Raw genomic sequence first — 113585 nt, forward strand, 5'->3', positions numbered from 1 at the left:
GGCGCTGGCGGTCTACCTGCTCGTGCACGCCGCGCTCACCGTCGGCGCCCTCGTGCGGGTGCCGGCCACGGTGACGGCCGGTGGCGGGACCGGCGCCGCCGCGGGGCCCGGCCTGGTCGGTCGCGTCGTCGACGCGCCCGCCGTCCAGCTCGGCTGCCAGGCCGTCACCGGCGTCGGCATGGCGCTGATGCTGCTCCTGCACTGACGCACCGCTCCCCGAGAGGCTCCCCGTGTCCGTCGACCACCGGGCCCCGGCGGCCGCCCCGACCCGCCCCGGCGCCTGGACCCTGCTGCGCCCGCTGGTGCTGCGCGTCCACTTCTGGGCCGGGCTGCTCGTCGGCCCGTTCCTGCTGGTCGCGGCGCTGACCGGGTTCGTCTACACGCTGATGCCGTCGCTGGAGCCGGTGGTCTACCGCGACCAGCTCACCGTCCCCGCCTCCGCCGCGCAGGTGCCGCTGGCCGACCAGGTGCGCGCCGGGCTCGACGCGATGCCGGGCACCGAGCTGCACGCCGTGCGCCCCGGGGCGACGCCGACCGCCACCACCCAGGTCATCGCCACCGACCCGGCGCTGCCCGAGAGCTGGTACCGGACCGCGTTCGTCGACCCGCACACCGGCGCCCTGCACGGCGTCCTCGAGACCTACGGCTCCGGGCAGGCGATGCCCCTGCGCGCCTGGGTCGACCAGCTGCACCGCAACCTGCACCTCGGCGACGCCGGGCGGCTCTACACCGAGGTCGCGGCGTCGTGGCTGTGGGTGCTCGTGCTCGCCGGCCTCGCGCTGTGGATCGGGCTCGTGCGCCGGCGTCGGAAGGAACGCGCGGTCGCGCTGCTCGTGCCCCGCGTCTCCGGCGGGCGCCGCGCCCGGCTGCTGTCGTGGCACGCCGTCGTCGGATTGTGGGCGGCGGCGGGGCTGCTGTTCCTGTCGGCCACCGGGCTGACGTGGTCGACGTACGCCGGCGACAACATCTCCCTGCTGCGCGCGCAGCTCTCGTGGGAGACGCCCGAGCCGAGCACGGCGCTGCCGGGCACCGCGACCGTCCCCGAGCCGTCGTCCGGCGAGCACGCCGACCACGGCGGCATGACGGGGACGGGTCCCCGGGCCGAGGTCGACCCCGCCTCGTTCGACGTCGCCGCCCGCGCCGTCGCGGCGGCGGGCCTCACCGGGCAGGTCGAGATCACGCCCGGTGACGGGCCCGGCACCGCGACGACGGTCGCGCAGGTCGACCGCACCTGGCCCGAGCACCACGACGCGATCGCCGTCGACCCCGCCACCGGGCAGGTCACCGACGTCGTGCGCGGCGACGACTGGCCGCTGGCGGCCAAGCTCGCCACCTGGGGCATCGACGCGCACATGGGCTACCTGTTCGGCGTGGCCAACCAGGTCGTCCTCGGCGCGCTCGCGCTCGGCCTCGCCTGCGGCGTGGTCTGGGGCTACGTCCTGTGGTTCCGCCGCGGGCCCGGCCGGCGTCCCGGGCACGTGCCCGCCGACGGGGTCCTGCGCACCCTGCCGCGCGGCCTGCTGCTGCTCGTCGGGGCCGTGACGATCGTGGTCGGCGCCGTCGTGCCGCTGCTGGGGGCGACGCTCGTCGCGTTCCTGCTGCTCGAGACGCTGCTCGACCGGCGACGCCGGGACGGGACCGCTCCTCAGAACGCGTAGCGGTGCAGCCGCATCGCGTCGTGCAGGTAGGGCGCGAGGTCGAACGCCCGGTACAGCGCGTGCGTCACCCCGCGGGTCGCGTCGGCGGCGAGCGAGGTGACGGTGACGTCGTCGCGCTCGCGCAGCTCCGGGAACCGGCGCCGCAGCTCGTCGCCGTCGTAGCCCCACCGGAAGCGGGCGTCCATGCCGAGCGCGGCCAGCGTGGCGTTGGACGCCGGCACGATCCAGCGGGGCACCGCGTCGAACGCGAGCTCCCCGTGGGCGGTGTGGTCCAGCAGCCGGCCGACGACGTCGTACACCTCGGGCGCCGTGAGGTACATGAACAGACCCTCGGCCACCGCGAGCGTCGGGCGGTCGGGGTCGACCCGGTCCCACCAGTCGTGGTCGGTCACCGAGGACGCGACGGTCTCGACGTCGTCGGGCAGTTCGTAGACGCGGCGGCGCAGGTCCGCGACGCGGGGCACGTCGACGTCGAGCCAGCGCGACCCGGCGGGCCGCGCGAGGCGCAGGGGGCGGCTGTCGAGCCCGCAGCCCAGGTGCAGCACCTGGGCGTCGGGGTGCGCGGCCAGGAACTCCGCGGTCCAGGCGTCGAGGCAGCGGGCGCGCGCGGTGATCGTCGCGGTGTCCGAGGAGAACCACCGCCAGGGGCCGGGGTCGTGGCGGATGCGCGCGAGCGCCGGCCCGGCGTACGGGTCACCCAGCACCGGGTGCGCGGAGCGGGCGTCCCGCGCGCGCAGGGTCAGCGTGACGAGGAGCGTGGCCTCCGACCCGCGGAGGTCGACCGGTTCGGTCGCCATGGCACGGGAGCCTCCCAGCGCGGGCTGTGAGCTGCCGGACCGGGACACCGTCCGTGTTGCGCGATCTGGCAGCGTGTGGCCCCGATCGGGCGAGGATCGACGGCCCGCGGACGTTGAGGGGGGATCGCCGTGTTCACACGTCGGGTGGCCGTGGTGGGGGCCGGTTACGTGGGGTTGACGACGGGGGCGTGTCTGGCGTCGCTGGGTCACCAGGTGGTGTGTGCCGACATCGACGCGGCGAAGGTGGAGCGGCTGCGCCGGGGTGTGGTGGACATCGTGGAGCCGGGACTGGCCGAGATGGTGGTCGAGCAGGTCTCGGCGGGGCGGTTGTCGTTCGTGGTGGGGGCGGCGTCGGCGGTGTCGGCGGGGTTCCCGGCGGACGCGGGGGCCGAGGGGCTGGACGCGGAGATCGTGTTCCTGTGCCTGCCGACGCCGATGGGTGTGGGTGGGGTGGCCGATCTGCGGGCGGTCGAGGTGGTGGTCGAGGAGACCCGTGAGCTGTTGGCGGCGGGTGCGGTGGTGGTGAACAAGTCGACGGTGCCGGTGGGGACGGCGGGCCGGACCGCGGAGCTGCTGGACCGGGCGGATGTGGCGGTGGTGTCGAACCCGGAGTTCCTGCGGGAGGGCTCGGCGGTGCACGACTTCCTGAACCCGGACCGGATCGTGGTGGGGTGTGACACCGCGGAGGCCGCGGAGCGGGTGGCGGCGCTGTACGCCCGGTTGGGGGCGCCGACGGTGCTGACCGATGCGGCGTCGGCGGAGCTGATGAAGTACGCGGCGAACTGTTTCCTGGCGATGAAGCTGTCGTACGTGAACGCGATGGCCGAGCTGTGCGAGCGGGTCGGGGCGGACATCGGGGACGTGACCGAGGGGATCGGCTACGACCGGCGGATCGGGCAGGCGTTCCTGTCGCCGGGTCCGGGGTGGGGCGGGTCGTGCCTGCCGAAGGACACGCACGCACTCCTGCAGGTGGCGGACGCGGCGGACTTCGAGTTCCGGTTGCTGCGCGCGACGATCGACACGAACACCCGGCAGCGGCAGCGGATCGTGGACAAGGTGCGTCAGGCGGTGACCGGCCGGCGGGCGGGGTCGTTGACGCGGGTGCGGCTGGGGCTCTTGGGGTTGACGTTCAAGGCGGGCACCGACGACCTGCGGGACTCCCCGGCGCTGGCGATCGCGGCGCTGCTGCGCCAGGCGGGGGCGGAGCTGGTGGGCTACGACCCGGCGCTGGCGACGGATCCCACCGCCCCGGCCGATCCGGACAAGACGGTGCTCGGGGTGAGCGAGGGGCCCGGGGGCCGGGAGATCGACGGGATCCGGTTGGTGTCGGACCCGCTGGAGGCGGCGCAGGGCGCGGAGGCGCTGGTGGTGCTCACCGAGTGGCCGATGTTCCGCACGCTGGACTGGGCGTCGATGGCCGGGGTGATGAAGCAGCCCACCGTCATCGACACCCGCAACCTGCTCGACCCCGCCACCCTGCGCCGCGCCGGGCTCACCGGCATCGGCCTCGGGCGACGCGGGGCCGCCGTCACCGCCTGACGGGCGTCCGACGGGGTGGGCTGGTCCGAGGGCGGACCGCCGCCTACCGTGGGTGCACGTCGGGGGACCTCACCGGAGAGGCGAGCCATGCGCTGCGAGATCGCGGTCGACATCGACTCGTGCCCGGAGCACGTCTGGGCGGTGCTCATCGACCTCGGCCGGTGGCCGCGGTGGACCACGGCCGTCCGGGAGGCGACCCTCGTCGGCGGCGGCACGCTCGGCCTCGGCGCCGTGGCCCGGCTGCGGGCGCCCCGCCTGCCCGAGCGGACGTGGCACGTCCGGGACTTCCAGCCGCGGCGCCACCGCCTCGCCCTGCACGGCGAGGGGCTCGGCGGCCGGGCGAGCGTGCGGTTCGTGCTCTCCCGCGTCGCGGGGACGGCGTCGCGCAGCCGCCTCGTCGTGACCCACGAGCGCAGCGGCTGGGTGGGCACGCCGGTGGCGCGGGTGACGGCGCGCACCACCGAGGCACACCTGCGGACCCTCGGCGACGACCTCAAGGTGCACTGCGAGACCCGCCGCCGCGCCGGGGTCGCCGCCGTCCCCGGCTGAGATCACCGGTGGATTCGCGCCGGCCGGGGTACGTCCGGTCCATGGCGGATGCTTCCCTCGGCACCTCGCACTGGATCCCGGGGCCCCGGCAGGTCGTGCGCGAGGCGCTCATGCTCACCCGGCTCCCGCGCGGTCTGGCGGGGGTCGCGTGGCGCTGCGTGCGCCCCGACGTCCCGGTGCACGTCGTCGAGGAGATCGGTGACCACCGCGACCTGCCGGCGCCGCTGGCCGACGGCACCGACCGCGACCAGCCCCTCGAGCAGGGCTTCGGGCCGGCGCTGCACCGCGAGTTCCGCGTGCGCGTCACCGGCGCGCGGCGCCGCGCCGCGGACCTCGTCGACGCGATCGCCCGCGACATGAACCGCTGCGTGGTGCCCGGCGTCGCGCGGTTCGACTACGTGGCCGCGGGCGGCGCGATGACCGTCGGCGAGGAGCTCGTCGTGCGCATGCCCGGGCCGTGGGACGGGCCGGTGCGGGTGCTCTCCCGCGAGCCGTCGGCGTTCCGTCTCGGCACCCTGACCGGGCACCTCGAGGCCGGCCAGATCGAGTTCTCGGCGCGGGACGTGGGCGCGGCCGGCGACGACCTCGAGTTCGGCATCACGACGTGGGCCCGCGCGGGCGACCGCATCGCGGACGTCCTCTACACCCGCCTCGGGCTGGCCAAGGAGATCCAGTACCTGCTGTGGGTGGAGTTCTGCGTGCGGGCCGCCGCCCTGGCCGGCGGCCGGGTCGCGGGTGGCGTCACGGTGCGGACCCGGACCGTCGCCTGGCCGGACGCCGACCCCGCCGCGGACGCCCCCGAGATTTCTCGGCGGGCCGTGTAACGGCGGCCCGGGCGCCGACGACATCCCCGTTGCCCCGTGCGGCCACCGGACCCCCGACCCGGTGGCCCGCGGGGCTTCTTCGTGTCACCGGTCCGGGAACCCCGCCGCCCCGTCCGTGTGGTCGCCGGTGACGCAGGGACACGCGGGGTCGATGTGACGGCGGTGGGTCCCTCGACGGACGTACCCTCCACCGCGTGGACACCGACGCGCGCGTCACGACGGCGATCGTCGGTCTGGTCGTGGCGTTCTGCGCGCTGCTGCTGTTCAAGTGGCTCGCGCTCGTGGCCCTCGCCGCAGTCGTCCTCGCCGGTGCCCTGCGCTTCGCGGTCCGCCGCACGCTGCGGGCGGTCCGGGCCCGCCGCGCGCCGCGCTCCGCGGAGCCGGCCGAGGCCGTCCCGGCCGCCGTGATCGCGATGACCGTCGCCCCCGACTGCTCGTGGTGCGGCCTGCACGGCGGGCACCGCGACCACCGGGGCCGCCCGGTGCGCCCCCGGCACGCCCACGCGCTGCCCGCGCCGTCGCGCGCCTCCTGAGGGGCCCTACAGCCGCAGGTGCACCAGCAGGGCCCGGTGGTCCGAGCCCGGGACGTCGAGCACCGACACGTCACGGGCGCGGGGCCCGCCGGTGGTGAGCACGTGGTCGATCTGGGCGCCGAGCGCCCGCGGCACCCCGGAGTACCAGGTGCCGGTGAGGCTCTCGCCGCGCTCGGTCGCGGCGTCGGCACAGCCCTGCGTGCCCGCGCGGAAGGCGGAGTGGTCCGGGGTGGCGTTGAGGTCGCCGACGACGAGCGCCGGCCCGCCGGAGCGGGCGCACCAGCGCTGGAGCAGGTCGAGCTCCCCGGGCCAGTAGCCGATCCAGCCCGGCACGACCGACACCACGTGCACGGCGCCGAGGCGCGCCGGGCCGAGGATGCCGCCGGTGAGCTCGGCCCACGGGTAGCGCGTGTCGGACGGCGTGCCGGGCGCGTCGGAGATCACCCGCGCGGTGACGTCGCCCGCGCGCGGCGCGGCGAGCACCGTGATGCCGCGGACGTCCGCGCTCCGCGACGGCACATTGGTCCACGACCGGTAGTCCGGCACCAGCGCCGCGATCCGCGCCCGGAACCGCTCCCCGGCCTCCGGCAGCACCACGACGTCCGGCCGCTCGCGCCGGATCACCGCGGCCAGGGCCCCGACGTCGGCGTGGCCCTCGAAGACGTTCATCTCGAGGACCGTCAGCGGCGTCCCGCCGGGGGGCGGCGGGTCCGCCGGGACCGCCCGCGGCACGACGGCCGCGGCGGCCACCGCGACGACCAGCGCGGTGCCCGCGAGGCCCGCGAGCCCCACCGCCCCGGCGCGGCGGCGGACCAGCAGGACGGCGAGGACGGCCAGCACCCCGACCGCACCGACGACCGTGAGCGCCGGGCGCAGGGCCGTGAACACGGCGAAGGGCAGGTGGTGGTCGAGCCCGACGAGGTCCGGCAGGAGCACGAGGGCGGCGAGCGCCACCGGCACGACCGCGCCGAGCACCACGCGCGTGACGCGGCGCCGGGGCGATGGCCGGGGCCGGGGGGCCGGGGGTCCCGCGACGAGGTCGGGGACGCGGGGCGGCACCGCGCCAGCCTAGGTGGGCGGCCGCCGGGTGGCCGTGAGGTGTCCGGCGGGCGCCCCGGCGTCGACGGGACCGTCAGTCGACCGGTCGCGGGCCGATCCCGCCGATGCCGGCCGGGTCCCGACCGATCTTCAGGTCGGTGACGAGCACCGACCCGCCCTGCCGGATGTTCGGGTCCCGGTACATGCCCATCTTCAGGTAGGCGGCCTCGGTGCTCATGGTGCCCTGCCGCGGCGTCCAGTTGGTGACGCCCGTGGGCTGCCCGCTGCGCCAGACCGTCACCGCGCCCTCGCCCGGGGTCTGCGAGAACTTCACGTGCATCGTCAGGTCGATCGTGTCGCCGGGCGAGACGGCGCCGATCGACCGCATCTCGTCGCCGTTCACCACCATCATCAGCTGGCCCCGCACGACCTGGAGGGCCAGCGGCGGTGACCCGTCGGGCGCGGCGTGGTGCCACTGCAGCAGCAGCTGCCAGCTGCCGACGTCCGTCGGGAAGTCGTCGGACAGCCGCGCGGTGTAGCGGACGTACTGCTCCTCGCCGTCCTGGGGTGTCGTCCCGCGGCCCTGGGGGAGCACCTCGCTGCGCTTGCCGCCGGGGCCGAGGGTGAACTGCCACGCCTGGCGCCCCGGGTCGTCGGGGTTGGCGACGATCTGCGGGCGGCTCGCGTTCTCGACGAGGCCGGAGTTGCCACTGTTGTCGAACAGGCGCGACAGCGACCCGGCGGCGAGGTCGAACAGGGCACCGACGACCGGTTGCTGCTCCTGGGTGGTCGGGGAGACCGATACGGCCGGCGGCGCGACCGGCACGGCCTGCACCGGCGGCGCGGCCGGCTCGGGGGTGACCAGGTCGGCCTGCGCGGCCGCCCGCGGCAGCGGCTCGGCCGGGGCCGACGTCGTCAGCGGCGAACCGGGCGTGGTCATGGCGAACAGCGCGGCCACACCGCCGATGCCCACGACGCCGATGGTCGCCCGCAGCGGCACCCCCCGCGTGGCCTTCGGTGCGCGGTGGCTGCCGGTGCGGGGCCCGACCGCCGGCATCTCCACCTCGGGAGCCGCGTCGGGGACCGCGTCCGGGGTGGCGTCGGCGCGGTGGCTGCCGGTGCGGACGGCGCTCGCCGCGGTGGTCGGCCGCGCCGTGACGACGGTCGGCTCGGCGGCGGGGACGGGCCGGTGCGGCTCCGGCGCGCGGTGGCTGCCGGTGGGACGCGCCGGCGCCGGCGGGGGCACCGGCGCGGGCACCGCCGACCGCAGCACGGCCCTGGCCGTCTCGACGGTGCGGGGCTCGTCGTCGGGGTCCGGCGCGTGGTGGCGGTTCCCGGTGGGGCCCGTCGGCGGGCCGGTGCGGGCGAGGGCCGGGAGCGGGCCGGTGCCGGCGGGGCGGCGGTGGCGGGCCGGCGCGTCGCCGGCGGGCGTCTCCTCGGGACCGGCGCCCGGGACGCGGAGACCACGCTGGGCCCGGTGGCCGCGCGCACGGCGACGTCCGTCGGCGTGCGTGGGGTCGGCGTGGCTCAGCACGTCGGTCATCGAGGGCGTCTCCCGGGTCGGTCCGGGCGGATGGGTGGTCCGCCCCGCGGCCGTACGGTTCGTGCTCGTCCGCGGACATCGTGTCACCCGACCGTGACCCGGGCGCGGCCCCGAGCGTCCCCAGTGGGCCGAACGGCGTGCACGCGGCGGCGGATGGCTACTCCATCCTGCCTGCACACGGCGACCACACTGCGTCCGGGGTGGTGAACCCAGGGTGCGTGCCACATCGCGGATCGGTCTCGCCCGGGTCTCGGGACGGCGTCGACGACCGGTCCGGCGGACGGCGGACGGCCCACGCCGGCTCCCGCGGGCCGCCTCCGCTCGGCGCGCACCCCGGGCGGGTCGTCGCTGCGGACCGGCGCCGGCGGGCGGAGCTGAGGGCGGGCGATCCCGGTCACCGCGGCGAGTGGTCCGAACGGGTGAGTGGCCGCGCCGGTCGTCGCGTCGCACCGGCGCGTGGGCGGGCGGCCTCCTCAGGGTCTCTCAGGTTCGCCGTCCGGAGCGGTCCCGCTACCTACCGTTCCCGCCGTGACCACGACGACCACGCCGGAGCGCTCCACCGCGGGGCCGGGCCCGGCCGCCACGACCGCCCCCCGGGGCCGTGACGGCGCCGGGTTGCTGCGGATCGGGTTGCACCTGCTGCTGGCCGCGCTGCCCCTGCTCGCGATCTCGGCCCACGTGTTCGGGCTGATCAAGATGCAGTACTCGGCCGGCATCCTGGTGATCCCGCTCGCGACCGCGATCGTCGCGATGACCGTGCTCTCCCCGCACGGCGGGGACCGCGTGGTCGCCAGCGGGATGTGGTGGGGGATCGTCGGGTGCGCGATCTACGACGGCTTCCGCCTCACCACCGTCCACCTCTTCCACTGGTGGGCCGACTTCATCCCCACGATGGGCACGTGGATCACCGGCAACGACGACGACCTGGTCAGCGGCGCCGTCGTGGGCTACCTCTGGCGCTACATCGGTGACGGCGGCGGCATCGGCATCACGTTCTTCGCCCTGGCCTGCGCGCTGGGGATGCAGCGCTGGTCGCGCGGCGCCGTGGTCGGCGCGGCCGTCGCCTTCTCCGTCTTCCCGGTGTGGGCCGGGCTGGTCGGCACCGTGGCGATCGCGCCGCGCGGCCAGACGATGATGTTCCCGATCACGTGGGTCACGCTGACGCTGTCGCTGATCGGCCACCTGATCTTCGGGTTCGTCATGGGCCTCGGCTTCCACCGCTCGCGGGCCGTGCGCAGCGCCTGGCCCTGGAAGCCGATCACCGGTGAGCTCCCCGCGCTCGGCACCGGCCGCCAGCCCGCGGTCCCCGGGCCCCGTGCCCCGCACACCCCGCCGTCGGGCCAGTCGATGGACCCCGACACCTGGGAGCTCTGGCGCCAGCAGCTCGAGGCGAACACCGCCGCCCGGCGCGGCCACCGCGTCCGCGTGCGCTGACCGCCACATCGGCTCCCCCGAGACCCCGCTCCCCGGCGCCGCACGGCCCCGGCCCGACCTCCCCCGACGGGCCGGGGCCGACGCGGCTCTCTACCGTCGGCGGGTGCTCCGACCCGCCCACGCCGTGGCCGTGCTCCTCGCGCTCGCGGCGCTCCTCGCCGGAGCCTGCGGACGGGCCGCGCCGCCCGACCCGCTCACCGCCGTGCGCGGCGCCGTCGCGCAGACGTTCGCCGACCGCACCGCGCAGATCGCCTTCACGTCCCGCACCGGCCCGCCGGGGACGCCCGGGACCGAGGTCACCGGCACCGGCGTCACCGACCTCGTCGCCCGCAGCGCCGACGTCGCGGTGCAGGCCCCGTTGCTGGGCGGCGGCACGCGGGTCCTGCTGGTCGGCGGCACGCTCGACGTGGCGGTGCCGCCCGCGCTCGCGGCGCTCGTGCCGGGCGGGCGGCCGTGGGTGTCGGTCCCGCTCGACCGGCTCACCGCCGCGACCCTCGGCGGCGCGCTGCCCCAGTTCGGGGGCACCCCGGCCGACCCGCTGAGCGGGGTCGGGGCGCTGCAGGGCATCACCGAGGCCCGCCTCGTCGGTCCGGAGCCGGTCGACGGCACGCCGGCGACGCGCTACGCGACGACGGTCGACCTGCTCGCCACCCCGGCGGCGTCGGACCCCGCGCAGCGCCCGGCGATCGACCGCCTCGTCGCGCAGATCGGCTCGTCGCGGCTGCCGGTGGACGTGTGGGTGGGCGACGACGGCCGCGTGCGGCGGGTGGCGCAGACCGTCACCGCGCCCGACCGTCCGGGGCGCCCGGCGACCGCCACCGCGGTGACCGTGACGCTCTCGGGCCACGGCCTGCCGGTGACGATCGCGCCGCCGCCTGCCGACCAGGTCACCGACGTCTCCGCGCTGCTCCCGGCCGGCTGACGGCCCCGGACGGCACGCGGCCCGGGTGGCGTCGCGGGGACGTCACCCGGGCCGCGGCGGTCCGGCGGGGGTGCCGGCCTACGAGGTGACGGGCACGTCCGGGAGGTCGGTCACCGTGGTGGCGCCGGGCGCCGCCGCGGTCGGCGTGGCGGCGTCCTCCTCGTCGGGGGTGCCCTCCTCCTCGTCGGGGCTCGCCTCGTCGTCCGGGCTGCCGAGGCCCGGGACCTGGCCGAGGACGTCGTTCGCCGGGCCGCACAGGCCGTCGTGCACGGGTGCGAGGGCCCGGTCGGCGGCGTCGAGGACCGGGCCCGTGGCCCCGCCCGAGGTGCCGTCCAGCACGTGGCCGACGGTCTGCGTGCCGTCGTCCACGACGGGGATGCTGCAGTCCTGCTGGTCCTGCTGGTGCCCGGTCTCGTGCGCGCCCTCGCCGTGCGACGGGGCCTCACCGGCGAACGCCATGCCGGCGCTGCCGCCGACGAGCGCGACGGCCGCCGTGGCCGTGAACAGGCCACGTCCGGCCAGCTCGCGGGAGATCGTGCGCGGACGGCGGGCGGAGTGCGTACCCATGGAGTACCTCTGCGTCAGGTGGGGAGCGGTGGGGACGTGACGCGGCGTCCCCGGGCGGCGCAACGAAGTAGGTCACGACTGGATAACGGCCAGATCACGGAACTCATACGGGCGAGGGACGGTCCCGGCGGCTCGTGCGGCTGACCAGGCGGCACCGTGCGTGTCCTGCGCGACACGGGGCGTCACACCCACCCGACCGGACGGCTGGCACCATGGTCGACCGGTGGACCACGGGCGGAGCGGAGGACCGGCACACGTGTCGCGGGGCGAGCGGCGGACCGAGATCGAGGGCCTGCGCGGCGTCGCCGCCGTCCTGGTGGTCGTCTACCACGTCTGGGTCGGGCGCGTGTCCGGCGGCGTCGACGTCTTCTTCGTGCTCTCCGGCTTCTTCGTGCTGGGGATGCTGGTGCGCGCCGCGGCCCGCGGCGACGGCCCGGCGCTCGGGGCGACGTGGTCGCGGCTGTTCTGGCGCCTCGCCCCGACCGCGGGGCTGGTCCTGCTCGCGAGCACCGTCGCCGCCGCCGTCCTGCTGCCGGCCTCGACGTGGGCGCGCAACACCCGCGAGCTGCTCGCCTCGGCGTTCTTCGTCGAGAACTGGCGGCTGGCCACCGACGCCGTCGACTACTACGCCGACCACGGCTCGGCCAGCGTCGCGCAGCACTTCTGGTCGCTGTCGATCCAGGTGCAGTGCTACCTGGTCGCGCCGGTGGTGGTGCTCCTCGTGGCGGCCTGGGCGCGGCGCCGCGGGGTCGACGTGCGGCGCTCGCTGCTCGCCACGCTGGTGGCCGTCGGTGGGGCGTCGTTCGTCTGGTCGGTGGTCTCGACGGCGTCCGACCAGGCCGTGGCCTACTTCGACGCCCGCACGCGCGTGTGGGAGTTCGCGATCGGCGGCGTCCTCGCGCTCGTGGCCGACCGGATCCATCTCGGCCGCGCGGCCCGGGCCGTCCTCGGGGTGCTCGGGCTCGCCGGCCTCGTCACGTGCGGGGCGGTGCTCGACGTGGGCGCGGGCTTCCCCGGCTACCTCGCGCTGTGGCCCGTCCTGTCCGCCGTGGCGATCATCGTCGCGGGCCGCGCCGGCGTCGCCGACCGGCTGCTGACGACGCGGACCGCCCGCTACCTCGGCGAGATCAGCTACCCGCTCTACCTCTGGCACTGGCCGGTGCTCGTCGTGGCCCTGGTGCTCACCCGGCGGGCCGACGCGGGCGCGGGCCTCGGGCTGGTCGTGGTGGCGCTGTCGGTGGCGCTCGCCGCCGGGACGCACCACCTGCTCGAGGAGCCGGCCCGCCGGGTGCGCGTCGGCCCGGTCCGCGGGCCGGTGCTCGTCGCCGCCTCCCTGGCGCCGGCGCTGCTCGGGCTCGCCGTCTGGTCCGCGGCCGCGACGTCCGCCGACCGGGCGCCGGTCGCCCTCGGCGACCAGCGCCACCCCGGCGCGGTCGCGCTCGGGGCCGACCAGGTCCTGGCCGACGGCGACGACACCGTCCCGGTGCAGCCGTCGATGTCGCGCATCCGCGACGACTGGGCGTCCTACCGCGACGGCTGCGCCCCGGTCGCCGACCACCCCGTCCTCGAGCAGTGCGTCCCCATCCCGGCCGTCGGTGAGGCCGCGCGCCGGCTCGTCGTCGTCGGCGACTCGCACATGCAGCAGTTCCTGCCCGCGCTCGAGCCGGTCGCGCGGGAGCGGAACTGGGAGGTCAGCACGCTCGTGCGCGCCCGCTGCCCGTTCGGGACGACGTCGGAGACCGACCCGGCCGACGCGACGTGCGTCGACTGGAACACCGCGGCGATCGAGCACCTCGCGGCCGACGCGCCGGACGCCGTCGTCGTCGGCGGGTCCCGTGACGTCCGGGCCGGCCTGACCGAGCAGACGCCCGAGGGGTTCGTCGAGGGCTGGCGACGTCTCGGAGAGGCCGGCATCCCGGTGGTGGCGGTGCGCGACAACCCGCGCTTCGACCAAGCGCCCTCGGAGTGCCAGGAGAAGTTCGGCCGCGGCGCCGCCGAGTGCGCCGTCCCGCGCGGCGAGCTGCTCGCCGCGGACCCGCCGTGGACGTCGCTCGACGTGCCCGGCAACGTCGCCTTCCTCGACCTCAGCAACGAGATCTGCGGGCCGGAGACGTGCCCGCCGGAGATCGGGAACGTGCTCGTCTACCTCGACGACAACCACCTCTCGGCCTCGTACAGCCGGACGCTGTCGTCGGTGGTGGGGCAGCGGGTGCCCGCCCTCCTGGGCTGGTGAGCCGCTAGCCGGTCGGCTCCTCACCCGTGCCGGCCAGGCCCTGGTCCTCGGGCTCGAGGTCGATGTCGAACGCGGGCTCGACGTCCTCGGGGTCGGCGTCGGGCCGCGCCACGGGCGTCGGGTCGGGCTCGGGCGTCGTGTCGGGGTCGCTGCTCATCACCGCGAGCCATACCCCCGATCCCCGGGCCCGACGCGGGGGACGGGTCACGCGCACGTCACGGGGCGGGGGTTGCGTCGCCCGGTCCGGTCGATGGCCGTGACGTTGCCGACGCAGCGTGACCGCAACCGGCGGACCCCGACACCCGTCTGGATCCGTGAGCGCGGCGCACTCGGCGGCGCTCGGGACAAGGAGAGACGGATGTTCGTGATCGTGGCCGTGGTCGTCGTCGGTGTGGTCTTCCTGGGTGGGGCGCTCCTGGGTGTGAGCGTCGCGCAGAACCAGGCCTCGGACCGGGCGCGCCGCACCGAGCGGGACCGCCGCGTGTCGGCGATCCGTACCGAGGCACTGATCTCGCAGGCCTGAGCGGGAACAAACCCGCCCGGCCCGGCCGTCCGAGGACCGACGCCGGGCCGCTGGGGCCACGGCACGCGGAAGTGGAGCCGGCCGTGGACGACGTGCTCGCGGAGGACGCGGCGGACCCCGACCCCGTCGACCTCTTCACCGACCTCGACGGTGACGGCCACGTCGACGTGACCGCCGTCGACACCGACGGCGACGGCGTCCTCGACCTCGCCTGGACCGACACCGACGGTGACGGCCAGGTCACCGCCGACGAGGTGCACCCGATCACCGACGGCGGGTGGTCCACCGACTGGTACCGCCACGAGGACAACTTCGTCGACGGCGCGCTGCCCTCGGACGCGTCCGCGGCGCGCGACGACGGCATCCACGGCGACCCGGAGCAGGCGTCGTCCTACTGGTACGCGCAGTCGGTCAACGGCTACTGCGTGCCGGCGTCGATCGCCCAGGTCGTCGGGGAGTGGCAGGGCCACAACGTCGGGGAGCAGGAGGTCGTCGACCGCGCGGTCCGCCACGGCTGGCTGACCACCACCGACACCGACGGCGACGGCCGCCCCGACGACGCGTCGGGCATGACGTCCTCGGAGGGCGAGGCGCTGCTGGAGAGCTACGGCATCCCGGCGACGACGACGCACGGCAGCCTCAAGGACCTCGAGTCCCTGCTCGACCAGGACCGCGACATCATCGCCTACGTCGACGCCGACGAGATCTGGTACCAGCGCGACGACGACGCGGCGGACGGCGGCTCGGACGCCAACCACGCCGTGGTGGTCACCGGGATCGACGATGAGAACGTGTACCTCGCCGATCCCGGCGACCCGAGCGGCGCGGTGTCGGTGGTGCCCCGCGACACCTTCGAGGACGCCTGGAGCGACTCGGGCCACGAGATGCTGGTGACCGACACGGCCCCGCCGCAGACGGTGCCGGCCGACAACGCGCCGACCCACGACGTGCCGGGCGACGGGGGCACGGCACCCGACCCCCGGTCGTCCGTCACCGGCGGGACCCCGCCCACCGACGCCCCGACCGCGAAGCCGCTGGGGGCGTCGCGGGAGCTGATCTCACCGGGCTCGACGGGCGTGGTGTTCCTGCCGGTGGTGCTGCGCGACGTCGCGGTCGCCACCGGCGGCGTCTCCGCCCTGCTCTCCGCGGTGGGGATCGTCCGCCGCCGCACGTGAGCAGTTGCGGCCCCTATAGGGGCCGCAACTGCTCACATGGCGCCGCAGGTCTGCGCGACGGTGCGGGCGACGCGGGTGGTGACGCTGCCGTAGTCCTCGGTGCTGTCGGCGCGCATCCAGGCGAGGATGTCGTCGGCACCGCTGTCGAAGGCCCGGTGCTCGGGCGAGGTGTCGCCGTAGGTCGCGGCGAGGGCGTCGCCGCGGGCGTCCAGGACGGTGTCCCACTGCGCGCTCGGGGTGCGGCCCAGGGTGGCGACGGCGTCGTCGAGCGCGTCGGCCACCACGGTGGCGCACTGCCGCGCGACGGCCGGGGCGCCGGCCGCCGGGGTCCCGGTGGCCGCCGGCGCGCTGGCCGGGGCGGGGGCGCTGGCCGCGGTCGTGGTGACCGCGTCGACCAGGCCCGGCAGCTGGGAGCCCATGCCGAGCAGGGCGATCCCCGCGCCCGCGACCGCGACGGTCAGCGGGAGGCGGGTGCCGGGGCTGCGGCGCCGGCCGTGGGCCGTCGCGGGCGGCGCGGCGACGGCCGCGCGGGGCGGCGTGGGCACGCCGGTGACCGGGTGCGGGCGGTAGGCCGTGGGGGCCGGGTAGCCGAGCCCGGCGGGCGGGGCGTCCGGGGCGACCGGGCTGACGAGGCGGGCCGGGGTGAGCGCGACGGTCACGGGCTCGTCCTCGTGCCAGTGGTGCTGCCCCATGGTCACTCCCCGGATGGCCTAGTCGTCCGCGTCCATGCGAACGCTGTGTGAGCGATGTCGTCGGGAAAGGCCAGGTCGTTAGCGAGCCGGCCGCCTCGGAGCCCGGGTTCACCACATGGAGTGACCAGAAGACGGGGAGTGAACCTGACGTGACCTGACAGGAACGGGTCCTAGCGTCCCGGGTGTCCGCTCCCCGACCCCGACCGGAGGTCCCGATGCCGACGACGCTGGCCATGATCAATCTCGACGGACCCGACCCCCGCGCGCAGGCCACCTTCTACGGCGCGCTGCTCGACTGGCAGGTCGTCCACGCCGAGGACGAGTACGCGATGATCTCCGGGGAGGGCGCGCCGATCGGGTTCGGCCGCGTGCCCGGGTGGGTCGCCCCGCCCTGGCCCGACCCCGACGGCACCAAGCGCTACCACCTGGACCTCGCCGTCGACGACCTCGACGCGGCCGTCGACCGCGCGCGCGAGCTCGGGGCCACGCTGCCCGAGCACCAGCCCGGCGACCGCTGGACGGTGCTGCTCGACCCCGTCGGGCACCCGTTCTGCCTGTGCCGGACGAGCTGACCTACCGCCGGCGCCGCACCAGCCCCGCGAGGTAGGCGGCCTGGCCCGCGTGCTGGATGTCGTCGTCCACCACGCTGACCAGCCGCACCCCGCGGGTCACCGGCGGGTCCCAGCGCTCGTCGATGACCTCGTCGAGGTCCTCGCCGGACAGCGTCCGCAGGTAGGCGACGGTGCGCTCGTGCGCGGCGTCGAGGTAGCCGGTGAGCAGCGCCGGGTCGTCGACGCGCACTGCGGCCACCTGCTCGCTCGTGTGGCCGAAGCCGATCGAGGAGTCCTCGAAGGGCAGGTCGAAGCGGCGGGCCCAGCCGTCGGCGGTCCAGACCTGCTCGGTGCCGGCGAGGTCGGCGACGTGGTCGTCCTGCACCCGGGTGAGGTGCCAGACCAGCCAGGCGATCGGGTTGGCGTCGGCGTCGGCCCGCCAGGACAGCTCGTCGGCGCCGAGCCCGTCCACCGCGCGGGTCGCATCGCTGCGCGCGCGCCCGAAGGCGTCGACCAGCACGTCGATCGCGTCCACCGATCAGTCCTCCCGGTTCGTGGGGGTCAGCGACCCGTGGCGAAGACGACCACGTTGTCGCGGTACGACAGCGTCGCATCGTCGAAGGGACCGCCGCACGTCAGCAGCCGCAGCAGGGGCCGCGTCGACGGGCCGTAGATCCGGTCGGCGGGCAGCGAGTCCTTGGGGAAGTACTCGACGCTGTCCACCGAGAAGCGCGCCGTGCCGCCGTCGGAGCGCGGCACCTCGATGAGGTCGCCGGGGCGCAGACGGTCGAGCTGGGCGAACACCGCCGGGCCGCGGCGGGTGTCCACGTGGCCGGCGAACACCGCCGGGCCGGGGTCGCCCGCCACGGCGCTGGACGTGTACCAGCCGACCTGGCCGAAGTCGGTGGGCACCTGCAGGGCGCCGCGGTAGTCGATGCGCAGGTCGGCGAGGTCGAGCGCCGCCAGCCCGATCGACGGGATCTGCATGGCGGTCGGGCGCAGGCCCTCGGGCGCGGCGAGCGCCGCGGCCAGCGGCATCCGCGGGGCGGGCGGGACGTCGTCGGAGGAGGAGAAGAGCCCGGAGAACCAGTCGCCGATCGCGGACATCAGGGTGGGCTGCGCCAGCCCGCCGAGCCCGGCCTCGGTGCCCCCGCGCGGCACCGGCGGCACGCGGGGCGCCGTCGGCAACGGGGTCTCGGGATCGGGGGTGGGGCGCGGGGTGGGGGTCGCCGGCGGCGTCGTCGGCTCCGTGCCCGGCGCCGGCACCCCGGCGACGGTCGCGGCGTCGGGCACGGCCGCCACGATGAGCTGGCCGTCGGGCTCGCGGCCGACGAACAGCGTCGTCACCCCGGTGTCGGCCAGCGGCACCGTCGTCTGGTTGGTCGAGCCCAGCCGCGAGCGGATGCGGACCTCCCACGCCCGCGCCGGCACGCTGACGTACGGGGTGGTGGAGCCGTAGAAGAGGTCGCGGGCCAGCGGCGGGCCGCCGTCGAGGTCGACGTCGAGGGCCCCGACGCCGTTCGCGCCCTGCACGACGCGGACCTGCGCGGCGCCCGGCGCCGCGGGCGCGGTCTGGTCGTCGAGCACCTGGAGCTCGGGCGCCCCCGAGCTCGGCGAGTCGACGAAGGCCGCGGTCTGGGCCGTCCCCGCCGGGACCTCGAGCGAGACGCGCACCGCGGGCGGGCTGGTCGGCGCGGCCCCGGCCGGCCGCGCGGTCAGCGTGTACGTGCCGGCGGGCTCGGTGAGGTAGGGCGACGTGCCGCGGTAGGCGACACCGGGCGCCACGAGCGTCTCGGGCAGGTCCGGCCCGGTGACGTACATGTCGACCGACGGCGTCACCGGCGAGAGGTGCGCGATCCGCAGCATGCCCGTCGAGGTGTCCGCCGTGGCCGAGCGGACGCCGGCGGTCACCGTCACGCCGACGACCGCGAGCAGTACGAGGGCGAGCGCCACCCACACCACGGGGCGCCGCCGCCACGGCCGTCGGGGGGTGGTGTCGTGCGGGGGCGTGTCGACCGGGGGCACGACGGGGCCGGTGGGCTGGTCCTGCGCTGCAGGCACGGGGAGCTCCCTGGTGGGGGTGACGGTCGGGGGGTGCGGGGCGGGCGGGGTCAGGGGGTGCGGGCGGCGTGCGGGGGAGCGTCACCGGCGGCGGCCACGGCGAGATCGCCACCGGCGGGGGGAGGAGTCTGCGCCCGCGGGAAGCGCCCGCGCCAGACGACGACACCCCGGACCGCGACGGCGGCGCCCTCGAGCGCCGAGACGGTGTCGGCGAGGCGTGCGGGCAGGGCACGGCGGGTGTCGACGGCGACGAGGGCGGCGCGGACCCCGGCGTGGCGGACCCGGTCGAGCGCCTCGGCGTCGGCCCGCGGCCGGCGCAGCGCCCACACCGCCGGCTCGCCGAGGTCGTCGGGCACGGGCGGGCGGTCGTTGCGACGGTCGGGCGTGAGGTCGCGCAGCGGCAGGTGGTCGCCGGTGATACGGGCGGCCTCGACGACGTCGCGGCCCAGGTCGCGGGCCCGGGGGTCGGCGAGCTGGAACACCAGCACCGGGCCGCGTCCGCGCACGACGTCGGCGTAGAGGCGGGTGAGCACGGCCGGGACGTCGTCACCGGGGTGGAGCACGGCGTGCGGCCCGTCGACGCGGGCGAGCGCCAGGGTGCGGTCGCGGCGGGCACGGGCGGCCCGCTCGCCGCGCAGGCCGCCGGCGACCCCGGCGGCCCCGGCCGCCACGCCGGGCAGCACCGCGAGCGCGACGACGGCCGGCAGCACCTCGGCCACCGGCGAGCGTCCGGCGGCGACGACCGGGTCGCCGTCGGGCAGCAGCCGGGGCGCCGGGGCCGCGGTGCGCTGGGCGAGCGCCGTGGACAGCGCGGCGTAGCGCTGCTCGAGCGGCCCGCGGGCCGGGTCGCCGAGCGGGGTGGCGCGCAGGGTGGTGGTGAGCGCTGCGAGCTCGGCCCCGACCGGAGCGAGGTCCGCGGCGAGCCGCTGCGCGTCGAGGCGGTCGAGCGCGTCGGCGAGCGCGGTGGTCGTCGCCCCGGCCAGGGCACCCGCCTCGCCGGCGGTCCCGCGGCGGGCCACCACGGTGACGAGGCCGGCGCCGGAGGCCGTGACGTCGACGTCGCCGGCGGCGTCGTCGGGCAGGCCGGCGGCCCGCGCCGCGGCGGCCCGCACCGGGACGGTGGCCGCGAGGCCCACGGCGGTGCCGGCGACCTCGGCGGGGCTCGCGACGGCCGTGGCGGTGGCCGTGAACGTCGGCGAGCGCAGGGCGGCGACCAGCACCGCGATGAGGACGACGGCGAGCACCGCGAGCGCCGCCACGGCGACGCGCGGCCACCGGCGGGGCCGGCGCGCCTGCGTCCAGCCCCCGCTCGCCACGGGCTCACCCTAGTGGGTCACTGAGCCGAACGGACCACTACTCGGGACGATCGGTCCCGGGTTCCTCCGTGCTCTCCGGTGGCGGGGGCGGCCGTCCTGCCCTGGGCGAACACGGCCCCGCGGGCCCGGCGCGGGGATCACGCTGGTGCCATGAGCTCCAGCCTGTACGTGGCCCTGCGCAGCGGCCACGAGCACACCGTCACCGGCCTCGACGACGAGACGGCGGCCTCCCTGCGCGAGCGGATCACCGCGCACCTCGAGGCCCGCGAGTCGCACCCGACGCTCGACCTCGGCGACGGCACCACCGTGCGCACCGATGCCGTCGTACTCACCCGCGTGCACGACGACGGGCCGCGGACGGGGTTCGTCGGCCAGTAGCTCAGGCCCCGACCGACGCGCAGTGGGGGCAGCCCCGCGCCGGGACGCGCTGGGCGGGGATGCGGGCGGCGAGGTCGCCGGTGCGGCGGGCGAGGTAGGCGGCGCACCGGCGCTGGGCGGTCCGCCGCGCCGGGACGGGCTCGGTGAGCTCGTCGAGCGCGCGGTCCCACAGTGCGGGCAGCGCCGGGTCGTCCCAGCCGCGGCCGGCGAGGTCGACCAGCGTCGTCGCGTCCTGCCCGTCGCCGACCCACTCGATCGCGAGCTCCACCATCTCGGCCGGGTCCCACGCCATCCCCAGCACCTGGGCGGCCCGGGCCTCGGCGGGAGTCATGCCGCGCAGAGACGGCAGCGCCGCGATCCCCGTGATGGTGCTCGTCATGGTGGCCCCCCAGCCATCGCTCAGCGTGAGGCCGCCGACCGTAGCGCTCACCCGCTCGGCGCAGCAGCCGCCATCAGGGTCACGGTGCGGTGTTGTGTCAACTCGTGGTTGACACGCGTGCGAGGCTTGCGACTGTGAACCTGGAGTTGTCAGTAGAGGATGCCGTGGCCGAGGAGGCGGCGCGGGTCGACGTGCCCGACCCGGGGCCGAAGCCGGACGACCGCGCCGGGGAGCGCGCCGCCCGGCACCGGGCCCTGGCGGGCCTCGGGGCGGCGCTGGCGGTGGAGGCCGAGGTGCGGGCGGCGGCCGCCGCGGCGACGACCCGCCGGGCCGCGGCGGCGGTGTGGCTCGGCGCGAGCCTGGCCGACCTCGGCGGCGTCACGGGACGGTCGCGGCAGGCGGCGCGCAAGCGGTGGCCCGAGCTCGGGGCGATCCACCGGCGCCGGCGCTGGCTCGGCTACCACGTCGACGACGTGCTGTGGGCCGCTCGCCTCGTGCTCGACGCCCCTCTGGGCGTCGACACCCGCGGGCTCGCCGCTGCCGTCGAGGCCGCGGAGCGCGACCTCGCCGCCGACGCCGAGCCGGCGGACCTCGACGCCGCCGTCGCCCGGTGGCGGGCGTTCGACGCCCTCGTCGACCAGCACCTGCGCGGGGTCCTCACCGGAGTGGCCGAGGCGGGGGAGCCGGCGGACCCGGCCGCCGGGTTCGCCGTGCACGGCGCCCGTGGTGTCGTCGGCTACTACGACCACGCCGTCCACGAGGGCGCCGACGCCTGAGCCTCCCGGTGCGGGGTCGCTGTCCGCCCAGCGAAGCGGGGTGCCGCCGGCGCGGCGTGTCGGGGCCGAATCCGCCGGGTGGGCGGCGGGCCGGGCCGGGAACGCCGCCGCGGTCACGACGCGTCGAGCGGGGTCCCCCACCCCCGTCACGGCGCCCGTGGGCGGGCCCCGGACGGGACCACGAACGACGACGACGGGTGCCGCTCCCACCCCGGACGGGCACGCTCGGCGTCGGCCCTGCTCGCCCCGCGGGCCCGCGGGCACTAGAGATCCCGGTCCATGGGGACGATGACTCCCATCCACGATGCGCTCGTCGGCGCCCCGCCCGCCGCGCGGGTCCCGCTGCCGACCCCGTACCGCCGGCCGCGGCCCACCGTGGACGACGGGGCCGAGCGGGTCGTCGCGCTGGCCTGGCGCGAGGCCGACGAGCGCGGCCACGGCACGTTCGGCACCGGGCACCTGCTGCTCGGGCTGGTGCGGGCCGGGGGCGCCGAGGCCGGGCTGCTCGCGGCCGCCGGCGTCACGGCGGACACGGCCGGCGCGGCGATGGCCCTGGTGGCGGCGCACTCGGTGTCGGAGCCCGTGGGCCGGACCGGGGGACCGGGCGGCGGCCCGGTCGCGGGCGAGGCCGTCGCCGAGGTCCTGGCGGCCGCGACGACCGGTGGCGCGGTGACCACCGCGGGCCTGCTCCGGGCCCTGCTCGCCGGCCCGTGGGGGCAGGCGGCGGAGATGCTCGCGGCGCTCGCGGTCGATCCCGCCGCCCTCGCCGACGCGGGCGCCGCCCTCGCCGGGAGCCCGGCCGCCGCGCCCCGCCCGATGCCGCGCAACCCGAGCGGGCTGCTCTCGGCGGCGTGGCGCCGGGCCGGGGCGACGATCACCGGGGCGTGACGCGGGGCCGTCGCGGCGGACAGAATCCCGACCATGGCGAAGCCCAGCTGGATCCGTGCCGGTGACGGCGACTGGTACCGCGTCTCCGAGGTCGTGGCGATCAAGACCCTCCCGCACGCCGACGGCGGCTACATGGTCACCGTGGAGACCCACCGGCACGACAACATCGACGTCACCGGGCGCCTCGACGACGTCGACGTGGCCTCGACCTGCCGCGACGCCGTCGCCGGCCTGCTCTCGAAGGTCGACGAGGGCATCGTGATCACCTACACGCCGGGCGGATTCTCCGCCGACCCGGTCGGCTAGGGCGGTCGCTACGGCCGGGGCCCGTAGGCGTCGAGGAACCGGTCGCGGAAGTCGCTCATGGGCCACACCGGCGCGTCCGGCGCCGGCACGAGCCCCGGCGTCCAGCCCCAGGACGCGATGCGGTCGAGGACGGCCGGGTCGCGGCTGATCACCGAGATCGGGATGTCCCGGTCCGGCGTCGGGCCGGTGACGACGGGCGAGGCCTGGTGGTCGCCGAACACCACGAGCACCGGCGCGCGCTCGGGGTGCGCGGCGGTGGTGCGGCCGACCCAGTCGTAGAGCGTCTGCAGCGAGTAGGCGATCGAGTCGCGGTAGTCGGCGCGGACCTCGGGCGTCGGCGTCGTGAAGATCGACTGGAACGAGCGCTGCGGCTGCTCGGGGCCGAACACGCTGCCGTCGCCGACGGCGTCCCACGGCACGGTGCGGGGCAGCGGCGACCACGGCCCGTGGCTCGAGGTGAGCACGAGCTCGGCCATCGTCGGCGGCGCCCCGGGACCGCGCTCGCGGGCGTCGAAGGCCGACAGGGCGTACTGGTCGGGCATCGGCGACCAGCTGAACCGCGGGCCCCGGTAGCCCAGGTCGTCGTGGGTGTAGGCCCGGTCGAGCCCGAAGAACGCCGCCTCCGGCCACGGCCCGGTGGTGCCGGGCTGCACGGTGACGGTGCGCCAGCCGCCCTCCTGGAACGCGCGGGTGAGCGTCAGGCGGTTCGACGACACCAGGTCGGTGTGCCGCTGCTCGCCGTCGATCCACAGCCCCGACAGCAGCGTGGCGTGGGCGAGCCAGCTGCCGCCGCCGGCGACCGGGGAGGTCAGCAGGCCGGTGCGCGCGCCGTAGCCGAGCCCCCCGAGCCGCTGCTGGCCCTGGGCGAGGGCCTCGCGGACCGGCCCGGACAGGCCCGGGTCGTCGAGCGCGGAGACGCCGTAGCTCTCCACCACGGCGACGACCACGTCGCGCCCGCGCAGCGCGGTGAGCAGCTGGTCGGGCGGCACGTCGCGGTAGGCGTCGACCCCGGCCTCGCGCTCGAACGCCTGCTGGTCGCGCACGCCGTCGCCGATGGCGACCGCGCGGTCCACGGCGCGGATCGAGGTGTCCCGCGACGCGACCGGGAGCCCGGGCACGAGCTGCACCGACAGCGTCCACGCGACGAACCACGCGACGGCGAGCACGCCGGCCAGGCGCAGCGCCCCCGAGCGGTGGGCGGCGGCGATGCGCGCGAGGCGGGCGACCGCCCCGCCGGTCCCCACGAGCAGGCCGACCCCCAGCAGCGCGACCAGCACCGCCACGACGACCCCCACCACCGGCCCGGAGGTCTCGGCGACGAAGTCGTAGCCGTTGCCGAGCAGCACGGCGTCGCGGGCGGGGTCGAACGGGCGGGCGATCGCGACCGAGAAGCCGAGGTCGAACAGCGTCAGCACCAGCATCAGCCCGAGCACCAGCCCGGCGAGCCAGGCCAGCACGCGGCGCGCCCCCGCGGGCAGCACGACGGCGAGGACCAGCGCGACGAGCACCTCGAACGGGAGGCGCACCGCGGCCTGCGGCACCAGCGCCGCGACGTCGCCCGGCGTCACGAACGCCACCAGCACGAGCACCCCGGCGAGCAGGGTGACGACCCCGGCGAGCCCCCGCCGCACCCGCACCGGGTGGGTGTCGGCCGCGCGCCAGAGCCGCACGACGTCGCGCCCGAACGACCACGCCAGGCTCGCCAGCGCCGCCGCCACGAGCAGGGTCGCGACCACCACCGGCAGCAGCTGCGACGCCGCCACCACGAGCACCACGCCCTGCGCGGCGGCGACGACCTTGCCCGAGAACAGCGGCGTCAGCTCGCCCCGCAGCCACGGCAGCACGACCCCGGCGGCGACGAACAGGTAGCGCGCCAGCCCGATGAGCAGCACCCAGCCCCCGAGCAGGCCCGCGACGTGCCACGACAGCACCAGCAGCAGGAACGCGTCGAGCTCCATGTCGAAGCGTGCCCCGAACGCCGAGGCGACGTCGCGGCGCCGCGCGACCGCCCCGTCGACGCCGTCGAGGGCCAGCGCGACCGCGGCGAGCGCCACCAGCGCCGGGGTCGAGACGGGGTCGGCCACCAGCGCCGTCACCCCGACCACGAGCACCGCGCGCAGCAGCGTCACCCGCCCCGCGGGCCCGAGCGCCTCGACCCCGGACCCGATCAGCACCGCGACGAGCGCCGCGGCCGCCGCGGCGCCCACCACCAGGCCGAACGGGCCCAGCCCGAAGCCCTGCGCGAGCACGCCGAGCAGGCCCGCGCTCGCGATCGCGCCGCCCGCGAGCTCGGCGGTCAGGATCGGGGTCGGGCGCCTCACACGTGCCAGCATGGCCGCCCACCGATCGGCACAGGACGAGCAGGGTGGGTGCATGACGCAGATGGCGCAGGCGTTCCGGGTCGAATCACCCGGACGGGCAGCGATCGCCGACGTCGCGCTCCCGGAGCCGGGTCCCGACGACGTCGTGGTGCGCACGCGGCACTCCCTGGTGAGCCGCGGGACCGAGACGCTGGTGTTCCGCGGGGAGGTGCCGCCGAGCCAGTACGGGCTGATGCGCGCGCCGTTCCAGGCCGGCGACTTCCCGGGTCCGGTCGTCTACGGCTACCTCGCGGTGGGGGAGGTCGAGGCCGGGCCGGGCGCCGGGCGGACCGTGTTCTGCCTGCACCCGCACCAGGACCGGTTCGTGGTGCCGTCGAGCTGGGTCGTGGAGGTGCCGGCCGACGTGCCCCCGGCGCGGGCGGTGCTGGCCGGCACCGTCGAGACGGCGGTCAACGCCCTGTGGGACGCGGCGCCGCGGGTCGGCGACCGGATCGCGGTGGTCGGGGCCGGGATGGTCGGGGCGTCGGTGGCCGCGGTGCTCGCGGGGCTGCCGGGCGCGCGCGTCGAGCTCGTCGACGTCGACCAGTCCCGCGCCGCGGTGGCCGACGCGCTCGGCGTCGGCTTCGCGACGCCCGACGCCGCGGCGGGGGAGTGCGACCTCGTGCTGCACGCGAGCGCCACCGAGGCCGGGCTCGCACGGTCGCTGGAGCTCGTGGGCGACGAGGGCGAGGTGGTCGAGATGTCGTGGTTCGGCGACCGCGCGCCCCGCGTGCCGCTCGGCGAGGCGTTCCACTCGCGGCGCCTGACCCTGCGTGCCACCCAGGTCGGCCGCGTCGCCCCCGCCCGCCGTCCGCGCTGGAGCACCACCGACCGCCTGCGCCTGGCCCTGCGCCTGCTCGCCGACCCCCGCTTCGACGCGCTGGTCACCGACTCCTGCGCGTTCGGGGAGCTCCCGGAGGTGATGCCCGCCCTCGCCGCCGGCGAGCGCCCCGGCCTCGGGGTGCGCGTGGACTACACCCCCTGACCCGCAGCGAACGGCCTATCGGCGTGCTGAGCTGGATCCTCGCTGCTTCTAGGCGTCCGAACTCCCCGTTCGTAGGGTGGGACCCATGCCGCGCTACGAGTTCCGCTGCCGGACCTGCGCGTCGACGTTCGAGGTCGACCGGCCGATGAGCGCCGCGAGCGACCCCGCCGACTGCCCCGCCGGCCACCACGACACGGTCAAGCTGCTGACGACGGTCGGGCTCGGCGGCCGGGCACGCACCGCGCAGCCGGCCGGGCCGCCGGCGATGGCCCCCGCGGGCGGCGGCGGCTGCTGCGGCGGGGGCTGCTGCGGCTAGATCCGCTCCAGCGCGGCGAGCGCGTCGTCGTCGAGTGCGACCGCGCCGGCGGCGACGTTCTCCTCGAGGTGGGCGACGCTGCGCGTGCCCGGGATGAGCAGGGCGTCGCGGCCCAGCAGCCACGCGAGCCCGACCTGCGCCGGGGTCGCCCCGAGCCGGCGCGCGACGTCGACCACGGCGGGCTCCCCGGCGACCTGCCGCGTGCCGGGGAAGCCGGAGCCGAGCGGGAAGTAGGGCACCCACGCGACGCCCTCCGCGCGGCACCGGGCCCGCACGTCCTCGCCCGAGCGGTCGACCAGCGAGTACGCGTTCTGCACGCACACGATCCCGGTCGACAGCGCGCGCCGCAGCTGGTCGGCCGAGACCGTCGACAGGCCGATCGCCCCGATCGCGCCGGCGTCGCGCAGGGCGACGAGCGTCGCCAGCTGGTCGTCCATGTCCACCACCTGGTCGCCCTCGGCGACCAGGCCCGGCCGCGCGTCGGCCCGCCGCAGGTTGACGACGTCGAGGCGGTCGACCCCGAGCGTGCGCAGGTTGGCCTCGACCTCGGCGCGCAGCTCCTCCGGGCGCTGGGCCAGGCGCAGCTCGACCTCGCCGCCGGGGTTCGCCGTCGCCCCGACCTTGGTGACGACCACGAGGTGCTCGGGGTAGGGGGCGAGCGCGGCGCGCAGGCGGCGGTTGACCGTGCCGTCGCCGTAGAACGCGGCGGTGTCGACGTGGTCGACGCCCAGCTCGACGGCGCGGCGCAGGACCGCGACCGCGTCGTCGTCCGGACCCGTGCGCAGCTGCATCGCGCCGTACCCGACGCGCGCGACCGTCCGGCCGGCGAGGGTGGCGGGCCCGCCGGGGCGGGGGCGGGTGGGGGTGGTGGTCACGACGACCTCCCGGAGGCAGGCTGGACGTCAAGCGGAGGTCCCTCCGCTCTCGGGTCGACGCTAGCACGGAATCGGAGGTGCCTCCGTTTCGATGGCCGACGAGCCGCGCCTGCGCGCCGACGCCCGCCGCAACCGCGACGCCCTGCTGCGCGCCGCCGCGGCCGGCTTCGCGGCCGGCGCCGACCCCACGCTCGAGAAGATCGCCCGCGACGCCGGCGTCGGGATCGGCACGCTCTACCGGCACTTCCCGACCCGCGAGGCGCTGGTCGAGGCCGTCTACCGGACCGAGCTCGCGACGGTGACCGCGAGCGCCGGGGAGCTGCTCGCCGAGCACGCGCCCGCTGCGGCCCTGCGGGCGTGGATGGACCGCTACGCCGAGTTCGTCACCACCAAGCGGGGCATGGCCGACACGTTCCGCGCGATGGTGGCCGACGGGACGGTGGCGTCGCCGCAGACGCGCGCGGCCATCGACGGCGCCGTCGCGACGCTGCTCGTAGCCGGGGCGCGCGACGGGTCCCTGCGCGCGGACCTCGAGGCCGACGACGTCGTCACCGCGCTGGTCGGCGTGCTCCTCGCGACCGGCGACGCCCCCGACCGGGCCCGCCTCGCCCGCCTGCTCGACCTCGTCGCGGCGGGGTGCGCTCCGCGCACGTGAGCAGAACGCAGTGCTCCAGCACTCATCTCTGCTCACCTGGCCGCAGGCCACCCAGGTAGCGCACGACGGCGAGGACCCGGCGGTGGTCGTCCTCGCCGGGGGCGAGGCCGAGCGACTCGTAGATGCCCGACACGTGCGCGGTGACGGCCTTCTCCGAGATCGACAGCCGGCGGGCGATGGCGGCGTTGGTGCGGCCCTCGGCGATGAGCGCGAGCACCTCGCGCCGGCGCGGGCTCAGCCGCGCGAGGTCGCCCGAGCCCCGCGGCGCGGCCTGCAGCATCAGCGCCACCACCTCCGGGTCGAGCGCCGTGCCGCCCGCGGCGACGCGACGCAGCGCGTGCTCGAAGCTCGCGACGTCGCCGACGCGCTGCTTGAGCAGGTAGCCCACACCGCTGGGGTGGTCGCCGAGCAGCTCGACCGCGTAGCGCCGCTGCACGTGCTGGGAGAGCACGAGCACGGCGACGCCCGGCTGCTCCTCGCGGATCCGCAGGGCCGCGCGCAGCCCGTCGTCGGTGTGCGACGGCGGCATGCGGATGTCGGTGAGCACGAGGTCGGGCCGGTGCTCGCGGGCGCGCTCGACGAGCGACCCGGCGTCACCCGCGGTCCCGACGACCGTCATGCCGGCGCCGGTGAGCAGCACCGTGAGGCCCTCGCGCAGCAGCGCCTCGTCCTCGCCGATCACGATCCGCACGGGATGCTCACCTCGATCCGGGTGCCCTCGCCGGCGCGGCTCGCGATCGTCAGGGATCCGCCGAGGGCGTGGACGCGGTCGGCGATGCCGCGCAGCCCGACCCCCGCCGCCACGGCGCCGCCGACGCCGTCGTCGCACACCACGAGGTGCAGCACGCCGTCGGCGCGGTGCAGCCCGATCCGCAGCGCGCTCGCGTCCGCGTGCTTGACGGCGTTGGTCAGCGCCTCCGCGACGACGTGGAACGCGGTGCCCTCGACGGCCTCGGGCAGGCGCCGCCCGTCCTCGTCCACCCCGACGTCGACGACGGTCGGCAGCGGCGCCCGCTCCGCCATGTCCTCGACCGCGGCCACGAGCCCCCGCTCGACGAGCAGCGAGGGCATCACGCCCTGCACGACGCGGCGCAGCTCGGTGAGCACCTCGTCGAGGTCGGCGCGCAGCGCCGCGACGTCGCCGCCGCCGGGCAGCTGGCCGAACCGCAGCGCGAGCAGCACCAGCCGGCCCTGGAGGCGGTCGTGCAGGTCCTGGGCGAGCCGGCGACGCTCGCGGTCGCCGTTCTCCACGAGCCGGGCGCGCGAGATCCGCAGCTGCTCCTGCCCGGCGAGCAGGGCCGCGGTCAGCCGCTCGCGGTCGACGGCGAGGGCGACGACGTTCCCGGCGTCGCGCACGACCTCGGGCTCGCCGACCAGCGTCGGGTCGTAGACGATCGCGCCGACGGCCCGGTCGCCGACGCGCACCACCTGCAGCGCGCGGTCCTCCGTCGGGGGCGCGGGCCGGCCGTCGCCGTCCACCCAGCCGTCGTCGGTGCGGAACACCAGCGTCAGGGACGGGTCGCCGACCGTGCGGGCGAGCGCCGGCCCCAGGTCGCCGCGGGCCCGCTCGCCCGCGCCGAGCCAGGCGCCGAGCTCCTCGATCTCGCCGGTGCGCGCGAAACCGCCGCGCAGCACGCCCGCCGCGAAGGCCAGCGGCACCCCGGCGAGCAGGGTGATCTGGACGAGGAAGATCTCGTAGACGCCGAGGTCCGCGAACCGTGCCAGCTGCCCGGCGAACGACACGACGACGGCGGCGGCGATGCCGTAGAGGTAGAGCGGGGTCAGGATGCGTCGCGCCTCGGGGCGCGACCGGCGCAGGCGGCGCACCAGCAGGGCACTCGTCCCGAGGACCGCGACGGCGAGCGCGACGCCGTTGAGCGTGCGTCCGAGCTCGTAGAGCGTGGGGTCGTCGCCGATCTGCAGGGGGTTGGTCCCGGCGACCGTCTGGTCGTCGAGCAGGTAGACCGGCGAGTTGCCGACGATCGTGGTGACGTAGCCGAGCACCGTCAGGGCCCGCGCGGCCCGCGTGCGCAGGCGGCCGGACGGGAACGCGAGCAGGATGTGCAGCACGACCGCGATGCCGAGCGTCGCGGTGATCATCCCGGCGGCGACCAGCGGCGGGTAGGTCGTGTTGACCAGCGCCGCGACCAGCCAGACGATGCCGCCCGCGCAGAGCAGCGGCCCCATCCGGTTGCCGGGACGTCGGACCCAGGCGTAGGCCCCGGCCGCGAAGTAGATCCAGCCGGTCACCGTGATCGTCGCGACGATCCAGTACGGGCCCTCGGGCGTGCCGACGAAGAGCACCAGCTCCACGAGCCCGAGCAGCGCGGCCAGGACGGCGATCTGCACCACCGCGACGCGCAGGGGGCGCGCGGTCGAGGACAGCCCGGCACCCGGCGTGATCACGAGGTCACCGTCGCATCGGCGGTGATCGGTGGTGCAGCGGTCACGTGGCGTCACGATAGGCGACCTGACCACCCCTGACAGGGGACCTAGGTCTCTAACGATCAGCCTCTTCGCTGCATACCGTGACGATCACGGACGTCCGGATCTCCGGTTTCCCCGGAGCAGGCGACGCCGCGTCCACCTCGTGTCACATCCCGTCACCGCGCTCTCGGGAGCCCACCCATGTCCGTGACCCCCTCGTCACCGACCCGCGACGGATCACCGGCGCTCGCCCTCGTGCGCCGCCGGCCGATCACGTCGTTCTTCGTCCTGGCCTACGCCGTCACCTGGCTCTGCTGGCTCCCGGTGGTCCTCACCGGCGCGTCGGTGTTCGACCCCGACACGTTCGCGCCGAACCCGGCGATCCTGCCCGGCATCGCGATCGGCGTCACCGGCACCGCGATCTTCATGATCTGGGCGACGGAGGGCCGCGAGGGTCTGCGCCGCTACCGCGAGCGGCTGCTGACCTGGCGCGTCGGCATCCAGTGGTGGGCCGTCGCGATCCTGCTGCTGCCCGTCGGCGGGATGGTGGTCGCCACGCTGCTCGGCGCCTCCGACACCCTGCTCGCGCTGACGCCGTCGGCGCTGGTGCTCTACCCGGCCGCGTACTTCGCGCACTTCTTCTTCGGCCCGCTGTTCGAGGAGTCGGGCTGGCGTGGCTTCGCCCTGCCGCGCATGCAGTACCGCTTCGGCCCGGCCCGGGGGTCGCTCTACCTCGGCCTGCTCTGGAGCGCGTGGCACTTCTTCCTGTACGTCCCGACGTGGTTCTCCGCCGGCGACGTCGGCGCGGGCGTCCAGGCGCTCGTGATCTTCACGGTGCTGACGACGTCGATGACGTTCCTGTTCACGTGGCTGTCCAACCACACCGGCGCCAGCCTGCTGCTGGTGATCCTGCTGCACGGCTCGGTCGACGGCACCCAGACCTACATGCAGCGCCTCGGTGACCAGGGCGTCATCTCGCCCGAGGCGACGGCGCTGGCCGACGGCCTCGGCCTGCTGATCTGGGCCGTGATCGTGATGATCGTGCTGCTCCTCGCCACCCGCGGGAAGCTGGGCTACGCGGCCTACCGCGACACCCCGGAGGAGGCCCGCGACCTGGACCCGGTGACGGCGGCGGCCGGGCGTGGCCGCCACGCCGGCCGGCACGAGGGGACCAGCACGGGGTCCTCGGCGTGACGGCCGTGACGCCCGAGCGGGACACGTCGTGGCGGAGCAGCCGGCGTCGCGTCCGGCTCGATCTCGTGTCGGACCTCGGGCTCTTCCTGCTCGTCCTCGCCCTGGGGCTGGCCGTGGCCCTCGTGGCGGCCCTGGTCTGAGGTGCGCTGCGCGCAGGTGAGCACCACCGCGTGCGGGGGCACCGCTTTCTGCTCACGAGCCCGTAGGGCACATTGCGGCGCATGTTCGCCGTCACCGTCCGCGACCACATCATGATCGCCCACAGCTTCCGCGGGGAGGTGTTCGGCCCGGCGCAGGCGCTGCACGGGGCGACGTTCGTCGTCGACGCCGCGTTCCGCCGGGCCGAGCTCGACGCCGACGGCATCGTCGTCGACATCGGCCTCGCCACCGAGCAGCTGCACGACGCCCTCGCCGACCTGACCTACACCAACCTCGACGAGCACCCGGAGTTCACCGGGCTGAACACGACGACCGAGTTCCTGGCGCAGGTCGTCGCCCGGCGCCTGGCCGAGCGGGCCCGCGACGGCCGGCTCGGGCCGCACGCGGGCGACCTCGCCGGGATCACCGTGACCCTGCACGAGTCGCACGTGGCCTCGGCGAGCTACGAGCTGACGCTCTCGTGAGTGGTTCGGGTCGTCACGACGACCCGAACCACTCACGTGGCGGAGCCATCACCGCCGGATCTGCACCTCGTCGCCGGGCTCGAGCGTGCCGAACACGGCCCGGGCGTCGGCCGGGTCGAGGTGGATGCACCCGTGCGACGGCCGCGTCGTGCTCCCGGTGTGGAAGGCGCGGCCCTCGTCGTCGAAGAAGATCGAGTACGGCATCGGGGTGTCCCGCCCGCTCTCCTTGCTGACGTGGTGGCGCTCCTTGCGCTGCACCGTCGTCGTGCCGGTGGGGGTGGGGTCCTCCGGGATGCCCGACGTGATCGGCATCGGCGCGCTCGTCGCCCGCCCGTCCTGCACGAGCCAGGCCCGGTGCTCGGAGAGGTCGACGCAGACATCGGCGGTGTCCGTGCAGGACGGCGAGGCCGTGGCGGGTGCCGCGGCCGCGACCGGCGCGGCGCCCAGGGCGGCGAGCGCGACGGCTCCGGCCGGGGCGAGCACGGAGGCCGCGCGGGCTCGGGGGCGAGCGCGGCCGGGCCGGCGGTGCCGGGCCATGGGGACTCCTCGTCGTCGGTACGGCGTCGGTGCGGCGTCGCTTCATGGGTGGCCCGCGACGGCCCGGCGGATGCGTCGCGGGACGTCGCTCGATGGGGTCGGTCCGCAGGGCGTGCCGCCGGTCACACGAGGCTCCCGCACGGCCGGACGAGGAGCAGGCTGATTCCGCGAACAAGTGTCGGGACATTTGGCGGGCGGGAGCGGTGGCGTCGACGAGCGGGCGGGTCCGCGTGCCCCCGCCCCTGCTGCGCCGGCGGGTGCCGTCCGGGCGCGGTGCGACCGAGCAGCCCAACGCCCCGGTCGCGGAGGAGGCGCGGCTGACGCTGCGCTTCTGGCTGCTGGTGGCGCTCGTCGGCGTCGGGGCGGGGCTGGCGGGCGCCCTGCTCATCGGGCTGCTCCACCTCACCGAGCACGTGGCGTTCGGGTACGCGTCGGGCAGCTTCGCCGAGGGTGCGCAGCACGCCTCGCCCCTGCGGCGGGTCCTCGCGACGGCCGGCGGCGGCGTCGTGGTCGCCGTCGGCTTCTTCCTCGTCCGGCGGTGGACCCGCGGGCGTGCCGACGTCGACGACGCGGTCTGGCACGGCGACGGGACGCTGTCGGCCCCGCGCGCCGCGGGCACCGCCGTGTTCTCGGAGATCGCGGTGGGGGCCGGCGCGTCGGTCGGCCGCGAGGCGGCGCCCCGGTTGATCGGGGGCCTCCTGGGCAGCGTGCTCGGCCGGTGGGCCGGGATGTCGACCGCCCAGCGGCGGCTGCTGGTGGCGTGCGGGGCCGGGGCGGGCTTCGCGGCGGTGTACGACGTGCCGCTCGGCGGTGCGGTGTTCACCGCGGAGGTGCTCTGCGGGGGCATCGCGCTCCCGGTCGTGCTGCCCGCGCTCGCCTCCTGCGCGATCGCCACCGCGACCGCGTGGGTCGCGCTCCCGCGCGAGGCGACTTATCCCGGCCTGCCCGACCTCCCGCCGACGACGTCGGCGACGGTCTGGGCGCTGGCCGTGGCGGTGCCGCTGGGGCTGCTCGCCGTCGGGTTCGTGCGCCTGATCGCCCGGGTCTCCCACCACCGGCCGACCGGCTGGTGGTCGCTGCCGGCCCCGCTGGTCGCGATGCTCGTCGTCGGGCTGGTCGGCATCCCGCTGCCGGAGCTCTTCGGCAACGGGAAGATCCTCGCGGACCTCGCCTTCGACGCCCGGGGCAGCATCGTCCTGCTCCTCGTGCTGGGCGCGCTCAAGCCGTTGCTCACGAGCCTGTGCCTCGGCAGCGGCATCGCCGGCGGGCTGTTCACCCCGACGCTGAGCACCGGGGCCGCGCTCGGCGCGGGCCTCGGCGGGCTGTGGTCGCTCGCCTGGCCGGGCACCGGTGTCGTCACCTTCGCCGTGATCGGCGCCGCGGCGTTCGTCGGCGCGGCGATGCAGGCACCGCTGGCCGCCCTCGCGCTCCTCCTCGAGCTGACGCACGCCGGCTTCGGCCTCATGGTGCCCATGGCGGTGGCCACCGTCCTCGCCACCGTCACGGCCCGGGTCGTCGACGGGTACTCCATCTACTCGGGCCGCCTGCCCCCGTCCGGGCCGTGATCGGCCCGATCCGTCCGCGCTCCTCCCTCGCCGTCCCATTTGTGCACGGGGCGTGACGATCCCCTCACGGACCGCTCAACCGGGGCGGCGCACCATGGGCGTCGTGGGGAGATCGATGACGCTCGGCGCCCGGCTGCTGGCGATCGGGGTGATCGGCGGCGTGCTGCTCGCCGGCCTGCTGTACCCGGTGGTCGGGGGCGTCGGGCAGCTCGCGGCGCAGGCCGTCGGCGGGGTGGAGGCGACGCAGCCGGGCGTGCTCACCGGCGACATGCCCTCGGTCACGACGATCACCGACGACGCCGGTGCGCCGATCGCGTACCTCTACGACCAGAACCGCCAGGTCGTCGCGTCGAACCAGATCTCGCTGGCCATGAAGGCCGCGATCGTCGCGATCGAGGACCGCCGCTTCTTCGTCGAGTCCGGGCTCGACGCCCGCGGCGTGCTGCGGGCGCTGGTGAACAACTCCAGTGGCGGCTCCACCCAGGGCGCGTCGACGCTGACCGAGCAGTACGTCAAGAACTACGACGAGTACGTGGCGGCACAGACCCCCGCCGAGCAGCTGCGCGCCACCGCGCCGAACCTCGGCCGGAAGTTCCGCGAGGCCGAGGTCGCCGAGCAGCTCGACCACAGCGTCTCCAAGGACGAGATCCTCACCCGCTACCTCAACGTCGTCTCGTTCGGCAACCAGGCCTTCGGCGTCCAGGCCGCCGCGCGCACGTACTTCGGCACCACCGCCGACCGCCTCACCGTGCCCCAGGCCGCGATGCTCGCCGGGATGGTGCAGAGCCCCGCGGTGTTCGACCCGGTGCGCCACCCCGCCGCCGCGGTCGGCCGCCGCAACGTCGTGATCGACCAGATGGCCCAGCAGGGCGACATCACGCCGCAGCAGGCGGCCGCGGCGTCCGCGTCGCCGCTCGGCGTCGACCCGGCGCTGCACGGCCTCACCGAGGGCTGCATCGGCGCCGGCGACGCCGGGTTCTTCTGCTCCTACGTGCTCGACTACCTCGACCGCGCCGGCCTCCCCACCGACGAGCTGCGCCGCGGCGGCTACACCGTCCGCACCACGCTGAACCGCGCCGCGATGGACCAGGCGAAGGCCGCGGTCGACGCCGAGGTGCCGCCGACCCAGCCGCACGTCGCCAACGTCCTGTCGATCGTGACGCCGGGCGCGACCGGCCACGCGGTGACGGCCATGGTCGCCAACCGCGGCTACGGCCTCGACTCCTCGCAGCTCCAGACCACCTACGACCTGCCGGGCACGCCGGAGAACCTCGGCGCGGGGTCGGTCTACAAGATCTTCACGTCGTCGGCCTACCTCGCGCAGGGCGGCGGGATCGACAACGTCATCCCGGTGCCCGCCAACGGCTACGCCTCCCCGCTGACGCCGGGGTTCGTCGTGTCCAACGACGGCGACTACCCGCCGCAGATGACGCTGCAGGACGCGCTCGCGCAGTCGCCGAACACCGCCTTCGTCAAGCTCGAGGAGACCACCGGCATCGCCCCCGTGGTCGACATGGCCGTCCGGCTGGGCATGCGGTCGCTGGCCGAGTCACCGGGCCCGGGCCAGCCCTCGATCGCCGACACCGTCCGGGCGCAGAACCAGGCGTCGTTCACGCTCGGGGTGGCGCCGACGAGCTCGCTCGAGCTGGCCAACGTCGGCGCGACGCTCGCGAGCCACGGCGTGTGGTGCCCGCCGAACCCGGTCACGTCGGTGACCGACGCGTCCGGGGCGCCGGTGACGGTCAACAACGCGGCGTGCGAGCAGGCCGTGCCCGGCCCGCTCGCCGACACGGAGATGACCGGGCTGTCCAAGGACGACCAGCCCGGCGGGACCTCGGCCAACGCGGCCGCCGCGGCCGGCTGGAACCGCCCGACCGCGGCCAAGACCGGCACGACGCAGACCTCCGAGTCGGGCGCGTTCGTCGCGGCCACACCGGCGGTGTCGGCGGCCGCGATCACGTTCGACGACTCGTCGTCCCCGCGCCCGATCTGCACCGGCACGCCGCCGACGTCGTGCTCGACCGGCAACCTCTTCGGTGGCACCACCCCGGCCCAGACCTACTACCGGGCGATGACCGCGATCCTCGGGTCCAGCCCGGTGCAGCCCCTGCCGGCGCCCGATCCGCGGTTCGTCACCGGCGGGCGGCTCACCGACATCCCGGCGGTGATCGGCGACCCGGCCGGGCAGGCGACCCAGGCGCTGCAGCAGGCCGGGTTCGTGGTGGCCACGAACTCCGTCGACAGCCGGGCCCCGGCCGGCACGGTCGTGGGGGAGAACCCGCTCGGCGGCGGCGTGGAGGGCCAGACGGTCACGGTCACCACCTCGAGCGGCCGCCTCCTCCCGCCCCCGGGCCCCCCGAGCTAGCGCCTACGTGCGTGATCTTCGGAGTGATAGCCCGGAAGATCACGCACGAGGCAGGTGGGCGCGCCCGGCCGCGACGACCAGGCGCAGCCGCCGGAGGGCCTCCACGTCGCGGGTCGGGTCCCCGTCGACGGCGAGGACGTCGGCGGCGTAGCCCGGGGCGAGGCGCCCGATCCGGTCCGCGAGACCCAGCACCGCGGCCGCCTCGGTGGTGGCCATGGCCAGCACCGCCGCGTCGGGGAAACCGGCCGCGCGGTAGAGGGTGAGGGTGTCGACGACGTCGTCGAACACGCCGGGCCCGGCGCCCGCGTCGGTGCCGACGACCATGCGGATGCCCCGCGACGCGTTCCAGGCCAGCCGCGCCAGCAGGCCGTCGCGGTCGGCCTCCGGCGGCCAGGTCCGCCAGCCGCGGGCGCGCGTCGGCACCAGCACGGCCCCGGACGCGGCGATCGCGTCGGCCACCTCGGGCCGCGGGTCGGTGGCCGGCGCCGCCCCGGGGGAGGGGCCCGGGCCGGCGAGCCACCCGCCGTGCTCGATGGTGTCGACGCCCGCCCGCGCGCAGGCGGCCATCGTCGCCGTGCCGTGGGCGTGCGCGGCGACGGGCAGCCCCACCTCGCGCGCGGCGGCCAGGAGCGCGGCCAGGGCGGCGTCGTCGAACTGGCTCTCCCACGGCCGCGGCGAGGACGGCGTGAGCATCCCGCCGCCGGCCATCACCTTGATCCAGTCTGCGCCCTGGTCGGCCCGGTGGCGCACGGCGTCACGGACGTCGCCGCGGACCTCCCCGCCGAGGAACCAGCAGTGCCCGCCCGGGCTGGTCAGCGGGGTGCGGGACGTCAGGACCCGCGGCCCCGGCGCGCCCGACGCCCGCCACGCGGCGACGACGCCGTCGCGGTCGCCCAGGTCGCGGGCCGTCGTCACGCCCTCGTCGAGCAGGCGCAGCGCGTTGCGGGCGACGGCGGCCGCGAGGTCGGGGGTGGGGCGCTCGGGCGGCGGGGTGACCGGGTCGCGCTCGGGTTCGAACGCCAGGTGGACGTGGACGTTCACCAGCCCGGGCACGAGCGTCGCGCCGGCCAGGTCGACGCGCTCGGCGTCGGGCCGCGCCGCGGCGAGCGCGTCGGGCGGCCCGACCGCGGCGATCGTCGGTCCGTCGACGAGCACGGCGCCCGGCGCGATCGCCGGCTCGCCCGGCGCCGGGACGACCCGCGCCGCCACGAGCAGCCGCGGCCTCACGGTCGGCGACGCTACCTCGTCCGGGCGACTGATCATGGTCGCTGCTGCCAGCAATGTGCAACGATCCGGGCATGGCCGTTGCCGCTGCTTCGTGCACCGTGGACGTCGTCCGGCCCGACCAGCTGCCGGCGGTCGAGCGGCACATGCGCGGGATGCTCGAGCGCGAGCTCGGCGGGTACGACCCGGCGCTGCACGCCGACGTCGACGACCTCGCAGGCACCTACCTCGACCGGCCCGGCCACGTCCTGCTCGTGGCCGTCGACGCCGAGGGTGTGCTGGCCGGGACCGCCTCCGTGCGGCCCGGGGGACCGGCGCCCGAGCACGTGCCGGGCTGGCTCGCGGCGCGCTACGCCGCCGGCACCACCGGGCAGGTGTGCCGTGTCTGGGTCGACCCCGGCCACCGCCGCGGCGGCGTCGGCCGCACGCTGGCCCTCGCCGCGATCCGCCACGCCCTGGCCGAGGGGTACGACCCGGTGTGCCTGCACACCAACGCCTCGGTGCCCGGCGCGCTGGCCTTCTGGCGCAGCGTCGACGAGGTCGTCGAGGTCTTCGACGCCCGCCCGGACGACCGCTGGTCGAGCGTGCACTTCGAGGTCGACCCGGGGCGCGTCAGCCCCTGACGGCGCCGACCGCCGCGATGTCGCGGACGTGGTGGACGCCCTCGTGCGCGGCCTGGCGCAGCAGCCACCGGCCCGTGCGCTGCTCGTGCGGGAGCCGGGTCGCGACGCGGTCCCAGTCGGATTCCGTGTAGCGCGCGGCCTCGTCGAGCAGGCCGGGCGTCACGAGGTCGAGCTCGTCGAGCACGGCCTCGACGTCGTGGTGGTCGTAGCGGAAGCGCCGCGCGCGCAGGTCGTTGTAGACCGGCTCGAGCGCCGGCCGGTCCTCGGTGCGGGTGCGGTGCAGCCGGATCGTGAACGCGACGGCGAGGTCGCGCAGGTGGCAGACGTACTCCGCGACCGACCAGACGTCCGGATCCGGGCGCCCGTGCCAGCGCGACCGGTCGATCGCGAGCACCGCCTCCCGGGTGCGGGCCGGCACGGCGGCGGCGAGGCCGCGCGCGTCGTCGACCGTGAGGGCGAGGAAGGAGACGTCGCACGACGGGCAGACGTGGTCCTCCTCGGCGAGCGGCGGCAGGTGCGCTTCGCGCATGTGAGCAGTATGGAGTGCTATGGCACGCGGAAGTGCTCACGAGCGCGTAGCGCACCTCGTGCGTCCCGTCGCGGACCCGGCGCTGGTCAGTGGCGGGGACGTCTACGACGCGCGGGTGATCGCGGGCCTGCGCGCGGACGGGTGGACCGTCCACGACGCGCAGGTCCCCGGCTCCTGGCCGCGTCCGGACGCGGCCGCCCGCCGCGCGCTGGGCGACGTCCTCGGCGCCGGTGACGGCCCGGTGCTGCTCGACGGGCTGGTCGCGTGCGGGGTCCCGGACGTCGTGGTCCCGCACGCGCGGCGCCGACCGGTGGCCGTGCTGGTGCACCTGCCGCTCGGGCAGGAGCAGCCCGACCTCGAGGAGGCCGAGCGCGCGGTGCTCCACGCCGCCGGCGCCGTGCTCGCCACCAGCCCGTGGGCGGCGCGCCGGCTGCGCGAGCGCCACGGGCTCACCGGCGTCACCGTCGCCGTGCCCGGCGTCGACCCGGCCCCGCCCGCGGTCGGCACGGACGGCGCCCACCGGTTGCTCTGCCTCGGCGCCGTGAGCCCCACCAAGGGCCAGGACCTGCTCGTCGCCGCGCTCGCCCAGCTGCGCGGGCACCCCTGGACCTGCGACCTCGTCGGCCCCACCGGCCGCGCGCCCGCGTTCGTCGACGACCTGCGGGCCGCGATCGCGGCCCACGACCTGACCGACCGCATCCGTATCCACGGGCCCCGCACGGGCGTTGACCTGGAGGGGATCCGGCGACACGCCGACCTCCTCGTCGTCCCCTCGCGGGTCGAGACGTACGGCATGGTGGTGAGCGAGGCGCTCGCGCGGGGCACCCCGGTGCTGGCGAGCGACGTCGGGGGGCTGCCCGAGACGGTCGGGACGGCCGGAGTCTTAACGCCCGCTGAGAACGTTCCCGCGCTCGTCGCAGCGCTGCACCGCTGGTTCGCCGAACCGGCACACCGCGCCGGGCTACAGCACTCAGCGGGATCTTCACGATGCAGGCTTGCCTCGTGGACGCAGACGTCGCGGCGGGTGCAGCAGGTGCTGGCGGACCTGTCCGCCACCCCGACCCGCAGCTGAGCGAGGCCCCCCGGCCCCGGTCACCGGAGCACGCCCGCCCGGGCGCCCCCGCCGCGACCGACTGGCTCGCCCTGCGCGAGGCCGCCGACGCCGACGCGCGGGCGGTCGACCTCGTCGAGGACCTGCGCGCCGGGCACCCCGCGCCCGGCCGCATCCTCGACCTCGGCGCGGGCACGGGCTCCATGGCCCGCTGGCTCGCGCCGCGCCTGCCGGGCCCGCAGCACTGGGTGCTCGCCGACCGCGACCCCGTGCTGCTGGCCGAGGCGCTCGACCGGCTGCCCACCACGGCCCGCGACGGGTCGCGCGTCACCGGCGAGGTGCAGACGGTCGACGTCACGACGCTCACCGCGGACGACCTCCGCGGGGTCGACCTCGTCACCGCGTCCGCCCTGCTCGACCTGCTCACCGCCGAGGAGGTCGACGCGCTCGCCCGGGCGTGCGTCGGGGCCGGCTGTGCCGCGCTGCTGACGCTGTCCGTGGTGGGTCAGGTCCGCCTCGAGCCCGCCGAGGCCCGCGACGTCCCCGTCGCCGCGGCCTTCGACGCGCACCAGCAGCGGGTCGTCGACGGGCGCCGGCTGCTCGGCCCGCTCGGCGGCATCGCCGCCGAGGAGGCCTTCGCCCGCCACGGCGCCCACGTGCACTCGCGCGCGAGCCCGTGGCACCTCGGGCTCGACGACGTCGACCTCGTGGTCGCCTGGCTCCAGGGCTGGGTGGCCGCGGCCGCCGCGCAGGACCCCGACCTCGCGCGGCACGCCGACGCCTACCTGGCCCGCCGGATCGAGGCCGCCGAGGAGGGCCGGCTGCGGGTCACCGTCGGCCACCTCGACCTGCTCGCCCTCCCGTAGCCCTGCCCTGGCTCCCCGAGAGACCCCACACGCTCCCCACCGTCTGGATCTCCCCCGTGTCGCTCCCCACGACCGCCGCTCCTGCCCCCGCTCCCCGCACCAGCCCCGAGAATCTCCCGAACGACACCCCCGCTCCCCGCCGACGCCCCACACTCGGCTCCGTGGTCCGTCTCGCCGTCGGCCTCGGTGTGCCGGCGCTGCTCGTCGCGCGTCTCGGCGCGGGCGGGGTGGTCGACGCCCTCGCCGGCATCACGCCGCTGACCGTCGCCGCCGCCCTCGCCCTCGGCGCGGTCACGACGATCGCCGGCGCCGCGCGCTGGTGCGTCGTCGCGCACGGCGTCGGGCTGCGCCTCCCGCTGCGCGACGCCACGGCCGACGCCTACCGGGCCACGCTGCTCAACTCCCTGCTGCCCGCGGGGGTGCTCGGCGACGTGCACCGCGCGGTGCGCCACCACCGCCCCGGCGACCCCCGCGGCGCCCGCGCCGTCGTCATCGAGCGGGTGGCCGGGCAGGTCGTCGTGGTCGGGGTCGGCGTCGCGGTGCTGCTCGCGCAGCCCGCGCTGCTGCACTCGCTGGTCGGCCCGGGCCTGGCCTGGGTCGCGGGCGGGGTGGCGCTGCTGCTGCTCGCCGCCGCCGCATGGCTGGTCACCGCCCGCCGGGCGGCCCGCGTGCGGGAGGCCGTGCTCGCCGCGCTCGGCGACGTCCGCGAGGGCCTCGGCCGGCTGCGCACCGCCCCCGCCGTCCTGCTGTTCTCCCTGATCGCGCTCGGCGGGCTGCTGGCGCTCTTCGTGCTCGCCGCCCGGGTCGCCGGGGTGGACGCGCCCCTGGGCCGGCTGCTGCCGCTGGTGACGGTGTCGCTGCTGGCGATGTCGATCCCGCTGACCGTCGGCGGCTGGGGCCCGCGGGAGGCCGCGGCGGCCGTCGCGTTCGCCGCCGTCGGGCTCGACCCCGGTCAGGGGCTCGCGACCAGCGTCGTCTACGGCGTCCTCGCGCTGATCTCCTGCCTGCCCGGGGCGGTCGTCCTGCTGGTGGACGCGCTCGGTCGCCCGAATGCGCGCCGGATGCCTGGTCTCCCGCCGTTACCGTGGCGTACGTGCTCACCCTCGTCCGCCACGGTCAGAGTGAGGCCAACGCCCGCGGGGTGATGTGCGGGCGGTCCGACGCGCCGCTCACCGAGGTCGGCCGCCGCCAGGCCGCGGCCCTCGCCGCCGGTCTCCCGCGCCCCACCCGGCTCATCACCAGCCCGCTCGTCCGCGCCCGGCAGACGGCGGCGGCGTTCACCGCGGACGACCCGGTGGAGATCGACCCGCGGTGGACCGAGATGGACTACGGCGCGCTCGACGGCCAGCCGATGACGGCGCTCGACGGCGACGCCTGGCGGGCCTGGCAGGCCGACCCGGAGCACGTGCCCGCCGGCGGGGAGTCCCTCGCCGCGGTGCGCGACCGCGTCGCGGGGGCCTGCGCGGAGCTGGCCGAGGAGGCCGCCCACGGCGAGGTGGTGGTCGTCAGCCACGTCTCGCCGATCAAGGCGGCGATCAGCTGGGCGCTCGGCGTGGGCATCGAGATCGCGTGGCGGATGTTCCTCGTCGACGCCGCGGTCTGCCGGGTCGACACCAGCGGCGCCGTCCCGGTGCTCCTCGCCGTCAACGACGAGGGCCCCCTGCACGCGGGGACGATCCTGCCGGCGTGAGCCTCACGCGCGGGCGTGGCGCCCGGCGGTGGTGGTCGCGATGGCCGTGGTCGCGGCGGCGCGCAGACGGCCGAGGTAGGCCTCGGCGGTGAGCGCGACCGGGCGGATGAGCCCGCCGCCGGCCGGCGTCGCCCCGGGCCCGTCGGTCGGACCCGGCGGGACTGCGTGCTTGGCCATCAGGAACCCCCCGGTTCAGCGCCTCCGGCCTCCGTGCCGGCTGATGATCGGTTCTCGCCCCTCGACGACGGAGCGTTAGCTGGATCACCGCGAGAGGTCGCGCATTCCCTCGATCAGGTGACGCGGGGTCAGGCGCGGGCGCCCCAGTGGCGCTCGTCGACGGTCCCGTGCGTCTTCATGCTCACGAAGGGCGCGGCCAGCCACGCCGCCGCGCCCGCCGTCGCTCCCGCCACCGCCGTCATGAGAAGGGTCATCGCAGGCAACCTCCGCACGTCCCGAACGTCCGAGCACTCCTACGCGCACTGTCGCCCGTCGCGACCGCCGCGTTAGCCGGTGGGGGCTGCGCCAGGTGAGTGGTTCGGGTCGTCACCACGACCCGGATCACTCACCTGCGCGCAGCGCCTCCCCACGCGATCTTGGCGGCGGTGAGGACGTCGTCGGCGGAGCGCTCGGGGGAGGCCGCGTCGGTCGGGACGTCGGCCGCCCAGCCGGTCCAGGCGCGCCGGGACTCCTCGAGCCCGCGGGTCAGGCCGTCGACGTCCGGCGGCACGATGAACGCGCCCTCGACGTCGCGGAGGTTCTCGGCGATCCCGGCGCGGTCGGAGACCACCACCTGGAGCCCGGCCACCCGCGCCTCGAGCGGGGTGAAGCCGTAGACCTCCTCCAGTGAGGGCAGGACGAGCGTCTGGGTGGTGGCGAGCACCTCGACGACGGCGTCCTCGTCGAGGAACCCGCGGAACCGGACACGGTCGGCGACGCCGAGGTCGCGGGCCTGCCGGCGCAGGGTCTCGAGCTCGACGCCGTCGCCGACCACGTCGAGCTCGGGGGCGCCGTCGAGCCGCGCGAACGCCTCGACCAGCGCGCCGACGTTCTTGCGCGGGATCAGCTGGCCGACGTAGACGTAGCGGTGGCCGGGGGCGTCCGGCCCGGTGCCGTCGCCGAGGGCGTGCTCGCGCAGCTCGCGGGTGCGCCCGCCGAAGAGGTCGAGGTCGACGCTGTTGACCGACTCGACGATCCGCTCGGGGGCGACGCCCGAGGTGATGGCCGCGTCCCGCGCCGCGGGTCCCGGGACGACGACGGCGCCGGCGTGGGTGAACAGCCAGCGGCGGGCCCAGTCGACCGGGCCGGAGGCGAAGCGGCGGCTCGTCAGCGTGCTCTCGGAGAAGATGACGTAGGGCACGCCGCGGCGCACCGCGCGCACCATCGACCACGCGCTCGCGAGCTGGGCCCACGTGGGGATGACGACGACGTCGGCGTCGAGCACCCGGCGCGTGGCCCCGGGGCGCAGGATCGCCTGGTAGGAGTCCAGCGCGGCGAGCGGCCCGCGGCGAGGCAGCTGCCAGCACGGCACCAGGGTCGACGCGTAGCCGGGGTGGGGCCGGTAGCGGAAGTGCCGCTCGGGCTCCTCGGCGAAGAGGAAGCGGACCGTGAGCTCGCTGCGCCGCGCCAGCTCGCAGAAGAGCGGTTCACGGTAGGGAGCCTGCGCGTCGGTCAGCCACGCGATCTCCATCGACACCTCGCCTCGTCCTCCCGCTTGCCTGCGTAACGTAGCGACGGACGAGGCCGCTCGACAGGATGGAGCAGCGTGTATCACTCCCGGGCGACAGCGATCGTCGAACTGGAGTCTCTCGGTCACCGTCTGAACTACGTGCGCCTGCTCGCCGAGCACTTCGCTCCCCCAGAACGGTTACTGCTCGTCTCGCCCTCGGTGGCCGGTTCGCCCGAGTTCGAGCAGCACCTCGGGCACCTCGAGGCCGACGTGGTCGTGCTCGCCGCCGACGACCGCGCCACCGCCCTGCCCGACGCCCTCGCCGTCGCCACCGCCCGCGGCGCGGGCCACCTCGTCGTGCCCGAGGCCGACAAGGCCGTCCTGCCCGTGCTGCGCGCCCTGCTGCGCGGCGCGCTGCGGTGGGCCCGGCCCCGCCGCCCGCGGGTCACGCTGCTGCTCATGCGCACGGCGCTGCCCGGCGGCCCCGAGGCCGCGACGCTCGGGATGGCGCTCAAGCCCGCCCTGGTCGCCGTCCTGCGCGCGCTGCCGGGCGTGCGCGTCCTCTTCCTCACCGACGCGTTCGGCGTGGTCACCCGCCGCCGCGGCTTCCCGGGGGTCCGCCCCGTCCGCGACCCCGTGACGGCCCCCGACCCCGCGCCGACGGGCCGGGCGGCCGGCCCGCGCGCCCGCGTCGGCGTCCTCGGCGTGATCGGCGCCCGCAAGAACGTGCCCGTGCTGGTGGCGGCGGCCGCGCGCCGACCGGACGTCGACGTGGTGCTGGCCGGGCGCTGCGAACCGGAGGTGCGGGCGTTCCTCGCGACCGACCCGGACGCCGCCCGGCTGCGCGCGCAGGGCCGCCTCGACGTCGACGACCGGCTGCTCGACGACGCGGAGTTCGATGCCGCGTTGCGGTCGGTGGACGCGGTCGCCGTGCTGCACGACAACGACGCGCCCAGCGGCATCGTCGCCGAGGCCGCCGCGCGGGGCGTGCCCGTGCTGGGGCCGGACCGGGGGTGGGTCGCGACCGTCCTGGCGGCCACCGGCGGCGGCGTCCCCGCCCGTGTCGACGACCCCGGGGCCGTCGCCGCCGCCCTCGATCGCCTGGTCGCCGAACGGACCCGCTACGTTGCTGCGGCGTGCTCGTCAGCGGCGTCGCTGGGCGTGGCCGATTTCGTGTCCGGGCTGGTCGGGGGCCCCGGAGACCAGGAATGATCTGGCCCGCGTTGAGTACCGCACTGCTCCGTCCGGCGTCATCGCCGTCGCCCGGATCCGTCTCTGTGTCGACCGCACTGCACAGACCGACCCCCAGCCCCGGAGGACCGCAGCCGTGAGCCCGCGCCAGTACTGGACGGTCCTCCGGGAGGACCGCTGGATCGTCGCCGGGATCCTCCTGGTCTGCCTGCTCGGTGCCCTGCTGCTCGACCTGTTCCTGCCGCGGACGTACACGTCGTCGGCGGTGTTCTACGTGTCGTCGTCGCAGGCCGAGCCGTCGCCGACCGACGCGTACTCCGGGCAGCAGCTGGCGACCGAGCGCGTGAAGTCCTACAGCGAGGTCCTCAAGGGCCCGCGCGTGGCCCGCGACGCGTCGCTGCTGCTGGGCGGCTCGCCGACCGCCGAGGAGATCCAGGGGGCGGTGAGCGCCAGCTACGTCGAGGAGACCGTCGTCCTGACGCTCGACGTCACCGAGCGCTCCCCGGACCAGGCCCGGCTCGTGGCGGGCGCGGTGTCGACGGCGTTCACCCGGCTCGTCGGATCCATCGAGTCGACGAACGGGGTGGTCAACCAGCCCATCGCGACGGCCGAGGTGATCCTCCCGCCGACGAACCCGACCGAGCCCAGCGGGCCGCCCACGACGATCATCTTCGGCGCCGCCCTCGTGCTCGGCCTCGTGCTCGGGTTCGGCGCGGCCCTGGTCCGCCGGGCGCTGCGCGACACGGTCGACACGCCCGAGGCGCTCGCCCAGCGCCTCGGCGCACCCCTGCTCGGGGCGGTGCCGGCGCTGCGGCGGCCACCGGAGCACCCGGCGCTGCTCGCCGAGCCGCCGCTGGGTGCCGACGGCCGCCAGGCCCGCCTGCTGCGCTCCCGCGCCGAGGCCTACCGCCGCATCCGGACCGCGCTGCTCTCCAGCTCCGGCGGCCGGCGCGCGGTGGTGCTGACCGGCGCGGGCCCGGGCCAGGGCACGTCGACCACCGCCGTCGACCTCGCCATCGCCCTGGCCGCCACGGGCGACTCCGTGGTCCTCGTCGAGGCCGACCTGCGCCGGCCGCGCCTCGCCCAGGTGCTCGGGCTGAAGGGCGCGATCGGGCTGCGGGACGTCCTCGAGCGGGGCCGGGCCCTCGAGGAGGCCGTGCAGCGCTTCGCCCGCGGACGGATCGACGTGATCATCGCCGGGGAGGCCGGGTCGGGCACCGGCGAGGTCGGCGAACCGCTGGTCGGGGCCCGCATCGGCCCGCTGCTCGCCACCCTGCGCGAGCGCTACGACCACGTCCTCGTCGACACCCCGCCGGTGACCGACGCCGCCGACGCCGCCGACGTCGCCCGCCACACCGACGGCGTGGTGCTGGTCTGCCGTCGCGGGCACACGCGCACCACCGACGTCGACGTCGCCGCCTCCGCGCTCGCCCTGGGCGGTGCCGCCGTCCTCGGCGCGGTGATCACCTGGGCGGTCGGCGTCCGCGAGGCTGCGGCCACGGCCCGGCCCGTGCTCGCCCTGCCACCCGGCCCCTCGGCGCGCGCGGCCGAGCCGCCGGAGCCGCCGGCCCCGGCGGACGGGCCGGGCCCGACGGCACCGCGCATGGCGACCACGCGGACCCGGACCCCGCCGCCGGCGGCGTCCGAGCCCGACGCCGCCACCGACGCCGCCACCGGGGACACCCCGCCGCCGAAGACCCGGAAGACCACCACGCGGAAGACCTCCCGCCCGAGCGCGCCCGCCGACGGGGACTCCCCGGCCCCCACGACGCCGCGGCGCACGACCGGCAGCCGGTCGGGGGCGTCCGCCGGCGCCGACGAGACGGCGGCCCCCGCCGAGCCGCCGACGGCGCGGGTCCGGTCGCGCGGCACCACGAGCGCCAACGGCACGAACGGCAAGAACGGGAACGGCAGCGGCGACGGCACCCACCAGGGGACGGCGAGCCCCACCACCGGGCGCGAGAACTAGCGGCGGGAGCAGATGGAGTCCGGCACCGAGTCCGGTACCGAGCCGACCACGCACGCCCCGGGACGCGCCCGCCGCGCGATCGGGTTGCTGATCGGCCGCCTGGCCGGCGTGGCGGGGGCACTCGCCGCCGGCCAGGTGATCATCGGGCTGATGTACGTCGTCGGCGCCCGGGCGATCACGCCGGCGACGCTCGGCCTCATCGCCACCTGCGTCGCGATCGGCACCATCGCCGCCACCGTCTTCGACGCCGGCCTCATCGCGCTGCTGACCCGCGAGGTCGCCGCGGGGGCCGTCGACCTCGACCGGGCCCGCGGGGTCGTGCGGGCCAAGCGACGGCTGTCGTGGGTGCTCGTCCTGCCCACCACGGCCGCGTGCGTCGTCATCGCGCCCACCCCGGCGTCCGGGGTCGTGCTCGGTTTCCTCGGCCTCGCGATGTGGGAGGCGCAGAGCCGCAACGGCCTGCTGCGCGCGCAGGAGCGGTTCACCGTGGCGGCGACGGCGCAGGTCACGGGCCGGGCGCTCGGCCTGGTCACCGTCCTGGTGCTGGTCCTCGCCGGGGCGCCGGTGATCGCCCTGCCGATCGCGCTGGTGCTGGCGTTCGCGCTGGAGGCGGCGCTGGGCCGGTACTTCCTGGGGTCGGCGCGGGTCCCCACGCCGGGCCAGCGCGAGGTCTGGGGCCTCTACCGCGAGGCGTTCTCCTACGGCCTCGCGTCGCTCGCCGCCTCGGCCCAGCAGCTCGACACACCGCTGGTGGCGCTGGGCGCCGGCCCGGTCGGGGCCGGCCTCTACGCCGCGGCCGGACGGCTGCTCGGCCCGCTCGGCTTCTTCGCGACGGCCCTGGGCCTCGTCGGGGCCCCGTGGCTCGCCCGTGCCCGCGACGACGAGCCGGCGCTGCGCGGCGAGGAGCGCCGCGTCGTCGGGCTCGCGCTGCTGCTCGCGGCCGTCCCGCTGCTGGCCGCGGTGCTGGGACCGCCGCTGCTGCCGCTGGTGCTCGGCGAGCAGTACGCGACGTCCGGCCCGGTGCTCGCCGTGCTCGCCGTCGGTTCGGTGTTCTCGACGCTCAACCAGCCGCTGGCGATCATGCTGCAGAACCGCGGCCACCAGCGCACCACGGCGGTGGCGATCACCATCGGGCTCGGCCTCGGGCTGGTGTCGACCTGGGTGCTCGCGATCCTCGGCGGCGCCGTCTGGGCCGCCGCGGGCTTCGTGCTCAGCCAGGTCGTGATCCTGGTGCACCTGGCGATCGCCGCCCGGCGGGTCCGCGGCCGGGCCGTCGCGAGCCGGGCGGCCTGACGGTCAGACCGCGGCCGGCTCCCGCCGCGCCGGGACGGCGGCCCGGGTGAGCACCGCCCCGACCAGCGGGATCGCGCCCGCGCGCAGGATGCCGCGCACCGCCTCGAGGTCGGGTCGCGTGGCCACGCCGGCCCGCGCGAGGAGCACCACCCCGTCGGCGTGGGCGGCCAGGCCGGCGGCGTCGACCGCGGCGGGCATCGGCGGGGCGTCGACGAGGACGTGGTCGTAGCGCTCGCGCAGCCCGGCGAGCACGGGCCCGGTCAGCCGGGAGGCGAGCAGCTCGCTCGGCCGCTCCGGCAGGTGCCCCCCGACGAGGACGTCGATCCCCGCCGCCGGCCACGGCCGGATCGCGTCGTCGGCGTCCACGTCGCCGCGCACGACGCCCGCCAGCCCGGGCCCCGGGTCGCGGTCGAGGCTGGTGAGGAGCAGCTCGGAGCCGCCCGCGCGCCGCAGGTCGGCGTCGACGTAGAGCACCCGTCGCCCCGCCGCCGCGAGCGCGACCGCCAGGTTCAGCGCGAGCGTCGTCGTCCCGGCGGCCGGGCCGGTGCCGGTCAGCACGAGCAGCCGGCGGCCCCCGCCGCCCGCCTCGTCCGCAGCGACCTCCAGCGCGCCGCGCAGCTGCCGGTAGGCCTCCACGCGCGGCCCGGCGGCGCCCTGCCACGGCAGGACCACCGGGCGCGTGGCCGTCGTCGGGTCGGCCGGCACGACGCCGAGCACCGGCCCGTCGACCAGGTCCTCCAGCTCGGCGGTCGTCGCGACCGAGGTGTCGCGGGCGCGGCGCAGGACCGCGACGCCGTACCCGAGCAGGGCGCCGAGCAGCACGCCGATGGGCAGGTTGAGCTTGAGCTTCGGGCTGACCGGGCCGTCGGGGACCGTCGGCGGCAGGACCATCTCGGTGGTCACCGCCGGTCCCGCGGCCCCCGGCGGCGTGTCGAGGGTGGTGACGAGGCGGATGAACGAGCCCGCGACGGCGTTCGCCAGCCGCACCGCGCCGTCGGCCGACCCCGCGGTCACCCGCATCGAGACGACGACCGTCTCCTTGGTGGGCTCGGCCGTCACCACGTCCTGGATCTGCTCGGGCGTCGGGGTCCCGCCGAGCTCGCGGGAGGCCTCGGCGGCGACGACCGGCCCGGTGAGCAGCTGCGTGTAGGACGCGACCTTCTCCTCGGCGAGCCGGGCCCCGTCGTAGGTGCCGGTGGCCTCGGCCCCGCGGTTCGCGGAGACGTAGAAGGTCGCGGTGGAGTCGTAGACCGGCGGCACCAGCGCGGTGACGGCGACGGCGATGACGACGCCCAGCCCGACGCCGGCCAGCACCGTCCACACGGCGGCGCGCAGGAGCGCGACGTGGTCGCGGATGGTCATGCGGTCACCACCCGGGCGGTCGGCTCCGGAGCCGGGGACTCGTCGTCCGGGGCGGCGTCGTCCAGGGTGAACGCGACGACGCACACCGCGAACGCCCACGCCGAGGCGCCCGCGGGCTGGGCCAGCAGGAGCGTGAGCAGGACGACGAGGGTGACCGCGGTGCTGCGGCCGCGCCCGCCGCCGAGCGCGACGGGGACGAGCAGCGCCGCGAGGACGAGCACGACGAACGGCAGCCCGTTGACCCCGATGTCGGAGATGAGGTTGACCCCGCCCTGCGAGACCGACGTCGCCCCGCCCCACGGGTCGGTGAACAGCGCGTTCCACCCGGCCTCGGTGGCGCGGTTGCGCTCGTCGAGCGACATGACGTTCTGGGTCCGTTTGGCCGCCAGCCCGAGCACGGGGGCGGTGACGGCCACCCAGGCCGCGAGGCCGAGGGCGACGACGCCGAAGAGCTGGCGGAGGTAGCCCTTCAGGCCGATGCCGGCGGCGCGGGGGCGGATGAACTGGTCGTAGGCCCACACGACGACGAACACGCCGAACCCCGACGTCGAGATGCACCCGATGAGCCCGAGGAGCAGGACCAGCCCGAACCCGGCGCGGCGCAGCCCCACCTGGCGGGCCACGAAGTAGGCGACGGCGCAGTACATCGCCATCCAGCCGGACTCGCGCCCGAGACCGGTGAACCGCGGGAAGGCGACGCCGAACACGGTCTGCTCGGAGTAGGTGACGGTGAACGGGAGGTACAGCGGCTGGGCGCTGCCGCCGACCGGGACCTGGCCGATCTGCCCCCCGCCGACGCCGAGGACGCCCCACAGCAGCGCGGTGACGATCCACGACGCGCACATCACCCCGATGATCACGACGAACCCCGTCGCCACCCACCGGGCGCTGCGCCGCTCGCGGCACACCGTCGCGACGCCGGCGACCGACCCGACGGTGAGCACGACGTCCTGGAGCACCGACTGCAGGTTCGGGCCCGACCCCTCGCCGGCGGCGCGCAGCAGCAACCAGACGTAGGCGAGCCCGAGGAAGGTGACGAGCGTCCAGGCCCGCCGGGTGGGCACGAGGTCGGCCTGCACCGCGGGGTCGCCGCGGCGCACGAGCGCGAGCAGGGCGGCGACTCCGACGAGGCCGGCGCCGACGACGGCCAGCTGCTCGCCGAGCAGGTTGGGCCGCAGGAACGGGACGGCGAGCAGCACGATGCCGGCCGGGAGGCCGGCGGGGACGCGGGGGCCGGTGCGCGATGTCATGCCATCCCTGGTCGGCGGCTCGGGCACGGAGATCATCGGGGATCAGCAGCCTCACGGGACGCGCGGTGTCGGTGGAGGGCGTCGGACAGCACCGCGAGGTGACCGTCCGCGCAGGTCGCGAGCGAGAGGCGTCGCGCCAGCGCGGGGGCCGCCTCGACGGCGTGGCGGGCGAGGCGGGGGTAGTCGGCGGCGACCGCGCGCAGCACCGCGGCGAGGTCGTCGGCGTCGCCCGCGCGGAAGGCCGTCACCGCCAGCTCCGGCACGGTGGCCGCGACGCGGTCGCTGACCACCACCGGGAGGCCCGCCACCGCCGCCTCCAGCGGGGCCAGCGGGTGGCCCTCGAAGTCCGCGGCGTGCACCAGCACGTCCGCCCCGGCGAGGAACCCGGCGACGTCGGTGACGGCGCCGACCAGCGTCGCGGTCGGCGCGTCTCCGGCCCACCGGGCGACCTCGCTCCAGGTGGCGTCGTCCGGTGCCTCCCCGGCCACGCGCAGCTCCGCGTCGGGCAGCGCGGCCCGCGTCCATCCGGCGAGCAGCACGTCGACGCGCTTCTGGGGCACGAGGCGGTTGAGCGCCGCGGCGACGCGGACCTTCTCGGCCGGGACGGTGCGGGGGACCAGGTCCTCCCGCACGCCGTTGGGCACGAGCGTCACCGGGGTGCGCGGGCCGAACAGGCGCCGGTACTCCTCGACCTGGCCGGGGTTGATGGCCACGAGGTGGTCGGTCCAGCGCTGTACCGCCCGCTCGCCGAGGCGCAGCGAGCGGATGGCGAAGTTCTCGCCCGCGCTGTGCAGCACGGTGACCACCGGGCGGGTGCCGCGCGCGGCGAGGCGGGCGTACAGCGCGGGCAGCGCGGTGTGGGCGTGCACGACGTCCGGCGCGAGGTCGTCGAGCGCGCGGCGCAGCCGCCGGACCCGCGGCACCTGCCCGGTCGGCTCCCCGGGCGGGTCGAGGTAGAGCGTGGTGACGTCGTGGCCCGCGGCGCGCCAGCGCGCGACCAGCGCGGCCTCCAGCGTCTCCGCGCCCCCGACCTGGGGCGTGAGCAGCACGCTGGCGATGCGCATGACCCTCCTAGAACGGCCGACCGTTGGCGGTGTTGCCGCGGACGTCGATGTCGGTGCTGCCCTCGGTGCCGACCACGGCGTCGGGGTCGTCGACCGGGCCGCGCAGGCGGTTGCCGCGGAAGGCGCCGCCGGTGACGCCCTCGAACGAGGCGGCGCGGACGGTCGCGGAGAGCTCGAAGTCGTTGTCGACGACCACGACGTCGGCGGGCGGTCCCGTCGGGCGCCCGCCCGGGGTCGGCGCGGTGCCGCCGGCCAGGGCGTTCACCACGACGATCTCGCTGGTGTTCGACCCGGCCAGGAACGTGTTGCCCTCGATCCGGATGTGCCGCGCGCCGCCGATGAGCTGGACGTGCGAGTTCTGCTCCAGGCCCGCGGACGCGATGCGGTTGCCGGTGATCACCACGCCGTCGCTGTAGTCCTCGACGTGCACGGCCTCGAGCGCGTAGCCCGTGACGGTGTTGCCACGGATCGTGACGTCGCGGTTGGTGGCGACGCCGACGGCGAAGCCGCGGGCCTGGGGGTCGCGGAACTCGCAGCCCTCCACCAGCACGGTCGTCGTCGCGCCGTTCGGGCTGTTGAACTCGAGGTCGGTCTCGGCGTTGCCCACGAACCGGCAGCGCGCCACCGCGACGTCCTCGGTGCGTCCGGTGGAGTCGTTGGTCTGGAACAGCCCGTAGGTCATCGAGGTGACGACGGAGTCGGTCCAGCGGAACGCCCGCGCGGTCGCCCCGTCCACGGTGCCCAGCTGCACGCCGTGGCAGAACTGGTCGGGCCACCGGTCGGTGTGGCCGACGAACGCCATCCGGGACAGCGTGAGCCGCTCGGTGGCGGCGAGCCGGACGAACACGCAGGGGACGTCGCCGCCGCGTTCGAGCACGAGCCCGTCGAGGGTGACCCCGGGCGCGACGGGCGCGCAGAACACGCCGAACTCGCCCGGGGCGGGGCCCTCCAGCCGGACCGTCGAGCGTCCGGGGTCGCCCGCGACGGTGACGCCGGCGGCGGGCGCGAACGGCTCCCCGAGCCGGTAGCGGTAGGTCCCGGCGGGCAGGTAGAGCGTGCCCTGCCGGCCGTTCGCGTCGTTGAGGCCGTCCCGCAGGGCGGCCGTGTCGTCGGCGACGCCGTCGCCGCGCGCGCCGTGGTCGCGGACGTCCACCACCGGGCCCTGCGCGAGCGGCGCACCGCCGGGCAGCGGCGGCGGGGTGACGGGGCCGCGGCGCGGCGCGGCCTCGCCGCAGGCCGCGGTGGCGCCGACGGCGAGCAGGGCGCCGGCGGTGGCGAGGCCCCCGGCGCCGGCGAGGAGGGCGCGTCGCGTCAGCCCGGGGGTCACGGGGCCGCGCTCTCGACGGGCCGGGGTGCGATGGTCGCCTCCGGTCGCCGGCTCGTGAGCAGCAGCGCCGCGCCGACGACGAGGATGAGCTCGAGCGGCAGCCGGTAGCGGGCCAGCGCGAAGAAGACGGCCGGGACGGCGAGGCTGGTGACGACGTAGCCCGCGACCAACCACACGCGGGCCCGCGCCTCCGGGTCGGCCGACCGTCGCCACCACCGCACCCAGCCCCACACCCCGAGCACGGCGACCACCAGGTAGCTGCCGAGGTAGACGGGGTTGGTACTGCGCGGGTCGGAGAGGTCGACCGTGACCTGGGCGAGGAGCTTGCGGGCGTCGAACAGCACCGTGCCGACGGGGTCGCCCGCGATGTGGTCGAGCGCCGCCTCGCGGAAGACGGCGTCGCGGTCGGCCTCGTAGGCGCGCGTCACGGGGAGCGCGGCGAGGCGGGCCTCGATGTCCGGCGGCGGGGCGGCGTCCTTCTGGGAGCCCGAGGCGCCCGGGTGGTTGCCGATCCAGAGGTTGTAGCCGCCCGTCGTCGCGGTGGTGACCACCGGCTCGCCGAGGACCGCGGAGTTCCGCACCGCCCAGGCCGCCGGCAGGACCGCGGCCACGACGACGACGGCGGCCGCCACGGCCAGGCGCGAGCGGCGGTCGGCGACCAGCGGGCGGGCGAACACGGCGGCCCACACCGCCACCAGCGGGATGAGCACCACGGCCTCGGAGCGCAGCAGGCACAGCAGGCCCAGCCCGGCGGCGACGGCGAGCAGGCGCCGCCACGTCGCCCCGCCGGCGAGGACCGCCAGGCCGGCGAGCAGCCACGTCTCGAGCGGGAGGTAGAGGTTCGCCGCCGAGACCTGGGTGGCGAGGTAGACGAACGTCGGGAGCACCGCGAGCACGAGGCACGCGACCCGCGCGGCCGCCGGCCCCGCGAGGGTCCGGACCAGCACGGCGAGGCCGAGCAGGCCCACGGCGGCCAGCAGCGTGTTGACCACCCGCACGATCCACACGACGCCCTCGGGCCCCAGCGCCAGCGCCCGCGCGAGCAGGGTCGCGCCCGCCACGACCACCACGTAGGCCGGGGGCATGAACGCTCCGGGGACGTAGGTCGCGCCGGGCACGTACCCCTCGACCACGCCGGTCGGGGTCAGCGAGAAGTAGCTGTAGCCGTCGCCGTTCACCCAGTTCCGGGCGATGACGCCGAACTCGTAGAGGTCCACGTCGCCCGGGTCGAGCACGAGCCCGGCGGCGAGCCGCAGCACGACGAGCAGCGCGAGGCTCACCGCGAGCGGCACCCGCGCGAGGCGGGACCCGAGGGCGAGCAGCGCGGTCACGACGTCAGCGCGGCCAGGTCGGCGTCGACCATGAGGTGGGCGAGGTGTTCGGGCATGGTCTGGGCTTTCCACCCGAGCTCGCGGTGGGCCTTGGAGGCGTCCCCGATCAGGGCGTCGACCTCGGTGGGGCGCAGGTAGGTCTCGTCGAACCGGACATGCTTCTCCCAGTCCAGGCCCACGCGCTCGAAGCACCACTGCGTGAACTCGCGGACCGTGGTGGCGGTCCCGGTGGCCAGCACGTAGTCGGCCGGCTGGTCGGCCTGCAGCATCCGCCACATGCCCTCGACGTACTCCGGGGCGTAGCCCCAGTCCCGCACCGCGTCCAGGTTCCCCAGGAACACGTGCTCCTCGAGGCCGGCCTTGATCCGGGCGGCGGCGCGGGCGATCTTGCGGGTCACGAACGTCTCGCCGCGCCGCGGGGACTCGTGGTTGAACAGGATCCCGTTGACCGCGAACAGCCCGTGCGCCTCCCGGTAGTTCCGCGCCATCCAGTACCCGTAGACCTTCGCCGCCCCATAGGGACTGCGGGGGTAGAACGGGGTGTCCTCGTCCTGCGGGGGCGGGGTCGCCCCGAACATCTCCGACGACGACGCCTGGTAGTAGCGGGTGTCGACCCCGACCATCCGGATCGCCTCCAACAGGCGAGCCGTCCCGACGCCGGTGGTGTTGCCGGTGTACTCCGGCTCGTCGAAGCTCACGCGCACGTGCGACTGCGCCGCCAGGTGATAGACCTCGTCCGGGCGCACCTTCTCGATCAACGTCACCAACCGCGAGCTGTCGGTCAGGTCGCCGTAGTGCAGCACCAGCCGCTGATCTTTCTCGTGCGGATCCTGGTACAGGTGATCGATCCGGGCGGTGTTGAACGTCGAGGAACGCCGGATGATCCCGTGCACCTCGTAACCCTTCCCGAGCAACAACTCGGTCAGGTACGACCCGTCCTGCCCGGTGATCCCGGTGATCAACGCACGCTTGGTCATCGCGTCCCCTCTCCGGGTCGAGCTCCCCTATCGGCGTGCTCCCCTTGATGCTGCGTCTCCCGAAGCTGCTCGAGGAACCACTGGTAGGTCGACGCCAGCCCTTCGGCCAGCCCGATCGTCGGCTTCCAGCCCAGCGCCTGCAGGCGCGAGACGTCGAGCAGCTTGCGGGGTGTGCCGTCCGGGCGGGAGGTGTCGTAGACGATCTCGCCGCGGAAACCGACCGTGTGGGCGACGAGCGCGGCGAGGTCGGCGATCGGGACGTCCTCGCCGACGCCGACGTTGATCGGCGCGGGGTCGTCGTAGGTCTCGAGCAGGTGCAGGCACGCCGAGGCGAGATCGTCGACGTGCAGGAACTCGCGGCGCGGCGTCCCGGTGCCCCACACCGTCACCGTCGGCGCGCCCGAGACCGTCGCCTCGTGGAACTTGCGCATCAGCGCCGGCAGGACGTGGGACTTCTCGAGGTCGAAGTTGTCGCCCGGCCCGTAGAGGTTGGTGGGCATCGCCGAGATCCACGCCCGCCCGTACTCGCGGCGGTAGGACTGCACGCCCATGATCCCGGCGATCTTCGCGATCGCGTAGGCGTCGTTGGTGGGCTCGAGCGCCCCGGTGAGCAGGGAGTCCTCGCGGATCGGCTGCTCGGCGAACTTCGGGTAGATGCACGAGGAGCCCAGCAGCAGCAGGCGCGGCACCCCGACGCGGTGCGCGGCGTCGAGCAGGTTGGCCTGGATGCGCAGGTTGTCGTGGAGGAACTCGACGGGCTCGGCGGCGTTGGCCGCGATCCCGCCGACCCGCGCGGCGGCGTCGACGACGATCGCGGGCGCGGTGTCGTCGAGGAAGCGGGCCGTGGCCTCGGCGTCGCGCAGGTCGACCTGCGCCGAGCGCACCCCGACGACGTCCGTGAACCCGGCGGCCCGCAGGTGCCGGACCACCGCCGAGCCGACGAGCCCGGACGAGCCCGCGACGAACACGCGGGCGTCGCGCGGCAGTGGCCGGCCGAGCTCCCAGCCGTCCAGCGGGTCAGGCGATGCGTCGGTCACGGTGTACCTCCGGGGAGGGGGTGCGGGCGGCGGCGAGACCCTCCACCCAACGCTGGTAGTCGCGACGGGCCGCGGCGGCACCGAGGTGCTCCTGCGCGTAGGCGCGGCCGGCGGTGGCCAGCGCCCGGGCGCGCGCAGGATCGGCGGCGATGTCGCGCACGGCGTCGAGCAGATCCTGGGGCCGGCCCGGATCGACGCGCACGCCGCCCCCCGATCGACGGACCTCGGCCGCCGCGGCGCTGCGCTCCCAGGAGGCGGCGACGACGGGGCGGCCGGCGGTGAAGTACGAGGTCAGCTTGCTGGGCACCGACATCTCCGCGACCGTCGTGGCTTCGTTGACCAGCAGCACGTCGGCCGCGGCGAGGGCGTCGGGGAACCGGTCGCCGGGCAAGGGGTCGAGGAACTGCAGCGGCGCGACCCCGGCGCCGAGCACCTCGAGCGCCGCGCGCTGGTTGCCGTCGCCCATGAGCACGAAGCGGACCGGCGCGCCCTGCTCGCCGGCCCGCCGCGCGGTGTCGACCACGTTCTCCAGCCCCTGCTTGAGGCCCATGTTGCCGGCGTGCAGCACGACGACCTCGTCGTCGCGCCAGCCGAGCGCGCGGCGTGTGGCGGCGCGGTCGCCCGTGGCCGGCGGGACGTGGGACCAGTTGCGGATGACGGTCACGCGGTCGCGCTCCACGCCCAGGGCGGCGAGACCGTCGCCGAACTGCTCGTGCACCACGGCGACGCCGTCGGCCTGCCGCATCAGCCAGCCCTCGAGCCGCGCGGCGGCCCGCCCGGCGCCGTCGGAGGCGATGCCGGTCTCGGCGACGGCGCGGCTGTAGAGGTCCTGGGTGACGACGCCGAGCGCCGTGCGGCCGCGGCGGCGCCAGCGCAGGCCGGCGAGCACGGTGAGCAGCACGGGGCTGACGGCGACGACGACGTCCGGCCGGCGGACGCCCTGTCGGCCGACCGACGCCGCGTGGAGGGTGAACGTCGCGTCCATGAGGGCGCGGCGCAGGGCGCTGGGGGAGCGGGGGACCGGATGGCGCACCCGCGTGACGGGCACGCCGGCGTCCGTCTCGTGGCGGCGCAGCCCGGTGTAGCCGTCGTGCACCGACCACTGCGGGTAGTGGGGGTAGCCGGTCACCACGCGGACCCGGTGGCCCGCCCCGGCCAGCGCGGCGACCATCCCGGCGGTGTACGGGGCGTTGCCCGTGTGCTCGGGCGGGTAGTGCATCCCGAGCACGAGGACGTCGAGTGCGGCGTCCATCGGCGTTCGTGCCCTCCTTCGCCACGACCGTCGTCGCCCGAACCGGGGACCGGGGCTGGTCCGGGCGGCGCAGCCGTTGACCGCGCCGCTGATCACCCAGACGATAACAGCGTGTCGTCCCAAGACCCCGCGATCACCCTGACGTCGGCATCACAGTCGACGTCAGGTGACGATGTGCAACCGCGGGTCTCGGTGTGCATTCCGCTTTACCAGAAGGTCGACTACATCGGTCGGACCATCGACAGCGTCCTCGCGCAGACGTTCACCGACTTCGAGCTGGTCGTCGTCGACAACGCGACCACCGACGGCTCCGCGGACGTCCTCGCGGGCTACGACGACCCCCGCCTGCGGGTGGTCCGGCACGCCGAGACGGTCCCGCAGATCGCCAACTTCAATGCCGCGGTGGCCGCCACGCGGGCCCCGCTGGTCAAGGTGCTCAACGCCGACGACCTCATCGAGCCCGACGCCCTCGCGCGGCAGGTCGCGGTGATGGACGCCGAGCCGGACGTCGCCGTCGTCTCCAGTCGGCACCACCTCGTCGACGACCGCGACCGGATCGTCGCCCGCGACCGCACCCTGCGCACCCCAGACCTCCTCGGCCGGCAGGACCGGGCGAGCGTCGTGCGCCGCGTGGTCCGCCACGGCGGGAACCCGCTCGGCGTGCCGGGGAACATGCTGTTCCGCCGGTCGGCGTTCGACCTGGTCGGAGGCTTCCCCACCGACGAGCCGTTCGTCCTCGACGTCGCCCTCGCCGTGCGCCTGACGACCGTCGGCGACTTCTACGGCCTGCCCGAGACGCTCTCGCGGTTCCGGCTCGCGTCGGGCTCGATGACCAGCTCGGCGCGGCGCCGCAACCTCGCGGCCCAGCGGGTGTTCGTCCGGCGGCTCGGGCGCGACCACGTCGACGTGGTCCGGCGCCGTGACGTGGTCCGGGGCCTGGCGCGGTGGCCGCTGACCTGGCTGCGCCACCAGGTGCTCATGTCGGCGTCGTCCGACCCCGACTCGCGCACCCACCGCCTCGCCGCGCGGCTGCTCGCCCCGCGGGGACGGCGGGATCCCGCCTCGGATCCGTCCGGAGACGATCGTCATACGAACCGGAATCCCGCGTCGTCCTGAGTTGGGGATTCTCACGCTGAGCGATCATCGCCGTTACGGCATGTGGCCGAGCAGATTGTCGCCGTCCTGACCAGCCCCTTCACCCGATGGTGGATCGGCCGCTAGATTGCCGATCGCTCGATCGGGTGACCTTGCGCTGTATCGCCGCGGCGGAGGGCTCTCGTGTGCTCCCCCACGAGAAGGGCGATGCGTTGGGACCGGTGACCGCGTGACCAGCATGCGGGAGACGACGCACGGGGCGGCGGCGCGGCACGACCCGCGGCCGCCGCCGCGGACCGACCGCGCACCGCGGCGCTTCGAGGAGCCGGCCCTGCCGGTCCCCGCCCGGCCCCTGCTCGGGTTCCGGAGCGCCGTGCACTGGCAGGCGTGGATGCTCGTGCTGCCGGTCGACGCGGTCCTGCTCGCGGTGCCGGTGCTCTGGCTCCCGCAGTATGGCAAGGCCGTGCTGGCGATGACGGTGATCGCGCTCGCGCTGCTCTCGGGCGGCGGTCGCTACCGCGCGCGGCTGCACCTCTCGGTGCTCGACGACCTGCCGATGGTCATCGGCCGGCTGCTGGTGGCCGCGGCCCTCGTGGCGGCGGTCTTCGCGCTGCGCCACGACGGCGTCGGGGTGGAGTCGTTCCTGCTCATCGTGCTGCCGGGGCTGGGCCTCGTGGTGATCGGGCGGATGGCCACGACGCGGTTCATCCTCGCCGCCCGCAAGCGCCGCGTGGTCGCGCACCGCACGCTCGTGGTGGGCGGCGGCCCGCTCGCGGCCGACGTCATCGAGCTCCTGGCGCGCCACCCCCGCTACGGGCTGGCGGTGGCCGGGTTCCTGGACGACGGCCGCGACCCCGTGGCCGCCGAGCACGCGCCGCACGTCGGCACGCTGGCCGCGCTCGAGCGGGTGGTGGCCGAGAACGGCATCGACGTGGTGCTCGTGGCCGGCGGCGAGTTCGACGAGGCCGAGCTGCTCGAGCGCGTGCGCGCCCCCGAGTGCGCGGGCTGCGACCTGCTGGTGGTGCCGCGCCTGCCCGCCTTCGCCACCCAGACCGCGACCGGCGACCACATCGGCTCGGTGCCGATCACGCGCATCCGTACGCCCCCGCTCCACGGCGTGAGCTGGTCGCTCAAGCGCGCGTTCGACGTCGCCGTCAGCGCGCTGGCGCTCGTGGTGCTCGCGCCGGTGATGGCGGCGTGCGCTCTGGCCGTCCGTCTCGAGGGCGGTCCCGGCGTGATCTTCCGGCAGGCCCGCGTCGGGCAGGATGGGCGGCACTTCGAGTGCCTGAAGTTCCGCTCGATGCGCCCGGCGTCGGAGGCCGAGTCGGCGACGCAGTGGTCGGTGGTGGGCGACGGGCGCATCGGCCCCGTCGGCCGCGTCCTGCGCCGGACCTCGCTCGACGAGCTCCCGCAGCTGTGGAACATCCTGCGCGGCGACATGACGCTGGTCGGCCCGCGCCCGGAGCGCCCGCACTTCGTGGAGAAGTTCTCCTCGGAGCTCCCGCGCTACGACCACCGCCACCGCGTCCCGTCGGGGCTGACGGGGCTGGCGCAGGTGTCGGGGCTGCGCGGCGCCGACACCCCGATCTCCGACCGCGCCCGGTTCGACAACTTCTACATCGAGAACTGGTCGCTCTGGCTCGACGCCAAGGTCCTCCTCCGCACCATCGCCGAGGTCCTCTTCGTCCGGGGTCGCTGAGGGGAGTGCGAGCAACGTGGCATTGCTGGCGTCTCACGCCAGGATCGCCACATCCTCGCCGGGACGACACGCCGGCGTGTCAGAACAGAGAACACAGCACGCCGATAGGGGCCACGCTGACGTTCATCGTCAGGAAAGCCGCCACGATCATGGGGCTCAGGTCGCGGCGGGTGAGCCCCGGTGCCGCCGGTAGTGCCGTGCGACGCGGGCGCGGTTGCCGCACCCCGCCGAGCACCACTCCCGCCGCGGGTGGTGCGCCACGAAGTACAGGACGCACCCCGGCGCCAGGCACGCGCGCAGAGGCGGCCCGCCGTCGGCGAACAGCTCGACGCCCTGCTGCGCGATCAGCGAGACCACCGCGTCCGCGGACGACGCAGCCGAGCGCGTGACGCGGACCAGCGCGCCGTCGCCGGCCCGCTCCAGCGCTGCCCACGACGGTGCCGTGGCGGCGATCGCGTCGATCGTGTCCACCGCCTCGTTCGACCCGACCGGCGAGCGCCACGACGTCCGCGGGTCGCCGGTGACGTCGGCGGCCAGGCGACGCAGCGCGTCGCGCAGCTCCCGCAGGCGCGGCAGCGCCGCCCGGTCGTCGTCGGACGTCCCCGCGACGGTCAGAACGGGCGCGGACCGTGCCACAGCGAGCCAGACCCGCGCCTCGCCGTCGTCATCGAGCGCGTCGTACTGCCCGTCCCGGTCGGCCCACACCGTGTTCATCAGCTCGACCGGCCATGGCTCGCCCATCAACGGCGCACTCGTCGGCACGACGACAATCCTAACGGCTCGAACGGTCGCCAACCATTTGACGACCGCTGTCCCGACACGCCATGCTGCTAACGGCACGACCCGCCACTACCGTTAGGAGCGAGATGGACACCGGCTTCCACGAGGGCGAGCGCGCCGTCCAGGAGCGCGCCGGCACGCGCGCGGACGCCGAGCGCCTCGGCGGCATGCTCGACGCCCCTGACCTCACGGCCGGTGTCGGCCGGTTCCTGGCCGAGCGCACGTTCGCCGCGATCAGCGCCCGCGACGCCGACGGCCGGCTCTGGACGTCGCCGCTCAGCGGCGCCCCGGGCTTCCTGCGCGCCGTCGACGCCACGACGCTCGCCGTCAACGCGACGCCGCCCGCGGGCGACCCCCTCCATGCACTCCCCGCCGGCCAGCCGCTCGGCATGCTCGCGATCGAGTTCGCCCGGCGCCGGCGGGTGCGCGTGAACGGCACGCTCACCGACGTCACCAAGGACGGTCTGACGGTCGCGGTGGAGCAGGCCTACGGCAACTGTCCGCGGTTCATCCACCCCCGCGACCTGGCGCCGTCCGCTCCCGCCTCGAGCGGCGACGTCCGGCGCGGCCCGGCGCTCACCACGGCCGACCAGGACCTCGTCACCGGCAGCGACACCTTCCTGCTCGGCACCACCCACCCGACCCGCGGCAACGACGCGTCGCACCGCGGCGGACCGGCCGGGTTCGTCCACGTCACCGACCCGCGGACGCTGTGGTGGCCCGACTATCCGGGCAACAACATGTTCAACAGCTTCGGCAACCTCGCCGTCGACCCCGAGGCCGCGCTGCTGTTCCTGGACTTCACCACCGGCGCGACGCTGCACCTCTCCGGCACGGCCGTCGTCGACTGGTCGGCCGCCGGCGACCTCGACACCGGCCGCCGGGTGGAGTTCCACGTCGAGGCCGTGGCGAGCGGCTCGACGATCCCGCTGCGCGCTGGGCCGTCCTAGCCGCCCACGATGTGCTCGACGTCCGTCACCCGCGCCGGGTCACCGAGCATCGGCCGGAACGGCCGCGGCGCGTCCCGGTAGCGCGCCTGCCGGTCCACGACGCTCGACGCGACGGTCGTGCCGTCGGCGGGGGAACGGGGGTGGCGCGGCAGGTAGCGGTAGACGCCGCGCATCGCCAGGTGACGCCGGCCGAGGGCGTCGGGGTCGATCGCGTCGGGGAGGTCGAGGGCCAGGCCGTAGCGCCGGGCCCGGGCCACCATCCACGCCAGCGTGACGTCGGCGAGGCGGTGGTCGCTGTAGCCGCCGCCGACGTCGGAGTGGACGCCGGTGAACCACACCTGCTCGAGCTCCTGGCCGCTCTCGGTCGGGTCCCACAGCGTCGGGGCGAACGATCCGCGCCGCTCGTGCATCGCCAGCGCCTGGAACGCGCCGTCGACCTGCCCGGACAGCGCGGTGTCGTGGAACCGGTAGCGGCGGTTGGCGAGGTCGGTCAGCGGCAGCCCGGTGAGCGGGACGCCGAGGGCGCCGACGGTGTCGAACACCCCGATGAACCGGATGCGCGTCTCGTGCGAGAACGACCGCCGGAACAGCGCGGCCTCGACCTCGCTGGGGTGCTGCTCGGGGTCGCGTGCCCGGTAGAGCGCGTAGGCGTCGTCGAGGCGGTAGGCGTGCTCGCGGCGCAGGATGCCGCAGTTGCGGACGAAGCCCGCGGTGCTCCGCGCGGTGAACGCGCCGCGGCTGAAGCCGAAGAGGAAGATCTCGTCGCCGGGCTCGTAGGTGTCGACGAGGAAGTGGTAGGCGTCCCGGACGTTCTTGGCGACGCCCGCGCCGAACACACCGCCGATCAGCCGGTCGAGCCGCCCGCCGGTGCCGACGCCCTTGTCGTAGAAGAGGCGCTGGGGCGTCCCATCGGCGTCGTGCTCCGCGACGGCGCGGGCGATCCGGGAGATGTTGGTGGGGCAGGGGACGTGGTGCTCGTCGACCTCGTCGGGCGTGTTCCACGTGCCGTCACAGCAGACCACGAGACGCTTCACTTGCTCGAACCACCGAGGCGCCTCGCCGTCTCCTGGAACTCCCGGCGACTGCGCTCGACCCTCGGCAGCTCGTCCAAGTAGATCTTGCGGGTCTTCCGGCCGGCGATCTCCAGCGGCGCGGTGTCGAGGACGAGGAGGTCGACGCCGGCCGGGAGCAGGACCTCGAACGAGGCCGGAGCCGACCCACCCGAGTACGAGGCCACGTCGACGTCGGAGTCGGGACGGTGCGTCCCCGTGGCGTGGCTGCCGTGCAGGAGCGCGAACCGTGCTCCCGCCGCCCGCAGGGCGGCCGTGACCTCCTGCTGCAGCTCAGGAGGCACGCCGCCGGTCACGGCGCCGAGTGTGGCACGTCGGGCCGACGGCGAGCTGGCATGATCCGCGCGGTGAGTGACCCGCCGCCCCGCGCGCTCGTCACCGGCGCGTCGTCGGGCATCGGGGCCGCGCTGGCCCGCGAGCTCGCAACCCGTGGCCACCCGCTGGTCCTGGTCGCCCGCCGCGGGGACGCGCTCGAGCGGCTCGCCGCCGAGCTCCCGACGCCGACGGACGTCGTCGTCGCCGACCTGGCCACCGAGGAGGGACTGCGGACGGTCGAGGACCTGATCACCGACACCGCCGATCCCGTGCGGCTGCTCGTCAACAACGCCGCCACCGGCGCCTTCGCCCGGCTCACCGAGCAGGACGCCGCGACGCTCGACGCGACCGTGCACGTCAACGTGCTCGCGCCGCTGCGCCTGTCCCGCGCCGCGCTCAGACGCATGGACGGCCGCGGCGGGATCATGATGATCTCCAGCCCGGTCGCCGTCGGCACGGTCGGCCTGACGGCCTACGCCGCGTCCAAGGCCTTCCTCGACGCGCTGGGCCGCGGGCTGGTCGCGGAGGCGCCGGCCGGCGTCCGGATCACCACCGTCGCGCCGGGCTACACCCGCACCGAGTTCCACGACCGCCTCGGCGAGGACGTCTCCGGCATCCCCGACCGCTGGTGGCTGACGCCCGAGGACGTCGCCCGCACCGCCCTCGACGCGCACGCCCGCGGCGAGCAGCGCGTCGAGCCGGGCCGGCCGTCGACCGCTCAGCGCGCCGTGCAGAAGGCGCGCCGGCTCACTCGCCCCGTCACCGCGCGGCTCCGCCGACGAGGAACGTCGGGGAGCGCCTGAGCGGGCCTCAGAACGGCGGCGGGTCGTCGTGGTGGCCAGGGCGGCGTCGCGGCGGGTCCGGCCGGGCGCGCGGGGCCGGCCCGCGCGGGTACGGGTCGCCGTCCCAGATCGGGTCGTTGGTGGCGTACCCGTACGGGGTGTCGTCGGAGGGGTGGTCGGGTGGGTCCGGATCGGGGAGCGCGTCGAACAGGACCTGGGGCGCGCGGTGATAGGTGTGGCCGGTGGGGCTGGTCCAGCTGAAGTGACCGGGTCGGGGTTGGCGGAGGCACCACCCCGGCCGGTCCTTCAGCAGGTGGTCGTGGAGACACAGCGGCCCGAGGTTGCCGTCGGCGGTGGGGCCGCCCGCGCCGTGCGGGAGCGTGTGGTCGATCTCCGCGTCGACCGCGGGACAGTGGCACGACGGGAAGACGCACGTGCCGTCGCGCATCTCCGTCCACCGGCGGAGCGCGCTGCTCGGGAACCGGCCGTCCTCCGGCCGTAGTGCCTCGGCGGCGCGCCGCCTGGCCCACTGCTCCCGGAGATCGCCCAGCACCCGGACCCACGCGAGCTCGTGATCGGGACCGAGCCGGTCGAGCTCGGCCTCGCTGACGTGCAGCTCGACCACCGCCCGCGGCATGCCGGGTGGGTCCGGGTCCTGGGGTGTGGTGGTGCAGCGGGTCGGTCGGCGGCGGGTGACCAGGGTCGCGACCAGGGCCCCCGTGTGGTCGGTGATCGCGACCCGCCACTCGGCGTCGGCGTGCTCGGCCACCAGCTCGCGGGCCTGCCCGGCGTGGACGGTGCCCCACCCGGGGAGGCGGGCGGGCTTCTCGTCGTGCCCGAGCAGGGTCGAGAGCCGCACGCGGATCTCGAAGCGGGACTGCCGCGGGCCGCGCCGCCGATCCGCGGCCGGCTCCTCGGCGCCGGCCTCCACCCCGTTGGCGTCCGGCTCGTCGGCGTCCAGCTCGTCGCGATCCGGCTCGTCGCGATCCGGCTCGTCGCGATCCGGCGCCGCTGGATCGGGAGGTGCGTCCGCGGGATCGTGGCTGAGGTGATCGGCCGGGTCGTCCTCGTCGGCCAGGGCGAGGACGGCGGCGACGATCTCGTCGTCGGTGGCGCCGCTGAGGGCCGGGTCGAACCGGGTGGTGAGGACGTCGCCGCGGATGGTGTCGATCCGTCCGGGGTGGCCGAGCGCCTTGACCCGCGCGGCGAGGCGGTTGATCTGGCGGGTCATGCGCGTGCCCGGCGAGAGCGGCAGATCCAGCCCGCACACGTTCACCGTGCCCGCGGCGGTGACGGTGGCCCGCACCCGCCGCTGGCGTCGCGCGTTCTCCTCGCGCCGGCGAGCCCAGTCCGGATCGATCGCCATCGCCAGCTCGCGCAGCCGCTCGATGAGCGCGCGGTAGGTCATCCCGGCCGCCACCGGCAGCACCTCGTGGATCACCTTCCCGGCGTGCTCCCCGGAGAGATCCCCCGTCTCGCGCACGATGTGCTCGATGCGCTTCTGGTCGAGCCGGCCCGCGGCCCACCGGGCCCCGAGCTCCGGATGCCGGACGGCGGCGTCGGCCAGCGTGAGCACCGCGGCCGTGGCGGTGCGCGACAGCGAGAGCCGGGCCCGCAGCTCGTCGCCCCCGTCGGCCGCCTCCCGCTCGGCGCGGCCGCCCGGCGCCTCCGGGTCGGCCAGTGCCGCCTCGCGGGCGGCGGCGTGGAAGCGCGCCTGCTGGTGGGACAGCTGGCGGGCCTCGGCGTCGACCAGCCGCACGGTGTCGTGCGGGGCGAGCCGCGTGCGGTCGACCGCGGCCAGCGCGGCCGCCAGCTCGGCGCCGGCGGGCATCACGTCGATGCCCGCCGGCAGCGGCTGGAAGCCGGTGGAGGCCAGGGTGTCGAACACGTGTTCGATGATACCTAGGACCCCCGACAGCGACCGTCAACTCCGCGAGATCCGCACCTCGTGCCAAGCCCCACGTCTCAGGTCGGCTGCCCGACCCGTCGCAACGACTCCCGTCCGAAGGCCGCCCACAGCATCCGTGGCGTCACCAGCGCGTAGGGGATCACGGCGTGCGGGTCGACCAACGCTGGCAGCACGCGCGGTGGAGCGAGGGGCTCCGGCGCACTCGGGACGCCGGTCGCGCGACGGAAGGCGACCGCGGCCGACGACGCGATCGCCCCCGCCGCGTGGTGCAGGAACCCCCGGTCCTCGCGCGCCAGCACCCCCAGCAGCCGCGCCAGCGACCGTCGGCGGGGCTCGTCGAGACCGTCGACCACCCGCGCGATCGCCCGCGTCACCCGCCCCGACCACCGCGTCCGCGCGAGGTCCCCGAGCCCGCTGACGGTGGCCGCCGGCGGTGTCATCTCCGCCCGGGTGAACGGTCGCCCGTACGCCGTCGCCGCGAGCTCCGCGCAGTAGTAGCTGGGGGCGTCGTCGGACGCGGCCCACGTCGCGGCGACCGCGCGAGCCGCGCCGAAGAGGCGCTCGGCGCGGGCCTGGTCGGCGACCTGCAGCTCGACCGACCGCAGGGCCGCGGCGACGGTCACGAGCTTGACCACCGAGAACGAGGCCGCCTCGCCGCGGCGGGGACGGAAGCGGGCCAGGTGCTCGAGGGCGCGGGCGCGCAGGTCGTCGGGCATCGCCACGGTGTAGAGGTCGCGGTGGGGCCGGAACTTCTCGAACGGGTCCCAGCGCACACCGCCGAGCTCCATGCTGCCGGGGAGACGGCGGGTGAGGGCGCTGGCGAGGTGGGTAGCCGGCCCCTCACGGCCGTCGACGCGCACCGCGATCCCCGAGTGGGACAGGCACGTACCGTCGAGCAGTTGCATCATGCGGCCGAGCGGCTCACCCGGAATCTGGGTGACCAGCAGTAGGTCCCCGGGACGAACGTCTCGTGGATCCGTAACACGAGGAGCCGTACCGTCCGAAGCCACGGTCACGGAACGTGCTGATGGAGGGACGATGTCGATCTCGCCGCCGGAGCTGCGCATCCGGGTGTTCGGCGAGGTCAGCATCGAGGGCGCCTCCGGGGCGGTCGGTCACCCGGGGCGCCGGTTACGGACCCTCCTGGCCCTGCTCGCGGCCGCGTGCCGGGGCACGGTGGCGGTGCCGTCGCTGATCGACGAGATCTGGGGTGAGGACCTCCCCGAGCGGCCGGACGGCGCGCTGCAGGTGCTGGTCAGCCGCCTGCGCCGCGAGGTCCCCGACGAGGGGACGCGACTGCCGATCCCGCCGATCGGCGAGACCTACCGGCTCGACCTCCCGCGCGACGCCGTCGACCTGCACCGCTTCCACGACGACGCCGCGGCCGCCCTCGACCCCGAGGCCTCGCGCGAGACGGTCCTCGACCGCGGGCAGGCAGCCCTCCGCACCTGGCAGGGCGAGCCCTTCGAGGGCACCCCGGTCGGCCCGCGCCTGCAGGCCGAGCGCGTCCGCGCGCACGACCGCCGGCTGCGCCTCGTCGAGCGCATGGCGGGTGTGCTGCTCGACCTCGACCGCCCCGCGGAGGCGGTCGACCTCGTCGCCGACGACCTCGCCGCCGACCGCTCCCGCGAGCGCCTCGCCGTCCTCGTCGCCTCGGGCCTGCACCGCCAGGGGCGCACGAGCGAGGCCCTCGACGTCCTCGCCGCCACCGGCGACCACCTGCGTGACGAGCTCGGCGTCGAGCCCGGCCACGACATCGAGGACCTCCGGCTCCGCCTGCTCGCCCCCGTGCCGAGCCGCCATCCGCGTCCCACGCTCGTCGGGCGCGAGGAGGAGCTGCGCGCCGTCCGCGCCCTGCTCGAGAACCCCGACGCCGGCGCCGTCCGCCTCGTCACCGGCGAGGCGGGCATCGGCAAGACCGCCCTGCTCCAGGCCGCGCAGCGCGACGCGTGGGTGCACGGCGCCTGCGTCGGCGGCGGCACCTGCGACGGCGACGCCCCGCCCTGGTCGGCCTGGGCCGAGGTGCTCGACGAGCTCGGCGTCGCCCCCGTCCACCCCGGCGAGCCCGCCCCCGGCCGCGCCCTGCGGCAGCGCCTGTCCGGACGCGGGCCGGTCCTCGTCACGCTCGACGACGCGCACCTCGCCGACTCGGTCACCCTCGCCGCCCTGCGCGGCCTCGCACGGGCCGGGCTGCCCGCCGGCGTGGTGGTGCTCGTCGCCGCCCGCGAGCCCGACGCCGTCGCCCACCCCGCCTGGAGCGCGACGCACGCCGAGATGGCGCTGCTCGAGTCCGTCAGCGACGTCGCGCTCCCCGAGCTGGGCCGCGCCGCGGTGCGCCGGCTCGTCGTCGGCGGGCTGCCCGGCCTCGCCCCCGACGGCGCCGGCCGGGTCGCCGAGGCCCTGTGGGAACGCACGCACGGGCACGCGTTGCACGTCGCGGCCGTCATCGAGTCGCTGTCCGGGCTCGACGAGCCCGACGGGGAGAAGGCGTGCGACGAGCTCGCGTCGGTCATCCCCGCCCGGCTGCGGCCCCTGCTCGACCACCAGCTCGCCGGCCTCGACCCCGCCGCCCGGGAGGCCCTCGAGTCGCTCGCCGTGCTCGCCCCGCTCTCGCTGGCCGAGCTCGGCACCATGCTCGAGATCGCGCCCCGCACGCTGTCGGCGTACCTGCGCGCCGCCGTCGACCGCGGGCTGCTCGCCCCGACCGACGACGGGTTCGCCTTCCGCCACGCCCTGACGCGCGACGCCGTCCTCGACGCCGTCCCGCCGGCGAGCGCGCAGACGCTGCACCACGCCCGGTACCGGGCCCTCGTCGCCGACCCGGCGACCGAGCCGTTCACGCTGCTGCGCCACGCCGTCGGCGCCGGGCCGCTGGTGGCGACCCAGGAGCTGGGTGACGCCCGCCTGGCCGCCGGCGTCGCGGCGTACCGCCAGGGAGCGCTCGAGGAAGCCCTGGCGCAGCTCGACGCCGTGCTCGAGACGTCGCACCCCAGCTCGGTCGCCCTGCACCGCGGGCTCGTGCTCGAGGCGATGGGTCTGCAGGAAGACGCGGACGAGGTCCTCGACGAGGTCGTCGAGCAGGCGGTCGCCCGCCAGGAGCTCCCGGCCGCGGCGCACGAGCGCGAGGTCGACGACCCTGTGATCGCGGACGCGGTCGTCGCCGCCGTCGGCGACGACGCGATGGGCATCAACGTCGCCGGCCGCCCCCGACGCGCCCGGCGGCTGCGGCGCGTCCGGACGCTCCCGCTCGCGCCGCGGCAGCGCGCCGAGGTCCTGCGCAGCCTGATCCTCGAGGAGGAGCAGCTCAACGGCGACGTCGGCGACCCCACCGCCCTGCCCGAGCTGCTCGCCCTGGCCGCCGACGGGTTCGACGACCCCCGCCTGCTCGCCGGCGTCCGCCTCCTGGAGGCGAACCACCTCGTCGACGCGCCCGTGCCGGCGACCCAGCGGCTCGCCGTCTGCGAGGAGGCCTGCCGGCTCGCCGTCGCGGCGGGGGAGGACGCGGTGTGGTTCGAGGCCGAGGAGCTGCGCATCGCCGCCCTGCTCGCCGCGGGCCGGCTCGACGACGCCCTCGCCGCGCGCCGCGACCTCGAGCCCGTCGCCGTCGACCGTCACCGGCCGCGGACGATGTGGATGGTCTCCCTGCTCGACGCCGGGCTGACGCTCGCCCGCGGCGACGCCGAGGAGGCCGACGCCGCCGCGCTCGCCGCCCTGCACCGGGGCCAGGAGCTCGGGCTGCCCGACGCCGTCGGGGCCTACGGGGTGCACCTGCTGGTGCGCCACCTGCTCGCCGGCACCCTGCCCGCGCTCCAGGGCCTGCCCGCCGGCGCGGCGTCGCTGTACCCGCTGGTCGCGGCCTGGTCGGCCGCCGCCGCGGTGGACGCCGCCGTCGCCGGGGACCTCGAGGCCGCCGCGTCCCACCTCGCCGACTGGCACCGCAAGCGCGAGGGGCGCGAGGGCGCGCTGTTCGACCGCCCCGGCCTCTGCCTCGCCGCCTGCGCGGCCTTCGCGCTCGGGGACGTCCCGACCGCCGAGGTGGTGCGCCGTGACCTGCCCGCCGACCCGGAGGCCGTCGTGGTGGTCGGCATCGGCGCCGCGACGTTCGGCCCGCTCGCGCTCTACCAGGGCCTCGTCGCCGCCGTGCTCGGCGAGCGCGCCGAGGCCCGCCGGCAGTTCGGCGTCGCCGCCGGCCTCGCCGAGCGTCTCGGCTGGGCGCCCTGGACGGACGCCGCCCGCGGTCTCGCCCGCCTCGTGCGGGGTGGGGCCGGGCGCCCGGCGGGAGTCCCCCCGCACCTCCCACCGGACGCCCGTCCGCTCGGGCTGCTCCCGCCGTCCTGACGTACCCCCCTCGCCAGGCCGGGCGGTGGCGTCACCCGTCGGCCCGGGCCCGGTGCGGCGGCTGCGCGGAGCGATCCACATCGGTCCGCTCCCTCCCGCCGCCGGGTCCGGGACCCGTGACGCAGAGCTAAACCGGTGGCGCTTTCACCGACCTTTCGCCCGTCACGGTCGCTGACAGCACCGTCTCGCCCGAACGGACTAGCGGGTGTCGGCTCGGCGAAGCGCGCCCGTCTGCGTGTCTCGTCGGCGGGCAGGTCCGAGCCACTCGGACGAGTGACTCATCGTTCCGTTCGATGTCAATAGTGAAGATCTGTAGCGTTAGCCAGTCACTCAGCGATACGGCTCACGCAGGGCTGAACGGGTGAACCGGCGTCATGAAACGCCGCGTGTCTCTGCGACTCGCCGGAGAACGAGACCACGTGGTGTGTAACAACCTGGCCAACACCACGCGATAGCGGGTCATCGACGCCAGTACCGCGTTCAACGAAGAGCTCGGCGAGGGCGTCATCCGGTTGGGTGGTCCGTCACCATCCGTGATGCCTGGGGGGACATCGAGATGAGCGCTGGTCTGGACCTGTCGGAATCGATCGAGATGCCGGCTCCGCGGCCCCGCACGAGCCTCGCCGATGTACCGAGCGTCACCGCACGCCCCAGCTCGCGTCGCTGGCGCCGCCGCCTCGCGCAGACCGTCGTCGCCACCGACCTCGCGGTCATCGCGACCATCGCCATCGTCGCCACGCTGATCGGCGGCTGGGGCGTTATCTCCGGCCTGCAGAACAGCCTCGTGGCCGCGGCCCTCGTCCTGGCCGGCATGACGGCCTTCCGGGCCTGGGACCGCGGGGTCCTCGGCCAGGGCGCCGAGGAGTTCAACCGCGTCTTCCGCGGCACGGCCGCCGCCGCCATCGCCCTGGCCCTCGCCGGCATGGCCCTCAAGCTCGACACGGTCCGCCCCTGGATCTTCGGGATCATCCCGGCCACCGGCGCCGGCCTGTTCCTCGGCCGCTACCTCGTGCGCCGCGTGCTGCACCGGGCCCGTAGCGAGGCCGGTCGCTGCATGTCGTCGGTGCTGGTCGTCGGCTCCGAGACCGCGATCGCCGACCTCACCGCCCGCACCCGCCGCGTGCCGCACCACGGCTGGACGGTCGTCGCCGCCTGCACCTCCACCGGCACCGCCGGCGCGACCGAGATCGACGGGGTCCCGGTCGTCGGCGACCTCGACGATGTCGCCCGGCACGTGCACGAGCTCGGCATCGAGGTCGTCGCCGTTGCCCCGACCCCGGGGTGGACCCCGAAGCGCCTGCACAGCCTGGCCTGGGACCTCGAGGGCGAGGGCGTCGAGCTGGTGGTCGACCCGGGCCTCATGGAGATCACCGGCCCTCGCCTGCACGTCGCCCCGGTCGACGGCCTGCCGCTGCTGCGCCTCACCGAGCCGCGCTGGGGTGGCCCCGCCCGCATGGCCAAGAACCTCTTCGACCGCGCCGCCGCCGCTGTGCTGGTCTTCCTGCTCCTCCCGGTCTTCGGAGTCCTCGCGGTGCTCATCCGACGGGACGGCGGCCCGGTGTTCTACAAGCAGGAGCGCGTCGGCCGCGCCGGCAAGACCTTCCGGATGATCAAGTTCCGCTCGATGGTGGTCGACGCCGACCAGCAGGTCGCCGCGCTCGCCGCCGCCAACGAGGGCTCCGGTCCGCTGTTCAAGATGAAGCGCGACCCGCGCGTCACCCGCATCGGCGGCCTCCTGCGCCGGCTCTCGCTCGACGAGCTCCCGCAGCTGTTCAACGTCATCGGCGGCTCGATGTCGCTGGTCGGCCCTCGGCCCGCGCTCCAGCGCGAGGTGGCCACCTACACCGAGGACGCCCTCCGCAAGCTCTGCGTTCGCCCGGGCCTCACCGGTCTCTGGCAGGTCAGCGGCCGCTCCGACCTCACCTGGGAGGAGTCGGTCCGGCTCGACCTCCGCTACGTCGAGAACTGGTCAGCCGCCCTCGACGTCTCGATCCTCTGGAAGACGGTCGGCGCGGTGTTGCGCGGCCGCGGCGCCTACTGAACGCGATCAGGTGGAGGGCCGAGTGATCGCCCGACGGACTGAGGTACCGTTCGCCCAAGTGACGGCTAGATAACGCTTGATCGCGGTCGGGGGGCCACCATGACTCTTCAGAGTTACTTGCGTGCGATTAGGGATCGATGGCTTCTGGTCGTTGCGACCACCGTCTTCGGTGTCGGCATCGCCGTTGCGGTCTTCCTGATCCGCCCTGTCGAGTACACGGCAGAGACCTCGTTGTACGTCTCGGCGCAGGCGACAGGCGGGACGCAGGAGGCGTTCCAGGCCGCCCAGCTCTCAGAGCAGCGCGTGGCGTCGTACACAGAGCTCGCGACTAGTCCGCGCGTGACGATGGAGACGATCCGGCGACTTGCTCTTCCAGATCGGCCCGAGCAGCTCGCCCAAAGGCTGACCGCTACTTCTGCCCTCAACTCGATCCTCATCAACGTCTCCGCGACGGACCGCTCGCCCAGCCAGGCATCACGGATCGCCGACACTGTCGGTTTAGTCACCTCGGAAGCGGTCTACGAACTCGAGCGCCAGGGCGGCCCCGGCAGTCCCGCGCCAGTCAGCGTTCGCCTCGTCCAGCCGGCGCCCCTGCCCGACTCGCCGTCGACGCCGGGGCTGCCCGTGACGGTCATGCTCGGCCTCGTTGCTGGTCTTCTCCTCGGGCTCGGGGCGGCGGTCGCCCGCCATTCCCTTGACACGTCAATTTCCTCCCGAGAGGTCTTGCGCAACTCCTCCGGACTTCCAAACCTCGGCGAGATCCCGTACGACGTCAAGGCGGCGGCTGGAGAGTTTGGCCCTGGAGGACTCCAGTTCAGCGCTCGAGCGGAGGCCGCTCGGCAGCTGCGGACAAATCTGCAGTTCGTCGACGTGGACAAGCCCCGTCGAGTCCTTCTCGTCACGAGTGCCGTTCCCGGGGAGGGCAAGACAACGTTGGTGATCGATCTCGCTCTTGCGCTCTCCGCCGCCGGTCACAAGGTGCTGGCGATCGACGCGGACCTCCGCCGTCCACGGTTGGCTGACGCACTCGGACTCGAGGGCTCGGTCGGTCTCACTTCCGTCCTCGCAGGACGAGCGCGGCTCGACGGGGCAGTCCAGACGTGGCAACGGTCGTTCGACCTGCTCCCGAGCGGGCCGCAGCCACCAAATCCCAGCGAGTTGTTGGCCAGCAGGCAGATGCGGCAGCTCCTCGACGAGGCTCGAGCACGCTATGACTTCGTCGTCGTCGACTCGCCGCCACTGCTTCCCGTCACAGACGCGGCCGCAATCGCCCCGTCGACAGACGGAGCCTTGATCGTCAGTCGTTTCAGGACGACGAAGACGTGGCAGGTCAGCCGGTCCGTCTCAGCGCTCCGCGCAGTCGCGGTCGAGCCTCTCGGGACTGTACTGACCATGGCTCCAGAGGCCGCTGGCGGTGAGTACGGCTACTCAACTCCTCCGACGGTTATTCCGTCCAGCACAGACCCCTTGCGCGACGTGCCAACCGGGCAGTCACCGAGCCCACGACCTCGCGGGCCGGTCTCCGCCCCGGCACATCGCCGGGCGTCGAGCCCGGTGGACGAGGACACGGAGATCACGCGGACATGGCAGAACTAACTGAGCGCACCCGCCCAGCCCGCCGTGTGACGGTCAGCGTCGTGATCCCGACCGTGAACCGGCCTCTGTTGGTGGTCCGCGCAGTGCGGAGCGCTCTGGCACAAACTGTTCCTCCCCACGAGGTGATCGTCGTGCTTGATGGCACGGACGATGAGGACGTATCTGGAGTTCGAGGCATCGCAGATCCGAGAATACGGCTCCTCAGCACCGGAGGGGGCTCTCACGACGCTGGCGCCACGGCGCGCAACCTCGGCATCCAATGCGCGACGGGCACTTGGGTCGCGTTGCTCGACGACGATGATGAGTGGCTGCCAAACAAACTCGAGCGCCAGTTGGCGGCAGTCGACCGTCCGTCCGGTGACGAGAACGTCGTGGTCAGCAGCATGGTGGAAAGGCGCTCGTCGCATCAGAGCACTGTCTGGCCGGTACGACCCATCGGACACGGCGAGCGTGTGGCGGATTACCTGTTCGTTCGCGAGGTTCCAGGCGAGGGTTGGCTTCCAACGCCGACACTGATGGTACCGCGGTGGGCAGCCGCGACAACTCCTTTTGATACTGGTCTCAAGCAGCACGAGGACCTCGACTGGTTGTTGCGTCTCGAGGCGCAGGGGGCTCGATTCGTAGTCGTGCCGGAGACCCTCGCTATCGTTCATGTCAGCAGCGGCGTTTCGTTGAGCAACTCCGCGCAATGGTTGGACTCGTTGAATTGGGCCCGCGATCGACGCGCAGCACTTGGCGAGCGGGCCTATAGCGCCTTCTGTCTTACTGAGGTATCGCGACTTGCTCGACGCCAGCCATCGCTCAAAGCCTTCGCCACGATTACTCAAGAGGCGCTATCCGCGAAACCAAGGCTGGTGGACGTGGCGCAGTTTGTCGTGAGCTGGCTGGTACCGGGTTCGCTGGCGGGTCGCATCAATCGCGTCCGACTGGCCTTCGCGGCGCGCCATTCGTGAGAGCGAGGATGCCGTCCGGCCGAGTTCTCATCGGTTTGAGCGATGCGGGAGTGTCGAGCCTGGGCAATCTATCTCTGTCGTGGATTGGTGCTCGCTTCCTCGAGATCTCGCAGTTCGGCGTACTCTCAACGGTTCTCTTTGCCGGTCTGATCTTCGCGGGTCTGTCGAAGGCCGGGCTCATCGATGGATACACCTTGAGACATTCCGACTCCCACACGCGGCGGGGGAATCTGGCGACGCGGCGGGCGCTAGGCGCTGTGCTCGTCTTCGGCCTCGCGAGCGCTGTGGGGCTACTTGCGGTAGGGGTTGTCACATCTCTCATCGTTGAGTTCCCTCCGGTTGCGCTGCTGTTGAGCCTTACCGTGCTCCCGCTCGTGATACAGGACGGCTTTAGGTGGCTCTGCTACGCGAACGCCGACGAAGGTCTCGCCCTGGTAAGCACGGTCGTATGGACAGGCGGGACCTGGGTGGGTGTCGCTCTGCTCGTTGCCCTCGACCACGTGACTCTTGCCCTGCTTGTTACGATCTGGGCCGGGAGCGCTGGACTCGGCGCACTGGTCGCGATGTCTTGGACTCGCACCTGGCCTGCGTTTCGCGGCGCGTGGCGCTGGTGGCGGGAGATCAACTCCATAGGTTCTAGAAGTTCTCTGGACTTCTTGCTGACGCAATCGGTCAGTATGGGCGGCGGCCTCGTTGTGGCAGCTGCAGCGGGACCTGCCGCTTTCGGGCTCGTGCGTCTCGCTCAGCTTCCCTTTGCGCCCATTCAGGTGCTGGTGATGGGAAGCATCGCGCTCATTCAGCCCTCTATGGTCATCCGCGTCCGGGAAGGCCGACCCGACACTGCCTTTAGCCTCGGACTCCGTGTATGCGCCGCGCTTGCGATCGCGACGCTTGGGATCACAGTTCTCGTCCTAGTCGTTCCGACAGATGTGATGATGGCAATCCTCGGCGAGTCCTGGCAGGAAGCCATGTGGCTTGCGGCCCTCGTGTCGGCCGCGATGCTTGGGTCGGTAGTGGGAGCTTGCTTCGGCCCATTCCTCCGCGCGCGAGGGCTGCTCGATTTCGAAGTGCGGTGGAAGGCCATTGCTAGCCCAACGAGCCTTCTCCTGGTGCTCGTGGGCGCGACCGTATGGGGCGCTGCTGGCGGCGCCGTCGCGCTGGCCGTCGGTGCCCTACTTTTCTCCCTGCCACTAGCGGCCCGAGCCCGGTCTTCGGTGTCCCCGACCTCGGCGAGGTATGCGCAATGACGGCCGTCGTTCTACCTACCCCTTACAGCTCGCCGACGATGTTGACGCTACTTCGTGCTCTGCTCGTGCTCCTAATTTGTGTCGTCAGCGTGGCTCCCTATGCTGGCGCCGACATTGCAATCACGCTCACCGGCGTCGCCGTAGGTCTTGCAGCGCTCCGACTTCCGCCTCAGCGGCTGGTCGGAGCCCGACCCGCTCTCTTGGTCGTTTTCGGCGCAACGTGCGTGCTCAGCATGGCTTGGTCAGTCGCTCCTTTCTCCACCTTGCCCTCAGCCGTGGCCATCCTGTCCATGACCGTTGCACTGGTTCTCGCACTCCGAGTGCTGTCTCGCCGTGAATTCCTGCTGACGATTTCCGTGGCCTTTCGAGTTGTTTTGATAGCTACGCTTCTCGTCGCCTTGGCTGTGCCGTCCGTTGGGCTCGTGGACGAGAACTACCAGACGGGTGCCCTCAAGGGCCTCTTCGTTCACCGTAATTTGCTTGCGTTCATGGCCTTGGTCGCTCTAGCGACCTTTCTCGTGGTGCGACGTTATCGGAGTCATCGTGCCTCCTTCTTCGATATCGGCCTCGCTGTCGTTTGTCTAGCTGGTGCTCAATCTCAAACGGTCTTCATCTCGGCCGCCGCGACGACCTTGCTGGTTCTCATGCTGCGCTGGACACGCCGCTACTCGGGATTCACCCGCGTTCTCCTGGGAACAGCTTCGTCGTGTGCGGTCGGACTGCTCGTCTATCTAGCTATCTTTGCGTTCGCCGACATCGCGAGCAGTCTCGGCAGGGACTCCACACTCACCGGGCGAACCGATGTGTGGCCAGCCGTGCTCGAGCAGATCGCCCGCACTCCAATACTTGGGCTCGGGTGGAATGCGCCGTGGCGTGAGGGTCAGCCTGAAACTCAACGCATGTGGCGTGCGGCAGGATTCAAGATGTACCACTCGCACGATGGATACCTCGACATGCTGTTGCAACTCGGCGTTGTCGGTCTCGGTCTTATGTCGATCGTACTTGTTGTAACTCTAATCGTGGGAATTGCAAGTTATGTGGGCCGTGGAGACGAGCTGGCTGTTTGGTCTACTTCATGTGCGATCGTGCTGGTTATGGTGAACTTGACCGAGTCTCCCTCTACTAACTTCTTTGGACACTTCGTGCTGGTGAGCGCTTTTCTTCTTGCTAGGCAGCGAAAGCCAGTGGCAACAGTCTCATATCGCCCGGTGTTCCTTGAGGGTGCGCGGTGAGGATGGGAGAGATTCGTGGGGGTGCAGTAATGCGCGTGCTTCACCTGAACGACGACCTAGAGATCGGAGGTGTCGAACGCGTCGTCCTCAACCTCGCCCGTCAGCTCGAGAGCCGAGGCCACGTGGTCGGTGTCCTCGCAGCTGACGGTGGAGACCTCTGGGTCGAGGTTCCGATGAGCGCTAAGCAGTACCGCCTTGCCCCGAGAGAAGGAGTTCGGGGGTCTCTGATGTGGTTTATGGCTCTCCGCAGGATCGTGCGGGACGACGGGTGGCAGGTCGTGCACGCGCACCAGCGCGGACTCGCCCTCCTCGCTCGATTGGCCTTGGTCGGCCGGCGCGTCCCGGTAGTGGAACACGTCCACAGTCTCTTCGAGGCGACGTTCGTCGCACGGCTCCTGTCTTTCCGCGGCCAGCGGCTGATCGCGTGCGGTTCGGAAGTCGGCGCCATGCTCGAAGGTCGCTTTCACCGACCACGCTCGCGAATTGCAGTAATTGCCAACGCGGTACCCGACCCGTGGGAATCCGGTCGCCAACGTTGTGCGCCCAGCACAAAGAACTCCCTCAACATCGTGGGGATCGGTCGTCTGGCTCCGGAGAAGGATCCCGTTCGCTTCGTTCAGGTAGTGTTGAGTCTTCGGAAGATGGGCTACAACTGCTCGGCGAAGTGGCTCGGAGATGGTCCACTCCGCGATCAGGTAGCCGATTTTGTATCCGCGATGGGCGCGGACGAGTTCGTCGAGTTCCCTGGATCAACGAGCGAGGTGAGCAGAGAGATAGAGAATGCCAGTCTCGTCCTGCTGACGAGCAGGCGCGAAGGGCTTCCGCTCACGATCCTAGAGGGAATGAGCCTAAGTCGGGCAGTGGTGACGCCCGATGTCGGAAGTTGTAGAGACGTCGTAACCGACGGTGAGACGGGGATCTTGTTCGACGTGTCGGCGGACGCAGACACGATAGCGTCGCGGATAGCGGCGGCGGTGAGAGCGGGCAAGCTCCAGGCGCTGGGAGAGGCCGGTCGCCGTCGCTTCGTGGCGGACTGCAGCCTCGATGTCATGAGCCAGAAGGTCATCGATCAATATGTGCTCGCCATCGACGCCGTCTGACCCTGGCGGCCGCCACCGCAACCGCCGGCGGGGCTGCTGACGTCGACCTGGAACCCGACAAGGATTACGCCGAGTCCGGAACCTGCAGTGGCGCCAGAGGTGGTGCTTACAACGGGCCGACTCCTCGACGTTCGACAAGTGTACTCGAGTAGTCATCTTCACGACGCTGAGCAGCAGAGGGTCCTGCAGGCCGCACGGCGCCACTTGGGGGGCGACGATGGGACGCACGATACGCACGGGAAACAGTAAGGCGTCGTCAATTCTAGTGGTGGTGTTGGGAACGCTCGTGTTCGCGACTTCGTCGAGCGCGCCCGCCACACGCTCCTCCACCTTCGACCCAGAGCGGGTCATTCAGGGGAACTTCCAGACCTACGCGGCCGGCCCCTACGGCGCCTATACCGGCATGTGGGGGCGCTATCTCCCGCAGAACGACACCCTCGCCGCGGAGTCGTCCATGCGCGTGACCCCGGGGACGTTTCCGCGAGGTACTACATTTTGGTGGGACGTAACCCCTGATCCCGACTGGAACGGCGTCAACGGTTACCTGCACGTTGCATGGGGAAATTACGATGACAGTCCAGGAGCGATCACACCGCAACAGGTCAAGAACATCGCCGCGCTCGACGTTAGCATCGACTGGAGCTACAACGGAGACCCTTCTTCAGGACTGCTGTCGGAATGTTGGCTGACGCCCACGCCAACCCCTTCAGGAGTGCCTGACAGACAGTACGAGGTTGCGTTCTTCCCGAGGGTGTCGAGCGCTGGCGCGTCTTACTTGGCCAGCCTCCCGGTGGTAGGCGGCGGATCGTTCACTGACTCGAACGGGAACTCCTGGAACGTCCGAGAGGGCGTGTCGGGAACTGGCCAGCCCTACTACATTGCCTACCGGCCAAGCTACGTCGAGTTTCGAGGGACATTGCCGTACAAGGACTACTTCGCTTTCCTCGCTGAAGCTGGGAAGATCACGGGAAGTGAGTGGTTCAACGGGCTTGCATTCGGCGTAGAGCCCTTCAGTGGCTCAGCCAGCCTAGCAATTAGCGACTTGACCGTCCACTATACCAGAATGTAGATCAGCTCAAGGTCGCGCTGAAGGCGTCGTGAAGAGTTCGGTAACTCGGGGGCCGGCTGCTAGCGCCTGTACGCGATACATCAGAGTAGGCCGCGAGTGCCAGTCACGTCTTACCCTCGGAGTCTAGGCAGCTCCGGAGCTCCCTTGAGCGTTGCCCGCGCGTGCCCGGAGAGAGCTGCGGGTCCGCGAGGCGCGTCGACGGGCAAGTGCTGAGGCGACGGCTGGAGGCTCGAGGATGTAGCGGCGCCACAGCCGAGCGGGGTCGCGGGTGAGCCGGTATGCCCATTCGACACCGAGTCGACCCATCCAGCGAGGAGCAAGGTCTTGCTCGCCGGCGACATAATCCATGCAACCGCCGACGGTGCAGACGACGGTTGCGGTGAGGCGGGAGTAGTTCCGCGCAATCCACGCTTCCTGGAGCGGCATCCCCATCCCGACCAGGAGAACGTCTGGCTTGAAGTCATTCAGCCACGACAGGATGGCTTCATTGCCGTCGGAGCCCTCTGCAGGGTCGAAGTAGCCATCCCGAACGCTGATCTCAAGCCTGGGGTGGCGGGCCACGATCTCGGCTGCAGCACGATCGCCGACGCCTGGCGCGCCGCCGAGGAAGGCAATGCGTAGGCCAGCTTCCTCGGCGACCGGGAGAAGGCGGACGAGCCAGTCGGTGCTACCGACACGGTGCTCGCTCCCGAGGTGCGGGTGCCGCTTCTGCGCCAACCACAAGATCGGTGCACCGTCGATGACGATGTTCTCTGCGAGGTCGTAGAACGCCCGTACGTTCTCGTCTCTCTGCCACAGGTAGAAGCTGTGCAGATTATGGTTGGCGAGAAGCAGGCGATCACCGGTCAGAGAACGAAGAACGATCTCGTTGACGATCTGCGATGCCGTCATAGGCGTCAGCCGAAGGCCACCGGTTCGCACTGCATCAATGCGCTCTTCCTGGGGCGCCCGACACTGGTCCGGGACGACGTTCTCGTCGGTCCCGGCCGACCAGAATACAGACTTCTTGATCTGGACGCTGCTTACGGCGCCATCCGTCGTCGAAGTCGCAGGCGACATCGATGCTCCCCCCGAGCAGGCAGAACGCTTCCAGTCAGAAGCGGTGGTGTGCTTCGAAGTGTTAGTCGATGTCTGACTCCTGAGCGTTACGGCTCACGGTCACCTTCTGCTAGGCCAAATGGGTGGTCTGGTCAAGCGCTCAACCACGCCTTGATACTTCTTGTGACGTAGTTACGGCATCCACGCCGACGGGCGCGTGGACTGGTCACCGCGAGCGGGAGCCGCACGCGGATCTCTTTCCGAAGGTGGAACTGACCTGCAGGGGCATGCGTATTCCGATGGTCGACTACGCCGCTCTGGGCGGGGGTCGCCCTCGCGTCGTGGTCGTCGGCTCGTGGCCAGCCCGGCTCGTGGCCACCCCGATGGCTGACCAGGGCGAGCGGATAGCGCCCCACCCGGTACCGCCTGTTGGTTAGATTCGCGAAGACCGATGATGGGCGTTCTAGCTCGCGGAGCCTGGCAGGAGGGCGGGACCAGGCTGCGGATCCCACGGTTGTGATCCGTGGCTGACGTGGGTCCAGGCGACTGGCGCGGCCGCGGGTCCTCCCATCGGGATCGACTCCCCGCGTGCCCTACCGAAGGCGCGAGAGATGGGCGTCATGGACGGTGCGGTGCTTCGAGGTAGACCTGGCGCAGGTCGTCGAGGGTCGCTCCGGCCCGCACGGCCTCGAACGTCCACCCCGGGCCGTCGGTGGTCTCGACGTGCAGGCGGGGCAGGCGAACCTGGCCGCCGGTGACCGTCGTGCCGCCGTCGGGGCGGATGTCGACGATGTCGGTGGCGATGAGGGAGCGGACGGTGGGGCCTGGGCGCACGGCGTCGTCGCCGCGGTCGGCGGCGAAGACGAGCTCGTCGGGGTAGAGCAGCAGGTGACCGGCGGCGGTGCCCTCGGTCTGGGCGGGGTGGGGGCGGCCGAAAGCGGGGTCCAGCAGCAGGACCCGGCGGCGGGCCAGCGGCTTGCGGGGGGCGCGGGCGGCGCGGGCGACCTGCTCGGAGTTCCGCTCGGCCGGGACGTGGTTGGTCACGGGTGGCTCCGCGGCCCGGGCCCGGCGCTCCTCGCGGTACCAGCGGGGGCCGTACCAGGCCGGTCGCACGAACAGCAGCACCCAGCCCGCGAGCCACCACAGGACGAACAACAGGGCCAGCACCACGACGACGGGGTGGACGGCGAAGGCGGTGAGCGCGTAGAGCAGGAAGAGCGCGCACGTCGGCGGCCACACGGTGACCAGCCAGAACGTCAGGATTGCGTACTGCCACGAGCGCCAGCGGCCGCTCCACGCCAGCCAGATCACGGCCACGCCGATCAGCCCGAGGACGCCGAACATCAGCCGTTCGTCGGCGATCTCCGCGGCCTCCGCGGCCCCGCGAGCGACCACCCCGGTCGTCACCACGGCCCGAGGTCCTCCGTCTCGTCCTGGACGGCGTCGCCGAGGTCGCCGCCCGCGTCGACCAACCGGTCGTTGCGCTCGTCGACGTACTCGGCCGTGGCGTAGCCGACGATCGTCGCGCCCGCCGCGCCCAGGACCGCGCCGGCGACGGTGCCGACCCCGGGCACGACGCTGCCCACCGCGGCGCCCAGCGCGCCGCCGGCGAGGGCGGCCCCGCCGACGGTGGTGGCCTGCGCGGTGATACGGCCCGCGCGCTCGCCGGTGGAGTAGTAGGGGTTGGAGGCGTCCTCGAGGCCCTGGCCCAGCCCGGTGAGCACGGGGGCGGCGACGCTGCCGGCCCCGCGCGCGCCGTTGATGGTGTCCGCGCCGAGCCCGGCGCCGCGGCGCATGGTGTCGCTGACGAGGTCGTAGCCCACGACGCCCGCGGGGGCGGTGGTGAGCAGCCGACCGATCCCGTCGGCGCCGTTGATCGCGACGCTGCGGGGGATCGCGCCGTCGGCGAGCGTCTGCTGGGCGTTCTCGAACTCGTCGGTGGCGACGCGGGCGACGTCCGCGACGGCCGCCGCGGCCCGTTCGTTCGCGGCCCGGGCCCGGCGGCGCAGGTCGTCGATGACCTCCGCCGGCGCCTCCAGCCCGCTGCGGGCGGCGTCGAGCTGCGCGCTCGGCAGGCCGGCGCCCGGCCCGGTCACGGCGGCCCACGCCGCGTCGAACTGCGCCGACGCCTCGGCGACGGCGCGCTGCAGACCCTCGAGCTCGTCGGCGTAGGCGAGCAGCGGCGCCGCCGCGTCGGCCAGGCGTGCCATCGAGCCGACCCGCGCCCCCGTCCGAGCGGCAGCGCCGGCGAAGGCGTCGTGGGCCGCGCCCGTCCAACCCGAGCGCGTGGCCTGCGCGACGGCGTCGACCTGGCGCGCGGCGTCGGCGGCGTCCTCGCCGGCGATGCGCAGGCGGTCGGCCCCGGCGCGGATCGCGCCCGGGTCGCCCGGGATCCCCGACGGCATCGGCGCCCTCAGCCCGTCACGCCGCCGAACGACGCCGTCCCGTCGCCCGCGCGGTAGCGCTCCGCGGTCTCGGCCAGGGCGTGGGAGAGCTCGGTGGTCTCCTCGCCGAGCGACGTGGCCCGCTCCCGTGTCCGCTCGGCGAGCGCGCGCAGCGCTCCCGCCAGCGGGTCGTCGCCCGCGCCGTCGGCGGCCGTGGCGGCCCCGCCGACGTAGCCGTCCGCGAACGCCAGCACCGTGTGCTCCACCCGCGCCATCCCTGCCGCGGCCTCCTCGATCGCGGACAGCGTCACGTCGTACCCGCCGCCTGGCGCGCCCACGGCCACCCCCGTCCCGATCAGGTCTGCCCGACGGTAGCCGGACGGGACGGTCGTCCGGGGCCGTTTGCTCCGGACGGCGACAGCACCACGGGTTTCACCTCTTCAGGTGACGGTTCGGCCGTAGCGATGACCACCCTCCGTGGCGATACCCCGCTGAACGGATCTCGCGGGGGGAGTGGTCATGGACACACGGGAGTCGCGGGCCGACGTCAGGACGGCACCGGTGTTCGTCGACGCCAGCGGGCGTCGGCGCCGCGGTGTCGCGGTCGCCGGCTGGTTCGGCGCCGCGGCCTGCACCGCGTACCTCGCGGCGTTCGGGATCACCCTGAGCACGAACGCGGGGGTGGTGGAGGTCGTCGGGCAGACGCTGACGCCGAGCCCCTACGTCGACGACGAGGGTGACGACGACGGCGCGGAGGACCTCCCCGCCGACACCGTCGTCGCGACCGCCCCGGCACACCGGACGCCGGTGGTCGAGGCCGTCGCGGTCACCAAGCAGGCCCCGCAGGCCCGGACCTCCGGACGGCACGCCCGGACCGAGCCGGTCGCGTCGCCCCGGCACGGCGGCACCACCCCGCCGCGGGTGACGGTGCACCGCGTGCCGCGGCACGCGGCACCGACCGTCCCGGTGCACCACCCGGTGCGCCACGAGCAGCACCACGCCGGCGGCGTCGTCGCCGGCACCCCTCACTCCACCCCGGACGCCCCGTCCCACGGCGGGGGTACGGCCGGTGGCGGCTCGTCGTCGGGAGGCGCGGACCCGACGACGGGCACGGGGACGGGCACGGGGACGCCGCGGAGCGACTCGCCGGGCAGCGGGACGCCGAGCACGGGCACGACGGGCACCGGCACGACGACGTCGCCCGGCGGCACCACGTCTGACCCGGTCCTATGCGACGTCCTGACCACCACCTGCGCGACGGAGGCCTGACGTGGGCCGTCACCACACCCCCGCCCGCACCCGGCACCGCTGGGTGCCGCGCCGGGGCGTCGTGTTCATCGTGGTCGCGCTGATGATGTTCAGCTGCCTGCTGCTGGTGCACGGGCTGGCGGGCTCGCAGATCGGCGTCGACGCCGCCGCGCACCCGGACGCCGAGGCCACCGACGGCGTGCCGCCGGCGATCACCGCCGGCGGGCCCGTGATCGACGCGCGGGGTGCGCCGGTCAGCGCGCGGATGCCGGCGAAGACCGTCGCGCTGACGTTCGACGACGGCCCGGACCCGACGTGGACCCCGCAGGTGCTCGAGGTGCTGCGCCGCCACCAGGTGCCGGCGACGTTCTTCGTCGTCGGGTCGATGGCCGCGCGCCACCCCGACCTGCTGCGCGACATCCGTGCCGCGGGCTCCGAGGTCGGGCTGCACACGTTCACCCACCCCGACCTCTCCGACGCCTCGGGCGTGCGCATCGACCGCGAGCTCGCCGAGAACCAGCTGGTGCTCGCCGGCGCGCTGGGGGAGTCGAGCTACCTGCTGCGCCCGCCGTACTCGTCGACCGCCAACGCGGTCACGGCCGACGCCCTGCGCTCGTTCGAGGCGGCCGGCCGCGACGGGTACGTCACCGTGCTCTCCGACGTCGACAGCGAGGACTGGCAGCGTCCCGGCGTCGACGCCATCGTCCGCAACGCGACCCCGCAGAACGGCGCGGGCGGCGTCGTCCTGCTCCACGACGCAGGCGGCGACCGCTCGCAGACGGTGGCCGCGCTCGACCGCCTCATCCCCGAGCTGCAGGCCCAGGGCTACCGCTTTGCGACGCCGGAGACCGCGGTCGGGCTGCCCGCGGACAACCGGCCGGTCTCGACGGCCGCGCACCTGGCGGGCTCGACGCTCATCGGGCTGGTGGCGGTGGCCGGGGTCGTCGTCGACGCGCTGACCTGGCTGCTGCTGGTGGTCGGGGTCCTCGTGGTGCTGCGGCTGGTGCTGATGCTGGTGGTCGCCGTGCGGCACCACCGCCGCCGGCACGCGCCCGGGTTCTCGTGGGGACCGCCCGTGACGGCGCCGGTGTCGGTGATCGTCCCGGCCTACAACGAGAAGGAGAACATCGCCGCGACGGTGCGCTCGCTGGTGGCGAGCGACCACCCGGTGGAGGTGCTCGTCGTCGACGACGGCAGCACCGACGGCACCGCGGACATCGTCGAGGCGCTGCGCCTGCCGAACGTGCGCGTGATCCGGCAGGCCAACGGCGGCAAGCCGTCGGCGCTCAACGCCGGCATCGCCCACGCCCGTCACGACCTCATCGTCATGATCGACGGCGACACGGTGTTCGAGCCGACGACGGTCGGGCGGCTGGTGGCGCCGTTCGCGGACCCGACGGTGGGCGCGGTGGCGGGCAACGCCAAGGTCGCGTCCCGCCGGGGTCTGCTCGCGCGCTGGCAGCACATCGAGTACGTCATGGGCTTCAACGTCGACCGCCGCGTCTACGACGTCCTGCGCTGCATGCCGACCGTGCCCGGGGCCGCGGGCGCGTTCCGGCGGCAGGTGCTGCTGCAGGTCGGCGGGGTCAGCGACGACACCCTCGCCGAGGACACCGACCTCACGATGGCGATCTGCCGCACCGGGTGGCGGGTGGTCTACGAGGACGCGGCGCGGGCCTGGACCGAGGCGCCGGCGACGCTGGGGCAGCTGTGGCGCCAGCGCTACCGCTGGAGCTACGGGACGATGCAGTCGATGTGGAAGCACCGCCACGCGGTGGTGGAGCCGGGCGCGTCCGGGCACTTCGGGCGGGTGGGGCTCGCGCACCTCGCGGTGTTCCAGGTGCTGCTGCCGCTGCTTGCGCCGCTGGTGGACATCTTCCTGGTCTACGGGCTGATCTTCCTCGACCCGGTGACGACGCTGGTGCTGTGGGCCGCGGTCCAGGCGGTGCAGATGGTCGCCGCGGTCGTCGCCTTCCGGCTGGAGCGCGAGCCGCTCGGGGTGCTGGTGCTGCTGCCGCTGCAGCAGATCGTCTACCGGCAGCTGATGTACGCGGTGCTCATCCGGTCGATGGTCACCGCGGTCGGCGGCATCCGGCTCGGGTGGCAGAAGCTGCGCCGTGTCGGGGGGCTGGAGGACCTCCTGCAGGACGGCCCCGTGCCGGCCCCGGCGCCGAGCCCGCTCAGGGAGCCGGTGGGCGCCGCCCGAGCGCGTGCACGGTGAACCCGGCGCGACCGAGGACGTCGGCGTCGAGGATGTTGCGGGTGTCGACGACGACCGGCTGCGCGACCAGCTGGGCCAGGTCGGCCCAGGGGAGCGTGCGGAACTCCGGCCACTCGGTGAGCACGACGAGGGCGTCGGCGTTCTTCGCGAGGACGGCCGGGTCGTCGACGACCTCGATGCCGGCCAGCTGCGGTGCCTCGGAGTCCGGCGAGACCGCCGGGTCGTAGCCGACGAGCTCGCCCCCGGCCTGTCGGAGCAGGGCGGCGACGGCGATGGCGGGGGAGTCGCGCAGGTCGTCGGTCCCCGCCTTGAAGGTCAGGCCGAACAGGCCGAGGCGGGTGTGCGACAGCGAACCGGTCCGTGAACCGGTGACGGCCAGCCGGACCTTGTCGACCATCCGTTGGCGCTGCCGGACGTTGGTCTCGATCGACGCGCGCAGCAGGCGGAACTCGAAGTCGACGACGTCGGCGACCTGGAGCAGCGCGTGGGTGTCCTTGGGCAGGCACGATCCGCCCCACCCGGGGCCCGGGGTGAGGAAGGACTGACCGATGCGGTGGTCGTAGCCCACGCCCTCGGTGACGTCGTCGATGTGGGCGCCGACCCGCTCGCACAGCTCGGCCATCGCGTTGACGTAGGACAGCTTCACGGCGAGGAAGCAGTTGGCCGCGTACTTCACGAGCTCGGCGCTGACCGCGTCCGTCAGCACCGTCGGTGCTCCGAGCCGGGCGTAGAGCGCCGCCACCCGTTCCGCGGCGTCCTGGGTGTCGCTCCCGACGACGATGCGGTCGGGGTTGAGGAAATCGCGCACGGCCGAGCCCTCGCGCAGGAACTCCGGGTTGCTCACGACCGCGACGTCGTCGCGGCCGATGAGCTCGGCGGTCCGGCGTGCGGTGCCGACGGGGACCGTCGACTTGGTGACCACGACGGTCCCGAGCGGGAGCTCGTCGCGCACCTCCTCGACGACGCTCTCCACGGCGGTCAGGTCGGCGACCCCGCCCACGCCCATCGGCGTGGGCAGGCACAGGACCACCAGCTCGACGGGCCCGTCGGGGCTGGTGAGCGCCGCGTGGGCGCCCACCACGAAGGACAACCGCCCGGCGGCGAGGCCGGCGGTGACGAGGTCCGCGAGGCCGGGCTCCAGCAGGTCGACCTCGCCCCGGCACAGCGCCTCGACCTTGGCCTCGTCGATGTCCGCGCACACCACCGTGTGACCGAGCGACGCGAGGCACGCGCCGGTGGTCAGTCCCACGAAGCCGGCGCCGACGACACCCACACGACGAGCGAACATGCGGCTCTCCTGTCCGTTGGTTGGTGACTCGGAATCTGCGGCGGTCAGGTGGCCCAGAGCGGGACGGCGGCCGCCGTCGCGAAGGCGAGGCGAACGGGTAGCCACCTCGGCGACGGACCGAGCGCCCGGACCTCGGGCGTCTGGAGCAGCCGCAGGACCTCCCGGGCCTCGGTGCGCCGGCGCAGGCGGAGCCGACGGTAGGCACCGGCCAGGATGAACTGGTGGAGGAAGTCGGCCTCCCAGCGCCGCACCTCGCGCTCGGGGACGACACCGGACGCGACGGCGCGATCGAAGACGGTGCCGAGGACGGCGATCGTGCGGGGGTTCCACATCCCCGTCGTCGCGGCGGCCTCGTGGATCGTGTACGCGCAGGTGGCGACCGGCAGGCAGCGGGCGCCGTGCCGGGAGAAGAGCTTGACCCACATGTCGGTGTCGGCGGCGTCGCCCACCTCGGGGGCGAACATGCCGGCCTCGCGCAGCGCGGCGCGGCGCACGACCACCATCGGTTCCCGCACGAAGGACGAGTTGCGCAGCAGTCGCCGCAGCGCCTCCCGCGGCGTCAGGTACTGCTCGTCGTCGAAGGTCTGGTCCCGTCGTTCGGCGCCGTCGGCGTCCACGACGTGACCGCCGAAGACCATGACCTGCTCCCCGGCGGCCGCCCGTCCGAGAGCGTCGATCATGGGCTGACCACTGCCCGGCAGCATCAGGTCGTCGTCGCAGAGCATCTGGACCCACTCGCCGGTGGCCAGCTCGGCCGCCCGGTTCATGTTCTCGATGATCGGCAGGGCCGGACGGTTTCGGACGTAGCGGTGACCCCCCGGCCAGCCACTGAGCAGGCGCTCGACCACGCGCCCGGCGGCGTCGGTGTCCGAGCCGTCGGACACCGTGATCTCGACCTGCCCCGCGACCGCCTCCATCGCCGTGACGAGCGAGCGCAGCGCGCGTTCCAGCAATTCCGGGCGGTTCCGGGTGGGCATGGCGATGGAGAGGACGGGGCTCGTCACGAGGGACCTCCGGGGACGAGCGGACGATCGCCCGCACCGACGCCGTCACTGTCGTCGCCGGGTCGGGCGAGCGAATCGTCAGAATTGAGGGTCGCGGGTCAGGGCGCTGCGGGTCGCACCGCGGCGGCCAGGCGGTACACGGCCGCCCGGACGCGTTCCTGGGCCGGCGGGGGGAGCGCCGCGACGAGGCGTCGCCCGACGGCGAAGCGCTTCCTGAACAGCGCGCGCTCGAATGCCTCGTCGGGCGTCGTCGACGTGGGGTGCCGCAGCGGCCAGGGCATCCGGCGCGTGGGCACCTCGCCCTCCCGCCGCCACCGGGTGTGGGTGGCCTCGCCGTCGAAGCCGATGTTGGTGACGAGGTTGTCGGCGGGCATCACCGAGAGGCCCCCGCTGACCAGGATCGCCAGCGTCCAGGCGAACCCCCACGAATCGATGCGGCCCTCGTACACGCCGTCGAACTTCCCGCCGAACAGGCGGTACTCGGCGGCCGACGTCCGCGATCTGACCACCGCCCGCGCCTCGGAGTCCGCCCAGGCCCTCATCGCGGGGTCGTAGCGGTCCCAGGCGCTGCGCCACGTCGCCCAGCCCCAGATCGGGGCCGTATGGGTGAAGAGGTAGCTGTCCCCGGCGGCGTCCCACGAGCCGAAGTCGTTGAACCCGCCGATCATCATGACGTCGCTGTCGTCGCGGTAGCGGTCGAGCAGCTCCGCGCAGAACGGGAAGAAGTCGGGCCCCGGCAGGCAGTCGTCCTCGAGGATGATGCCGCTCTCCTCGTGGGTGAGCAGCCAGTCGATCGCCCCGGCCACGCCGCGCTTGCAGCCGAGATTGGTCGGCCGGTACAGCCGCCGCACCTCGCAGGGCCAGGGGATCTGCTCCAGCACCCGGCGGGTCGCGGCGCAGAGCTCGGCGTCGGAGGGGACGTGCGCGCGCGGCCCGTCGGCGGCGAGGTAGAGGCGCCGTGGCGCCGCGGCCCGGACGGCCTCGAGCACCCGACGGGTCTTGTCGGGTCGGTTGAAGGCGACGATCAGCACGGCCACGTCGGCGGGCACTCGCACGGCCCCCTTCCGGGCGCACGGCCGTCGAGCGACCGAGGTGACGTGGAGATTAGGCACGCCTCGTTCGCGGGGTCCATCGACGCCCAGCGGTTTACCCAATTTTCGCGTCCCGGCTGCTTCCGGAGAGACGGGCGGCGCCCCCAACTTTGACGATTCGCCGGGACGGCCGAGCCGTGACGATGGTGCGCAGGGAGGGTGCGCCGGGAGGGGTGAGAGTGGAGACGAATCACCAGCTGACAGGGTCCGGAACCTCGGGGGCGGCCGACGACGATAGTCCCTGGACCGGTGGACCGGGTCTTGTCCGCTCTCTGTGGCGGTACCGGCTCGTCATCGTCGCCGCCGTCGTGACCTGTGCCGTCCTGGGGTTCGCCGCGTCGCTGGCGCTCCCGGCCCAGTACGAGGCGCAGGCGGACCTCTATCTACGCGATCCCGGGAGCCCCGCGGTCCTGACCCTGAAGGACTTCAACCATTCCGGGACCGGCGACCACACCCTCTTCATGGCCACCCAGGCCTCGCTCGCCGGTTCGGACACGGTGTTCGGGCGGGCACTGCAGATTCTCGGCCGAGGCGGGGCGGCCTCGGACCTCAGGTCCACCGTGACGGTGGCGCCGTCGACCGATCTCGCTTCCGTCACGATTCATGCCTCCTCGGACGACCCCGTCGAGGCCGCGGCCCTGGCGAACGCCGTCGGCACCGCCTACGTACAGGTGAGCGGCGAGCGCCTCGCGGCGGCCACGGATGCGGCGATCAGGCACCTCCAGGACGTCATCGCTCCGCGCAACGTCGAGCTCGACTCCCTCAAGGCGCGGGCCGCGCGGGCGAGCGGCACCGAGCAGGCGGCCCTGGAGCGACAGGCGCTGTACGTGGCCGACATGATCGGCGCCCTGCAGGCCAACCAGAATGACGTCGCCGCCCAGGCCGCGCTCTACGGATCGGGCGTCGAAACGTTCCAGCAGGCGAGCCCGCCCACGACGTCATCGCAACCTGCGCCGGCGCTGCTCGCGCTGCTGGGCGGGTTGTTCGGCCTCGTCCTGGCGGGCGGCTGGGCATGGTGGGCCGCGGGGCGCGACCGCCGCGTGGAGGCGGAGGAGGATGCCGGGGCGATCCTCGGGGTCCCGCTGCTCGGTGAGACGCCGCAGCTCGGCGCGGAGCTGCGCGGGACGGGCGGACCGCGCACTCCGCCGGGCGAGCTCGATCCCGTAGCGGCCGAGGCATACCACTTCGTCCTGGCCTCGTTGGAGCATGCCCTCTCCCGGGTGGGCGGCAAGGTCGTCGCCGTGGCCAGCGCCGGGCAGGGCGACGGGAAGACCGTGACCGTCCTCAACCTCGCGCGCGCTGCGCGGCGGGAGGGGCGCACGGTGCGTCTGGTCGATGCCGACGAGCGCACACGACGGTTGTCGCGGCTGTGGGGCGACGGCGGTGAGCACTCCGAGGTGATCGACCTCGGTCACGCCGGCGAAGAGGCCCCTGCGGTCGCCCTCGTCGGGACGGTCTCGCAGAACGGCTCGGGCGAGCAGGACGGCCCGAGCGAGCGCAACGGGCACCACCCGGCCGTCTTCGTCCGCTCGAACGCCTTCAGCGAGCTGATCAGCCCCTCGGATGAGCCGGCCGACATCGTCCTGATCGACACCCCGGCCCTGCTCGACGTCTCGGAGACCGTGGCGATCGCCGACCGCGCCGACGCCGTCCTGCTCGTCGTCAACCGGGGGACCTCGTTGTCCGACCTGCGACGGGCCCGCGAGCGGCTCGCCTTCACCGACACCCCGCTCGTCGGCTACCTGCTGAACCGCGGGCTGTCGAAGCGGCCCTACGCCGACGTCGGCGGCCGGGGCCCCCGTACCCACCTCTGGCGCTGGGCTGCGGGACGGGGAGAGGACGCCGTCTGAGATGCGTGTCGCTGCCGTCATGGCGGTCCACGACCGCTGCGCCTTGACGCTCGAGTGTCTGGACGACCTGGCTGCTCAACGCCTGCCCGGGGGCACTCTCGACATCGTCGTCCTGGACGACGCGAGCACGGACGGCACAGCCGAGGCGGTGGCACGCCGCCATCCGTCGGTCCGGCTGCTCCACGGCGACGGCAACCAGTACTGGAGCGGCGGCATGCGCCGCGCCCTGGAAGCGGCCATGGCGGACGACTACGACTACTACCTGTGGATGAACGACGACACGGCGCTCGTCGATGACGGTGTCCTTGCGGTACTCGTGCGCACCGAGCAGGAACTCCGCGAGCGCGGTCACGGGCCCGTCATCGTGGTCGGGACGACCCGCCATCCGGACACCGGGGAACCGACCTACGGGGGGCGCACCCGGCTCGACCGCCGGCGCCGGATGAAGTGGACGTTGGTGCCACCCGGAGACGAACCGCAGCGGTGCGAGACGATGAACGGCAACGTCGTCCTGGTCTCCCGGGCCGTGGTCGAGCGGATCGGCAACATCGACCCTGCCTACGTCCAGCAGATGGGCGACTTCGACTACGGGCTGCGAGCCGGCGCCGCAGGCTGTGGGATCTGGGTCGCCCCGGGCACGGTCGGGGTGTGCGCCTCGCACTCACGGCGCCGGACCGACCAGGAGCCCCTGAAGCGTGAGCTGGGGCGGCTGTGGTCGGCGAAGGAGCTGGCACCCCGGCCGTGGCTCGTCTTCGCCCATCGCTGGGCGGGCCGCATGTGGTTCGTCTACTGGCTGAGCCCGTACGTGCGCAGGGGGCTCGCCCTGATCGTCGAGCGAACCCGCGTCCGCTCCGCCGTCGCCGACGTCCGATAGGTCGGGAGGGTGGACACGTCGCGACCCGACGCCGGAGACGGCGCGCCCGCCGTGGCGGGCCGGGCGAGCCTGACCGGCCGGGCCGCATCCGGCCTGAGCTGGTCTGCCCTCTCCACCGTGGCGCTCGTGGTCGCCAACCTCGCGTTCACCGCGACGGTCTCCCGCCTGCTCGGGCCCACGGCGTTCGGTCTGATGGCGATCGCGAACCTCGTCGTGCTGTTCGGTCAGTACTTCGCCCGTATGGGACTGGCCTCCGCGCTGGTGCAGAAACCCGACCTGAGCGACGAGGAGATCCGTGCCGCCTCCACGGCCGGCGCCGTGGTCGGGCTGGTCTGTCTCGGGCTCGTCTGGTTGCTGGCCCCGGCCGTCGCCGGGCTGTTCCATGCGCCCGAGGTGGTGCCGGTCGTCCGTGGTCTGGGCGTGTCGTTCGTGTTCGTGGGCTGGTCCATGACCGGCCTCGGCCTGCTGCGGCGCGAGCTGCGTTTCCGCGCACTGTCGATGATCACGGTCGGCTCCTACGTGGCCGGTTATCTCGTGATCGGTGTCGGCCTGGCGCTGCTCGGCGCGGGGGTCTGGAGCCTCGTGGCGGCGACCGTCTCCGCGACGATGGTCCAGGCGGTGTGGCAGTTCGCCGTCCTGCGCCACCCTGTCCGGCCCGTGCTGCACTGGCCGCCGTACCGGACGGTGTGCAGCTACGGGACCCGGCTCTCGCTCGCCCACGTCCTGGACTACATCGGGAGCAACCTCGACACCTTCACGGTCGCGCGTATCGCCAGTACGGCGATGCTGGGGCAGTACAGCCGGGCCTACTACATCGTGGTCCAGCCGCTGGGCTACTACCTGTCCGCGGCGCTGTCCAATGTGGCGTTCGCGACCTTCAGCCGGGTCCAGCAGGACGCGGCGCGGCTGCGCCGGGGCTACTTCAGCGTGACGTCGCTCGCCGCGGTGCTGGTCGTCCCGATGTGCGCCGGTATGGCCGTCGCGGCGCCGGACCTGGTCGCCGTCGTGCTCGGACCACAGTGGGGGCAGGCCGCCGTGCTGGTCCCGTGGTTCGCTCTGGCCGGGGGCTGCCACGCCCTATCGCAACTGTCCCAGTCCCTGGTCGAGGCGCGTGCGGACCTGAACCGCTCCGTCGTCGTGCAGGTCGGGTACCTCCTCGTGCTCGCCGCGCTCATCCTGGTCGCGCTGCCGTTCACCGCGCACGGCCTGTGGGTGATCGCCGCAGCGGTCGCGGCGGCGGAACTGCTGCGCTACCTCGGCTATCTCGGGCTCGTCCGGCGCGTGCTGGGACTGTCGGCGTCGTGGATGTGGCGAGCCCACGTCCCGGCGCTGTTCGCCGGTGGCGGCGTCGCGCTGGCCGTCGCCGCCGTTGGCTGGTGGCTGGCCGGCTCCCCGTCGATCGTCCTGCTGGTCTCCGAGATCGTCGCTGCAGCGCTCGCGCTGGCCCTGTCCGTCCGGGTGTGTCCCGTGCCGTCCATCCGTGCCGACCTGCGGTACCGGCTCGCGGCGGCCGAGCTGCTCGGCCCTCCCCGAAGCCGACGCCGGCGTGCCGCGGCGCTGGTCCTGGGCCGGCCGGACGAGGCCGTCGGAGAGGAGCGGCCGTGAGCGTCCTGCTGCTCGGCCTCGCTGCGGTGGTCGTCGCGGCCTTCGGTCTCGCCCTGCTGGACCTGGTGATCAGACGCGCCGACATCGGTGCCGGCCTCGTCTTCCTCTCGGCGATCGTGCAGGCGGCGTTCGTCTTCGACGTCCCGTCGGTCCGCTTGGGCGGGATGCGGGTGGGCGTCACCGATGTGGTGGTCGTCCTCGTGCTCGCCGCGGCGCTGGCCAGGTGCCTGAGGCTCCGCCGGTTCGGCCGTCACCAGTACTGGCTGATCATGCTGGGCACCCTGCTGCTCGCGTCGCTGGTGCTGGGGATCGCCGCGCACGGGGTCTCGACGGCCGTCAACGACTCCCGTCAGTACCTCTTCTTCGCCGGTGCCGCCCTGTACATGGCGACATTCCGGCCGTCCCTCGAGCTCTACGACCGCATCGGGCGGATCTGGCTGGGCACGGCGGTCCTGATGAGCCTGCTGGCGTGCGTCCGCTGGCTCGACGTGTTCGGCGGTATCGACCTCGGTGTCCCGGCCGAACGCTTCGGGGTGGACACCGCAGTACGCGTACTCGACGGGCCGTACGCGTTCTTCCTGGCCGGACCGTTGCTCCTGACGATCCCGTTCTGGCTGCGGCGGGGGCAGCCTCGATGGATCCGGGTGCTGGGAGCGGTCTTGCTGGTCGTGATCGTCGTGCTCGACCGCCGGACCGTGTGGTTGGCGATCCTGGTCGGTGTGGCGGTGCTGCTGCTGCGGGGGCGCAGGCCGTCGGCGCGCGCCGTCGCGCTGGTGGTGGCCGCCTCCGCGATCACCTTCGCCGTCTTCGCCGGGGACGTGCTGGCGCGCGACCAGGCTGCACACGGGACGGTCACGAGCACCGGGTCGGTCACCTGGCGGATCGAGGGCTGGTCCGATCTCGTCGACAGCTGGTCGGCCAGCCCGGTGAACTGGCTCGTCGGCGAGCCGTTCGGCAGCGGGTTCTCCCGCGTGGTGGAAGGTTCCACCGTCGAGGCCCATCCGCACAACTTCTACATCGAGACGATGATCCGCGCGGGCGTGGGAGGGCTCCTCGCCCTCCTCGCCCTCACCGTCGGCCTGCTGCGCAGGCTGTGGCGGGTCCCGGTCCGGGGCGGCGGCCTGTTGGACCCCAGCATGCTTCCACCGCTGCTGGCCATGCAGGTGATCTGGGATCTGACCTGGGTCCCCGGTCTGGAACAGGGGATCGTGACCGGCATCGCGATCGCCGTCGCCGTCGCGGGTGTGCGCAGACGTGCACCGGGCCCGTGCCTGCCGGGGCCGGTCGGGGTGCGCGACCGGGTCAGGTCCGATCGGACGCACCGAGACGATCCGGAGTCCGGCTCAACGAGAGGTGATGTGGTGAGCGACCGTGCCAGTGGATCGGGGCGGCCCCGCGCGGAGGTCGACTCATGAAGATCGCACGCCTCTACGCGCATCTGAGCCCTCAGTTCCGGCTGCGCCGCATGTACCGCTTCGCCGAGGAGTTCGAGATCGACTCCGGCACGCGGATCCTCGACGTGGGAGGGTCCCACCACATCTGGGAGCTCCTGCCCGTCCGGCCGGACGTGGTGTTGGTGAACATCCTGCCGCCGGACGCCGAGGACGCCGCGGAGATCGAGCGGAGCCCGAACCTGCATGCCGTACTGGGCGACGCGTGTCGCCTGCCGTTCGAGGACGACGCGTTCGACCTGGTCTTCAGCAACTCCCTGATCGAGCACCTCTTCACGTTCGAGAACCAGCGGCGGTTCGCCGACGAGTGTCGTCGGGTCGCGCCGCGGTACTACGTCCAGGTCCCGAACCAGCGCTTCCTCATCGAGCCACATCTGCTCACGCCGTTCATCCACTGGCTCCCCCAGCGGGCGCGAGCCCGGCTGCTGCGCAACTTCACGGTCTGGGGGCTCCTCACCAGGCCGACCCGGGAGGACTGCGCGCACTTCGTCGAGGAGGTCCGTCTGCTGACCAAGCAGGATCTCGGCCGGCTGTTCCCGGAGGCCGAGATCTGGCACGAGCGGGTGCTCGGCCTGTCGAAGTCGTTCATGGCCGTCAGGAGCGGACGTCGACCGGACGGGGAGACGAGCCGGGACGACCGCCGCGTGGCGCAGCCGGACCGGGTGCTGGGCGGCCCACAGCGGTAGAGCGGCCGCAGGGTTGGACGCGAGCCCCACCGCAGCCCGCGTCGGGCTCGTCTACGAGTGGTCCGAGTAGGGCTTCGAGAAGAGGAAGTATGCGTAGCGCCCGTCGAGTTCGTTGTCGGGGGCCAGCTCGACCGACACGGGTTCGAGGCCGCAGCGCTCGCCGAGCTGCCAGAAACCGCTGATCGTGTAGGTGGTCATCCGGGCGAGACCGGAGCGGTAGGCGCGGTGGCGGGAACGCGTCCACCATCGCCCGTCGTCGTACTTGATCTGCACGAGTGCAAGGCCCCCACGCGCCAGGAGCTGGTGGGCTATGCGGAGCAACCGCTCACCGTAGTGCTGGGTGGGGATCAATTCGAACACGTAGAAGCTGAGGAAGATGTCGCAGGTGCCGGCACCGACGTCGTCGATCGCCCGCTCCGGCCGCGAGACCTCGATGGTCACGGGCACGTACCTGGTGTCGCAGACCGCGGCGACCTGATTGCCGCACTCCGTGACGCTGTCGCCCGAGACGTCGACACCGATGAACTCGTTGGCGCGGCTCGCGAAGTGCACTGCGTTCGCTCCGCCGCCACACCCCCATTCGATCACTCGATCCCAGGGACGGGCGAAGTCCACGGCACGTGCACCACGCTCGAGCATCGCGAGGTGCTGGGCGCCGAGGTGGTGCCAGAGGTCGCCGTCCGCGAAGATCTGCGCGTCGCGCCAATGCGAGTTCGCACGCCACCTGTCCGTGTCCGGGCCACTCCAGTAGTCCTGTGCGTCCGCCGAGATGCGTTCTTCGGACTGCGTGCCGCCACACGTGGCCAACGCTCTCTGGAAGGCGGCCTCAACGTTGAGGGACCATTCCTTGATCGTGCGAGTCATTTCGGCCACACCCGACCGTAGCATGTGAGAGCTTGATCGGAGAGGCGCAAAATCCGACACGGTCCGGGCATGTGTCTTCGCGAAGACGAGGAAGTATTTCCGATCTCTGCGAGCGATACAGTGGTGATCCATTTCTGTCTCGGCGGGACGGCCCGCTCAGCAATTCCGTCCGGGGGATCGACGGGCCCTGCGGCGAGGCAGGGGCGAGCAGGATCGCCAGCTCCTCGATGCGATCGCCCCGCCGAGCTCGTCGTTCGCGATCTGCACGGGCCCGCCGCGGTCGGCTACTCGCAGGCCGCCGACTGGATGGTGTTGGCCGTGAAGGTGATATCACGCGCGGCGAGGTCGGCGCTGTTGTCGGCGGTGACGCCCGTTGGCGTCCCCCCGTCGGGCGTGGCGCAGATCAGGTTGTCGTGGACGTGGAAACGGTCGAGCAGGTGAGGGGGCGGGGTCGCCTCGGGCCGGTCCTGCTGGGTTCCGGTGATCCCGTTCTGGTTGCCGGACAGGCGGTTGCCGGAGACCTCGACGTCGGAACTGGAGGCCGCCGTGATGCCGCCGCCGTTCCACGCGGGGGCCACGAGCCCGTTGCGGAACACCCGGTTGTCACGGATCACGCCGGTCCGGCTGATCTCGTAGTAGATGCCTTCGGCGTGGTTGCCCTCCACGAGGTTGTGCTCGATGAGCGCATCGTGGGCGTTGATGTCCGCCCAGAGGCCCCGGCAGTCGTTGTCGTGGACGTGGGCATTGCGAATGACCACCTGCCCGACATCCCATTTCATCCCTCCGCCCTCGAACTCGCAGGGGGCGTGCAGCGCGTGGTTGTCGGCCAGCTCCGGCCCGTCGATGGTGGCCGGATCGGTGTCCAGACCGTCCAGGAGGATCCCGGTGGTCGCATTTCCGCCGACCCCCATCTGGTCGTTGTCGTTGTAGTGGCCGCCGAGAATCGTCATGCCGTCGGAGGCGAGAAGGCCGGCCCACGAGTTCTGCACCGCGGTGATGTTGCGGACGACCCAGCCGGTCGCGCGGGCGTCGGGCTGGATGGCCCCGCCCTGCCTGCCGCTCTCGTACTCCCGCACCGTGATCGAATCCAACGTCACGTCGAGAGCGCCGCCCGAGAAAGCCGACCGGAGGCGCCGTTCACCGTCGAGAACGGCGCCCGGCTCCCCGCAGAACACGTCGCCCGACTTCGGCTGAACAGCGAAGTTCCGCAGGTGGATGCCGGCCTCGACGAGATAGGTGGTACCGGGCGGGTGGCGGTCCAACACAGTCTGCGCGTCGTCCTCAGGGCCGATCGCCACACCGGCGTCCGCGACACACCTCGAGGCCCGCGCCGGGTCCGTCGTCGTGACGGCGGACGCCCGGGGTGGCTGGGCTGACGAGTCGATCGGACGGGGCGAGAAGGCGTCCGCTGCGGCCAGGCCCACGACGAGGGCCGCGGTGAGCGCCCATCTCCGCCGCCGGCGTCCGGCGGGCAGGGACGTCGCGTCAGCACGGCTCTCGTCGGGGCGTCGCCACGTCACCCGGCAGGCTGCTTCCCGGTGTGGTCAGCCGCTGTCGTGCCGGCCTGCTCCCGCGCCCGGGGCACGTCAGCCGACCCGCGAGTCCGCCAGGAGGGGCGGCTCGCTGGGGAGGGGGACAAACACCGGTTCGACCCCGACGCTCTCGCTGCGGAACCACTCGATGGTCCGCCGCAGTCCCTCCCGGACGTCCACCACGGGCTCCCAGCCGAGAATGGTGCGGGCGAGCGTGATGTCGGGCCGACGAACGGTGGGATCGTCCTGCGGGCGCTCGACGAAGCTGATGTCCGAGCTCGAGCCGGTGAGGTCGATGATCAGGCGAGCGAGCTGGAGCACGCTCATCTCGCCGCAGTTGCCGATGTTCACCGGCCCGGCCGTGTCGGAGCGCAGCAGCCGGACGAGGCCCTCGATGAGGTCGTCGACGTAGCACACCGACCGGGTCTGGCTCCCGTCGCCGGCGACGGTGAGCGGCTCGCCCCGCAAGGCCTGTCCGATGAACGTCGGGATGGCCCGGCCGTCCCGGGGCCTCATGCGGGGTCCGAACGTGTTGAAGATGCGCGCGATGGTCGTGTCCACCCCGCAGGCACTGCTGTAGGCCATCGTCGTCGCCTCCGCGAACCGCTTGGCCTCGTCGTACACGCCGCGCGGACCCACCGGGTTGACGTTGCCCCAGTACGTCTCGGGCTGTGGATGCACGAGCGGGTCGCCGTACGACTCCGATGTGGAGGCCAGCAGGAACCGGGCCCGCTTGTCCTTGGCCAGGCCCAGGGAGTGCAACGTGCCGATCGAGCCCACCTTGAGAGTCTGTAGCGGCAGCTGCAGGTAGTCGATGGGTGACGCCGGGGATGCCAGGTGGAGGACGGCGTCGACGTGCCCGGACACGTGGATGTAGTCGGTGACGTCGGCCCGGACGAGCCGGAACCGGCTGTCCTCCAGGAGGTGCTCCACGTTGGCCGAGGTCCCGGTGCAGAAGTCGTCGAGGCAGACGACCTCGTAGCCCTCCTGCAGGAGTCGCTCGCACAGGTGCGAGCCCAGGAAACCCGCACCTCCCGTGACGACCGCGCGACGACGTCTCATGGGTTGTCTCCTGCTGCTCGTGATGCGGTCAGGGGTGTCGGGACCCGCTCCAGCCAGATCTCCCGCCAGTACGCGTAGACGCGGCGCGGGCAGCTGCGGTGGTAGTCGGCGGTGCAGACGACGTCGGCCAGGACGATGCAGGGGGTCTTCATCGTCTGCATCCGTCCGGTCGACTCGTCGATGATGTGCTCGACCCGACGCAGTACCCGGGCTGTCCGGCCGCAGTACTTGAGCTGCTCCCGGTCGAAGGCCATACCCCGGTTGAGGTTCTCCGCGTTGAGGGTCGCGCTGATCTGCTCGAGGGACTTGACCCTGACCCACTCGCCGGGCTGGAGGCCGAGGCTCTCGACGGGCGTCCGGTGCGCCGTGCCCCGGATGAAGGGGTAGCGCCGCCCCCCGCGGATCCGGAGCCTCTCGGGCAGCTTGTCGCGCGTGAGGTCCTGCATCCGGTTGAAGGCGCCGATCGCGATGCCACGGAGGACCTGGCGGGCGGGCGCGTTGCCGGAACGGACGTCCCGCACGTACTGCGTCACGTCCCAGAGGGGGATGCCGACCGGCGCCGCCCGGGTCAGCTCGGTGGCCTGGCACGAGTAGACGGGCTCGTCGGAGCCGGCCTCCCGCGGGCGGCACGCGCCGTGGGCCACCTCGGTGAGCCTCTCCGGGGTGCAGCCGGAGCACGCCGACGGCGGCGGCGACACACCCGGCGTCGAGGGTTCCGGCGCCCGCAGTTGCAGCGGGATCGGGGTCGACCCGTTCCGGTCCTGCGTCGGCCCGGAGACGCGGGTGAGCCAGGCCGTCTTCCAGAAGATCAGGCACCCCGCCTGGCAGCCGCCGTGTGCCTGGCCGTCGCACCGGAGACCGGTCAGGTGGACGGTGTCCTCCAGCCGGCGCAGGCCCGTCCAGGTGGCGGTGTCGCAGGTCTTGTGCGCGATCGAGTCCACGACGAAGCGCCGGCCGCAGAACGGCAGCATCTCCGGCATGAACGGCAGCGCGTCGAGCTCACCACGCTCGTCGAGGCCGGCGAGGATCTCCTCGGCCGGCTTCACCTCGACCACCTCACCGATGGAGAAGGTCGGCCGGACGTCCGGCCTCTGAGTCGTCACGGTCATCGCGGTGCTCCCGCCCTGGAACCGGACCCGACCGTGCCGGCCGGGTCGGGGATGGTCCTGACCGGCCGCGGCGGGTGGGCCAGGATGTCGAGGACGAAGGCCGGGTTGTTGCGCAGGTAGCGACGCCACAGCCGCCGCGGTTCCCGGCCCAGCCGGTACGCCCATTCCAGCCCGCTGCGCTGCGCCCAGCGAGGAGCCTGGGGAACGGTGCCGGCGTGGAGGTCGAAGGCGGCCCCGACGCCGAAGAGGACGTTGGCGCGCAACGTCCCCACGTGCTCGGCCATCCAGCGCTCCTGCTTCGGCGTGCTCAGGCCGACCCAGACCAGTTGCGCACCGGACGCGTTGATGACCCGCACGACCTCGGCGTCCTCGTCCGGGCGCAGCGGGCGGAACGGCGGCGTCCACGTGCCGGCGATCCGCAGCCCGGGGAACCGCGCGGAGAGTCGCTCCGCGAGCAGCTCGCCGACCCCGGGGCCGCCGCCGTAGAAGAACGACGACCAGCCCCGCTCCACCGCCCGGGCGAGGACCACCGCCATCAGGTCCGGGCCGTAGACGCGGGAGACGTCGCGCCGGCCGGCCCACCGGGCCGACCACACCATCGGCATGCCGTCCGGGGTCGTCAGCCCCGAACGGTTGTGGATCCGCGCGAGCTCGGGGTCGCGCCGGCACTCCATCACGCCGTGCACGCCGGTGACGCAGACGTAGCGGTGGTCGTCGCGGACCACCCAGCCCGACACCTCCTCGACCGCGGACTCGAGCGTGAGGCAGCTGATCCCCACACCGAGCACGTCGACCCGTGGGGGACCGGGCTGGTCAGGTGCGCTCACCGCTGGTCAGCCTCTTCTCGATCCACTGGTAGGTGGGGGAGAGCCCGTCGCGCAGCGACGTCGTCGGTTCCCACCCCAGGACCTCGCGCAGCAGCGAGTTGTCGGAGTTGCGTCCCCGCACCCCCTGCGGACCGGCGACGTGCTCCAGCCCGATGTCGCGCTTGCCGGCCACCTCGGCGACGACGTGCGCGAGCTCCGCGATCGACACCATCTCGTCCGTGCCGAGGTTGAGCGGCTCGGCGAAGTCGGACTGCATGATCCGGTAGATGCCCTCGACGCAGTCGTCGATGTAGCAGAACGACCGCGTCTGGGCTCCGTCGCCCCAGATCTCGATGCGGCCGCCGTCCCCGGCGAGTGCCACCTTGCGGCACAGCGCCGCCGGCGCCTTCTCCCGGCCGCCGTCGTAGGTGCCGTACGGGCCGTAGACGTTGTGGAACCGGACGATGCGGGTCTGCATCGGGTGCTCGTCGGCGTAGTAGGAGCAGAGCAGCTCGCTGAAGAGCTTCTCCCACCCGTACGCGTCCTGGGGCTGGGCCGGGTAGGCGTCGCTCTCCTTGAGCGGCACCACGTCGGTCACCGTCTGCCGGTACTCCGGGTAGATGCAGGCCGACGAGCTGTAGAGGTAGCGCTGCACGCCGTGGATCCGCGCGGCGTCGATGGTGTGCAGGTTGATGAGGGAGTTGCTGTGCAGGATCTCCGCATGGTGGGTGGAGATGTAGCCCATCCCACCCATGTCCGCCGCGAGGGCGTACACGTGGTCGACCCCCCGCGTCGCCTGCAACGCGGCGTCCCAGCGGCGCAGGTCGAGCAGCTCGAACTCGTCGGCGTCCACGTTGGTGTACTCCGGGTACTTCAGGTCGACCCCGCGGACCCAGTAGCCCTTTGCCTTGAGGAACGTGACGAGGTGGTGTCCGATGAATCCACCCGCTCCCGTGACACACACTCGTTCCACGGCGACCTCCCGGTGTGCGTTGTCGTCTTCGTCGGTCAGTACGCGCCGCGGCCCCTGGCCACCGCGAACACCGTTTTCCAGATGATCAGAGCGTCGAGCGCGAGCGACCATTGCTCGACGTATCGCAGGTCCAGGCGCACCGACTCCTCCCAGTCCAGGTCGGAACGGCCGTTGATCTGCCAGAGGCCGGTCAGGCCGGGTTTCACGAACAACCGCCGCCGTGCCTCGCCCTCGTAGCGCCGGTCGGTGACCGGCAGCGGGCGCGGACCGACGAGCGACATCTGGCCGAGCAGCACGTTGACGAGCTGGGGCAGCTCGTCGAGCGACGTGCGGCGCAGCCACCGCCCGATTCGCGTGACGCGCGGATCGGCGGAGATCTTGAACAGCTCCCCGGTCCCGTGCCGGTTCAGCGCGTCGAGCCCGGGCCGCTGCGCCTCGGCGTCGCGGACCATCGTGCGGAACTTCCACATCGTGAACTCGCGCCCGTGCCAGCCGGCCCGGGCCTGGCGGAAGATCGCCGGCCCCGGACTGCTGAGCCGGATCGCGAGCGCGATGGCCAGGAGCAGGGGCGAGAGCACGACCAGCGCGACGAGGGCGACCAGCCGGTCGAGGAGTGCCTTCGCCACGCGGCGGCCGCCCGCCAGCTGGGGTTCGTCGACGTGCAGCAGGGGGAGCCCGCAGACCGGGCGGATCGCGATCCGCGGACCCGCCACGTCGAGCAGCGCCGAGGCCACGAGCAGGTCGATCCCCGACCGGGCGAGGCTCCAGGACAGCACCCGCAGGGCGGCCCCGTCCATCTCCGGGCAGGGCAGCACGGCGACGGCATCGGCCGAGGTCAGCCGGACCGCGAGGTCGACGTCCTCGAAGCCGCCCAGGACCGGCACGCCCAGCGCGGCCAGGTCAGGGGTGTCCCCGCCGCCCGGGACGCACGCCCCCACGATCCGCATCCCGTGGTGGGGATCGCGGCGCATCTGCCGGACGAGCTCGGCGCCCGTGCTCGCGTGGCCCACGAGGAGGACGTCGCTCAGGGCGAAACCGCGGCGTCGCTCGCGGTGCACCCACTTGCGGAGCAGGTAGCGGCCCAGCAGCGTGAGAGCCGTCGCCAGCGGCAGGGCGACGAGGACGTAGCCGCGCGCGGTCTCCGCCTTCGTCGCCCAGGACACGGTCGCGACCGTTGCGATCACGGCGACCGCGGCGGCGAGGACCCGACGGAACTCCTCGAACCCGACCGACAGGAAGCGGGCTTCGTAGGCGCGAGCGGCCGACATCGCCGCCAGCCACAGCAGGGGCAGGCCCGCGCTCAGCGCCACGTACTCCCACCGTGGACCCGGCGCCGCGGGATCGCCCCAGCGGATGCCGTACGCCGCCATGCCGGCCACCAGGGCGGCGACGGCGTCGATTCCGACGACGGTCCGGACGTAGCGGCGCTCCCACGCCCTCCGGGAGGAGCGCACCACCAGGGGCCGGTCGGGGGCCTCGCGGTCCGTGTCAGCCTCGGTGACGCCCACGCCCGACCTCCTCCCGCCACTCGGTGAATTCTTGAGAATCGTTGCAGTCCGGTGGCGGGATGTCGGTCGTCAAGAATGACGATTGGCGCCGGAGCTCGGAGGGCGACGTTCTCGTGGAGGCTCGTGGAGTGGCGGAGCGGAACCGTTCGGCGACATACGGAGAACGGCGTCGAGGGAGAGGCTCCGGGGTGACCGGCGATGGTGTCGCCGCGCATCGTGAAGACTGATGAAACTGTCCGGACGCGATCGCCGACCGCTCAGGAGCCCCGTCTCGAGCGCTCGGGAGGGTCGGGCAGCTGGCGCAGCAGGGCCACCGCCTCGAGCTGCGAGCCCACCTCGAGCTTGGCCAGCAGCGACCGGATCTGGGTGCGGACCGTCGGCATGCTCACCACGAAGTGCTCGGCGATGGTCGCGGCGCGCATCCCCGCGGCGAGGAGCTCGAGGACCTCGCGCTCGCGGGAGCTCAGCCGGGCCAGACGCCGGGACAGCTCCCGCTCCTGCGCGAGGTAGCGACGGTGGCGCTCGAGCCACTCCTGGTGCTCGGCGTCCGACATCACCCGGACCCCGGCGGCGGCGTCCATCACGGTTCCCAGGAGGACGCCGAACGAGCGCGACTTGGGGACCGACCCGATCGCGCCGGCCGCGATGGCCGCCGCGACGCCGGGGGTGTCACTGCTGCCGCTGACCACGAGCACCTTCCAGCCCGCGGCCCGCAGTCCGCCGACCAGGTCGGCGCCGTGGACGTACTGGCCGTCGGCGTCGCGGGACAGGTCGAGGTCGAGGACGACCAGCCCGGCCGGGTGGATCGCGGGCCGGGTCGCGAACGACCGGCTCTCGGCGACCGGGAGCGTGCGGGCGTCGAACCCCTCGTTGCGCAGCGCCATCGTCAACGTGGTGCTGAACAGCTCGTGGTCGTCGATGATCACGACCGGGTAGTCCGCGCTCACCGGTCGAGGAGCACGACCGGCGAGCTCGCTCGTCACGAGGCGCTCCGCAACTCCGGTCCGGCCAGGGCGGCGGCGCAGGCCGGGGGTGGCGCCGCCGGGAGATCCACCGTCACGACGCAACCGTGCTCGCCGCGACCCGCCGAGCCCAGCGCGAGCGTGCCGTTCTCGTCCGCAAGGAGCCGGCGGCACACGTAGAGGCCGAGGCCGAGGCCACCGGCAGCACGGTCGCGCACGCCCCGGGCGAGCACCGCCTCCTCGGCGCCGGGGGTCGGCCCCGGACCGAAGTCCCGCACCCGCACCACGACCCGGTCCTCGTGGCGGACGGCGAGGATCTCGACGGGGCTCCCCGCGGCGTGCCGCGCGGCGTTCGCGAGGAGGTTGGTGACGACCTGGGCAAGGGTGGCGGGCGACCCGAGCGCGTGGAGGCCGGGCTCGACGGCCAGCCGGACGTCCATCCCCGTCGAGCCGCGCAGCGTCACCAGCCCGTGCAGCACGGGGGCCACGGCGTAGGGGGTCGTCGGGGCCGCCGCCGCGACGTCGATGGGGGTCTGCAGGAGGTCGTCGAGCCTGCTGAGCTCGGAGGCCACGACGGTGCCCAGCCGCTGCGGGTCCGGGCAGCGCCCGTCGACGAGGGTGGTCGCGCCCGCGAGCCCCGCCAGGCCGTTGCGCAGCTCGTGATCACGTTCGGCGGTGCGGGCGAGCCGGGTCTCGGCGAGCCGGAGCTCCTCCTCGAGCGTGTCGTGCCGGGTCTCGAACCGGGCCAGTGCCTGCCACGCGATGCGGAGGGCGCCGCCCAGGACGAAGGCGATCGCGGCGAGCCGGAAACCTCCCGAGACGGCGGCGTCGTCGAGCACGGGCCACCCGAACGTCGTCGCCCGCAGCGCCCGGGCCCCGCCGAGCAGGGCGATCCCGATGCCGACGAGCCACAGGCCGCTGTCGTCGCCGTGGGCGGCGCGGACCGCGATCGCGATGCCGGCGGCACTCCACGCCGCGGCCAGACCCACCGTCACCGGCACGGACGTCGCCACGGCGTCGAGCGCGGCCGGGAAGGCCGAGCCCAGCGCGGCCGCGGCCAGGACGGCGACGGCGACGACGAGCAGGGCGGCGCCGACGCGCCACGGGGAGAGCCGGGGCGGCGCGATCGCAGCGGTCAGCAGCAGGCCCGTGACGAGTCCGTCCGCGAGCACGCGCACGCCCAGAGCGGCGGGGTTCGGATCGAGCGCGGCAATCGTCGACGCCGGGATCGCCAGCAGGCCGTAGCACGCCAGCGCCATGGCGACCCAGCCCGCCCGGTGGTCGGCGTTGAGGCGAGCCGCGAAGACCGCGAGCAGCGCCGCCGCGGCGCCGGACCCCGCGGCGGCCAGGGCGAGCACCACGGTCAGGTCGTGACTCTTCAGTCCGTGGTCCAGGGAGGACCCGAGCGCCAGGAGGACAGCTGCGGCCCCGAGCGCGAGGGCGAGGCGCCGTGCGCTCCCACCACCCCGGCTCCGCTCGACCACGGCGGTCACGGACCTCTCGGCTCGTGCCGCCGGCGTCTCGTCGGGGATCGATCCCGTTCCATCCCGCCCGCGCATCGCCACTCCCCGCGACGGGACGTGCTGGTTACGCCCCACCCGACACTCGTGCTTCCGACACCACCTGCCCGGGTCCGGTCGGAAGCGCGATGTGGCCAACCGAATCCCCGACAAATCCGGTTGCGCTGCTCCCCCGCGAAGCCCTGCGGCCAGCGACGCTAGCAGCGGAGAGTGATCCAAACGAGGATCGCTGCAACACTTTTGGCCCTACTGACGAGTTACTACGGCCAAATGTGACGGAATGTGAGAGGGATGGCTTAGTGCCTCCGAGGGATGGTGCAACGGCGTTGGCCTGAATGGCCTTCCTTGCAGGCCAACCTGCGAAGCGGTCGTGGTGGCCCGATCAGCCGAGCTTGGCCGCCGCGAGGTCGGCCATGGCCCGCTCGCCGAGGGCGTTGGGGTGCACGACGACGGGGTTGGTGCCGCCGACGACGGGCTCGATCCACCGGGTGCCGATCGGCTGGCACGCGTCGTGGCCCTGCGACGCGGGGGTCACGTCGACGAAGGTCACGTCGGCGGCCGCGGCGGCGCGGCGCACGGCGTCGTTGAGGGTGGCCTCGATGTCGTTGAGGTAGGGCACGTCGCCGGTGGCGACCGGCATGATCGGGTAGCAGCCGCGCTGCGCCGGGAGGATCTGCAGGTAGCCCGCGATGGCGATCCGCGCGTTCGGGGCGGCCGCCTTGACGGTCTCCAGGGCCCGCACGATCGCGGGGTAGGTGTCGTCCCGGATGGTGTCGGTGAAGCGGCTGCCGTTCTGCCGCTCGCAGGGGTTGCCGGTGCCGGCGGTGGTGGCCGCCGCCGTGCCGCAGGAGCGGATGGCGTCGATGAACACGCCGCCGTCGTTGCCGCCGATCGTCATCGTGACGACGTCGGTGGACGCCGAGAGCGCCGCGACCTGCGGCCGGACGCCCGGGTACTGCGAGGTCGTGTAGTCCTTCGTCTGGGCCCCGCCGCAGGAGACGTCGGTCAGCTCGTAGCCCCAGCGCGCGGCGAGGACGTGGCCCCAGTTGCGGGCCGACTGCAGGCACTGCGGCGGGGCGCCGATCGCGGGCGGCTGGACGCCACTACCGGCGCTGTAGCTGTCGCCCATGTTCACGTACTCGACCGGGCCGCCGCCGGCGCCGGGCTCGTCGCCGCCCTCCCAGGCGAAGGCCGGGACGCCGACGGCGGCGATCCCCAGCACGGTCACGAGCACGAGCAGCGCACGCCGCAGCATCGACGGAGGTCCTTCCGGCCGGGGGCCCGGGGGGAGCGCCGGGCCGGCGCCGGCCAGGGGAGCAGGGCGGCGCGTCGTCGGGCCCAACGACCGGAGCAGGGCCGGGTCACGCGATCGGCCGACCCGGTGTCGTCACCGCACCGTCGTCGGTGTTTGCTGGACCGCCCCGTCGAGATCAGGAGTGTGGGAGATGCGCGGACGCCGCAGCGTGTCGTTGGGCACGGTCGTCTATCTGATCGTCGGCCTCGTCGTGGCCCTCTCCAACGGCTACGGGATCACCGACCTCTCGTCGCTCGTCTCGTTCCTCCTCGCGCTCTTCCTCTGGCCGCTGGTGCTGCTGGGGATCGACCTGCACGTCAGCCTCGGGGTCTGAGCCGGCGCGTCAGACCTGGTCGCGGAGCGCTGAGAGGAAGGCGCGGAGGTCGTCGGGCCCGGTCCGCGCGATGGCGTGGACGCGCCGCAGGTCGAGACGCCCGTACGCGTGCACCAGGAGGTTGCGGAACGCGGCCGCGCGGGCGAGGCGCTCGCCGAGCTCGTCGTCGATGACGTCGGCGTCGGCGAGGAGCCGAAAGGCGTCGCCGTAGGTCGGCGGGCTGCCGAGGCCGAGACGTACGCAGGTCCCGGCGGAGAGGTCGATGACGACCTGGATCGCCTGCCAGAGGTGCAGGACGACGGTGTCGGTCGCCGACGTCATCGGCCGCAGGTCCGCGGGGTCGTCGGGCAGGTGCTCGGCGACGCGGTCCAGGTGGGCCAGGACGGTCGCGGTGCGTTCGGCGAGGAGCTCGCCGTCGACGGCGCGGCTCATCCCAGCGAGGACATGACGTCGGCCTGCGCGGCCCGGATCGCCGTCCCGGCGTCGCACCAGAACGTCACGGCCTCGAGGCGGAAGGAGAGGAAGGCGTCGGGTCGGCGTTCGAGCACGAGCACCCCGTCCCGCGCCGCGCGGAACCGCAGCAGGGCGCTGGCCGCCGCCAGGTCGACGAGGTCGACGGCGTCGGTGTGGAGGACGTCGACGAGGGCGGCGAGCAGCGCGACCGGATCGACCTCGTCGCGGGCGAGGTAGCCGAAGTCCCAGTCCGACGCCGGCCCGGCGTCCCCCCGCGCCCGCGATCCGTGCAGCACGAGCACGTCGAGCCCGTCCCCGCCCGGGAGGCCGTCGACCGCCGCCGCGATCTCGGGGAGCTCGGCGGTCGGCACGCGCGCACGTTACCGCGCGGCCGACGTTAGCCGGGGACGCTGAACCGCTGCCCCGCGAAGGTCCAGTCGACGGGTGTGGCGAGGTCGAAGCGCTGTTGGTCGACGAACCGCTCCAGGGTGTCGACGCGCGGCAGCGACTCGCGCCAGACCTCGGCGGTCTCGGCGTAGGCGGGGTGCTCGAGGTGGCGGCGGCGGTTCTCGAGGAACCGTCGCAGCCAGCCCGGCTCGTCGCCGGCGAGCGGCCCGGTCTCGGTGACGATCGTGCCGAGGTCGTCGGGGCCCGTACCGGTGCCGTGCTGGATGCCGGTGTCGAGCAGGGCGAGCTGGCCGAGCGCCGTGGTGACGCCGGCGCGGCGCGCCTGGTCCATGACGGGGCGGAAGTAGAGGTCGTCGTAGACGGCGTCCTGGGCCTGGTTCAGCCGCGGGTCGCTGCGCGACGTCGACGCCCACGCCGCCTCGAAGCCGCCGAGTCCGGTGGTGTCGTCCCCGTCGCCGCCGTCGGCCACCTGGGTGTCGATCGCCCGCAGCGGGCGCACGTAGCGGTGCAGCGGCGTCGACGTGCCCGCGAGGGCCTCGTAGCGCTGCACGACGAGCAGCAGGTCGTGGGTGCCGCTGGTGAACCCGGCGCGGCCCGCGGTGATGCCGCGGCCGTCGTCGAGGCGCTGCGCGGCCGCGTAGGGCAGGTCGGTGCTGGAGTTCTCGAAGCTCGAGATGACGGCCTCGGCGACGCGGCGGTGCGCGGGGTCGTCGAGGCCGGCCGGCGGCACCGCGGCCGCCTCGTGCGACCCGCATCCGGCGAGCACGGTGCCGATCGCCAGGGCGAGGGCCAGGAGGAGGCGGGGGTTCATCGGGCTGGCGGCTCCGTCACCGGCGAGACGCTAGGCCATGGGGCCCAGGGCCGGGCGGAGGGCCACGACAATCGGGCGCAAACACCGTCGAAAACGACATCGTGCCCATTCGACGAGAAATTGCTTCGTCATTTCCCCGTGATAATTTCGTGTCGCTCGAAGGTGGGACGACGACGGCCGGCGTGGTCGCGCTCCGTCGACCGGGGGAGGTCGTCGCGGTCCATCGGAGATCGACGCGGACCGGTGCCGTTCACCGGATCGCGCAGGGGAGGCAGCGGGTGGACCACACAGCGACGCCGGGCACCGCACGCGCGGTCGTGCTCGCCGGGGGCCGCGGGACACGGCTGCGGCCCTACACCGCCGTGCTGCCCAAGCCCCTCATGCCGGTGGGCGACCGGCCGATCCTCGACATCGTGCTGCGCCAGCTGGGCCGGGACGGGTTCACGCACGTCACGCTGGCCACCGGGCACCTCGCGGAGCTGATCGAGGCGTTCCTGCGCGACGGGTCGGCGTACGGGCTGGCCGTCGACTACCACCGCGAGCAGGAGCCGCTGGGCACCGTCGGCGCCCTCGCGCTCATCGACGGGCTCGACGAGCCGTTCCTCGTCATGAACGGCGACGTGCTCACCGACCTCGACTACCGCGCGCTCCTCGACCACCACGTCCGCTGCGGTGCGGCCGCCACGGTCGCGGTGACGACGCGGACGGTGCAGATCTCGCTCGGCGTCATGCGTTTCGAGGACGCCGACGACGGCGCCCGCGTCACCGACTACGTCGAGAAGCCGAGCATGGAGTACGAGGCGTCGATGGGCGTCTACTGCTTCTCGCCGCACGTCCTCGCGTACATCGACGCCGGCGAGCGCCTCGACTTCCCCGACCTCGTGCTGCGCCTGGTCAAGGCCGGCGAGCGGGTCGAGGCCTGGCGCCCCGACGCCTACTGGCTCGACATCGGCCGCCACGAGGACTACGAGCAGGCGATGGAGGAGTTCGAGCGCATGCGCCCGCGCCTCCTGCCCGCCGAGCCGGAGACCGCGTGACCCGCCTGCAGGGGCGGGCGATCGTCTGCGTCGGCTTCGCCGAGTGGGACGCGGAGCTCTGGACCAACCAGCAGCACCTCATGAGCCGGCTCGCCCGCGACAACGACGTGCTGTTCGTCGAGTCGCTGGGGCTGCGCCGCCCCCAGCTCGCCGGTCGGGACCTGCGCCGCCTGGTGCGCCGGCTGGGGCGGGGGCTGGCGGGTCCCCGCCGTCGTGACGGGCTGCGGGTCCTCGCGCCGCTGGTGCTGCCGCTGCACTCGCGGGGGTGGGTGCGGACGCTCAACGCCGTCCTGCTGCGGGCCCAGGTGCGCCTGGCCACCCGCGGGTGGCGCCGCCCCGTGCTCTGGAGCTACGTCCCGCAGGCCGAGCAGCTGCTCGCCACGCTGGACCCGCACACCGTCGTCTACCACTGCGTCGACGACATCGCGGCGCAGAAGGGCGTCGACGGCGCCTCGTTCCGCGCCGCCGAGGAGCGGTACGCGGCGCGGGCGGACCTCGTCGTCGCCTCCGCGCCGGCGCTGGCCGAGCGGCTGCGCCCGCAGGCCCGCGCGCTGGTGTTCGCCCCCAACGTCGCGGACACCGCGCTCTTCGCCACCGCGCTCGAGCCCGGCCCCGTCGACCCCGCGCTCGACGCCCTGCCCGCGCCCCGGGTCGTGTTCACCGGCGCGGTGGTGGCCACCAAGCTCGACCTCGACCTGCTCGCCGACCTGGCCCGGGCCCGCCCGGCGTGGAGCCTGGCGCTGGTCGGGCCGGTCGGCGTCGGCGACCCGTCCACCGACGTCGGCGCGCTGGCCGCGCTGCCGAACGTCCACCTGCTCGGCGGGCGCTCCTACGACGCCCTGCCCGCGGTGCTGCGGGGCGCCGACGTCGGGATCGTGCCGTACGCGGTCAACGACCTGACCCGCTCGGTCTTCCCCATGAAGATCTACGAGTACCTGGCGGCGGGCCTGCCGGTGGTGACGACGCCGCTGCCCGCGCTCGACGGTGTCGACGCCGTCGCCCGGGCCGGCGACGCCGCGGGGTTCGCCGCCGCGGTCGACGAGGCCCTGGCGACGGACACCCCGGACGCGCGCGCCGGGCGGTCGGCGGCGGCCCGGGCGCACTCCTGGGACGTGCGGCTGGACGAGCTCAGCGCGGCGGTGACCGCCGTGGAGCGGACCGGGCCGGGTCCGGCGCTGAGCGCGGACGAGCACCGCACCGCCCGGCTGCTCTTCGCCGAGGAGCTGGCCGCGGGCACCGTCACCGAGGAGGCGATCGTCGCCGCGCCGGAGGTCGCCGCCGCGGTCGCCGACGCCGGCGTGCCGTCCCTGCCGCGCCGGGTGGTGCTGGCCGCCGAGCGCAAGGCGGGGCGCTTCGACGCCTTCACCCGCCACACCCTGCCCGCGCAGCGGGCGCGCCGCGCGGTGCTGGGCGAGGCCGCGGACGGCCCGCCGAAGGTGCTGCTGCGCATGGACGAGTACCCGCACTGGCTCGCCGCCCGCGAGCCCGACGGCCACGACGACGCGGCGTTCGCGCGGTGGCGGGAGCTGCTCGCCGGGGTGCCGCACCTGGTGGCCGTCGTGCCGCGCCTCGCCGCCGACCCCGAGCAGCGCGAGGGCCCGTCGCGGGAGCTCACCGACCTCGAGGTGGCCCGCCTGCGCGAGATGGCCGCCGACGGCGTCGCCTTCGGCTTGCACGGCTACGAGCACCGCACGCACTTCCGCGACCCGC

At 74.3% G+C, this 113585-nt stretch carries 107 protein-coding genes (2 of these 107 cut by a window edge); 54 read left to right on the forward strand and 53 right to left on the reverse strand.

Annotated features, from left to right (window positions below; genetic code table 11):
* Window positions 1–205: the 3' portion of a DUF5134 domain-containing protein gene (locus tag ABD994_RS00480; RefSeq protein ID WP_345410194.1), read on the forward strand. 461 nt of this gene lie to the left of the window's left edge; only the last 205 of its 666 coding nucleotides appear in the window; the start codon falls outside the window, past its left edge; the stop codon is at window positions 203–205.
* A 25-nt stretch (window positions 206–230) separates the two neighbouring features.
* The gene (locus tag ABD994_RS00485) at window positions 231–1658 is read left to right on the forward strand and encodes a PepSY-associated TM helix domain-containing protein (protein WP_345410196.1); all 1428 of its coding nucleotides are present in this window, start codon (window positions 231–233) and stop codon (window positions 1656–1658) included.
* Here ABD994_RS00485 and ABD994_RS00490 read toward each other — a convergent pair.
* The gene (locus ABD994_RS00490) at window positions 1646–2455 is read right to left on the reverse strand and encodes a class I SAM-dependent methyltransferase (RefSeq protein WP_345410198.1); all 810 of its coding nucleotides are present in this window, start codon (window positions 2453–2455) and stop codon (window positions 1646–1648) included. The genes ABD994_RS00485 and ABD994_RS00490 overlap by 13 nt on opposite strands.
* Window positions 2456–2584: 129 nt before the next feature.
* On the opposite strand from ABD994_RS00490, the gene ABD994_RS00495 reads away from it, so the two are divergent.
* From ABD994_RS00495 to ABD994_RS00510, 4 genes are all read left to right on the forward strand, one after another.
* A complete protein-coding gene (locus ABD994_RS00495; protein WP_345410200.1) occupies window positions 2585–3994 on the forward strand; it encodes a UDP-glucose dehydrogenase family protein in 1410 nt (469 codons plus the stop codon).
* 87 nt (window positions 3995–4081) lie between these two features.
* Complete coding sequence (locus ABD994_RS00500) at window positions 4082–4543, forward strand: SRPBCC family protein (RefSeq protein WP_345410202.1); 462 nt, start codon at window positions 4082–4084, stop codon at window positions 4541–4543.
* Window positions 4544–4584: 41 nt separating this feature from the next.
* Complete coding sequence (locus ABD994_RS00505) at window positions 4585–5367, forward strand: DUF1990 family protein (RefSeq protein WP_345410204.1); 783 nt, start codon at window positions 4585–4587, stop codon at window positions 5365–5367.
* 194 nt (window positions 5368–5561) lie between these two features.
* A complete protein-coding gene (locus ABD994_RS00510) occupies window positions 5562–5900 on the forward strand; it encodes a hypothetical protein (RefSeq protein WP_345410206.1) in 339 nt (112 codons plus the stop codon).
* Between the two features lie 6 nt (window positions 5901–5906).
* Here ABD994_RS00510 and ABD994_RS00515 read toward each other — a convergent pair whose 3' ends face one another.
* Both ABD994_RS00515 and ABD994_RS00520 read right to left on the reverse strand, forming a co-directional pair.
* Window positions 5907–6959 carry an endonuclease/exonuclease/phosphatase family protein gene (locus tag ABD994_RS00515; protein WP_345410208.1) on the reverse strand — a complete coding sequence of 351 codons (1053 nt, stop codon included), beginning with the start codon at window positions 6957–6959 and terminating at the stop codon, window positions 5907–5909.
* A gap of 73 nt (window positions 6960–7032) precedes the next feature.
* Complete coding sequence (locus ABD994_RS00520) at window positions 7033–8481, reverse strand: heparin lyase I family protein (RefSeq protein ID WP_345410210.1); 1449 nt, start codon at window positions 8479–8481, stop codon at window positions 7033–7035.
* 528 nt (window positions 8482–9009) lie between these two features.
* On the opposite strand from ABD994_RS00520, the gene ABD994_RS00525 reads away from it, so the two are divergent.
* Window positions 9010–9915, forward strand: coding sequence for a hypothetical protein (locus tag ABD994_RS00525; protein ID WP_345410212.1), 906 nt, complete (start codon window positions 9010–9012; stop codon window positions 9913–9915).
* Window positions 9916–10018: 103 nt separating this feature from the next.
* A complete protein-coding gene (locus ABD994_RS00530; RefSeq protein ID WP_345410214.1) occupies window positions 10019–10837 on the forward strand; it encodes an SCO4651 family lipoprotein in 819 nt (272 codons plus the stop codon).
* 78 nt (window positions 10838–10915) lie between these two features.
* On the opposite strand, the gene ABD994_RS00535 is transcribed toward ABD994_RS00530, so the two are convergent.
* Window positions 10916–11404, reverse strand: coding sequence for a hypothetical protein (locus tag ABD994_RS00535; RefSeq protein ID WP_345410216.1), 489 nt, complete (start codon window positions 11402–11404; stop codon window positions 10916–10918).
* A gap of 256 nt (window positions 11405–11660) precedes the next feature.
* On the opposite strand from ABD994_RS00535, the gene ABD994_RS00540 reads away from it, so the two are divergent.
* Window positions 11661–13637 (forward strand): acyltransferase family protein, encoded by a 1977-nt coding sequence (locus ABD994_RS00540; RefSeq protein WP_345410218.1) that lies wholly within the window; start codon window positions 11661–11663, stop codon window positions 13635–13637.
* Between the two features lie 4 nt (window positions 13638–13641).
* Here ABD994_RS00540 and ABD994_RS00545 read toward each other — a convergent pair whose 3' ends face one another.
* Window positions 13642–13794: a hypothetical protein gene (locus ABD994_RS00545; RefSeq protein WP_345410220.1), complete on the reverse strand. Its 153-nt coding sequence runs from the start codon at window positions 13792–13794 to the stop codon at window positions 13642–13644.
* Window positions 13795–13995: 201 nt separating this feature from the next.
* Here ABD994_RS00545 and ABD994_RS00550 point away from each other — a divergent pair, with 201 nt between their 5' ends.
* Together ABD994_RS00550 and ABD994_RS00555 are read left to right on the forward strand one after the other, a co-directional pair.
* The gene (locus ABD994_RS00550) at window positions 13996–14160 is read left to right on the forward strand and encodes a hypothetical protein (RefSeq protein WP_345410222.1); all 165 of its coding nucleotides are present in this window, start codon (window positions 13996–13998) and stop codon (window positions 14158–14160) included.
* Between the two features lie 83 nt (window positions 14161–14243).
* Complete coding sequence (locus tag ABD994_RS00555; RefSeq protein ID WP_345410224.1) at window positions 14244–15335, forward strand: C39 family peptidase; 1092 nt, start codon at window positions 14244–14246, stop codon at window positions 15333–15335.
* A 32-nt stretch (window positions 15336–15367) separates the two neighbouring features.
* Here ABD994_RS00555 and ABD994_RS00560 read toward each other — a convergent pair whose 3' ends face one another.
* Window positions 15368–16027 carry a hypothetical protein gene (locus tag ABD994_RS00560; protein WP_345410226.1) on the reverse strand — a complete coding sequence of 220 codons (660 nt, stop codon included), beginning with the start codon at window positions 16025–16027 and terminating at the stop codon, window positions 15368–15370.
* 215 nt (window positions 16028–16242) lie between these two features.
* Between ABD994_RS00560 and ABD994_RS00565 the strand changes: the two genes are divergently transcribed.
* The gene (locus ABD994_RS00565) at window positions 16243–16599 is read left to right on the forward strand and encodes a VOC family protein (RefSeq protein ID WP_345410228.1); all 357 of its coding nucleotides are present in this window, start codon (window positions 16243–16245) and stop codon (window positions 16597–16599) included.
* 1 nt (window position 16600) lies between these two features.
* Here ABD994_RS00565 and ABD994_RS00570 read toward each other — a convergent pair whose 3' ends face one another.
* The 3 genes from ABD994_RS00570 to ABD994_RS00580 are packed head-to-tail and all read right to left on the reverse strand — an operon-like array spanning window position 16601 to window position 19955.
* On the reverse strand, window positions 16601–17113 hold the full coding sequence (locus ABD994_RS00570) for a mycothiol transferase (RefSeq protein WP_345410230.1): 513 nt from the start codon (window positions 17111–17113) through the stop codon (window positions 16601–16603).
* A gap of 26 nt (window positions 17114–17139) precedes the next feature.
* Window positions 17140–18639, reverse strand: a complete 1500-nt coding sequence (locus tag ABD994_RS00575) for a DUF4397 domain-containing protein (RefSeq protein ID WP_345410232.1) — start codon at window positions 18637–18639, stop codon at window positions 17140–17142.
* Window positions 18640–18689: 50 nt separating this feature from the next.
* The gene (locus tag ABD994_RS00580) at window positions 18690–19955 is read right to left on the reverse strand and encodes a hypothetical protein (RefSeq protein ID WP_345410234.1); all 1266 of its coding nucleotides are present in this window, start codon (window positions 19953–19955) and stop codon (window positions 18690–18692) included.
* A 150-nt stretch (window positions 19956–20105) separates the two neighbouring features.
* Here ABD994_RS00580 and ABD994_RS00585 point away from each other — a divergent pair, with 150 nt between their 5' ends.
* Complete coding sequence (locus ABD994_RS00585; protein WP_345410236.1) at window positions 20106–20333, forward strand: hypothetical protein; 228 nt, start codon at window positions 20106–20108, stop codon at window positions 20331–20333.
* Window position 20334: 1 nt separating this feature from the next.
* On the opposite strand, the gene ABD994_RS00590 is transcribed toward ABD994_RS00585, so the two are convergent.
* Window positions 20335–20712, reverse strand: coding sequence for a hypothetical protein (locus ABD994_RS00590; protein ID WP_345410238.1), 378 nt, complete (start codon window positions 20710–20712; stop codon window positions 20335–20337).
* Window positions 20713–20876: 164 nt separating this feature from the next.
* Between ABD994_RS00590 and ABD994_RS00595 the strand changes: the two genes are divergently transcribed.
* From ABD994_RS00595 to ABD994_RS00605, 3 genes are all read left to right on the forward strand, one after another.
* On the forward strand, window positions 20877–21488 hold the full coding sequence (locus ABD994_RS00595) for a hypothetical protein (RefSeq protein WP_345410240.1): 612 nt from the start codon (window positions 20877–20879) through the stop codon (window positions 21486–21488).
* Window positions 21489–21776: 288 nt separating this feature from the next.
* Complete coding sequence (locus ABD994_RS00600) at window positions 21777–22376, forward strand: Clp protease N-terminal domain-containing protein (RefSeq protein ID WP_345410242.1); 600 nt, start codon at window positions 21777–21779, stop codon at window positions 22374–22376.
* A gap of 33 nt (window positions 22377–22409) precedes the next feature.
* Window positions 22410–22682 (forward strand): hypothetical protein, encoded by a 273-nt coding sequence (locus ABD994_RS00605; protein WP_345410244.1) that lies wholly within the window; start codon window positions 22410–22412, stop codon window positions 22680–22682.
* Between the two features lie 8 nt (window positions 22683–22690).
* On the opposite strand, the gene ABD994_RS00610 is transcribed toward ABD994_RS00605, so the two are convergent.
* Window positions 22691–25003 carry a CDP-alcohol phosphatidyltransferase family protein gene (locus ABD994_RS00610; protein WP_345410246.1) on the reverse strand — a complete coding sequence of 771 codons (2313 nt, stop codon included), beginning with the start codon at window positions 25001–25003 and terminating at the stop codon, window positions 22691–22693.
* A 61-nt stretch (window positions 25004–25064) separates the two neighbouring features.
* Here ABD994_RS00610 and ABD994_RS00615 point away from each other — a divergent pair, with 61 nt between their 5' ends.
* Both ABD994_RS00615 and ABD994_RS00620 read left to right on the forward strand, forming a co-directional pair.
* Window positions 25065–26027: a zinc-dependent alcohol dehydrogenase gene (locus tag ABD994_RS00615; protein ID WP_345410420.1), complete on the forward strand. Its 963-nt coding sequence runs from the start codon at window positions 25065–25067 to the stop codon at window positions 26025–26027.
* Window positions 26028–26112: 85 nt separating this feature from the next.
* Complete coding sequence (locus tag ABD994_RS00620) at window positions 26113–26343, forward strand: FmdB family zinc ribbon protein (protein WP_345410248.1); 231 nt, start codon at window positions 26113–26115, stop codon at window positions 26341–26343.
* Here ABD994_RS00620 and ABD994_RS00625 read toward each other — a convergent pair.
* Window positions 26340–27218, reverse strand: coding sequence for an aldo/keto reductase (locus ABD994_RS00625; protein WP_345410250.1), 879 nt, complete (start codon window positions 27216–27218; stop codon window positions 26340–26342). The two genes, ABD994_RS00620 and ABD994_RS00625, sit on opposite strands and share 4 nt — an antisense overlap.
* 91 nt (window positions 27219–27309) lie before the next feature.
* Between ABD994_RS00625 and ABD994_RS00630 the strand changes: the two genes are divergently transcribed.
* Complete coding sequence (locus tag ABD994_RS00630) at window positions 27310–27873, forward strand: TetR/AcrR family transcriptional regulator (RefSeq protein WP_345410252.1); 564 nt, start codon at window positions 27310–27312, stop codon at window positions 27871–27873.
* 22 nt (window positions 27874–27895) lie between these two features.
* On the opposite strand, the gene ABD994_RS00635 is transcribed toward ABD994_RS00630, so the two are convergent.
* Both ABD994_RS00635 and ABD994_RS00640 read right to left on the reverse strand, forming a co-directional pair.
* Window positions 27896–28564 (reverse strand): response regulator transcription factor, encoded by a 669-nt coding sequence (locus ABD994_RS00635; protein ID WP_345410254.1) that lies wholly within the window; start codon window positions 28562–28564, stop codon window positions 27896–27898.
* Window positions 28552–30279 carry a sensor histidine kinase gene (locus tag ABD994_RS00640; RefSeq protein WP_345410256.1) on the reverse strand — a complete coding sequence of 576 codons (1728 nt, stop codon included), beginning with the start codon at window positions 30277–30279 and terminating at the stop codon, window positions 28552–28554. Before ABD994_RS00640 ends, ABD994_RS00635 begins: the two co-directional genes overlap by 13 nt.
* 222 nt (window positions 30280–30501) lie before the next feature.
* On the opposite strand from ABD994_RS00640, the gene ABD994_RS00645 reads away from it, so the two are divergent.
* The 3 genes from ABD994_RS00645 (at window position 30502) to ABD994_RS00655 (ending at window position 32117) form a co-directional block, all read left to right on the forward strand.
* Window positions 30502–31494 carry a CPBP family glutamic-type intramembrane protease gene (locus ABD994_RS00645; RefSeq protein ID WP_345410258.1) on the forward strand — a complete coding sequence of 331 codons (993 nt, stop codon included), beginning with the start codon at window positions 30502–30504 and terminating at the stop codon, window positions 31492–31494.
* A complete protein-coding gene (locus ABD994_RS00650; RefSeq protein ID WP_345410260.1) occupies window positions 31491–31634 on the forward strand; it encodes a hypothetical protein in 144 nt (47 codons plus the stop codon). Before ABD994_RS00645 ends, ABD994_RS00650 begins: the two co-directional genes overlap by 4 nt.
* 81 nt (window positions 31635–31715) lie before the next feature.
* Window positions 31716–32117: a 6-pyruvoyl trahydropterin synthase family protein gene (locus ABD994_RS00655; protein ID WP_345410262.1), complete on the forward strand. Its 402-nt coding sequence runs from the start codon at window positions 31716–31718 to the stop codon at window positions 32115–32117.
* A gap of 48 nt (window positions 32118–32165) precedes the next feature.
* On the opposite strand, the gene ABD994_RS00660 is transcribed toward ABD994_RS00655, so the two are convergent.
* On the reverse strand, window positions 32166–32654 hold the full coding sequence (locus tag ABD994_RS00660) for a L,D-transpeptidase (protein ID WP_345410264.1): 489 nt from the start codon (window positions 32652–32654) through the stop codon (window positions 32166–32168).
* A gap of 203 nt (window positions 32655–32857) precedes the next feature.
* Here ABD994_RS00660 and ABD994_RS00665 point away from each other — a divergent pair, with 203 nt between their 5' ends.
* Window positions 32858–34219, forward strand: a complete 1362-nt coding sequence (locus ABD994_RS00665) for a chloride channel protein (RefSeq protein WP_345410266.1) — start codon at window positions 32858–32860, stop codon at window positions 34217–34219.
* A gap of 94 nt (window positions 34220–34313) precedes the next feature.
* The gene (locus ABD994_RS00670) at window positions 34314–36584 is read left to right on the forward strand and encodes a transglycosylase domain-containing protein (protein WP_345410268.1); all 2271 of its coding nucleotides are present in this window, start codon (window positions 34314–34316) and stop codon (window positions 36582–36584) included.
* Window positions 36585–36623: 39 nt separating this feature from the next.
* On the opposite strand, the gene ABD994_RS00675 is transcribed toward ABD994_RS00670, so the two are convergent.
* A complete protein-coding gene (locus ABD994_RS00675) occupies window positions 36624–37811 on the reverse strand; it encodes an amidohydrolase family protein (protein WP_345410270.1) in 1188 nt (395 codons plus the stop codon).
* Between the two features lie 71 nt (window positions 37812–37882).
* Here ABD994_RS00675 and ABD994_RS00680 point away from each other — a divergent pair, with 71 nt between their 5' ends.
* The gene (locus ABD994_RS00680; RefSeq protein ID WP_345410272.1) at window positions 37883–38431 is read left to right on the forward strand and encodes a GNAT family N-acetyltransferase; all 549 of its coding nucleotides are present in this window, start codon (window positions 37883–37885) and stop codon (window positions 38429–38431) included.
* Here ABD994_RS00680 and ABD994_RS00685 read toward each other — a convergent pair.
* Window positions 38421–38960, reverse strand: coding sequence for a DinB family protein (locus ABD994_RS00685; RefSeq protein WP_345410274.1), 540 nt, complete (start codon window positions 38958–38960; stop codon window positions 38421–38423). The two genes, ABD994_RS00680 and ABD994_RS00685, sit on opposite strands and share 11 nt — an antisense overlap.
* A gap of 58 nt (window positions 38961–39018) precedes the next feature.
* Here ABD994_RS00685 and ABD994_RS00690 point away from each other — a divergent pair, with 58 nt between their 5' ends.
* From ABD994_RS00690 to ABD994_RS00705, 4 genes are all read left to right on the forward strand, one after another.
* Entirely contained in the window at window positions 39019–40032 is a 1014-nt protein-coding gene (locus tag ABD994_RS00690; protein ID WP_345410276.1) for a glycosyltransferase family 4 protein, read from the forward strand.
* Window positions 39963–40877 carry a class I SAM-dependent methyltransferase gene (locus tag ABD994_RS00695; RefSeq protein WP_345410278.1) on the forward strand — a complete coding sequence of 305 codons (915 nt, stop codon included), beginning with the start codon at window positions 39963–39965 and terminating at the stop codon, window positions 40875–40877. The genes ABD994_RS00690 and ABD994_RS00695 overlap by 70 nt, the downstream gene beginning before the upstream one ends.
* Window positions 40878–41038: 161 nt before the next feature.
* A complete protein-coding gene (locus ABD994_RS00700) occupies window positions 41039–42022 on the forward strand; it encodes a lysylphosphatidylglycerol synthase transmembrane domain-containing protein (RefSeq protein ID WP_345410280.1) in 984 nt (327 codons plus the stop codon).
* Window positions 41971–42567 carry a histidine phosphatase family protein gene (locus ABD994_RS00705; protein ID WP_345410282.1) on the forward strand — a complete coding sequence of 199 codons (597 nt, stop codon included), beginning with the start codon at window positions 41971–41973 and terminating at the stop codon, window positions 42565–42567. Before ABD994_RS00700 ends, ABD994_RS00705 begins: the two co-directional genes overlap by 52 nt.
* Before the next feature lie 3 nt (window positions 42568–42570).
* Here ABD994_RS00705 and ABD994_RS00710 read toward each other — a convergent pair whose 3' ends face one another.
* The 3 genes from ABD994_RS00710 to ABD994_RS00720 all read right to left on the reverse strand — a co-directional run bounded on the left by ABD994_RS00710 (window position 42571) and on the right by ABD994_RS00720 (window position 44254).
* Entirely contained in the window at window positions 42571–42744 is a 174-nt protein-coding gene (locus tag ABD994_RS00710; protein WP_345410284.1) for a hypothetical protein, read from the reverse strand.
* Window positions 42745–42872: 128 nt separating this feature from the next.
* Window positions 42873–42998, reverse strand: coding sequence for a hypothetical protein (locus ABD994_RS00715; RefSeq protein ID WP_345410287.1), 126 nt, complete (start codon window positions 42996–42998; stop codon window positions 42873–42875).
* 131 nt (window positions 42999–43129) lie between these two features.
* Window positions 43130–44254: a glycosyltransferase gene (locus ABD994_RS00720; RefSeq protein WP_345410423.1), complete on the reverse strand. Its 1125-nt coding sequence runs from the start codon at window positions 44252–44254 to the stop codon at window positions 43130–43132.
* 138 nt (window positions 44255–44392) lie between these two features.
* On the opposite strand from ABD994_RS00720, the gene ABD994_RS00725 reads away from it, so the two are divergent.
* The 3 genes from ABD994_RS00725 (at window position 44393) to ABD994_RS00735 (ending at window position 48686) form a co-directional block, all read left to right on the forward strand.
* A complete protein-coding gene (locus ABD994_RS00725) occupies window positions 44393–45445 on the forward strand; it encodes a glycosyltransferase family protein (RefSeq protein ID WP_345410289.1) in 1053 nt (350 codons plus the stop codon).
* A gap of 115 nt (window positions 45446–45560) precedes the next feature.
* The gene (locus ABD994_RS00730) at window positions 45561–47393 is read left to right on the forward strand and encodes a tyrosine-protein kinase domain-containing protein (RefSeq protein WP_345410291.1); all 1833 of its coding nucleotides are present in this window, start codon (window positions 45561–45563) and stop codon (window positions 47391–47393) included.
* Window positions 47394–47405: 12 nt separating this feature from the next.
* A complete protein-coding gene (locus ABD994_RS00735; protein WP_345410293.1) occupies window positions 47406–48686 on the forward strand; it encodes an oligosaccharide flippase family protein in 1281 nt (426 codons plus the stop codon).
* Between the two features lie 3 nt (window positions 48687–48689).
* On the opposite strand, the gene ABD994_RS00740 is transcribed toward ABD994_RS00735, so the two are convergent.
* From ABD994_RS00740 to ABD994_RS00775, 8 genes are read right to left on the reverse strand one after another with little or no spacing between them, the layout of a single operon-like run.
* Window positions 48690–50048: a tyrosine-protein kinase domain-containing protein gene (locus ABD994_RS00740; protein ID WP_345410295.1), complete on the reverse strand. Its 1359-nt coding sequence runs from the start codon at window positions 50046–50048 to the stop codon at window positions 48690–48692.
* A complete protein-coding gene (locus tag ABD994_RS00745; protein WP_345410297.1) occupies window positions 50045–51298 on the reverse strand; it encodes a hypothetical protein in 1254 nt (417 codons plus the stop codon). Before ABD994_RS00745 ends, ABD994_RS00740 begins: the two co-directional genes overlap by 4 nt.
* 32 nt (window positions 51299–51330) lie before the next feature.
* Window positions 51331–52362: a glycosyltransferase gene (locus ABD994_RS00750; RefSeq protein WP_345410299.1), complete on the reverse strand. Its 1032-nt coding sequence runs from the start codon at window positions 52360–52362 to the stop codon at window positions 51331–51333.
* A 7-nt stretch (window positions 52363–52369) separates the two neighbouring features.
* Window positions 52370–53689 (reverse strand): glycosyl hydrolase family 28-related protein, encoded by a 1320-nt coding sequence (locus ABD994_RS00755; RefSeq protein WP_345410301.1) that lies wholly within the window; start codon window positions 53687–53689, stop codon window positions 52370–52372.
* Window positions 53686–55020: a glycosyltransferase family 39 protein gene (locus ABD994_RS00760; protein ID WP_345410303.1), complete on the reverse strand. Its 1335-nt coding sequence runs from the start codon at window positions 55018–55020 to the stop codon at window positions 53686–53688. Before ABD994_RS00760 ends, ABD994_RS00755 begins: the two co-directional genes overlap by 4 nt.
* Window positions 55017–55997 (reverse strand): GDP-mannose 4,6-dehydratase, encoded by a 981-nt coding sequence (gene gmd / locus ABD994_RS00765; protein WP_345410305.1) that lies wholly within the window; start codon window positions 55995–55997, stop codon window positions 55017–55019. Before gmd ends, ABD994_RS00760 begins: the two co-directional genes overlap by 4 nt.
* Window positions 55994–57034, reverse strand: coding sequence for a GDP-L-fucose synthase family protein (locus ABD994_RS00770; protein WP_345410308.1), 1041 nt, complete (start codon window positions 57032–57034; stop codon window positions 55994–55996). Before ABD994_RS00770 ends, gmd begins: the two co-directional genes overlap by 4 nt.
* Window positions 57015–58286, reverse strand: coding sequence for a glycosyltransferase family 4 protein (locus ABD994_RS00775; protein ID WP_345410310.1), 1272 nt, complete (start codon window positions 58284–58286; stop codon window positions 57015–57017). Before ABD994_RS00775 ends, ABD994_RS00770 begins: the two co-directional genes overlap by 20 nt.
* A gap of 192 nt (window positions 58287–58478) precedes the next feature.
* Between ABD994_RS00775 and ABD994_RS00780 the strand changes: the two genes are divergently transcribed.
* On the forward strand, window positions 58479–59402 hold the full coding sequence (locus ABD994_RS00780; RefSeq protein ID WP_345410312.1) for a glycosyltransferase family 2 protein: 924 nt from the start codon (window positions 58479–58481) through the stop codon (window positions 59400–59402).
* 217 nt (window positions 59403–59619) lie between these two features.
* A complete protein-coding gene (locus tag ABD994_RS00785; protein ID WP_345410425.1) occupies window positions 59620–61080 on the forward strand; it encodes a sugar transferase in 1461 nt (486 codons plus the stop codon).
* 156 nt (window positions 61081–61236) lie between these two features.
* Here the strand turns inward: ABD994_RS00785 and ABD994_RS00790 are convergent, their stop codons facing one another.
* Window positions 61237–61842 carry a CGNR zinc finger domain-containing protein gene (locus ABD994_RS00790; RefSeq protein ID WP_345410314.1) on the reverse strand — a complete coding sequence of 202 codons (606 nt, stop codon included), beginning with the start codon at window positions 61840–61842 and terminating at the stop codon, window positions 61237–61239.
* 104 nt (window positions 61843–61946) lie between these two features.
* Here ABD994_RS00790 and ABD994_RS00795 point away from each other — a divergent pair, with 104 nt between their 5' ends.
* Window positions 61947–62810: a pyridoxamine 5'-phosphate oxidase family protein gene (locus ABD994_RS00795; protein ID WP_345410316.1), complete on the forward strand. Its 864-nt coding sequence runs from the start codon at window positions 61947–61949 to the stop codon at window positions 62808–62810.
* On the opposite strand, the gene ABD994_RS00800 is transcribed toward ABD994_RS00795, so the two are convergent.
* On the reverse strand, window positions 62807–63844 hold the full coding sequence (locus ABD994_RS00800) for a DUF2235 domain-containing protein (RefSeq protein ID WP_345410318.1): 1038 nt from the start codon (window positions 63842–63844) through the stop codon (window positions 62807–62809). The genes ABD994_RS00795 and ABD994_RS00800 overlap by 4 nt on opposite strands.
* Complete coding sequence (locus ABD994_RS00805) at window positions 63841–64176, reverse strand: nucleotidyltransferase domain-containing protein (RefSeq protein ID WP_345410320.1); 336 nt, start codon at window positions 64174–64176, stop codon at window positions 63841–63843. Before ABD994_RS00805 ends, ABD994_RS00800 begins: the two co-directional genes overlap by 4 nt.
* Window positions 64177–64227: 51 nt before the next feature.
* Here ABD994_RS00805 and ABD994_RS00810 point away from each other — a divergent pair, with 51 nt between their 5' ends.
* On the forward strand, window positions 64228–64998 hold the full coding sequence (locus ABD994_RS00810) for an SDR family NAD(P)-dependent oxidoreductase (RefSeq protein WP_345410322.1): 771 nt from the start codon (window positions 64228–64230) through the stop codon (window positions 64996–64998).
* 7 nt (window positions 64999–65005) lie between these two features.
* Here the strand turns inward: ABD994_RS00810 and ABD994_RS00815 are convergent, their stop codons facing one another.
* Window positions 65006–66865, reverse strand: a complete 1860-nt coding sequence (locus tag ABD994_RS00815; RefSeq protein ID WP_345410325.1) for an HNH endonuclease signature motif containing protein — start codon at window positions 66863–66865, stop codon at window positions 65006–65008.
* A gap of 77 nt (window positions 66866–66942) precedes the next feature.
* Complete coding sequence (locus ABD994_RS00820) at window positions 66943–67794, reverse strand: hypothetical protein (RefSeq protein WP_345410327.1); 852 nt, start codon at window positions 67792–67794, stop codon at window positions 66943–66945.
* Window positions 67795–67924: 130 nt separating this feature from the next.
* Here ABD994_RS00820 and ABD994_RS00825 point away from each other — a divergent pair, with 130 nt between their 5' ends.
* The 8 genes from ABD994_RS00825 to ABD994_RS00860 all read left to right on the forward strand — a co-directional run bounded on the left by ABD994_RS00825 (window position 67925) and on the right by ABD994_RS00860 (window position 80462).
* A complete protein-coding gene (locus ABD994_RS00825) occupies window positions 67925–71224 on the forward strand; it encodes an ATP-binding protein (RefSeq protein ID WP_345410329.1) in 3300 nt (1099 codons plus the stop codon).
* A 556-nt stretch (window positions 71225–71780) separates the two neighbouring features.
* Window positions 71781–73265 carry a sugar transferase gene (locus ABD994_RS00830; protein ID WP_345410331.1) on the forward strand — a complete coding sequence of 495 codons (1485 nt, stop codon included), beginning with the start codon at window positions 71781–71783 and terminating at the stop codon, window positions 73263–73265.
* 99 nt (window positions 73266–73364) lie between these two features.
* Entirely contained in the window at window positions 73365–74861 is a 1497-nt protein-coding gene (locus tag ABD994_RS00835; protein ID WP_345410333.1) for a tyrosine-protein kinase domain-containing protein, read from the forward strand.
* A 41-nt stretch (window positions 74862–74902) separates the two neighbouring features.
* A complete protein-coding gene (locus ABD994_RS00840; protein ID WP_345410335.1) occupies window positions 74903–75814 on the forward strand; it encodes a glycosyltransferase family 2 protein in 912 nt (303 codons plus the stop codon).
* Window positions 75815–75864: 50 nt separating this feature from the next.
* Window positions 75865–77061: an MATE family efflux transporter gene (locus tag ABD994_RS00845; RefSeq protein WP_345410337.1), complete on the forward strand. Its 1197-nt coding sequence runs from the start codon at window positions 75865–75867 to the stop codon at window positions 77059–77061.
* Window positions 77062–77336: 275 nt separating this feature from the next.
* Window positions 77337–78293 carry an O-antigen ligase family protein gene (locus ABD994_RS00850; RefSeq protein ID WP_345410339.1) on the forward strand — a complete coding sequence of 319 codons (957 nt, stop codon included), beginning with the start codon at window positions 77337–77339 and terminating at the stop codon, window positions 78291–78293.
* Window positions 78294–78295: 2 nt separating this feature from the next.
* Window positions 78296–79393: a glycosyltransferase gene (locus ABD994_RS00855; protein WP_345410426.1), complete on the forward strand. Its 1098-nt coding sequence runs from the start codon at window positions 78296–78298 to the stop codon at window positions 79391–79393.
* 217 nt (window positions 79394–79610) lie between these two features.
* Window positions 79611–80462 (forward strand): hypothetical protein, encoded by an 852-nt coding sequence (locus ABD994_RS00860; RefSeq protein ID WP_345410341.1) that lies wholly within the window; start codon window positions 79611–79613, stop codon window positions 80460–80462.
* A 123-nt stretch (window positions 80463–80585) separates the two neighbouring features.
* Here the strand turns inward: ABD994_RS00860 and ABD994_RS00865 are convergent, their stop codons facing one another.
* From ABD994_RS00865 to ABD994_RS00880, 4 genes are all read right to left on the reverse strand, one after another.
* Entirely contained in the window at window positions 80586–81521 is a 936-nt protein-coding gene (locus ABD994_RS00865; RefSeq protein WP_345410343.1) for a WecB/TagA/CpsF family glycosyltransferase, read from the reverse strand.
* A 597-nt stretch (window positions 81522–82118) separates the two neighbouring features.
* A complete protein-coding gene (locus ABD994_RS00870; protein WP_345410345.1) occupies window positions 82119–82910 on the reverse strand; it encodes a hypothetical protein in 792 nt (263 codons plus the stop codon).
* On the reverse strand, window positions 82904–83905 hold the full coding sequence (locus ABD994_RS00875) for a hypothetical protein (RefSeq protein WP_345410347.1): 1002 nt from the start codon (window positions 83903–83905) through the stop codon (window positions 82904–82906). The genes ABD994_RS00870 and ABD994_RS00875 overlap by 7 nt, the downstream gene beginning before the upstream one ends.
* Window positions 83906–83913: 8 nt before the next feature.
* Entirely contained in the window at window positions 83914–84222 is a 309-nt protein-coding gene (locus ABD994_RS00880) for a type VII secretion target (protein WP_345410349.1), read from the reverse strand.
* Window positions 84223–84403: 181 nt separating this feature from the next.
* On the opposite strand from ABD994_RS00880, the gene ABD994_RS00885 reads away from it, so the two are divergent.
* Window positions 84404–85153 (forward strand): hypothetical protein, encoded by a 750-nt coding sequence (locus ABD994_RS00885; protein WP_345410351.1) that lies wholly within the window; start codon window positions 84404–84406, stop codon window positions 85151–85153.
* A 1-nt stretch (window position 85154) separates the two neighbouring features.
* Window positions 85155–87353 (forward strand): bifunctional polysaccharide deacetylase/glycosyltransferase family 2 protein, encoded by a 2199-nt coding sequence (locus ABD994_RS00890; RefSeq protein ID WP_345410353.1) that lies wholly within the window; start codon window positions 85155–85157, stop codon window positions 87351–87353.
* On the opposite strand, the gene ABD994_RS00895 is transcribed toward ABD994_RS00890, so the two are convergent.
* The 3 genes from ABD994_RS00895 to ABD994_RS00905 all read right to left on the reverse strand — a co-directional run bounded on the left by ABD994_RS00895 (window position 87313) and on the right by ABD994_RS00905 (window position 90694).
* A complete protein-coding gene (locus ABD994_RS00895; protein ID WP_345410355.1) occupies window positions 87313–88641 on the reverse strand; it encodes a UDP-glucose dehydrogenase family protein in 1329 nt (442 codons plus the stop codon). The genes ABD994_RS00890 and ABD994_RS00895 overlap by 41 nt on opposite strands.
* 44 nt (window positions 88642–88685) lie before the next feature.
* Window positions 88686–89645: a glycosyltransferase family 2 protein gene (locus ABD994_RS00900; protein ID WP_345410357.1), complete on the reverse strand. Its 960-nt coding sequence runs from the start codon at window positions 89643–89645 to the stop codon at window positions 88686–88688.
* A gap of 98 nt (window positions 89646–89743) precedes the next feature.
* Window positions 89744–90694 (reverse strand): glycosyltransferase, encoded by a 951-nt coding sequence (locus ABD994_RS00905; protein ID WP_345410359.1) that lies wholly within the window; start codon window positions 90692–90694, stop codon window positions 89744–89746.
* A gap of 185 nt (window positions 90695–90879) precedes the next feature.
* Here ABD994_RS00905 and ABD994_RS00910 point away from each other — a divergent pair, with 185 nt between their 5' ends.
* From ABD994_RS00910 to ABD994_RS00930, 5 genes are read left to right on the forward strand one after another with little or no spacing between them, the layout of a single operon-like run.
* Window positions 90880–92586, forward strand: a complete 1707-nt coding sequence (locus tag ABD994_RS00910; RefSeq protein ID WP_345410428.1) for a tyrosine-protein kinase domain-containing protein — start codon at window positions 90880–90882, stop codon at window positions 92584–92586.
* 19 nt (window positions 92587–92605) lie between these two features.
* On the forward strand, window positions 92606–93460 hold the full coding sequence (locus ABD994_RS00915) for a glycosyltransferase family 2 protein (protein WP_345410361.1): 855 nt from the start codon (window positions 92606–92608) through the stop codon (window positions 93458–93460).
* Between the two features lie 9 nt (window positions 93461–93469).
* Window positions 93470–95065, forward strand: coding sequence for a lipopolysaccharide biosynthesis protein (locus ABD994_RS00920; protein WP_345410363.1), 1596 nt, complete (start codon window positions 93470–93472; stop codon window positions 95063–95065).
* Window positions 95062–96480, forward strand: coding sequence for an O-antigen ligase family protein (locus ABD994_RS00925; protein ID WP_345410366.1), 1419 nt, complete (start codon window positions 95062–95064; stop codon window positions 96478–96480). Before ABD994_RS00920 ends, ABD994_RS00925 begins: the two co-directional genes overlap by 4 nt.
* Window positions 96477–97202 (forward strand): class I SAM-dependent methyltransferase, encoded by a 726-nt coding sequence (locus tag ABD994_RS00930; protein WP_345410368.1) that lies wholly within the window; start codon window positions 96477–96479, stop codon window positions 97200–97202. The genes ABD994_RS00925 and ABD994_RS00930 overlap by 4 nt, the downstream gene beginning before the upstream one ends.
* Before the next feature lie 51 nt (window positions 97203–97253).
* On the opposite strand, the gene ABD994_RS00935 is transcribed toward ABD994_RS00930, so the two are convergent.
* The 10 genes from ABD994_RS00935 to ABD994_RS00980 all read right to left on the reverse strand — a co-directional run bounded on the left by ABD994_RS00935 (window position 97254) and on the right by ABD994_RS00980 (window position 108793).
* Window positions 97254–98066, reverse strand: a complete 813-nt coding sequence (locus tag ABD994_RS00935; protein ID WP_345410430.1) for a class I SAM-dependent methyltransferase — start codon at window positions 98064–98066, stop codon at window positions 97254–97256.
* A gap of 284 nt (window positions 98067–98350) precedes the next feature.
* Window positions 98351–99364, reverse strand: coding sequence for a right-handed parallel beta-helix repeat-containing protein (locus ABD994_RS00940; protein ID WP_345410370.1), 1014 nt, complete (start codon window positions 99362–99364; stop codon window positions 98351–98353).
* Between the two features lie 288 nt (window positions 99365–99652).
* Entirely contained in the window at window positions 99653–100660 is a 1008-nt protein-coding gene (locus ABD994_RS00945) for a UDP-glucuronic acid decarboxylase family protein (protein ID WP_345410372.1), read from the reverse strand.
* A complete protein-coding gene (locus ABD994_RS00950) occupies window positions 100657–101763 on the reverse strand; it encodes a hypothetical protein (RefSeq protein ID WP_345410374.1) in 1107 nt (368 codons plus the stop codon). Before ABD994_RS00950 ends, ABD994_RS00945 begins: the two co-directional genes overlap by 4 nt.
* Window positions 101764–101765: 2 nt before the next feature.
* On the reverse strand, window positions 101766–102596 hold the full coding sequence (locus ABD994_RS00955; protein WP_345410376.1) for a WecB/TagA/CpsF family glycosyltransferase: 831 nt from the start codon (window positions 102594–102596) through the stop codon (window positions 101766–101768).
* Complete coding sequence (locus ABD994_RS00960; RefSeq protein ID WP_345410378.1) at window positions 102583–103548, reverse strand: NAD-dependent epimerase/dehydratase family protein; 966 nt, start codon at window positions 103546–103548, stop codon at window positions 102583–102585. The genes ABD994_RS00955 and ABD994_RS00960 overlap by 14 nt, the downstream gene beginning before the upstream one ends.
* A gap of 35 nt (window positions 103549–103583) precedes the next feature.
* Complete coding sequence (locus ABD994_RS00965) at window positions 103584–105056, reverse strand: sugar transferase (protein ID WP_345410380.1); 1473 nt, start codon at window positions 105054–105056, stop codon at window positions 103584–103586.
* Between the two features lie 257 nt (window positions 105057–105313).
* Window positions 105314–106039, reverse strand: coding sequence for a LuxR C-terminal-related transcriptional regulator (locus ABD994_RS00970; protein ID WP_345410382.1), 726 nt, complete (start codon window positions 106037–106039; stop codon window positions 105314–105316).
* Window positions 106036–107511: a sensor histidine kinase gene (locus ABD994_RS00975; protein ID WP_345410384.1), complete on the reverse strand. Its 1476-nt coding sequence runs from the start codon at window positions 107509–107511 to the stop codon at window positions 106036–106038. The genes ABD994_RS00970 and ABD994_RS00975 overlap by 4 nt, the downstream gene beginning before the upstream one ends.
* A 409-nt stretch (window positions 107512–107920) precedes the next feature.
* Window positions 107921–108793 (reverse strand): SGNH/GDSL hydrolase family protein, encoded by an 873-nt coding sequence (locus ABD994_RS00980; RefSeq protein ID WP_345410386.1) that lies wholly within the window; start codon window positions 108791–108793, stop codon window positions 107921–107923.
* A 190-nt stretch (window positions 108794–108983) separates the two neighbouring features.
* On the opposite strand from ABD994_RS00980, the gene ABD994_RS00985 reads away from it, so the two are divergent.
* Window positions 108984–109166, forward strand: a complete 183-nt coding sequence (locus ABD994_RS00985; protein ID WP_345410388.1) for a hypothetical protein — start codon at window positions 108984–108986, stop codon at window positions 109164–109166.
* A gap of 9 nt (window positions 109167–109175) precedes the next feature.
* Here the strand turns inward: ABD994_RS00985 and hepT are convergent, their stop codons facing one another.
* The 3 genes from hepT to ABD994_RS01000 are packed head-to-tail and all read right to left on the reverse strand — an operon-like array spanning window position 109176 to window position 110838.
* Window positions 109176–109598: a type VII toxin-antitoxin system HepT family RNase toxin gene (gene hepT, locus ABD994_RS00990; RefSeq protein WP_345410390.1), complete on the reverse strand. Its 423-nt coding sequence runs from the start codon at window positions 109596–109598 to the stop codon at window positions 109176–109178.
* Complete coding sequence (mntA, locus tag ABD994_RS00995) at window positions 109595–109990, reverse strand: type VII toxin-antitoxin system MntA family adenylyltransferase antitoxin (protein ID WP_345410392.1); 396 nt, start codon at window positions 109988–109990, stop codon at window positions 109595–109597. The genes hepT and mntA overlap by 4 nt, the downstream gene beginning before the upstream one ends.
* 26 nt (window positions 109991–110016) lie before the next feature.
* On the reverse strand, window positions 110017–110838 hold the full coding sequence (locus ABD994_RS01000; protein ID WP_345410394.1) for a chitosanase: 822 nt from the start codon (window positions 110836–110838) through the stop codon (window positions 110017–110019).
* Window positions 110839–111116: 278 nt separating this feature from the next.
* Between ABD994_RS01000 and ABD994_RS01005 the strand changes: the two genes are divergently transcribed.
* A complete protein-coding gene (locus tag ABD994_RS01005; protein ID WP_345410396.1) occupies window positions 111117–111875 on the forward strand; it encodes a sugar phosphate nucleotidyltransferase in 759 nt (252 codons plus the stop codon).
* Window positions 111872–113585, forward strand: the 5' portion of a protein-coding gene (locus ABD994_RS01010; protein ID WP_345410398.1) for a glycosyltransferase. The gene runs 464 nt beyond the window's last position; only the first 1714 of its 2178 coding nucleotides appear in the window; its start codon is at window positions 111872–111874; its stop codon lies beyond the right edge, outside the window. The genes ABD994_RS01005 and ABD994_RS01010 overlap by 4 nt, the downstream gene beginning before the upstream one ends.

Source organism: Actinomycetospora chlora, assembly GCF_039542135.1.
GTDB lineage: Bacteria > Actinomycetota > Actinomycetes > Mycobacteriales > Pseudonocardiaceae > Actinomycetospora > Actinomycetospora chlora.

Coding starts and splice junctions, on each gene's coding strand:
- ABD994_RS00490 (WP_345410198.1), bottom strand. CDS start 2,455: ATGGCGACCGAACCGGTCGACCTCCGCGGGTCGGAGGCCACGCTCCTC.
- ABD994_RS00500 (WP_345410202.1), top strand. CDS start 4,082: ATGCGCTGCGAGATCGCGGTCGACATCGACTCGTGCCCGGAGCACGTC.
- ABD994_RS00505 (WP_345410204.1), top strand. CDS start 4,585: ATGGCGGATGCTTCCCTCGGCACCTCGCACTGGATCCCGGGGCCCCGG.
- ABD994_RS00520 (WP_345410210.1), bottom strand. CDS start 8,481: ATGACCGACGTGCTGAGCCACGCCGACCCCACGCACGCCGACGGACGT.
- ABD994_RS00535 (WP_345410216.1), bottom strand. CDS start 11,404: ATGGGTACGCACTCCGCCCGCCGTCCGCGCACGATCTCCCGCGAGCTG.
- ABD994_RS00545 (WP_345410220.1), bottom strand. CDS start 13,794: ATGAGCAGCGACCCCGACACGACGCCCGAGCCCGACCCGACGCCCGTG.
- ABD994_RS00550 (WP_345410222.1), top strand. CDS start 13,996: ATGTTCGTGATCGTGGCCGTGGTCGTCGTCGGTGTGGTCTTCCTGGGT.
- ABD994_RS00560 (WP_345410226.1), bottom strand. CDS start 16,027: ATGGGGCAGCACCACTGGCACGAGGACGAGCCCGTGACCGTCGCGCTC.
- ABD994_RS00565 (WP_345410228.1), top strand. CDS start 16,243: ATGCCGACGACGCTGGCCATGATCAATCTCGACGGACCCGACCCCCGC.
- ABD994_RS00585 (WP_345410236.1), top strand. CDS start 20,106: ATGAGCTCCAGCCTGTACGTGGCCCTGCGCAGCGGCCACGAGCACACC.
- ABD994_RS00590 (WP_345410238.1), bottom strand. CDS start 20,712: ATGACGAGCACCATCACGGGGATCGCGGCGCTGCCGTCTCTGCGCGGC.
- ABD994_RS00600 (WP_345410242.1), top strand. CDS start 21,777: ATGACTCCCATCCACGATGCGCTCGTCGGCGCCCCGCCCGCCGCGCGG.
- ABD994_RS00605 (WP_345410244.1), top strand. CDS start 22,410: ATGGCGAAGCCCAGCTGGATCCGTGCCGGTGACGGCGACTGGTACCGC.
- ABD994_RS00615 (WP_345410420.1), top strand. CDS start 25,065: ATGGCGCAGGCGTTCCGGGTCGAATCACCCGGACGGGCAGCGATCGCC.
- ABD994_RS00620 (WP_345410248.1), top strand. CDS start 26,113: ATGCCGCGCTACGAGTTCCGCTGCCGGACCTGCGCGTCGACGTTCGAG.
- ABD994_RS00630 (WP_345410252.1), top strand. CDS start 27,310: ATGGCCGACGAGCCGCGCCTGCGCGCCGACGCCCGCCGCAACCGCGAC.
- ABD994_RS00645 (WP_345410258.1), top strand. CDS start 30,502: ATGTCCGTGACCCCCTCGTCACCGACCCGCGACGGATCACCGGCGCTC.
- ABD994_RS00655 (WP_345410262.1), top strand. CDS start 31,716: ATGTTCGCCGTCACCGTCCGCGACCACATCATGATCGCCCACAGCTTC.
- ABD994_RS00660 (WP_345410264.1), bottom strand. CDS start 32,654: ATGGCCCGGCACCGCCGGCCCGGCCGCGCTCGCCCCCGAGCCCGCGCG.
- ABD994_RS00670 (WP_345410268.1), top strand. CDS start 34,314: ATGGGCGTCGTGGGGAGATCGATGACGCTCGGCGCCCGGCTGCTGGCG.
- ABD994_RS00680 (WP_345410272.1), top strand. CDS start 37,883: ATGGCCGTTGCCGCTGCTTCGTGCACCGTGGACGTCGTCCGGCCCGAC.
- ABD994_RS00685 (WP_345410274.1), bottom strand. CDS start 38,960: ATGCGCGAAGCGCACCTGCCGCCGCTCGCCGAGGAGGACCACGTCTGC.
- ABD994_RS00710 (WP_345410284.1), bottom strand. CDS start 42,744: ATGGCCAAGCACGCAGTCCCGCCGGGTCCGACCGACGGGCCCGGGGCG.
- ABD994_RS00715 (WP_345410287.1), bottom strand. CDS start 42,998: ATGACCCTTCTCATGACGGCGGTGGCGGGAGCGACGGCGGGCGCGGCG.
- ABD994_RS00720 (WP_345410423.1), bottom strand. CDS start 44,254: ATGGAGATCGCGTGGCTGACCGACGCGCAGGCTCCCTACCGTGAACCG.
- ABD994_RS00735 (WP_345410293.1), top strand. CDS start 47,406: ATGGAGTCCGGCACCGAGTCCGGTACCGAGCCGACCACGCACGCCCCG.
- ABD994_RS00740 (WP_345410295.1), bottom strand. CDS start 50,048: ATGACCATCCGCGACCACGTCGCGCTCCTGCGCGCCGCCGTGTGGACG.
- ABD994_RS00745 (WP_345410297.1), bottom strand. CDS start 51,298: ATGACATCGCGCACCGGCCCCCGCGTCCCCGCCGGCCTCCCGGCCGGC.
- ABD994_RS00750 (WP_345410299.1), bottom strand. CDS start 52,362: ATGCGCATCGCCAGCGTGCTGCTCACGCCCCAGGTCGGGGGCGCGGAG.
- gmd (WP_345410305.1), bottom strand. CDS start 55,997: ATGACCAAGCGTGCGTTGATCACCGGGATCACCGGGCAGGACGGGTCG.
- ABD994_RS00775 (WP_345410310.1), bottom strand. CDS start 58,286: ATGGACGCCGCACTCGACGTCCTCGTGCTCGGGATGCACTACCCGCCC.
- ABD994_RS00785 (WP_345410425.1), top strand. CDS start 59,620: ATGCGGGAGACGACGCACGGGGCGGCGGCGCGGCACGACCCGCGGCCG.
- ABD994_RS00795 (WP_345410316.1), top strand. CDS start 61,947: ATGGACACCGGCTTCCACGAGGGCGAGCGCGCCGTCCAGGAGCGCGCC.
- ABD994_RS00820 (WP_345410327.1), bottom strand. CDS start 67,794: ATGATGCAACTGCTCGACGGTACGTGCCTGTCCCACTCGGGGATCGCG.
- ABD994_RS00825 (WP_345410329.1), top strand. CDS start 67,925: ATGTCGATCTCGCCGCCGGAGCTGCGCATCCGGGTGTTCGGCGAGGTC.
- ABD994_RS00830 (WP_345410331.1), top strand. CDS start 71,781: ATGAGCGCTGGTCTGGACCTGTCGGAATCGATCGAGATGCCGGCTCCG.
- ABD994_RS00835 (WP_345410333.1), top strand. CDS start 73,365: ATGACTCTTCAGAGTTACTTGCGTGCGATTAGGGATCGATGGCTTCTG.
- ABD994_RS00855 (WP_345410426.1), top strand. CDS start 78,296: ATGGGAGAGATTCGTGGGGGTGCAGTAATGCGCGTGCTTCACCTGAAC.
- ABD994_RS00860 (WP_345410341.1), top strand. CDS start 79,611: ATGGGACGCACGATACGCACGGGAAACAGTAAGGCGTCGTCAATTCTA.
- ABD994_RS00865 (WP_345410343.1), bottom strand. CDS start 81,521: ATGTCGCCTGCGACTTCGACGACGGATGGCGCCGTAAGCAGCGTCCAG.
- ABD994_RS00875 (WP_345410347.1), bottom strand. CDS start 83,905: ATGCCGTCGGGGATCCCGGGCGACCCGGGCGCGATCCGCGCCGGGGCC.
- ABD994_RS00885 (WP_345410351.1), top strand. CDS start 84,404: ATGGACACACGGGAGTCGCGGGCCGACGTCAGGACGGCACCGGTGTTC.
- ABD994_RS00895 (WP_345410355.1), bottom strand. CDS start 88,641: ATGTTCGCTCGTCGTGTGGGTGTCGTCGGCGCCGGCTTCGTGGGACTG.
- ABD994_RS00910 (WP_345410428.1), top strand. CDS start 90,880: ATGGTGCGCAGGGAGGGTGCGCCGGGAGGGGTGAGAGTGGAGACGAAT.
- ABD994_RS00915 (WP_345410361.1), top strand. CDS start 92,606: ATGGCGGTCCACGACCGCTGCGCCTTGACGCTCGAGTGTCTGGACGAC.
- ABD994_RS00930 (WP_345410368.1), top strand. CDS start 96,477: ATGAAGATCGCACGCCTCTACGCGCATCTGAGCCCTCAGTTCCGGCTG.
- ABD994_RS00935 (WP_345410430.1), bottom strand. CDS start 98,066: ATGACTCGCACGATCAAGGAATGGTCCCTCAACGTTGAGGCCGCCTTC.
- ABD994_RS00945 (WP_345410372.1), bottom strand. CDS start 100,660: ATGAGACGTCGTCGCGCGGTCGTCACGGGAGGTGCGGGTTTCCTGGGC.
- ABD994_RS00980 (WP_345410386.1), bottom strand. CDS start 108,793: ATGCTGCGGCGTGCGCTGCTCGTGCTCGTGACCGTGCTGGGGATCGCC.
- ABD994_RS00985 (WP_345410388.1), top strand. CDS start 108,984: ATGCGCGGACGCCGCAGCGTGTCGTTGGGCACGGTCGTCTATCTGATC.
- hepT (WP_345410390.1), bottom strand. CDS start 109,598: ATGAGCCGCGCCGTCGACGGCGAGCTCCTCGCCGAACGCACCGCGACC.
- ABD994_RS01000 (WP_345410394.1), bottom strand. CDS start 110,838: ATGAACCCCCGCCTCCTCCTGGCCCTCGCCCTGGCGATCGGCACCGTG.